The organism is bacterium (assembly GCA_023382385.1).
Taxonomy (GTDB): domain Bacteria; phylum Electryoneota; class RPQS01; order RPQS01; family RPQS01; genus JABWCQ01.
Genome location: JAHDVH010000004.1, coordinates 115343 through 212543, shown reverse-complemented (window position 1 = coordinate 212543; position 97201 = coordinate 115343). Strand labels below are relative to the sequence as shown.

Genomic DNA, 97201 nt, shown 5'->3' with positions numbered 1-97201 from the left:
CAGATGTCCACAGCCTGTCTGGAGTGCCATACAACGAGCAACTGGAACTCGACGTTCAACCATAACAACACGCAGTTCCCGTTGACGGGTGCACATGTCCAGACATCCTGTCAGCAGTGTCATGTGGGCGGGGTGTTTGAAGGGACCCTGGGTCAGTGTATTGACTGTCACCTTGCGGATTACAACGGCACGACGGATCCGGATCATGCAGCGGTCGGGATCTCGACAGCCTGTCTGGCGTGTCACACGACAGAGTCGTGGGACATGGGGTTTGATCATCAGACAACGAGCTTCCCGTTGACAGGAGCGCATGTTCAGACATCCTGTCAGCAGTGTCATGTGGGCGGGGTGTTTGAAGGAACCCCCGGTCAGTGTATTGATTGCCACCTTGCGGATTACAACGGCACGACGGATCCGGATCACGCAGCGGTCGGGATCTCGACAGCCTGTCTGGCGTGTCACACGACAGAGTCGTGGGACATGGGGTTTGATCATCAGACAACGAGCTTCCCGTTGACAGGTGCACATGTACAGACATCCTGTCAGCAGTGCCATGTGGGCGGGGTGTTTGAAGGGACCCCGGGTCAGTGTATTGATTGTCACCTTTCAGATTACAACAGCACGACGGAACCGGATCATGCAGCGGCGCAGTTCCCGACCACCTGTCAGACCTGTCACTCGACGAGCAACTGGAACTCGACGTTCAACCATAACAACACGCAGTTCCCGTTGACGGGTGCACATATCCAGACATCCTGTCAGCAGTGCCATGTGGGCGGGGTGTTTGAAGGGACTCCCGGTCAGTGTATTGATTGCCACCTTGCGGATTACAACGGAACAACGGATCCGGATCATGCAGCGGCACAGATGTCCACAGCCTGTCTGGAGTGCCATACAACGAGCAACTGGAACTCGACGTTCAACCATAACAACACGCAGTTCCCGTTGACGGGTGCGCATGTTCAGACATCCTGTCAGCAGTGTCATGTGGGCGGGGTGTTTGAAGGAACCCCGGGTCAGTGTATTGATTGTCACCTTGCGGATTACAACGGCACGACGGATCCGGATCATGCAGCGGTCGGGATCTCGACAGCCTGTCTGGCGTGTCACACGACAGAGACGTGGGACATGGGGTTTGATCATCAGACGACAAACTTCCCGTTGACGGGTGCACATGTACAGACATCCTGTCAGCAGTGTCATGTGGGCGGGGTGTTTGAAGGGACCCTGGGTCAGTGTATTGACTGTCACCTTGCGGATTACAACGGCACGACGGATCCGGATCATGCAGCGGTCGGGATCTCGACAGCCTGTCTGGCGTGTCACACGACAGAGACGTGGGACATGGGGTTTGATCATCAGACGACAAGCTTCCCATTGACAGGAGCGCATGTTCAGACATCCTGTCAGCAGTGTCATGTGGGCGGGGTGTTTGAAGGGACTCCCGGTCAGTGTATTGATTGTCACCTTTCAGATTACAACAGCACGACTGATCCGGATCACGCAGCGGTCGGGATCTCGACAGCCTGTCTGGCGTGTCACACGACAGAGTCGTGGGACATGGGGTTTGATCATCAGACGACAAACTTCCCGTTGACGGGTGCGCATGTCCAGACATCCTGTCAGCAGTGTCATGTGGGCGGGGTGTTTGAAGGGACCCTGGGTCAGTGTATTGACTGTCACCTTGCGGATTACAACGGCACGACGGATCCGGATCACGAAGCGGCGCAGATGTCCACAGCCTGTCTGGAGTGCCATACAACGAGCAACTGGAACTCGACGTTCAACCATAACAACACGCAGTTCCCGTTGACGGGTGCGCATGTCCAGACATCCTGTCAGCAGTGTCATGTGGGCGGGGTGTTTGAAGGGACTCCCGGTCAGTGTATTGATTGCCACCTTGCGGATTACAACGGCACGACGGATCCGGATCACGAAGCAGTCGGGATCTCGACAGCCTGTCTGGCGTGTCACACGACGGAGTCGTGGGACATGGGGTTTGATCATCAGACAACGAGCTTCCCGTTGACAGGAGCGCATGTTCAGACATCCTGTCAGCAGTGCCATGTGGGCGGGGTGTTTGAAGGGACTCCCGGTCAGTGTATTGATTGTCACCTTTCAGATTACAACAGCACGACTGATCCGGATCACGAAGCAGCACAGATGTCCACAGCCTGTCTGGAGTGCCATACAACGAGCAACTGGAACTCGACGTTCAACCACAACAACACGCAGTTCCCGCTGACGGGTGCACATATCACAGCGAGCTGCAATCAGTGCCACGCGAGCGGACAGTATGACGGCCTGCCGACGACCTGCGTGAGCTGTCACTTGGCGGATTACAACAGCACGAGTGAACCGGATCACGAAGCGGCGCAGTTCCCGACCACGTGCCAGACCTGTCATACGACCAGTAACTGGGATGCAACGTTCAACCATAACAACACCCAGTTCCCGTTGACCGGAGCGCACATCACAGCAAGCTGCAACCAGTGCCACGCGAGCGGACAGTATGACGGCCTGCCGACGACCTGTGTGAGCTGTCACCTGGCAGATTACAACGGAACAACGGAACCGGATCACGAGGCGGCGCAGTTCCCGACCTCCTGTCAGACCTGTCATACGACCAGCAACTGGGATGCAACGTTCAACCACAACAACACGCAGTTCCCGCTGACAGGCGCGCACATTTCAGCAAGCTGCAACCAGTGCCACGCAAGCGGACAGTATGACGGCCTGCCGACGACCTGTGTGAGCTGTCACCTGGCAGATTACAACGGCACGACGGAACCGGATCACGAAGCGGCGCAGTTCCCGACCACCTGTCAGACCTGTCATACGACATCGAACTGGGATGCAACGTTCAACCATAACAACACGCAGTTCCCGTTGACGGGTGCGCATATTTCTGCAAGCTGTAACCAGTGCCATGCGAGCGGACAGTATGACGGCCTGCCGACGACCTGTGTGAGCTGTCACCTTGCAGATTACAACGGCACGACGGAACCGGATCACGAGGCGGCGCAGTTCCCGACCACCTGTCAGACATGTCATACGACATCGAACTGGGATGCAACGTTCAACCATAACAACACGCAGTTCCCCCTGACGGGAGCGCATCTGCAGGCGAACTGTAACCAGTGTCACTCTGGCGGTGTGTATGACGGACTTACGACATTCTGTTTTGATTGTCACCTTGCGGACTACAATAGCTCAGCAAGCCCAGACCACGAAGCCGACCGATATCCAACAAACTGTGAGCATTGCCATTCGACTTCAAACTGGAGTTCAACATTCAACCATGCCCCACTTTTCCCGATAAATTCCGGTGCTCATAGAAGCGTATGGGACACGTGCCTGGAGTGCCACCGCACGCCAGGCGATTTCTCAATGTTCAGTTGTACTCACTGCCACGAGCACCGTCGATCAGAGGCTGATAGCGAACACCGAGATGTGAACGGCTACGTCTGGGAAAGCAGCGCGTGCTACAGCTGCCATCCAAACGGCCGACACGAACCAAGTCCTCCACGCAATCCGGGACTTCGGAGGCTGAATTGACACGGCGCGTATCACAAGTCTCCCCTTGGTTCACGGTTCTCCTGCTCTGGATCATAGTGCTTCCCTTGCGTGCAAGCGAAATTCGAGCGGAGGTTACCTACGTAGCGTGGAAGACACTATACCTGAACGCAGGACGTGCTCACGGACTTGAAAAAGGTCTCAGCGGCCAATTGTACCGTGAAGCGAACTTGATTGGCCACATCTCAATCGCAGCAACAGCAGAGTCGACTTGCGTCGCGACTCTCTCTGGCGACAGCACGATTGCGCGTCTGGGTGACAGCGTCGTAATTCTCCTTCAGGATGGTCCGAGTGCACAAAATGAGAGCCGTCCTGCAATGTCGTCGGGCGCGGATCGCTCACCTGAACAGCAAACAACGCAAGCATTTGCGAAGAAGGCTCCGCAGTTCAGTGGTCGGTTGGCTCTTCAGTGTGACGCGTACGATGATCGTCTTGACAATCGAACAGCTGAGCTGCTTCCGGGATTCTCAACGAAGGCTGCAGTTCATCGCATCGCAGGCGAGGGGACCAAGCTTAGCTTGCGGTATCGCGGACGTAAGTTGAGTGATTCCGCGCGTGAAAATTGGCAGCACAGACTCTACACTGCCGAGTTGAGCTTCGCGCCAGGGCACTCTCAATGGAAGGCCAGCTTCGGAAGAATGCAGGCCGGTTCGGTAGCAGGTATCGGGTATATTGACGGCGGGTACGGTGAGTTTGCCTTGAGCAACGCCTTCGCGGTAGGGTTATTTGGCGGTGCACAGGCAGAGTTGGACATGAGCCGCACCGACCTGTCCACAAGCAAAGCGGGCGCGCTGGTGACTTACAGCAGCGAGTTAGGTGCAATGGCGAGATCGAATGCAACCTTGGCTCTTGCCGGTGAGTATCAAGAGGGACAGATTAGCAGAGAGTTCATTTATCAACAATTCACCTTCACGTCTGCCGGTAGGGTCTCCTTCTACGAGTCTGCAGAAATCAATGTCAATCGCGGCTGGAGACAAGATGCCGAAGGAGCGCTGATTACGCCTGCAAACCTGCTCTTGAATTTCCGCTACGTACCAGCGCGTGCGATTGCTCTCAACGCTGGCTACGACGGCAGGTCGCGTTACCACACGTGGGAGACCCGGGAAACTCCGGACAGTCTGTTTGACGATGCGGTTCGGCATGGGATGCGTGCTGGTGCGGAACTAATGATGCTGCGTGGAACACGATTCGCGGTTCAACGTAGCTTTCGCAGTGATCCCAGTGCCGAGAAGCTGTTTCCCTCCGGAACCTATTCATTAACGTCAAATTCGTTGTTGAATGGCAAACTTGGGGCGTTGCTTCGCTACAGTCACTTCGAAAATGTCTATTCGACAGGTGTTCAACAGATGATTGGAGTCAGCATATCTCCACGTCGCGGATTGGATCTGCGCTCTGAGTATGGGGAGACGAGCTATCGCTTTGTGCAGAACGACTTGACAAGCGACAGTAAGTGGATCCGCGTCTCGGCCGACGTAAATCTGCGCACTGGTTCCTATCTTTCGGTCCACTCAGAGCGAACCATCTCGGCGAACTCCGATGAAGTCCGCGTATTTTTCGAGTTAGGACATCGGATTCGCTAAGAATCGTCGCGGGCGACCCGCGTTCTGATCATGTGCGCGAATCAGGCTCTCCGTTTCCTTCTGTCGTTTGGCACTCGCAGGCGTCCCCAAAGCACTCCCATCTGACTCCCACCTCTCCCTATCCAGCTGCAGGGCGCGATCTAATACCTCGTTAGTCTCGTAAAGCCTAAACATACAAGCATTTACTTGGGTGAATGGAGGCGCTCAACCAAGAATTGCAGATAACCGGATAAACGGCTATATTTTTCGTATGGACTTCACAAAGCGTAACCCTGTACGGATATTCAAAGCCCTATCTGAAGAAACTCGGCTTCAAATGCTCATTCTGATCTTACAGCATAGAGAATTGTGTGTTTGCGATCTGGAAAGTGTGCTTGAGATCGGTCAATCCAAGGCATCAAGACATCTGCGATACTTACTCAACGCGGGATTACTTCAGGACCGCCGCGAAGGAGTCTGGATCTATTATCGGATTGCCGATACCCTGGATTCCCCAACCAAAGCGATAATTGAGAACATTGATCAGCTTCTCGATAATACGAAGATAAAACAGTTAAATGAGAAGCTCTTGAACTGGCGTCAACAAAAGAAGTGTGGACACTCGCGAGGGAAGTTCAATACCAAAGCAGCAAGAACCGAGAGAACATCGTGACCAAAGCCGCGCAATCACTAACGCGAAAGTTGTCGTTCCTTGACCGCTACTTGACGCTCTGGATCTTCGCCGCGATGGCCGCCGGAGTCGGGTTGGGGTACGTATTCCCCGAGATAGTGCCAATGCTCGATAAGTACAGCGTGGGCACCACTTCGATTCCCATTGCGATCGGTTTGATCCTGATGATGTATCCGCCGCTGGCCAAAGTGAGATACGAGAAGTTGCCTTCGGCATTTCGGGATCTCAAATTGCTTCGGGTCGCAATCATCCAGAACTGGATTGCAGGCCCGATTCTGATGTTCCTTCTCGCCATTTTGCTCCTGCCGGATCAGCCTGAATACATGCTTGGTGTTATTCTTGTTGGAGCTGCGCGCTGCATAGCGATGGTGCTGGTATGGAATGATTTGGCAAAGGGCGATCCCGAATATGCAGCAGGTCTCGTTGCGCTTAACGCAATCTTTCAAGTACTCTTCTATTCCGTTTATGCCTACGTGTTCATGACTCTCCTGCCGCCTTTGTTTGGACTGTCTGGAACCGCCGTTAATGTATCTATCGGAGAGATTGCGAAGACCGTTCTCCTGTACTTAGGAATTCCCTTTGCTGCGGGCATAATCAGCCAATTGGTGCTGATCCCGGTAAAGGGACGTGAATGGTATTACTCCAAGTTCACGCGCAGGATTGCTCCCCTGACTCTAATCGCGCTCCTCTTCACAATCATTGTAATGTTCTCCTTAAAAGGTGATGCGATAGTCGAGCTTCCTATGGATGTTCTGCGCGTCGCAATTCCCCTCGGCCTATACTTCACGATCATTTTTCTGGTCACCTTTTGGTGGACACATCGAATTGGAACCGAGTACTCGAAAGCAGCGACCGTCTCCTTTACTGCGGCCTCAAATGACTTTGAACTTGCAATTGCAGTAGCTATTGCAGTATTTGGTGTCCACTCAAAGGTAGCCTTCGCAACAGTCATCGGACCCTTGGTAGAGGTTCCTGTCTTGATAGGACTTGTGAATGTCTCATTGTGGATGCAGAAAAGGTTCGTCAGAACTGATAACATGTCAGCGGCCAAGCGAAAAGAATGATTGGGCAGAGCTGTTGAAGAAACCTACAAAGAAACCAAGGCTGGGAATTGCTTCTTCATCATGCATGATCATTGCAAGGGAAGCGATTTACGGGTAAACTGATGCATCTAAGATCTGAGTGGAAGTCTCTTGTCCTTATAGTCGGTCTTTTCCTTGCCGCCTTCTACTTGCCAGTAGGGGTTCCGCGCTTTGACAATGCGTTAAATGAGTCCCTGCAACTGACCCGCTGGTATGCTCGCGAACATGTCATCTTGTGCCTGATACCGGCTTTCTTTATTGCGGGTGCTATTGGCGTATTTGTCCGACAGGACTCTGTCATGCGCTATCTGGGAGCCAAAGCCAACAAGGTACTCGCTTACGGCGTCGCCTCTGTTTCCGGAACTGTCCTGGCCGTTTGTTCGTGTACTGTTCTTCCCTTGTTTGCCGGAATCTACCGCATGGGAGCCGGTCTTGGTCCCGCTTCCGCCTTTCTCTACTCTGGTCCTGCGATCAATGTGCTGGCGATTGTGCTGACCGCTCGAATTCTCGGTGTGGAACTAGGTGCGGCCAGAGCGATCGGCGCAGTTGTCTTCAGTATCGTGGTAGGTCTTGCCATGCACTTCATTTATCGAGAAGAAGAGAACGATCGTGCCGCAGAGCAAGCAGATGCGGTCATCGTGCCACCGACCAGATCCCTTGCGAAGACAGTTGTCTACTTTTCGCTGATGATTGCCATCCTCGTCTTTGCGAATTGGGGGCAATCGAGTGCATCGAGCGGCATATGGCATGCCATTTCTGAACTGAAGTGGTGGTTAACGGGACTCTCTGCCGTACTTCTCGCAACTGTACTCGTCACTTGGTTCAATGCTCCGGCATTGCCAATCACGGCATCTGGCATTCTTACCGCAGTGCTGGCGATGCTCCTTCCGCATGAGCCGTTGATCGCATTTGGAGTTGGTTCAATCAGCCTCGCTGCCGTGCTTGCAACAACGAAGGGCGAACTTAGCGAGTGGCTGGATTCAACTTGGGGTTTTGCCAAGCAGATACTGCCATTGTTATTAATAGGTGTTCTTGCCGCGGGCTTCATGCTCGGCCGACCGGGACAGGAAGGAATCATTCCCTCCCAGTGGGTTAGTGATTCGGTTGGCGGTAACTCACTATGGGCAAACCTTTTCGCTTCGGTCGCAGGCGCGTTCATGTACTTCGCCACGCTCACGGAAGTTCCCATACTCCAAGGCTTACTCGGGAGTGGCATGGGCAACGGACCAGCTCTCGCACTCTTGCTTGCCGGGCCGGCGCTGTCGTTGCCAAGCATGTTGGTCTTAAGGAGTCTTCTTGGCCTGAAAAAGACAATGGTATTCGTTGCACTCGTCGTAATTATGTCGACCGTAACGGGCTTAATGTTTGGCGCAATTGCAGGTTAGTGGCGATCAAACGACGATTGAGAGCCGTCGAATGTACGTAAGGATAGTTAAGTATCTCAAATTCGCCTATGAGTATTGCTCATCGAATCTCTCATATGAAGGGAACAGAGTATGAATCCGAGGAACGAGAATCAAACCGGTAATGACTGCTGTAGTAACGAGTCTTGTAATTGCACGAAAAGTTCCCAAAGCAAATCTAAGCTAAGAATTGCATTCGTAGCACTCATCATGCTTGCTGCGGTAGGGGTTGGCACTTGGTCGCTGATGGCAAGCTCGTCAAGCTCTCCCTGCTCCGAACAGAACTGCGCTGATTCAACACGCAGTTGCTGCCCGCAATAGAGCCGCCAATGGAGCAATGGATTCAACATGTCCTTTCGGGGGATCGCCTTGGGATAGCGTTCTTCCCTGCAGTATTCTTGATCGGAGCATTAGGATCATTAGGTGCATGCTGCACCTTGCCTGTTGTCGGTGCGGTCGTGGGCTACGCGGGGTCGCGCACGAGAGGGAGCAATCGCAGGGAATTGCTCTTGGTGGGTTTGTTCTTCATGATCGGGACGACCATCGCCCTTGCGACGATTGGCGCGCTTGCTGGACTTGTCAGTCAGGCTGTTAGCTCGACCGTTGGAAGATACTGGCAATTCCTTTCCGGTCTCATATTAGTGCTGTTAGGTCTTGTCAGCTTGAATCTCTTCAGCTTCAAGCTACCCAAGTTAGATGTTGGACGTTGGTTGTCAGGCAATCAGACAGGTGGTGCGGCTTTCTACGGGCTTGTACTGGGCGGTGCATCGACTGCGTGCTCAGTCGGCTGCAATCCGCTGCTGCAGATAGCGATTGGCGCAACGGTCTTAAGCGGCAGCGCGGTCATTAGCGCTCTCACCTTAACAGTCTTTGCGCTTGGCTACAGCTTGCCCCTGTCGGCAGGATTGGTCGGCATTGGATTAGGAATGGCACAACTGAATAGTATGATGCAACGGGTCGTGCCTTTCATCAGGTTCGGCGCGGGGGTACTTCTGATCGTCGTGGGCTTCTACCTGCTGGCGACCATCTGATAGACTTTCAATCTTGTGTCGCGATCTCGTTTCTTTTGAAGTCGCAACACTTCGGAGCGTTGCGCGTGCCGCAACACGACTTGCTCTCTATACTTACACAGTCTACCAATCCATGAAAAACACACTTCCTCCAAATGTAGAGCAAAACTTGGAAGCTCAAATCCGAGTTGCCTCAAGACTTCGCGCGCAGATTGCCTCGCAATCTAACAAGAATGTTCCCTTTATCACCCTGTCACGCCAATTCGGATGCGAGGCGATCAGCCTTGCGGAGCAACTGGCCGCTCAGCTTGACAATGTCGAAAAGCTTGAACCCGGATCCTGGCAGGTGTACAGCAGAAAGCTTATAGAGTCAATGGCTGATCAGCAGTACTCCTATGACCAGCTCATGGCTGCCCTCGATTCGAAGGCACGAAGCGCAATAGTCGAGTTCGTTGAATCTCTTGTAGGCCAGATATCAGATTTAAAACTATTGCACAAACTTGTTGAAACCATGCGCGCAACCGCTCTGCTCGGTAGATGTATCATTATCGGAAGAGGCGGCGCCGTGGTGACGCGCGACTTGCCCGGCGGGATACACGTAAGGCTCGTCGCATCCGAAGAAGCCCGATTGAGCAGACTCGTGCATCGTCATGGCTGGAGCGAGGCAAAGGCGCGAGCGGAGTTGAAAGAACAGGATAGTTATCGTCACAGTTTCTACAAGAAGTATCTGCACAGAGATTCGAATGATCCCGAAATATATGATATTGTGCTCAATGCTGGACGTTTGTCTCAGAATGAAATGATAGGCCAAATCCTCGCGCTCTATCAGGATCGACGCGGATCGCACAGCTGATTCACTCATGACCGGTCACCGAAAGGCACAACTCAAGCGCATGATGTGGTGAGTTTGCGAACACAGGTTAAGTTAGACAATTCTTGACTGCCTTGAGATAAACAAATACGAAGCCCCCGCACTAAGGAGTGCGGGGGCTTTTTATTGGTGATTAAGTAGATCAGTTTGCGCCTGCCAATGCTCTCGGGAAGAGGATGTTGTTCTCCTTGTGAATATGCCAATGCAAGTCCAGCTCTAACTCCTCAAGTCCGGCGTAGAGTCCGCGAAATGTGTTGCAGGCTCCCTCTGGCGGTGTATAGTCGTGAGTCAGCTCACGCAGTTTCTCAAGTGCGCGCCCCGCTGACTCATGCTCGGCCTCCATAACACTAACTGGCCCGAACAGCTGTGCCGCCGCTGCAGGTGGCAATGAACCTTGCTCAATTCGCTTTATGGCAGGGAAAAGTATGTTCTCCTCCTTGTACATATGCGAATCCAACTCCTGAAACAGCCCGGCATACACTTCGAGAATGGTTCTAAGCTCGGGATGACTTTCCCCGTGAACGCGATAGACCTTTTCAGCCATCTCACCGAGGTGTGGCAGCGCGTTCCGCAGATATGCATGGTGCTGACTCAAGATATTGTCCACAAGCGCAGACATCGAAACCAAAGACCAATCAGGTTCTGTATGGGTCTCCGCTCTGCTGTCCTGACTTGCAATCTCAGACAGCACAAGCTGCGGGTCAACGCTCTTTGCCTCGCAGGCCGCCCCTAGCGAGTGCGCGCCACCGCAGCAGTAATCAATTTGAAAACGTTGAAATACATGTGCGCGTGCCGGCTTTTCGACAACTAACTGGCCGACTGGAGTTTCAAGGGAAATGCTCATCGTGCTTCCTGAATTATTTGTGTGACTGATGCTGAACTAACACTTAATCTCTGCACCCTTCCGCGCGTAGAACCACCAGTTCACCGCGAGACAGCTTACGTAGTAGAGTGCAAATCCGTATAAGGCGTACTCGGGATGCCCCGCTTGAATTTGCGTTCCGAACACCTTAGGAATGATGAATGCACCGTAGGCGGCGATTGCAGATGTCCACCCGAGGACCGGACCCGCGTGCTTCGCATCAAAGATGATTGGGATCATTCTGAACGTCGACCCGTTTCCGATCCCTGTCGTGATGAACAAAAGCAAGAATAGGAGCAGAAAAGGTACGAAGTACGCTTCCGGCGTTGGCGAGTTGCTCGCTGCTTCAATATTATAGGCGACGCCGAGCGCTGCAAGAATCATAAGTATGGTGTCCCAATGTGTCACGCGTGCGCCACCAAACTTGTCAGAGAGCCATCCGCCGACTGGTCTGATTAAAGAGCCGACCAGCGGACCAAGCCAGGCGTAGGCAAACGGATTAGGTGCGTTGGGATTCGCACTTCCATCAGGTAGAAAACCAAAAACATCCTGTATGAGCTTGGGAAATGCCGCAGAGTAGCCGATGAATGATCCGAAAGTCATCACATAGAGCCATGTCATGACCCAATTGTGCTTCACCTTGAATATGGCAAATTGGTTACTGAGATTCTGACGAATCTTTGCAGGTGAAAGATATCGAATTAGGATAAGCGTTACGATGATGGTTATTGGAAGCACGATCCACATGTTCACTTTGAGCGCGACAAGAAGATATAATCCTAATGCGGCTCCGGCGTAGCCCAGCAGCGAGAGATAGAGCATCTTTGAGATGGCGGCTGGCGTTGATCCGACATTATGGACGGCAAGATTGTTCATCAGTACCCACGCAAGGATGGTGAGGACTCCGAGGATTGGAACCCAAACAAATCCGCTGTTCTGAATCCAAACCAAAGTTCCGACTGGCTGTGCTCCTGCGGCAACGGCGGTTTTCCAGGCTTCGCCCCCTGCTGCACCGAACATCCCGAACGTCATTACAAATGGCAAGAGAACCTGCATGACGCTTACCCCGAGGTTTCCCAATCCGGCATTCAGTCCTAATGCCGTGCCCTGTATGCGCTTGGGGAAGAACAAGCTGATATTCGACATGGATGACGCGAATGCTCCGCCGCCGATACCGGACAGAGCGGATAAAATTACGAAGGTCGAATATGAAGTTCCCGGTTCGCGCAATGCCAAACCCAAGCCGAGGGCGGGCAGGATGAGCAGCGCTGTTGTCGCCGCTATGACATTTCGACCGCCGCTTAATGCTACGAAGAAAGAGTTCGGAATCCGCAGCGTCGCGCCGGTCAGTCCCGCAATCGAGATTAGTGTGTACAGCATGGCCTTGTTCTTGGCCGGGTCTGGGTCGAATTGAAACCCAAGTTCCTGCATCTTCGTCGTAACAATGGACCAATACATCCAGACTGCGAAGCCGCACAGCAAGCACGGAATCGATATCCAGAGATTACGATAAGCAGTTCGCCTTCCTTCGCCTTGCCAAAAGGCGTCGTCCTCGACGTTCCAGTATGTTAGTGTTTTTGCCATTATTGTCTCATGGTAAGTACGGTTCAGGAACGTTGGGTTTCGACGGGATGATCAATCCTGTCTTCAATGTGTCGCATCAGGACGGGAGCCTTCTTATGCATCATCTTCTGAACGACATAGTGCATCCAGATCAGGCAGACGAATGAAAGAACCGCGAGGAACATCCACGAGGTTGTCCAAAGACCTGTCCACTTCAGCATGTAGCCAAACAAAATCGGACAGAAGAATCCGCCTAAACCCCCGACGACGCCCACGATACCACCCACCACACCGATCTGATCGGGATAATAGTCAGGGATATGGCGATAAACCGCTGCTTTGCCGATTCCCATCATGATACCCACGACAAACACCAGAAATGTGAATATCCAGATGTTCGCCTGAAAGTAGAGATGGGTGATGCCTCGGGCGAGTAGTTGCTTCTTGACAACTTTCTCTCCAACTGTAACCGCTGGTTCATGCCAGAATTCGCCGGAAGGAAAGACCAGAAACGTGTTGTCTTGGTTCTTGCGCCAGGCCGCCGGTTCCGGTCGAACTTTGTATTCTCGCTGATCCACTCGGATTAATGTGTCAGAGACGAAGGTGACGGTGCCTGCACGAAGCGCCGTCACACCGGAGCCGGGGGATTCAATGTCCATCCGTGGAACGCAGAGCAGCGCGCAACCGACCAGACACGAACCCAAGACCCAGTACATGACGCGTCTCGCTCCAAATTTGTCGGACATCCAACCGCCGAGAGCGCGAATCACTCCGGACGGCAGACTGAAGATCGACGCCATTAAGCCCGCCGAAGCCACACTCATTGTGTAGACATTCACGTAATAAGGGACGAGCCATTGCGCGAGAGCGACGAAGGCGCCAAAGACTAGAAAATAGTAAAGTCCAAACCTCCACACTCTGACATACTTTAGCGGCTCAAGTCTTTGCCTTAGAGTAAAACCCGCCGAGTGTTCGACCTTCTTCTCGTAGGTCATAAAGTAGAAGATAATGGCCATGACAACTAGTGCTGCGGCATAAATCTTCGGGAGCATGCGCCAGCCGTCAATGTGCGATCCGTTGTCAGTCAGCCATTTCAACAGGATCGGCGCACCCATGCTGGTCAAAGCTGCTCCTGCATTGCCGACTCCAAATATACCCAGAGCTGTTCCTTGTCGCTCTTTTGGAAACCATACGGACGTATACGCGATCCCGACCGCGAACGCGGCGCCGGTGAGTCCGAAACCCAGACTTGCGAAGACAAACTGATAGTATTCATTTGCGGCTCCGGTCATGAACATCGGAATCGCGGAAATGAGCATAAGGATTGTGTATACTCTTCGTCCGCCGTATTTGTCGGTAAGCACTCCGACCGGCAGGCGCATCAACGACCCGGTCAACACGGGAATTCCGATCAACCATCCCATCTGTGCTTTGTCCCAAACGAAGATATCGTTGTCCACAAGATAGGTGATGAGAACTCCGTTCATCATCCATCCGGCGAAGCAGATGGTGAATGCCAACGTATTCAGGATGAGAACCTGAATGGCGATTCTACGATTCTGCACGGTTACACCTCTTGAATGCGACTAAGATACTCTGTCATCTCGTGTCTCGGTCGTGGCGCTTGCGGCAAGGCCGTGCAGCAAATGACTAAATCCATAGAATCCGGCAACTGTAGCAAGTATGATTAATATGACGTGAAGCTTGTATGTTTTTAAGTTGTGGAGAAACAGTCGAAGTGGATTTCCGTGTACCTTATTAAGCGGATGCGTCCCTTCTAAGTATTCTTGTGCATCCGGAATTCCATCATTATCCAGATCGCTCTGAAATCCATACACTTCCGCCAACAACTCCGGATGAGCGCGCAATTCAAGGAACTTTGTCTTTCCCATCTTCGTTATAATCTCATTGCCGAATCTATTCAAAATTGGACTTTCAACTGCGATTCCCGGCGCGAAGGCCCCGCGTGCTGCATTCAATCGGTTGAGTTCATCGGGAGTTAGACTTCCTATCTGACCGCGCGAAGCTCCTTCTGGCCCGTCACCGTTCGTATGACACATTGCGCAATTGATCGGACGACCGGAATTCATCTGCGAGAATCTTTGAAACTCCGGGTAGGCAAATGCGCTGCTCGCAATCGCGACCAAAGCTAGTAAGAGAATGATAGTCTTCATACGTATCATCCTTTGATGGCAAGGTAAATGTGTTCCCCGAACAAAGTCATGACAATCATGTACATCGCGATAGCTGATGCAATCCACCTCATGGTTTTGTGGCTTGTTCCTCGGAATATCCACGGAGCTGCGAATAGACCCAGCGTGGCAATCGTCATCACAACAATGATCACCCAGAACGGCAACAGCTCCATTGGATAGTAGACAAAATAGAAATACCATTCCGGTTTAATTCCGTCCGGTGTTGAGCCAAGCGCATTGTACGGTTCGAGCAGGGGGTAGGGAAACAGCGAATCAAAAGGAAGGCACAATGCTAAGATGAACACCACAAGAAATGCGATGCCCCATTCCTTGAAATCCTTCAGAATGAAGAACGGAAAGAACTTCTCCTTGCGGCGCGGCTTCCCTTCAATGCCGGGACTCATCCCGTGCAACTGAACGGATAGGATATGGAGTCCGAGCACCGCAAAAATGAGCAACGGAAGTATGACGACATGCAGTGCAAAGAATCTGCTTAAAGTTGCTTGACCAATGGCCGGTGCGCCTTGAATCGTCACCCTCACATCCTCAGCAAGATGCGACAGCGCTGCGGGCAGGTATTGCCCGATTTGGTCGATTGAGGCCAGTCCGACCTTTGTTGCATTGACCGCTATTTGATTCCACGGCAGCAAGTATCCGGTAAACCCGAATCCGAACGTAATCAAAAGCAGAAGCACACCGGCAATCCAGGTGAGTTCTCGCGGCTTGGCAAACGCCTTCATCGCCAAAGCCGTCAACATGTGAGTGATGACGCAGAAGATCATGAACGATGCGGACCATGCATGCAGATTGCGAATGAGTCCGCCCATGGTCACGAAGTGCGTTATGTATTCGACAGATTCATGCGCCTCACTAACTGTCGGTTCGTAGTAGAACAGCAGCATCACACCTGTGAATACTTGAATGATGAAGAAGAAAAGAGCTAGTCCGCCGACATAATACCCCCAGGACATCCGGTGAACCGGGACCTCCTTCTCGGTGATCATGTGACGGACGTCGAGCTTGTCAAAAGGCAACCTCGATGCTAAGAAATCAAATACAGATTTGACGACGGGCCGCTTCATTATGCCTCCGCCGACAAGGATCGGACAATGTAAAGTGAATAGCCATCTGCAAGTTCCGGATCAATTCGGCCGGTGCGGGATCCGCGCGGACTCTCAGTTGCGATGTCATTGCCAAGCTCATCGCGAACAACCCAGGCGATGCGGTCGAGCGGCGCCTTTGCAGGTGCACCCGGGTTGGGCATTCCGGTCTTGATATCAAAGTATGAAACGTGGCAAGGGCACAGGATACGGCCGCTCGCGTCAACTTGATTTCCGACAGTGCATCCGAGGTGTGTGCACTTGGCGGACAGCAGCATGGGCCAACCGTCCTCTGAGCGGAAGGCAAGTCCCGGGCGCATCGAGTAGTCGATAAAGTATTTCCCTACGGTGTTGTTTAGCTCTGAAAGTTTGGCCACAAAAATGTGATCACTTCGCATCCGCTCAAGTTCAAGCTCCTTCTCTTCGGCGGTCAACTGCAGACGACGCAAACGCGCTTCAAGCAGGTTAGCCTCTTCATCGTGATGCAGTCCCGGCATTTGGAAGAATCGTCCAAGTTTGTCAAGAACACCCGCTGAAAGCAGGAGTCCTGCCGCACTCAGCCCCAACGCTGCTTTGACAAAGTGTCGCCGTGACTCCTGAGTCACGCGCGCCGCGACAGCCGCAGTGTTTCGGCGCGGGTTGTTCCAGACCACTTTCTGCGGAGATCGGAACAGATACTGAAGCGGAACCGACACCATATGAATCAGACGGGTGAACGGGAGAACCAGCAGAATTAGCCATGCGCCGACAACATGTGCTTGAATCACAATGGGCATGTCGCGGATAACCGAAGTATCGGGATTAAGGGTGATAAGGCTCCACACGTACGGCGTCAACGTGCCTGTTGACCAACTCGCACCCCAACGGTAGCCGCCCGCGACCATCAGGCCCAAACCGACTTGTGTCAGGAGCAACAGCGTGACCGCGAAATCTCCGAAACGCGTGCCTTTTTGCAGGCGACCAGACGTCAGCCGTCGATAGAGGAGCACTACCAGGCCAAACAGGCAAAGCACTGTCGCCGCTATCCCGATCGTCTCCACAATGATAAGCAGGGTGGGAACGGCCATTAGTCTTTGCCACATGCCGGGGATCAGGAATGCGACAAGGTGACCAAGAAAGATAACGAGAATCCCGATATGCCATGGCGCGGAACCCCATAAGAGTTTTTTGCTCTCGAGGAATTGCGAAGATAGTGATGAGATTCCGTACCGATCATTGCGAAACCTCCAGACAACCCCAACCACGCAAACCACGATTGCGGCGTATGGCAGTCCGACAAATGCAAACAATTCAAGCATAAGTTGCCTCCTTACCGGTCTCCAAGTTCAACACTGCGATTGCCGCCTTTATCGCATGGGCGAACGGATTGTCTTTAGATTCCAAAAAGTCTGCTATCTTGGTAAGCCCGGGCACGAGTATCATCATAAGTATGTCCCTGCGCTCTTCCTCTGAAGTAAACGGCAGGAACCGAATAACGGTGCTCATATGGTCCGCAGACTCACCTCTGCTGGGAAAGTGCGCATCTCGATACATATCCAGAAGCCCGACCATAAGATGTGAGCGTTTGAAACTCTCCACGCCGAAGAGGTGAACGCTAAGCGCAGGTGAACACATGGGATTGAGATCAAACGTTCGCGTGTAGAGATCCTGCAGATCATGCGTGTTTATGCCGACTATGGCGCGACGAAACTCCTGCAGCGACTTGCGCGCCTTCCTGTTGATGTTAGACTGAATCATCTCATCGAGAGCGGATAAGTAATCACTCTCGGGATAGCTTAAGATAAGCGCGAGATCTTGGCACGTGCGTTCGAGGTGTTGGTTCCTCATCACATGCTCCGATCCGCGCCGGTGGGTTTTCCAAACCCGCAGCTTCCCTTGCAATCCTGAACCTCACACAATGAGCCAATGGCCTCCTCGCGTTGCAACGGGGGTAGAACGTATCGCTTATGAACAGTGGGCACTGCCGTAAGTAAGTAGATCTCCTCCGCTTCCTCTGGGGTCGTTCCGGCCTCCCTCATGATTCTCCGCACGCGATCGTCCAGTACATCTCCGACTTCCTGCATCCGCTTATAGTAACGAACTGCCATAAGCTTCTTCAGAGAAGCGGTGACAATCGCTTCATTACCGGCGCTAAAAAGACTCGCCAGATACTTGATGGACAGGCGTGCCTTGTCAAGCGACGTAAAGAATGTGTCCTCCGCGTGATCATAGGGCTGGTCACCGTCCTTCCCCATTACGGGCAGCAGCGGCGGAACATAGAAGAGCATTGGCATCGTTCGATACTCAATGTGTAGCGGCAGGGCCAGCTTCCATTGCACGACATACTTGTAAACCGGCGACTTGCGGGCGGCCTCAAGCATCTCGTCACTGATCCCGTTTGCGCGGGCCGCGGCGATTACCGTTTCATCATTCGGGTCACAGATCACGTCGCGCTGCGCTTCAACGAGTAACGGATCTGCCGTGCGCATGGACGCCTCGATTCTATCCGCATCATAAAGCAGCACACCGAGGTAGCGAATCCGCCCGACGCAGGAGTGAAAGCATGCCGGTGCCTGGCCGGTCTCAAGCCGGGGGTAACAGAGTATGCACTTCTCGGATTTTCCCGTTACCCAATTGTAGTAGATCTTCTTGTACGGACAGGCCGAGACACACGCACGCCATCCACGACAGACATCCTGATTAATCAGGACAATTCCATCCTCGCCGCGCTTATAAAGTGCCCCGGAGGGACATGATGCCACGCAGCTTGGATTCGCACAATGGTTGCAAATGCGCGGGAGATACATGAAGGCGACACGCTGAATCTCGAACAGCTGCTGCCGTTCATCAGGCGTAAGCTGGTCGTAATTAACATCATTCGCCGCATACATCGGAGAACCTGATAAATCGTCATCCCAGTTCGGTCCTGCTTCGATTCGCATTTCCTCGCCCGTGATCTGTGAAATCGGCTTTGCCGTTGGCTGATCATCGGACTCGGGTGCGTCGAAGAGATTCTCGTATTCGTACGTCCATGGCTCGTAATAGTCCTCTAATCCCGGTTGGTTCGGATTGTAAAAGAGTTTGAACAACCCTCCCAACTTCGACTGGGACTTGAGTTCGAGTTTCTTGTCGGCCGTTAGTTTCCAACCGCCTTTATAACGTTCCTGGTCCTCCCAGCGATGCGGGAATCCCGTCCCGGGTTTAGTTTCAACATTGTTCCACCACATGTACTCGGCACCGGGACGATCCGTCCAAACATTCTTGCAGGCAATGCTGCATGTATGGCAACCGATGCATTTGTCGAGGTGAAACACCATGGAAACCTGTGCGCGAATATCCATTGATCACCTCTACCAGATTACTTTGTCAAGTTTCTTAACGGCAACAAAAGTGTCGCGGTTCACACCGGGAGGTCCCCAGTAATTGAATGCGTATGTAAACTGCCCGTAACCGCCGATCATGAAGAGCGGCTTCAGCCGTGCCCTCGTCAGGCTGTTATGCCCCCCGGCGCGACGGTTTCCCCGCTCAGGCGATTTCGGTATGCCTAATGTGCGCTCTGGCGAATGATAGATGAAGCACATTCCGCGGGGAATGCGCGCGCTCACGTTTGCGCAGGTACAGACCACGCCGTGGTCGTTGTAGATCTCAACCCAGTCGTTGTCTTCCACACCCAACAGCAAAGCGTCTTTGTCGTTGATCCAAATAGGATCATGACCTCGGCTCAACGTTCTCATTCTTAGCGTGTCGCCGTAAGTGGAGTGAATGGACCACTTTCCGTGCGGAGTGAGATAGTTCAACACCAACGTCCCGCCGGCCGGCTTCGACATTGTCAAGTCCCCAAGAATTTCTCGGACAGGACGCGGCTTGTAAGTCGGAAGATTTTCGCCATACGCAATGTACGTCTCATGATCGAGATAGTAGTGCTGGCGTCCACTCAATGTCCGCCATGGAACGAGACCTTCGACGTTCTGACAGTACGCCGAGTATGTTCGGTTGTCGCTTGTCACTCCACTCCAAAAAGGCGTAGTCAGAATGCGTCGCGGTTGAGCCGCAATGTCTTCGAAAGTCGTTCGAACTGAGCGCGTCCGCTCCGCAGCGTGGGAATGGTCTATGCCCGTGTTCACTGCCTCGGATTTGTAGGAACGGTATGCAAGCTCTCCGTTTGTTTCCGGAGCGAAATTCAGAATGGCCTCACAGACCAATACATCCTCCCGCAACGACGGATAGATGCCACCGTCCCACTTTTCCGTCGGGTTATTCTCCATGTAGGCGTCATACAAATCGGCCACTTCGAACTGGATGCCGTGCATGCCAAGGCCCTTCCGGAAATTCGGACCGAGGCTGATAAACCGATTAAAGACGTTCTTGTAATCGCGCTTGACGACTTTAATAATCGGCATCGTCTTCCCCGGAATCGCCTCACATTCACCTTTTGACCAATCCTTGACAAAAGGTTGAGCAATTTCAGCCGGAGTGTCATGCGCAAGCGGTGCCGTGACGACATCCTCGATCGGATCCGGAAGGTATCGCTCAGCAAGCTTTGAGGTCGCCCTTGCCACTTCACGGAAAATATCCCAGTCATTCTTCGACTCCCAGCAGGGAGGCACCGCAGCCTGAAGCGGATGAATGAAACTGTGCATATCCGTCGAGTTCAGATCATTCTTCTCGTAGTAGGTCGCGGCCGGCAAAATGATATCAGAGTACAGAGCCGAAGAGTCCATGCGGTAGTTAAGATCCACCACAAGGTCCATCTTTCCAAGCTCAATTTTGTCATGCCAGGTGACATCCTCAACGTGCTCTTTCGCCTGTTCCTTCGCGATCAGATTGGTGTGAGTCCCCAGATAATGCTTGAGAAAATACTCGTGACCCTTCGCGGAAGAAAGAAGTGCGTTCCCGCGCCAGATGTAAAACACTCTTGGGAAACACTTTGGCGAGTCGGGGTCTTCAACTGCGAACTTCAGCTTTCTCGATTTCAGTCTTTCAACTACCGCCTTAACGATTGAAGCTTCATCCGTCGCGCCTGCCGCCCGCGCATCACGTGCGACGTCTAAAGAAGATTGATCGAACTGCGGATACGAGGGCAGCCACCCCGCACGCACCGCTTGCACCTGCTTGTCAATCGTGTGGCCGTGCGCCATGGAGTGCGAGCGATCGGCGACCGGACAAATATCGTCAAACTTGGGATCGTATCGCCATTGATCGGAGTTGACGTAGTGGAATGATGGAGTGTTCTGCAGTCGCGGCGGCACAGACCAATCCGTCCCGAACGCGATCGGTGCCCACGAAGTCTGAGGAACAAGCTTCTCCTGACCCACGTAGTGATTCAACCCGCCGCCATTCTTACCAACACAGCCACAAAGCATGAGACTTGAAATAATGGAACGGTAGATCAGATTGTTATGATACCAGTGATTGACGCCTGCTCCAATAATGACACTGCACTTGCCGCCGCTCTTCTCGGCAGTTGTGGCCCACTCGCGGGCAAACCTCAACACAACATCTCCGGAGACACCAGTAAATTTCTCTTGCCATGCGGGAGTATAAGCGTGATCCGGCTCGTCATAAGGCGCAGGGTTCGTCGCATCGCGGCTGACACCGTATCTTGCGATCATCAATTCAAACGCCGTGGTGACATAAACGTCACCCTCTGCGGTGTTTATCTTCCTCACGGGAACCTGAGCACTGACCCAGCGGTCGCCTTGCTCAGAGGAAAACTCCGGAAGGGAAACGTTCACCATCTTGTCCGCCTTCGGGTCGAGCGTTAAGAGCGGATCAAAAGGCCTGCCGGTTCTCTCATCTTCCAGTTTCAGATTCCACTGTCCCTTCTGGGATTGCCAGCGATGACCAATCGTACCCTGTGGAAGTCGCAATTCTCCAGTAGTAGAATCAAGCATGAAGAACTTCCATTCGGAATTCTCAATGCTCTTCGTTTCGGTGACTTGAGAGGCTCGCAGATACTGACCGGGTTTGAAACTTCCGTCATTCTGCTTGTGCAGTTCAACCAGCATCGGCCCGTCAGTATACTGCTTCTGGTAATCAATAAAGAACGGGACGGATCGTTCGACGTAAAATTCCCGCAGAATCGTATGTCCGACCGCCATCCAGAATGCGGAGTCCTGCCCTTGATGAATGGGAACCCACTCATCTGAAACCTTGGACACCATTGAGAAGTCCGGCGAAAAGACGACAACTTTTGCACCGCGATGCCGCGCTTCCACAAGGAAATGAGCATCCGGCGTGCGAGTCATCAGGACGTTCGAGCCGACGACTGCGATGAAGTTCGATTTGAACCAATCGGCGCTTTCCGCGACGTCCGTTTGTTCGCCCCAAATTTCTGGAGACGCCGGCGGCAGGTCACAGTACCAATCGTAGAACGAGAGCGATACACCACCCATCAGCTGCATGAACCGCGCACCTGCCGCATAACTTACCATGGACATCGCAGGTATCGGCGAGAACCCTGCAATCCGGTCCGGGCCGTGTTTCATCACCGTGTGAATATTCGCCGCCGCGAGAATCTCGAGTGCTTCGTCCCAGCTGAATCTACGCAGTCCGCCTTTTCCTCGCGCTGAGTGATAGCGTGCGCGTGATTCCGGATTTGAGACAATAGAGTTCCATGCGGCGACGGGATCGTCGGGAAACTGCTGTTTCGCCGCTCTCCACAGGTCGATCAACGCTCCGCGAACGTACGGATACTTGACGCGAATCGGACTGTAGATATACCATGAATAGGAAATTCCGCGCTGGCAGCCGCGCGGTTCGTAGGGAGGAATATCCTTGTCTATGATAGGATAGTCGAGTGCTTGCATTTCCCACGTGACGATGCCGTTCTTGACGTAGATATTCCAGCTGCAACCACCCGTGCAGTTTACACCGTGCGTGCTACGTATTATTTTGTCGTAAGACCACCGATTGCGGTAGAAGTCTTCCCACTCCCGCTGCTTGGGATCAAAGAGATCTGTAATCCAACTCATGCTATACCTCGTTGGCGCGATATGCGATTGCGCGAGCGTTTTCTGTAAAGTCCGACAACGGTCAATAACCCCAAGACTCCGATCACTGTGCCCAGCATCGGTGCTCGATCCTCCAGGCTCGTCTGCGGCATCATATCGGGGGAGGACAAGTATTCAGCCAGGTGAACGGCCTCTTGCGCGGTAATCGGTCGATTCTTATAGGTTCCCGACATGACCAGAAACTGCGACTGCTGAATAGCTGAAGTCATGGCGACCTTGCCCATGCGCGTCTGTAAAGCAGTCAAGTCGGGACCAAACGATCCGCCCTGTGCGCCGGCACGATGACAAGTAATACACGCGATGCCGCCATTGGCAAGTCGCGTTGAACCTTCGAACAGCTTCCGTCCGATCTGCTCGGAGGCCGGATCAAGCGTTGCAGCCACCGCTTTGCTCGCCAATTCCTGCGCGATGCTTACTCGCTCTTGCGCACGAGCGTCTTGCAGTAACTCGACGTACTGATCTACATCCTGCTGTGAAAGCGGCCCGACTCGCGATTCCATCAGTTTTACTTTGGCTGCAAGTTCGGATTTTGGCCAAGCGCGAGTCGGAAGCAAGTCCGGTCCGGTTAACTTCCCTCCGCCGATGGTGTGGCAACCCACGCACTTCTGCACATAGCTCAGGGCAACTGCATCAACCTGTTTGGCAGTGGAATCAACTTGCGCCGAGTCTGCTTGAGCAACGATGCTGTCAGGCGACTGTGCGAAAGCCCCTCCAAAGAGGAAGAGTGTCACATAGAAAGTGACGAGAAAGTAGCGATTCATGCCGCCTCACTCGCTTCTGTGGAAAGCCCTTCGGCTGACTCTGCCGCATGAACCACAACATCATCGCCTACGGTGATCACGCCGCCTCGCTTGACAATCGCAAAGATTCCTTCGCGCGGCATGACGCAGTCACCCGCTCGATAGAAGATGGCGCACTTCTGGTGACACTCTTTGCCGATTTGCGTAATTTCGAGTTCGGTATCTCCAATGATGACGCGCGTCCCGATGGTCAAGTTGGGAATGTCAATGAACTCTGTAGTTAAGTTCTCAGCAAACGCGCCTGGGCGGACAGGAACCCCTTTGTCCCGCATCTTCTGAACACTCTCCATTGCAAGAATGCTGATTTGACGATGCCAGTTTCCGGCATGCACATCGCCCTCCATGCCCCAATTCTCGATCAGCAGAACTTCATTCCGATTGGATTTGGGAATCCCGCGCCGGGTGCTGGTCGAAATGGCGACGATCTTTCCGGTTGTTGTTCTTCCGTTTGGCTGATGGATGTGGTCTGCCATCTTTATCCTCCAATTTCAATCATGCTGAGATCATTCAGCTCCGCAAGTTCCGTGGGATCGGGATGACCCGCAGGCTTGGCTTGTACAGCCCGTGTAATAGCATTTCGAATGTGATCGTCCGGTGCATTTCCACGAAGCAAATCGCGAAGCTGCACCTGCGCAGGGAAAAACAGACATGCCTTGAGCGCGCCGTCCGAGGTCAAGCGAAGGCGCGAGCAGGTGGCACAAAAACTCTGTGACATGGAAGCAATGAAGCTGATTTTGCCCTGAAATCCCGGGATCGCAAAATCCTCGGCGACGCGGTTCGCTGCATATGTCTCCGGCATGGCGTGCAGATCATAGCGTTCTTCGATACGCTTGCGCATGTCGGCGTATGTCACAACTCCCGTCGGATCCCATTGGTTACCCTTGAAAGGCATATACTCGATAAATCGAACATTTATCGGTTGATATCGTGTCAACTCAACGAAGTCGAGCATTTCATGCTCGTTGATTCCCGCCATCACGACCATATTGACCTTTACCATGGCGAACTCTAAGCGCAGCGCAGCATCAATGGAGTCCAGTACTTGCCCAAGTGCGTCTCGGCGCGCGATCTTCTGAAATGTCTCCCGGTTGAGACTGTCAAGGCTGATGTTAACTCCGCCGAGACCCGCTTGCTTTAATTGCTGAGCCTTGCGGGCAAACAGGACTCCGTTCGTCGTCAGAGCGACGGTTTCGATACCGTCAACCCGAACCAATTCCGCGACCAAGTCCTCCAAATCGCTTCTCGTGGTTGGTTCCCCGCCGGTCAGCCTGATCTTTCGCACGCCCATGCCGGCCATGATCCGCGCAACTCTGAGAATCTCGTCGTTGCTTAGTATCTGCTCCTGTTTCTTCCACTTCAATCCTTCTGCAGGCATACAATATGTACAGCGTAAATTGCAGCGATCGGTAACCGAGATTCGAAGGTAGTCATGAACGCGACCATACCGGTCAACGAGCTGCGATGCGCACCTCACTCGAGATTCATATGCTGCTGAAGGTTTATTCATGACCGATTTGTGTGTGAGCGTTCGCCGTGTTTTGCGGACTGCGCTGAGCGAGCGTGGCGATGGTCGTCGTTTCCAGAAAGTTCTGAATCGTCGCTTTGGTCGTGGTCCACATTTCGCCAAGCGGGCAAAGCGCGCACTCTCCGCATAGTCCGTAGGCCAGCACGCAGGTGGACATCCGCTTGTCTGAATCAAACAATTCTGATATCTTCAGGAGTGAGATGGTTGAAGGATCCTGGGCGAGCACATAGCCCCCTCGTGGTCCGCGCGTCGAGTGAATGTATCCATGCGACTTCAGAACACCGAGAACCTTGCTGAGATATGGTTGTGGAATACCTTCCCTTTGGGCAACATCGGTAGCCAGCCAGCGACTGTCCTTGGGTTGACACGCCAACCAGATCAGGGCTCGAACCGCATATGCTGCTGAATGGGAGAATAACATTAAAGAGTAGTGTATCTTTTTATCCGAATATATACTATATTGGGCCTGTTGTCAAGCACCACAGAGAGACCCAGAAAGTAAGATTAAATAATTATTTTCAATAACTTACCCAAAGAAGTCACCGAAACACTGCTCGATTATTGTGGCCTGAGTCCCCTCATCATGCCTCAAAGCGCACGAGATTCCACGTCCAATCGGTCCACAGCATCAACAGTATATTGGAGTAGCGTGACTGTCCTTGGTTGGTTCTTAAGACTTCGCGTATCTTAATAACAAACATGATTTTATCAGAGACAAATGTGCTGATTGCCTCGGCGATTTTGGCTGGCGGAAAGAGCTCTCGAATGGGAAGTCCCAAGGCAGGAACACGGCTAAGTACAGGTGAAACAATGTTTGAGCGCGTCTATTCTATCGTGAAGCAGACTGCTGGACCGTGCTGTGTTCTTGGTCATGCGGAAGGAATCGAGATTTCCTGTCATCCCGACCTCCGCATCATCCCCGACAAAGTGCCTGAACGGGGTCCAGTTGGTGCACTCTTGAGCTTGTTAAGCAGCGGTATCGCTTCCTATTATATAGTAGCAGCATGTGATCAGCCTCTACTGACCACGCAATTGCTCAATCGTCTTCATGCTGAGATTGACGATAAGCCGTGCGTTTTCTGCGATCAGGATGAAACAAACATTGCTCCGCTTCCGGGTTTCTATCCCGCAGCTCTTCTCCCACACGTGGAGCAACTTCTCCGGCAGCCTCGTGCTTCCCTGCGCGAGTTACTTGGGCGCTCAAACTTCCGAACTATCGCCCTCGATCCAGAAAGCTGGACACGGCTGCGTAGCTGCAACACCCCAGGCGACGTAGAGGAAATCAACAGGATACTTCAAAATTCTTCTCGCTAACCCAGATGAAGGATTAACATGATTGACGTTTCAGAAAAAAACCCGACACTTCGGTTTGCTGTCGCCGAGTCAGTCTTGACAGTCTCCCCGCAAGTCATTGAGCGAATCAAAGCAGGGACCGTCCCGAAAGGGAATCCGCTCGAGGTCGCCAGAGTCGCCGGTGTGATGGCGGCAAAGAAGACTTCGGAAATCATTCCCTTCTGCCATCCAGTGCCGATTGAATACATAAAGATCGAGCATAGCGTAGCGGACGATAGAATAACGCTGACTGCTACAGTCAAAGGTATCTACCGCACCGGAATGGAAATGGAGGCGATGACGGCTTCCGCTGTTGCAGCATTGACGGTTTACGACATGCTCAAAATGCTGGATGACAACATGGAGTTACTGAGTGTCAGACTGCTGAAGAAGCAAGGAGGAAAATCAGACTTCAGAGATGCGTTCTCTGAACCACTGAGAGCCGCCGTTCTGGTCATGTCAGACTCCGTTGCGGCCGGCAAGAAGTCAGATGCGTCCGGGTTGTTGATCCGCGATCGGCTCTCGAGTCTTGGCCTTGAGATTATCAAATATGAAATCGTCCCGGACGATAAGGTGCTGATTGCCGATACTCTCAAGAAATACTGCGATGAAGATCATGTCGATCTTGTCATGACCACAGGAGGAACAGGATTCAGCCCTCGAGATACGACACCGGAAGCGATGCAGGACGTCATCGAGCGCGAAGTACCGGGTATCCCGGAAGCAATTCGCACGTACGGACAGGAGCGAACCCCGTATGCCATGTTGTCGCGAGCCAGAGCCGGACTGCGGGGAAACACATTGATTGTGAACCTGCCGGGATCAAAGCGAGGCGTGCAGGAATCGCTCGATGCTCTGTTTCCCGGCATGCTGCATGCTTTTCAAATGATCTGGGGTGGTGGACACGAACGGCCAAAAGTGAAAGACATGTAACATGCTGAGTGTTCCAGAAGCGCAACGAATAATTCGTGCAAACGTTCAGACGTTGTCGGTTGAAGTGATTGCGCTCGCAGAGGCGCACAATCGCTACCTTGCTCAAGATGTTTGCTCACCGTTCCCTCTTCCGCGTTTCGACCATAGCGCCGTGGACGGTTTTGCGGTGCTTGCCAGTGATACAGCACACGCAGACATGGAAAACCCCTGTAAGCTGAAAGTCATCGGCACGGTCAAGACAGGCAGCTTTCCCGACGCACCGGTTCAGCCTGGGTGTGCGTTGCGCATATTCACGGGCGCGATGCTCCCTCCTTGTGCCGATGCAGTTGTCATGATCGAGGATGTGTCGATTGAAGAAGAAACAATTCACTTAAGACAGCCTTTGAAATCTAATTCGAATGTTCGAAGAGCAGGCGAAGAATTTCGATATGGGGACATTTGCCTGTCGAAAGCAACAAGGTTATCACCCGCGGCAATCGGTTTGGCTGCAACTCTCGGTGCTGCGGAAGTGTCCGTGTTCAGGAAACCTCGCGTTGCACTCATCATTACCGGAAGCGAACTTGTTGAGCTTGGCGAATCGCTTGACAGCGCACAGATCTATGACTCAAATCGCTATGCCCTGATGACTGCGTTATCAGAACTCGGTATTCATCATATCGTGGTGTATCGATGCCCAGACGATGAAGCAGCAATCAGAAACCGCATTGAAGAGGTTCTTAGTTCGTGTGATGTTATTATCACTTCAGGTGGCGCATCGGTCGGTGACTTGGATTATGTGAAACCCGCTATATTGAGTCTCGGCGGGACAATTCTATTTGACAAGGTGAGCATCAAACCGGGGAAGCCGACGGTCTTTGCAACTTTGAATGGGAAACCTGTGTTTGGCTTGCCGGGCAATCCTGTCTCAGCTTTGGTTACGTATCTGCTCTTCGTCAAACCAGCACTCAAGTTCATGTCGGGCGCCGCAAGCGAGCACATTGCCCCGCATGCAGCAATCCTAAACACTTCAATAAGCAAGCGAACCTCGCGCACTGAATTCGTTCGCGCAAAGACTTTCCGAGATGGCAATACCGAATTTGTGGCTCCCTGCACAGGTCAAGAATCCCATATGCTTGGTGGACTTGTCTCTGCAAACGCTTTCATCATATTTGACGGAGAGCCGCGCACAATAGAAGCACGAGCCTTGGTAGACGTGCTCCCAATAAGCTGGAGTTGAATTCATGGTTGACTCGGCAGTACTCAGTTCATTTCCGCTGCTCGCTTTGGTGTTTCTCGTCGCGGCTATTTACTCCTCGGTAGGACATGGCGGCGCATCAGGATACCTTGCAATTCTGGCCTTGTTTTCGTTACCTGTCGCGCAGCTGTCGGGAACCGCGCTGGTCCTTAATGTACTGGTGTCCTCGCTTGCATTCTGGTCTTTCTGGCGGAATGGTCACAAGCTTCCAAACTTTTCCTGGCTGCTTGTACTCGCCTCCGTACCCTTTTCATTCATGGGAGGAGCGGTGGTTTCGGCAAATGTTTTCTATAATCTTCTGCTTGCGGTCGCGTTATTCGCTATTGCGTTGCGGCTTATCATAGATCTTCGTCCTGCCGAGAGCTACGAACTCGTTCGGCCGCATCCCTTTGTACTTGCCGGCACAGGGTCGGGCATTGGGCTTATCTCCGGAATCGTCGGAGTAGGCGGGGGGATATTCCTCAGTCCGATCGCTCTTCTGCTTCGTTGGACAACGGTGAAATCGGCCGGCACATTATCGGCGCTGTTCATCTTGGTCAATTCTCTCTCGGGAATTGCGGGCCGCGCAATCACGGGTAATTTGACTGTAAGCCCTGCAATCGGGTTAATTGCTGCCGCTTTCGCAGGCGGACTGTTAGGATCGCACCTGGGATCAAAGCACTTCGGCGGAGTGATGCTGAGACGAATGCTGGCTCTTGTGCTTTTGGTCGCCGCGGCTAAACTTGCGTACACGGCTTTTTGATCTTCACGTTTCTTTGGTGTGTCACCTCCTGCGCGGTGTGATGGTTTGTCTATTCAATGGATGTAGCGTGAATGTAACAATTGAACGACCACGATGATTTTTTCTAAACCGACCAGTTACGCAATACGCGCTCTCGTGTATCTTGCGCAGAACCAGGCAAGAGGCCCCGTGCTCGCAACCGAAATCGCAAGAGGCGAGAATCTCCCCGCTCCTTATCTGTCCAAATTGCTTCAAGAGCTTTCTGCAAGCGGTATCGTCTTGGCCGCGCGAGGACCGGGTGGCGGTTTTTCACTTGCCAGAAGTCCCGCAGAAATCTCGCTAAATGACATCTTCCTCTTGTATGACGGACTGACACTTGCCCAGGACTGCCTGTTAGGTTGTGGAGTCTGCAGTGACGAAACCGCGTGCTGTGTGCATCAAAGATGGAAGCAGACCAAGGGCGCGATCGAGCAGTTCCTCACATCTACATCGATTGCAGATTTGCTCTTAATGCGCGAAGAGCATCGCCGCCGCTTGCTGGAGAATACCCCCGGATTGTTATAAGAGAACTGGTCCCAGGAGCATATGCAGTCGGATTGTTCAGTTATTGCTACGCGGTGTGCTTGAGGGCCGCAACTCGTCTCTCTCGCAGGAATTGATTTTCTCTCTGAACGTGGCTAAATTATTGTACGCGTAGGTCCTAGACCTAATCGCTAAACAGTTATGTGTTACCCATACTTGTGAAATTATTCACATAAATCACGGAGTGTTTCTATGCGTAGAATAATTATTGCTTTATTTGTAAATGTCGTTGTCACTGCAAATCTCCTTGCGGCAACGCCTGCCGGTGGAGAGGCCCTCGGGACGCGCAAGTACTCCGACTTCGGTGAGGCATCTTATTGCGGGACGTCCTGCCATGGCGATATCCACCGTCAATGGGAGCAAGCCATGATGTCACAGTGCTATACCCATCCGTGGGACGAGATTGAATACTTCAAACTGGCTGTTCCCCACGCTGAGAAAGACCCGATTGTCGCGGAAGTCAAAGCTGGCTGCAATGGATGCCATGCGCCACTTTCCTTTCTGGCAGGAGATGTACCGCCGCCTCGTCCGGAAGAGGGCAGCCGCGCAAATGAATCGGTTAGTTGTGACATTTGTCACACAATAACTGGCCACGCCGGGGACACACCATTCAACTTCAATTACATGGTCAATCCCGGCGCAACCAAATACGGCCCGCGATCAGAAGGGGTATCCCCCGAACACGATATTGCCAAGTCCGCATTCCTTGCGGAGGCCGCCTTTTGTGGAACCTGCCACAACGAAAAGGATCCCTACGGAATCTGGGTGAAGTCAACGCACCTCGAGTGGAGCGAAGGCCCATACGCCAAAGAAGGCGTGCGATGTCAGGATTGCCACATGACGAAAGCGCCGATGCTGACAGCCGCCATGGGGAAAGTGCATGATGATGCACGGCTGCATCTGTTTCACGGTGCTCATGATCCGACAAAAGTGCAAGGAACGGTCGAAATCCGAATCTATCCCGATATCACCGAAGCCGAACCAGGCGATCCGGTCAAGCTGACCATCGCCCTGTTTAATCAGAAGACTGGTCATAAGTTTCCAACCGGATCCGTAGAAGATAGAATTGTCTGGCTGCATGTTGAAGCGATCGACAGTAAAGGCAATGTCTACCATATACCGGTGGACAAGAAAGGATTTGCGGGAGAAGAGTATACAATTGCGGCAGACATACTCGCCTATCAGGACATGGGTATTGCACTCGACATCCCGAACTTTAAAGGCGTGCAGCGAGACGGAGTTCCCATCGGAGACCGAATTTTCCGTATGCCTTACTTTGATCCGCAGGGCCGCATGACCATCCAGCAGTGGAACACGAAGTCCCTTGGTGTGGATTACAGGTTTGCACCTCGCGAAACGAAACTGGAGACGTTCTCGTTCAGGATACCGGACTCCGTATCGGATGGTCCCCTGACATTCACTGCAACGATGAACTACTGCCGTCTTGTGATTCCTGTTGCAGAGTTCCTGCAGGTTCCGAAGGAAGAGACGGAGATCATCGTTGTGAACAAGCAGAGCACAAGCATCAAGATTATTGGATAAGGAGTCGGGCATGAAGTCATACATTTTACTCGCGACCCTGCTGGCGATACTGCTCGCGGCAACAGACACCTTTGCCATTCCCGCGTTCGCCCGTACCTACTCGATGTCCTGCAAAACATGTCACGCACCGTTTCCTCGACTAAAGGCGGCAGGTGATGAGTTTGCCGGCGACGGATTTGTCTTCAAGGACAAAGAAACACCACGCTACTACAATGACACAGGAGACAAGGATCTCTCGCTCATACGCGATTTACCGTTTGCACTCCGCTTCGAAGGTTATGGACAATACCGTAGTGACACTGATCAGGAGCTTGATCTCTCCACACCGTGGATCCTGAAAATCCTCTCGGGCGGTGCACTGACCAAGGACGTAGCATACTACTTTTACTTCTTCTTCAACGAGCGCGGCGAAGTTGCAGGAGTGGAAGATGCCTTTCTGATGTTTAACAATGTTGGCGGCTCCGATCTGGATATTTACGCGGGGCAGTTTCAGGCGTCTGATCCATTGTTCAAGCGGGAGCTGCGCTTGAGTTTTGAGGACTATGAAGCCTATCGCGTGCGGCCCGGCAATTCATCCATAAATCTGACCTACGATCGTGGACTCATGCTGACCTACAGTTTGCCAAGCAAGACCGATGTCATCATCGAGGTGTTGAATGGCAATGGCATCGGGCCTGCCGAGAACCGCGTTTACGACGACGATAAGTACAAAACCTTCCTCGGGCGCATTACGCAGGATGCGGCGGAAGGTGTACGAATCGGCGCATTCGGATACTGGGGCAAGGAAGGACGTGCGTCCACAAACGAAATTACGATGGCGGGTCCCGACATGACTTTGGCGTATCAGGACAAGCTTGAACTGAATCTGCAATATCTGTGGCGCAAGGATATGAATCCGTTCATCACCACGAACGCCAGAGAATCTACCATGCAGGGCGGTTTTGGTGAGCTGATCTGGACACCTCGCGGTGACAAGAGCAAGTGGTACGGCGTTCTGCTCTACAATCACGTAGAAGTTGACTACGACCCGGCGATGACTCAGTACCGGACGATCTCGTTGGATGCAGGATACATGCTCAGAACAAACATACGCCTCGTTGCGGGTTATACAAATGATCTTGAGAACACAGAGCACCGCGGGGTCATGGGTTTCATTGCTGCCTTCTGATGTTCGCTAATGTGAAGGCATGGATAGCGTGAATGAGTTGAGGCCTGCCCTTATGGGCAGGCCTCTCAATCTCTACTTTTCTCAATCCTCAAAGTCTACGCAAAATCTCCGCGTGACTCAGCGATTTGTCGAGGCACATTCTTTCGGTGGACGAGTTGCCCGAGCGCAGCCACCCAGCCGTCAAGCTTGACATAGAATGATGGCACGACAAACAAGCTTAATGCTGTTGAGACCAACACACCACCGATTACCGCAATGGCCATCGGTGATCTGATCTCGGTGCCGGGTCCCAATCCAAGCGCGGGTGGAATTGCCGCCATCATCGTTGCAATGGAGGTCATCAAGATAGGACGCAGACGAATCGGCCCTGCCTGTTTCATGGCTTCAAGTGCTCCGGCGGCGCGGCTTCGCCTCTGGTTTGCGTAGTCAACCAGAATTATCGAGTTCTTCTTGACAATTCCCATCAGCAATAGAAGCCCGATCATACTGAAAATATTCAGAGACTTCCCTGCGATGAGCAACGCGGCAGCCGCGCCGACCACAGAGAGCGGCAGAATGGTCAATATAGTGATCGGATGACTGAACGAATTGAATTGCGATGCCAGCACCATGTAGGCGACCATGATGCCCATAATCAATGCGAAAACAAGACCCGAGAAAGACTCCTTGAAAGCGACACTCGAACCGCTAAGCTGCGTGCGGTACCCCGGTGGCAGGTCATCCGTCAGTTGCTCAACGAATGCGATAGCCTCTTGCTGTGAATAGCCGGGAGCAACATTTGCAAAGACGCTGATGGCGCGCTCACGATCCTTTCGTGTAATGGCCTGCAACGCGGGCAGTTCTTCATAAGCGATAAGGGACGATAATGGTATCAATTCGCCCGATCTGCTGCGCACACGCAAGCGCGAGATGTCCTGCACACTGCGGCGCTGTTCCGCGAGCAAGCGCATGCGAACATCTACTCTGCGGCCGCCTGCGCTGTACTTTCCGACACGCTCGCCGCCGATGAGCGAATTTATCGCGGTCGCCACATCCTCCACAGAAATTCCCAAGTCTGCGCAGCGCGCGCGATCTGGTTGAATTCTCAGCTCCGGCACACCGATTCGATAGTCCGAGTCAACGTCGACCACGAGTCCGCTGGCATTCAGTTTTTGTATGACATCACTACTCAGATGCTCCAGCGTCTTCCAGTCCGGTCCAAGCAGCGCAAATTCGACGGGAAATCCGCGCTGTGCCGTAAAGCCCTGCTGCGAAAGGTCCTGCACGACTGCCCGCACACCCGGAATGCTGTTCAAGTCACGGCGGAGCATGGCGGCAAACTCCGCTTGTGTCTGCGTCCGCTCGCGAGGTGGTGCGAGTGTTACGAAAATCACCCCGCCGCTTTGGCTGCCGCCAAATCCTCCGACCAACGCAAGTGAACGCCGAATCTCAGGATACTTCTCAATCTTCTCTTCAACCTTCTGGAACAAATTGTCCGTCTCGTTGATGCTCGAACTGACAGCCGTTTGTAAACGCACCATCAGGCGGCTTTGATCCTGCGATGGAACAAATTCACTGGGCAGGAGTTTGAGAACAATCATGGACGCCAGAAAGATCGTCAACGCGCCAGAGAGTATCAACCCGGGACGGCGCAATGCCTTGTTAAGCCAGCGCGCATAACCTTTTTCCGACTTGCTAAAGACGCGGTCTGCCCATGCAGCCAGGCGGTTTCGGTTTTCGCGCGATACATCAAGAATTTGCGCGCATCGCGCAGGTGCCAGCGTGACGGCCTCAAGATAGGACAATAGGATTGCAACGCACAGGGTCACGCCGAACTGAAGGAAGAATCGGCCAATCACGCCCTCCATGAATACGACAGGCACAAAGATCGCCACCACCGCAAGTGTTGCGGAAAACGCCGAAAATGTGATTTCTTTTGTGCCCTCGAGTGCTGCAGTCACGCGATCTTTGCCCATCTCGGCGTGTCGAACGATATTCTCGAGCACCATGATTGCGTCGTCGACGACAATTCCCACCGCCAGCGCCAAACCGAGCAATGTGAATGTGTTCAACGTGAAGCCGAGAAAGTAAATCACGGCAATTGTTCCGAGTAGCGACATCGGAATTGCAAGAATCACGTTGATCGCGTTCGACATCGAACCCAGAAACAGCCAGCACACTAACGCCGTCAGGATGACCGATAGGATTAATTCGAGCTGAATCTCGTGGACGGATTCCGCGATGAATACAGTGGAGTCAAAATTTACTTCAAGCTCCATGCCGTCAGGGAGCGTCTTGCGGATCTCCGCCATTTGTGCTTTGACCGCTTCCGCAACCGCCACCGCGTTCGCGCCGCGCTGCTTGCGGATTCCCATCCCCATAGCAGGACTGCCATTAACACGTGTCAGCCTGCGCACATCCTCGAATCCGTCCTCGACGATCGCCACGTCCCGCAAATAGACTTCCGCACCGGGCGTGTCGCGCACGACGATGTCATTAAGGGCTTTCAGGTCAAGCGCCTCGCCCATGACTCGCACACTGACTTCGCGTCCACTGTTTTCCAATCTCCCTGCAGGTAGTTCTACGTGTTCGCGACGCAGTGCGCTCACAACGTCGCTGACAGTCAGACCCTTTGCGTCAAGTTTGGCGGCATCAATCCAAATACGAATGTTCCGATCGAGCCAGCCGCCGAGATTGATTTCACCGACTCCCGGAATCGTTTGAAGTTTGTCTCGAATCTGATAGCGTGCGACGTCGGACAGCAGCTGTTGCGGAAAAGGACCGGAAAGTCCAATCCACATAATGGGATTGTCTTCGGGGTTCGACTTGCTGACCGTGGGCGGATCGATGTCGTTCGGAAGTCTGCGCGCGGCACGGGCGACTTTTGTCTGTACATCCTGCAGCGCGAGATCGACGTCACGTGAAAGATCAAGTTCGACCGTGACATTTGCGCTGCCTTGCCGTGAGGTCGACGTAATGCTGCGAACGCCTTCCACTTGAGCGACGGCTTCTTCAATCACTTCAACGACATCGTGCTCGATGACTTCCGGAGCGGCACCTTCCCACGAGGTGCTTACGGTAATTGTCGGGAAGTCCACATCGGGGAATTGACTGATGCCGATGCGTGACAAAGCGATGATGCCAAACAGCACAATGCCTGCCATGAGCATCCAGGCAAAGACGGGTTTGCGAACGCAGACTTCGGTTATGTTCATGACTTCACACCACCCGTATCGGTGTTAGACTCTGTGCGGGCTTTCCCGCTCGCAACGCGAATCTTTGATCCGTCGTTGAGCGCTTCTGCGCCACGGACGACCAGCGTCTCGCCAATACTCAACCCGTCGAGGACTTCTACCAGCCCGTCGTGAGTCTGCAATCCCAATCTAAGCACTCGCTTTCTGGCAACCGAGTCTTCAACGATGAATGCCAGAAATCCTTCCTCACTTGGCCGAATACTCACCTGCGGAATGACCGGCAGCTGCTTTGTCTCACCTAAGAGCACGGCCACTTCGGCGAATACTCCGGGCTGCAAACGATCTGCGTAGTCGCGCAGAACTTCCGCAGTCACGTTGACCATTCTTGTCTCGGGATTGGCCGACTCGGATACAGCCATGACTCTTGCTCGCAGCGTATCTTTGCTGCCGCCAACCGTGAAAACTGCCTCCTGACCCTGCCGGACTGCCTGTGCCTCTTGCACTGGAATCGAGAACTTGAGCAAAAGCGGATCTCTCCTCACCATCGTAGCAACTGTTGCTCCGACTTGCAGGTACTGTCCTGTTCGAACAAGGCGCGACTGTATGACACCGTTTACCGGAGCTTCAACATGCGCATCACGATAGTTAAGCTTTGCGAGTTCATAGCTTGCCGCAGCGTTGGCGGAATCTGCACGTGCACCGAGTGCGCGTGTCTGCCAGTTATCCAAGTCCTCTGCGCTGACAAATCCGGGATTCTTGCCTTGAATGTCCATGCGCCGCGCCAATCCAGCTTCGACCTCGCGTAAAGTAGCCTTGGCTTTTTCAAAAGTCGCTTCGGCGGACTTCAATGCAAGTTCGTACCGCTCGAGTTCAATATCGACAAGCCCTTCACCTGCGCGCACTGATTCGCCTTCCTTGAACTTTACTCTCTGTACAGTTCCGGAGACACGGGCGGTGACAGGGACAATTTCGAAAGCTTCAACGGATCCGACGGCTCGCACAACGAGGTCGGTGCTTCGGGCCGAAATAGTCTCGATCTCAACAGGAAAAGCTAACGGCGGACGTTTGCCTCCGCTCGAGCTCCCCCCGGATGAGGAGCAGCCCAGCAGAAGAAAGGAAGTTAGCGAAGTCAGGAGGAGGCTGGACCAGAATTGTCGCATGGTATCGGAGAGTGCCTATATATAAGGATGGAAATTTTGCCTGAGTGGTATCCCAAGTTAATTAAACTACTGAAGTAAAACACAGTCTCCCCGACAGAAAATGCAGTTTGGATTTGGAAAAACAATAAAAATAGTAAGATAAGCCTTCAGGCTGAATACTTTCTTTGCCATAATCACCTTCCTCTTTGACGCGCGCCTCCGATCTACCAGCGTTCGAGTTTCGATTCTGGGACACTTAGAGGCCTGAAAAGCCTCTCGATTGACGCCTAAGATTTCATAAACTCAATAAATACAGTAATAAATACTTTCCATGAGGCAATCGGGAACTTGCAAACAGCATTTGCGTTCATTATATTACTAAATAGATATATGACCATATACCAATTATGACAACAAGACAACTTCTTCTCACAATTCTGATGCTGCCCACACTGGCCGTTGCACAGGATCCGCTGACGATCCATGAAGCGATGCGTGAAGCTGCCAGCAATCATCCACAACTTAAGGCCGCAGAGGCACGAACTCAGGCGGCACGAGCACAAGCTCGACAGGCTGTGGGCTATCGTCTGCCCTCCGTCGACATCTCGGAGTCCTTCATCCGAACCAGCAATCCGGCTGAAGCGTTCGCCTTTCAAATGAATCAGGAACGCTTCAGTATGCAGGAGTTCGGCAATCCGGCAAACGATCCGAACAACCCCGAGCCGCTCAACACGTACATGACACGCGCTGAAGCGACACTTCCAGTCTTTGCCGGCGGGATGTTGCATGCGCGCACCCTGCAGGCTCGTCGAATGGCCAGAGCGGCGGGCCATGAAGAAGAACGCACCCGTGAAGTCGTCGCCCTGGATGCGGCACAGGCCTGGATCAATCTTAACAAGGCGCGCGAATATCAGGATCTCATGCGGCGCTCGCTTGCGACGTCCGAATCGCATTTGCAGCGTGCACGTGAGTATTTCAATCAAGGTATGCTCGCACCCTCTGACATTCTGCGCGCGGAAGTATACGTAGCCGAAATGCGTGAGTACAAAACACGCGCAGATGAACAAGCGCTACTCGCCCTCGCCGCACTGAACTTCCATCGCGGACGTCCGCAAGACGAACCCGTCACTCTCGCGGATCCGGAAGACGCAGGAATCCCTAACTTCGAAATGGAACAAGCTCTTCAGAACGCACTCGAACAGCGGCCTGATTACCTCGCAGCTCGCGAGAAGCTCTCAGCAGGCAAAGCCGAAGTGACAGCAGCGCGCTCAGGGTTTCTTCCTCAAATTGGCATCACAGCCCACTATGATTGGTACGATGACAAACTCTTCGGCGACAACGGCGAGTCATGGGCCATTATGGGTCAGGCCAAACTGAATCTCTTTCGCGGCGGAGCGGATCGTCATGCGACACAGAAAGCAATCCTCGATGCCCGTGCTGGAGAAGAAGATGTCCACCGTTTCTCGGAAGGCATTAAACTGGAAGTGCGACAGGCGTACGCGGAACACGCTTCTGCCAAACTGCGTCACGAGGCGGCGGTCGCCGCGTTGAATTCGGGGCGCGAGAACCTGCGTGTAACGGAAGCCCGCTATGAGCAAGGTGTTGCGCAAACGACGGACCTGCTGGACGCACAGACTGCACTGCGCGAACTGGAAATCCGCGAACTCACGTCGCGTCACGACAAGCTTCTTGCTGAGTATCGCATTCTCTTTGCTACTGGTCACACACTCATCAACAGATAAACCATGAACACTCGACTGATAATTTTCTCCACAATAGCGCTCGCTATGCTGCTTGCAAGCTGCTCGCACGACGCCAAATTGGTGCCTTCGGAGACGAGAACGATACAAGCGCGAACCGCGCAAGCCACCGAACGCAACGTTCCACGCCTTATCGCAGTGCGGGGAACGATTCATGCTCAGGACGATGCCGTGCTCTCGAGCAGGGCAATGGGTCCTGTTGTTCGCGACCATGTTAAACTCGGCGACCGCGTCCGCAAGGGCGATGCCTTGATTGAAATTGAACCGCAGATGAGCAACGGCGGTTTGGCGCAGGCGCAAGGTGCTCTGGCGCAGGCACAAGCCGCGCTGTCACTTGCTGAACGAAATCTCAAGCGCTTTGAGTCTCTCTATGAAGCGAAGGCCTGCTCTCAGCTTGAACTCGACATGGCCCGCATGCAGCAGGAAACCGCTGCGGGCGCAGTCAAGCAGGCGCAGGGTGCTGTGGCACAGGCAAGTGCGGTTGCCAATGAAAGCGTGCTGCGCGCACCGTTCGACGGTGTGATTGTAGAGAAATTTGTAAACGTCGGAGATCTTGTCGGCCCGGGCCGTCCTGTGGTCCGCGTCCAAACAAAGCAAGGTCGTGACCTGCATTTCAATGTCAGGGCGAGCGATGCTCCACAATTGACTCTTGGTACTCCGATTGCCTGCGTACTCGATCACACACAGCAGAATGTTGAAGCCGTGATCACTGAGATCGCCCCCTCTGCCGATCCGATGACGCACTCAGTTACGGTAAAGGCGCGCTTAAGCGATATCGATTCACTCTCCGCTGGCTTTACAGCAACGGCTGAAATCCCCGGCGGACCGACTACGGCACTGCTCATTCCCGCATCGGCTGTTCTGAAAACCGGAGGCTTGCAACTGGTCACTACTGTCGACGAAAGTGGCGTAGCCCGGACTCGTGCAGTAACCGTTGGCCGCGTGCGAGGAAATGACGTAGAAGTACTCTCCGGTGTGCAGGCAGGTGAAGTGGTGGTGTTGGACCGCACAGGTGTGATTCCTGAAGGCACTCGAATTGAGAGGATGAATGGATGAGTGAGCGCAGTCCAGAACAAATTCGGGATGAAATGGAAGCGCTCCGCCGCGAAGCGAAGCGCGAAAAACTTTCCCGCCGCAAAATCGGTGCTTCCGGAAGGCTTGCTGCTGCATTCCTTGAATCCAAACTGACGCCGCTGCTCGTGGTCGCGTCTTTGCTTGTCGGTGCACTGGCGTTGATGGTGACTCCGCGCGAGGAGGAACCTCAGATTAAAGTTCCGATGGTGGATGTGACAGTCGGCCTGCCCGGTGCTACGGCACAGGAAGTTGAACGCCGCGTAGTCAGTCCGCTGGAGAAGGTTCTTTACGAAATCGAAAACGTTGAGTATATCTACTCCACGTCGCAGCCTTCGGGCGGCATGATCATCGTCCGCTTCTATGTCGGAACAGACCCCGATCAGGCGGTCACGCGCATCCATGCAAAACTCGCGGCTCACCCTGAGGTATTGCCCCAAGGTTCGACACAACCGGTCGTCAAACCGCGCACCATCGATGATGTGCCCGCGTTGGCGTATACGCTGTGGAGCACGACGTCATCCCCAACCGAACTGCGACGAGTAGCAGACGAGCTGCGCAACGAAGTCATTCAGCATCCGCGCGTGGCGCAAGCCTGGTTGATTGGCGGACAGCGACGCGTTGTGCGCGTGACCTTCGACCGTGACAAACTCGCGTCTTATCACGTCTCACTTCTTCAAGCATACGGCGCGATTAGCAGCGCCAATTGGAGACTTCCGGCGGGGCAGATGACCGCCGCCGATGTCACGACGGACGTGCAGGTTGGGGCATTCGTCAAGAACGTCGATGAGGTGCGCAGCCTCGTGGTCGCAACCTATCAGAATCGTCCAGTCTACTTGAGTGACGTCGCTGAAGTTGTGGATGGCCCCGAGGAGGCGGCTCAATACGTCTGGATGGGTAGTGGTCCATCCGCACAGGAAAAGGACATCGCGGTTGCGGGCATCGACGCGCCGGCCATCACGCTGGCGATCTCCAAAAAGCCCGGCACGAATGCGATTGACTTGGTGCACGAACTCGATGCGCGTTTGGACGAATTGAAGGGCGCGCTCGTTCCCTCCAACGTAACCATCACAAAGACGCGTGACTATGGATTCACCGCAAAGGAAAAGTCCAACGAACTGATTCTTCACGTCGGCTTGGCTACGGTGTCCGTCGTGCTGCTGATGCTGCTGATGCTGGGTCGTCGCGAGGCCATCGTCGTGCTTGTCGCGGTTCCCGTCACGCTGGCTTTGACTCTCGCGGCAAGCTATTTCTTCGGTTACACGCTCAACCGCGTCACCCTCTTCGCGCTCATCTTCTCCATCGGTATTCTTGTCGATGATGCCATCGTCGTGGTGGAGAACATTCATAGACACTATCAACTCCGCTGGACGAATGCCAAACATGCGACCATCTTTGGCACTGACGAAGTGGGCAATCCTACAATCCTTGCCACGTTAACCGTCATCGCCGCACTTCTGCCGCTGGCCTTCGTTTCAGGATTGATGGGACCCTACATGCGCCCGATTCCGGTCAACGCGTCGGCTGCGATGTTCTTCTCTCTGCTCGTGGCGTTCATTGTCTCTCCGTGGCTGACGTACCGCCTGTTCGGCGGTTCAAAAGCGGTCGACTCTCAACATCATCATTACGATGAAACACAGGAAGAGGGAAAGCTGCAGCAGATGTATTCGCGGATCATGAAACCGTTGCTCGCGAATCGCAAGAAGCAGGTGCTCGCACTGGGCGGAGTCGTCGGAATCCTGTTTCTGGCGATGGCGCTCTTTCCCCTGCGTTGGGTCGTCGTGAAGATGATGCCCTATGACAACAAGAGTGAGCTTCAAGTGGTCATCGATGCCCCCGAGGAGTTCTCGCTGGAGCGCACGAATGCTGCCGCACGCGAAATCGCGCAGCACTTCACCGCGATGCCTGAAGTGACGGACTATCAAGTTTACGTGGGCACGTCCGCGCCGTTCAACTTCAACGGACTCGTGCGCTACTACTTCATGCGTTCCGGTTCAAACGTTGCGGACATCCAGGTCAACCTTGTCAACAAGCATCTCCGCGATAAGGAAAGCCACGACATCGCCAAGGAAGTCCGCAATGAGTTGTTGCCGATTGCCCAAAAGCATGGCGTGAACTTGAAAGTAACGGAAGTTCCTCCGGGGCCGCCCGTGCTCTCGACTATGGTGGCGGAAATCTACGGACCCGACCGCGAAGGCCGCAAGCAAGTGGCCGCGCAGGTGAAAGATATTTTCCTGAAGACTGAAGGTATCGTAGATGTGGATTGGCTGGTTGAAGATCAGGCTCCGCTCGCGGAGTTTGTCGTGGATCAGGAGAAAGCTGCGGCACTCGGGATCAGTCCTGAGCACATCACCCGCACGCTGCGCGTTGCACTGAACGGTGCCGAGGCCGGACTGCTTCACGCTGAAGATGATCGAGCCGCCGTTCCCCTTGTTCTGAGACTTGATCGCGTGCAGCGTTCGCGCGTGGATGAACTGGCGTCTTTGAAACTGCACGGTGCACAAGGCCAGCTTGTGCCGCTTGGCGAACTGGTTCGTACAGTTCCTAAAGAGCGCGAGTCCTTTATCTATCACAAGAATCTCCAACCGGTCACCTACGTGCTCGGTGAAGTCGCCGGCACGGAAGAGTCGCCGGTCTATGGGATTATGAATATGAATGAGCGACTCGCCGATGTGAAGACTCCGAGCGGCGTTGAGCTTGCGGTGATGTCCACGCACATGCCGACCAACAGTCAGGAGTATGCGCTGAAGTGGGACGGTGAATGGCATATCACCTACGAAGTCTTCCGCGATATGGGCGCGGCCTTCGGTATCGTGGTGCTGCTGATCTACGTTCTCGTCGTGGGCTGGTTCGGATCGTTTATTACGCCTCTGATTATCATGGCGCCGATTCCACTCACTTTGATTGGAATTCTGCCCGGTCACGCCTTGCTCGGAACATTCTTCACGGCGACCTCGATGATTGGTTTTATTGCGCTCTCCGGGATTGTCGTCCGCAACTCGATCCTGCTCGTGGATTTCATCAATCAGGAAATCCGCGCGGGCGAGTCTCTCGAGGACGCGGTCTTAAAAGCCGGCGCGGTACGCTTCCGTCCGATTACGCTGACTGCGCTGGCGCTGGTCGTCGGCGCGGGCGTGATCTACCTCGATCCGATTTTTCAGGGCTTGGCAGTCTCGCTGATTTTCGGCGTGATAGCTTCTACGGCTCTCACCCTTGTCGTTATTCCGCTGCTCTACTATATCTACCTGAAACTCGCGGGCACGGATCAATTGTTGGATTCAACGGAACAAAATTCATAAGGCAGGAGTAATAACATGCGTGTCGAAGAAGCTGTTAGGCTGTTGGCGGGTTTCATGATTCTTTTGAGCCTCGCGCTGACGATGTGGGTGAATCAATGGTGGATGCTCTTAACTGCGTTCGTGGCTTTGAATCTCATACAGTCATCGTTCAGCAAATGGTGCCCCGCGATCACTATCTTCCGCAAACTCGGTCTCAAACCCTAAGGTTCTCAAATGGAAATGCTCGTCGTCTTTGCCAAGGCCGAAATGCGCGAAGAGATCGCCCTGCTCTTGCAGAAACAGGGCGTTCCCGGATTCACGGAAATCGCTGATGCACATGGTGTCGGCACGAGCGGCCCTCGCATGGGTAGTGCCGTCCATCCTAAAACATCAGTGATCCTGATGACTGTCGTGGATTCAGAGTTACGCGCAAGAATTGTCGAAATTCTGAACACCTACGCCAAAGAATGTAATTGTCATCTGTCGTGCGTATATTGGCCGGTCGTCTCCGCCATCTAATCCAAAAAACATGACTGCGCAAACAAATCAGAAGGTTCCGACTTTGGAAATGGTCTCACACATCGCCACGATGTTAAAGGCGATGGGGGATCCCATGCGCCTGAGAATTCTATACTATCTCAGACAGCGGGAGTTCTCTGTTAGCGAACTGGTGGACGTGCTCGGGTGCAGTCAGGCCAACGTGTCCAAACACTTGGCTATTCTCAAAGCCGCCGGTCTGGTCGAATCTCGGACGGATAAGCAAAGCCGACTCTATCACGTGACGGATCCTGTTGTAAATTCCGTCTGCGATTCCGTTTGCAGTTCAATTGAGAGGAAAGCCATGAAGTAGCGCGTGCCCTCTTCCCCGGGACATGCGCACGCTTCATCAAGCCCCTGCTAAGCTCTTGCTGAACAGGGGTTTCGCTTTTCGGGAACTTTACGGTATCTGATGCGTTGAACATAAGAACAACCAAGCCTGCCCGGCTTCCGTTGTTTCGTCTTGAGCACTGGCCCAACATTTCGTAAATTAAGGTGTTCCGCACACCTTTCTCCAGGGCCACCTATGCTCCTCCGCCTGCTCGCCATCCTGCTCCCCTTAGCCTCCTTCGCAAACTACTCTTTCCTCGGTCAAGTTACTGGCTGGCAAACCGCTGATCGCGGCGCAGTCATCCTCTGCGATGGAGGAGAATTGCACGTACAATTCCAGACCGCAGAAATTCTTCGAGTAACTTTGGTGCGTCCGAATGATCCGGAGCCGCTATTATATGATGCGCTCGACGCGAACTTCCTGATTGCCGCCAATTCGCAAACATGGGAAACAGTAGTGTCTGAATCGCAAGACCGGATTAGTATGCACTCGTCCGCGATTGCTTGGACCATCGACCGCGCGAACTCACGCATGACAATCTCAGACGGCGCTGGAGCAATCATTCTCCGCGATGACTCCACTATGGCCTACGGCTGGGACGGCAATGAAGTCCGCACATGGAAGCAGCTTGCTCTGGGTGAAAAATTCTTCGGACTCGGCCTGAAGGGAGGAGGACTCGACAAGCGTGGCCGTGAACTCCAGATGTGGAACAGCGACATCCCCGCCTATCAGGACAACACTGATCCGCTTTACCAATCCGTTCCGTTCTATATCGGAGTGCGCGATGGAATCGCCTACGGCATCTACTTCAACAACTCCTATCGCACAAAATTCAATTTCGGTGCAGGCCAGCAGCGTTACTCTTCCTTCTCCGCGGAAGACGGCCCTCTGGATTACTTCTTCATCTACGGCCCCACAATTCGCGACGTCGTGCGCCGCTTCTCGGATCTCACCGGCAAAATAGAGTTACCGCCGCTCTGGGCGCTGGGCTATCAGCAATGTCGCTGGAGCTATTACCCTGAAACCGAAGTGCGCCGCATCGCACAGACCTTCCGCGAAAAAGACATTCCCTGCGACGTCATCTATCTTGATATTCATTACATGGACGGCTACCGTGTCTTCACGTGGGACAGCACACGCTTCCCGCAGCCGCAGAAGATGGTTGATGACCTTGCCAAAACCGGATTCAAGATCGTCCCGATTATCGATCCGGGCGTCAAAGCGGACTGGGAGTATAAAATTGCTCGCGAAGGTCTCGCGGACAATCACTTCGTCAGATTCCCTGACGGCACCGTGCACGTCGGCGAAGTTTGGCCCGGACCATCCTACTTTCCTGACTTCTCAAGACCCAAGACGCGGAGTTGGTGGGGAAAACACATCGCGGATCTTCGCAAGCTTGGGCTTCGCGGATTCTGGAACGACATGAATGAGCCTGCCTGTTGGGGTCAAGCCTTTCCTCTGGAGACCGTCTTCGACGACAGCGGCCGCAACTCTTCGCACAAGAAGATGCACAATCTCTACGCGCTGCATATGGCGCAAGCCACTCGCGACGAGCTGTTAAGGGCCTACCCGAACGAACGCCCCTTCATTCTGACGCGCGCAGGCTTCGCCGGCATGCAAAAATACTCCGCCGCATGGACGGGAGATAATGTCGCCTCCGAAGATCATCTTGAACTCGGCATTCGCATGATGCTCGGCATGGGACTCTCCGGTCAGCCCTTTGTCGGAATGGACATCGGAGGATTTATCGGAACGCCGTCACCGGAACTCTTTGCGCGTTGGATCCAAGTGGGAGCGGTCTCGCCCTTCTGCCGCACACACACGCACTACGGTTCACCCGATCAGGAACCGTGGTCGTTCGGTGAAAACATCGAAGACATCAGCCGCAAATTCATCAAACTCCGCTATGAATTGCTGCCGTATCTCTACACTCTCTTCTATCAGTCGAGTGTGAGCGGTGACCCCATCTGGCGACCGATGTTCTACGAATTTCAGGATGACCCCATGTGTTACGACTGGGGCTATCAGCAGCAGTTCATGCTCGGATCAAATATTCTCGTTGCTCCCGTCACACGTGAAAAACAGTATACCAAGAAAGTCTATCTTCCCGCAGGCCGCTGGGTGTATGGAAATACAGATCGCGTATACGAGGGAAAGCAGGAGGTGATCGTTGACGCACATCTTGATTGGCTCCCGATGTTCGTGCGCGAAGGCTCAATTGTGATTCGACGGGACGCGCAGGACTTCGCCGACCAGAGGGCCGTTCAGCAATTGATAGTTGACGTTTATGGATCAACAGGGAAGACAGATACGCTCTTGCAGTCTACACATACCCTCATCGAAGATGACGGCAGGAGCTTTGACTTCAGGAATGGCAAGTTTCGGGAAACCTTGTACGAATATCTTGCGCAGAAGAAATCGCATCGGATTTCGCGACGTGTCGCCGCAAACGGTTACACCTTGCCCGATCGCTCATTGACGATTGTCTTTCATGGCGTTGCCGCAGCACCCGATGTTTTGCGCTTGAATGGCGCGGCGATTTCCCTGAATGACTCCCGCATCAGTTTTGATCCGGATCGTCGCCGTCTCGAAATTGACCTGGCCTCCGAATTCAGCTTCCAATCGTTCGAGTTCTTTGAATAGAGACAAAGCATATGAGCCTTTCCACGCTGGACCTCATCATCATCGTCATCTACTTCGCGGCGGTGTTTTCGGTGGGAATCTACTTCGCCCGCCGTCGGAAGTCGGATACGACAGGCTACTTTCTTGCGGGCCGAAATGTCGGGTGGTTTGCGATCGGTGCGTCCCTTTTCGCGACCAACATTTCAAGTGAGCACTTCGTCGGACTGGCAGGCTCAGGAGCTGCAGGCGGCTTGGCCGTCGGACATTTCGAATGGCTCGCCTGTCTCATCGTCCTCCTGCTCGGTTGGGTCTTCGCCCCGTTCTATTTGCGTTCGCAGGTTTTCACGATGCCCGAGTTTCTCGAACGCCGCTACGATGCCGCAAGTCGTTGGTATTTGACCGGCGTCTCGATCGTCGCCTATGTGTTGACCAAAGTATCCGTCACGTTGCTGGCAGGTTCGCTCCTTTTGAATGTCCTGCTCGGTTGGGACATCTACACGTCCGCAATTGTCATGGTCGTCGCCACCGGCATCTATACCGTGATCGGCGGATTGACAGCCGTCATCTACACCGAGCTTGTGCAGGCGGTAGTTCTGATTGGCGGAGCGTTGACACTCACGCTGCTCGGATTGAGTGAAGTCGGCGGGTGGGATAATCTCGTCGCCTCCACGCCTCCTGAGTACTGGAGTATGTTCAAAGCCATGGATCATCCCGACTTTCCGTGGACGGGAATTGTCTTCGGCGCGCCGATCCTCGGGATATGGTATTGGTGCACGGATCAGTATATCGTGCAGCGCGTGTTGAGCGCGCGAGGTTTGGAGCAGGCTCGCAGCGGCGCGATCTTCGCAGGCTACCTGAAAATCCTGCCGGTTTTCATTCTGGTTCTCCCCGGCGTTATTGCGCATGCGCTCTATCCTGAGGTCGCAGGTGATCAGGCCTATCCTGAAATGGTCTCGCGCCTGCTTCCGGCTGGCGTGAAAGGAATCGTGATTGCCAGTTTGCTCGCCGCGTTAATGTCCTCGCTGGCGTCGTGCTTCAATAGTGCGTCCACACTTTTCACAATGGACATCTATAAGAAGATTAGACCGGATACTCCTGAAAAGCGGCTGGTCACCGTCGGTAGAGTTGCCACCGGAGTGGTGGTTCTGCTTGGCATTCTCTGGGTGCCGTTCATCAAGGTAATCTCGTCACAGCTCTACGTCTACCTGCAGAGCGTGCAAGCCTACATCAGCCCTCCGATTGCGGCCGTATTCATTTTCGGCTTGCTATGGCCGCGCGCCAACGGCAAAGGTGCGATTGCTGCGTTGCTTACCGGCCTCGTGCTTGGCGCAACCCGCCTGATTGGAGAGCTGATTCACAAGCAGACTGCTTTGGCCGAAGGCCCGCTGCGCTGGATGGTGGAAATGAACTTCCTGCATTTTGCAACGTTTCTGTTCATCATCTGTTCGATTGTGCTGATTGCTGTAAGTCTTTCCACACCTGCGCCCGGCATGTCTTCTCTGTCGGGACTGACGTTCAAATACACTCCCCTTGCCGATAGGAAGACCGCCGACCCCAGGTTGCATCGGTTGAATATCGGCTGGAGCGTGTTGCTTGTTTCACTCGTGTTGTTGCTTTGGGGCCTGTTCTTCTAAAGGATTGATTGTATGTCTCGCGCTCGCTTGCTGCATGTTTTGACTTTCGCATGGATGATTTTGTATTCCGCCGCGTTTGCCGCGCCGGTGCACACGACCTATCTTTGGCACCTTGAGCAGCCGATCTACTGGCCCGCTCCGACGAGTTACGGTTCGGGCTACGAAACGGCGATGGAGTCCATCTGGCGGCGCAACGCAGGAGCCACGCATCCGGAAAATGATGTCGCGGGAATCTTCACAGTCGCCGACAGAATTGCGGCCTATCAAGATCGCCCCAAGAACTCAATAGCCACTATGAGCGGAGTGGATGCCGGAGCACAAGTGACTTACTCCGGTGGGCTGATTCGCAATGTGGCAAGCCTTGCCGCAACGAACTTCGGCGGCTACACGGCGGCATGGAACTCACACTTTCAAACTGCGCGGAACTGGATGACTACCGGCGGCAATCCTCGACTCGAGATGACGGTGATTTCCTATCATCACAGCTTCGCGCCGCTGATAGATTCGGAAGTTCTCAAGAAAGACATTCAAATCTATCAGAACGTCTATGCAACCGTCTGGGGGGCGTCACCTCCTCAAAGCAAAGGATTCTTCCCACCGGAGATTGCATTCAGTCAACGAATTATTCCGGTTCTGCGCGACTGCGGACTCGAATGGACGTTCATCGCTTCCACGCATCTTTCCCGCGCCTGCAGCAATTTCTCTTTGACACTCGGCACCGGAGGGGAGAACTGCAATCCGCCGAATCGCGCAGATCAATTGAACCCCCCGCAAAACAACTGGCGCACTCAAACGATTTCGCGCGGTTGTTCGCCGACGGATGCCGTGCCCTTCGCGTTTCAGCCGCATCGCGCGATCCACGTGGATGCCTACACCGGACTTGCCGACACGATAGTCGTGATTCCCGTCGCGATGTCGATGAGCTGGCAGGACGGCTATCAAATGTATAACCCCGATGACATTGACCTCATTGCGGGTTGGAACGATCCCACTCAACCGATGCTCGTTACGCTTGGTCACGATGGCGACAATGCGTTCGGGGGCGGTTACTCATACTATATGCAAAGTGTGTCGCAGTTCACAAGTCAGGCGGTCGCGCGCGGCTATGAACCTACCACCGTGCCGGAGTATCTGGCCGACCATGCTCCTGCGCTGAGTGACATCGTTCACGTCGAAGACGGTGCATGGATTAATGCCGATGGTGATTTCGGAGATCCCGACTTTCCCAACTGGATGTGGCCGCCGCACTCGGCAATCGGACAAATAGATATTGACAACGGCTGGGCGATTGATGCGCACAATTGGGCGGTGATTACGGCCGCAACCAATGTGGTGCTGACTGCTGAAGACATTTCCGGCCCGTCATACATTCCCGCAATTCAGAATCCGCGCACGAACCCTCCGACATCGCTTGATCTCGCGTGGCACTTTCTTCTCGGGTCATTAAACTCCGGCTACATGTATTACGGCACGACACTCGACATGGAGATGAAACCCGTCGTCGCGTGCAACGCGGCGCTCGAGCACGCAGAGCAAGTCATCGGCGGCGCGGCGGACGCGACTCCTCCTACTATCTGGACACTTCAACAGTGGCCGCACAATCCGGGCGAGCTTGGGTTCGGTCCGCTGCACGGCTATCAACAAGTTCAGAATCCTCGCGATTTTCGCGTCTGGACATTTGTCGCTGACTACAGCGGGGTGGAAGCATGTTCGCTTTACTACCGCTTGGACAACGACGGTGAGAATCCACTCGCATCATTTGAGAACGAAACCTATGCAGGCGGTGCGGAGGTAACCTCCTGGAGAACACGCGCCATGACCCGCAGAAACTTCCCCGCAGGCAATCCGTATAATTACGGTGATATCGTTTTCGATGAACTCCCGTCGCGCATTGCGCAGCAATATACCTATCATCTCACTGACGGTGAAGTCACGGATTCCGGCGGAGTGCTGTTGGACTACTTTGTACAGGCGTGGGACAGCGCCGGCAATACGAAACGTTCTGACATCTATCACACGTATGTCGGAACCGGGCAGGGAAGCACCGGCGACGATCGTGTCTGGTGGCAACCGCAGACTCCCGAAGGTGGTTCAAGCGTGACCATCTACTACGATGCCGCGTTTGGCACATTACCGCCTAATTCAAATCCCGTCTATATTCACATCGGCCACTCAGGTTGGCAAGGCATCCTGACTCCCGATCCGCAGATGATCTTTGACACAGAAGCTGGTGCGTGGAGATATACCTATAATACTCCTGCCGGCGCAACATCTGTGGACTTTGTTTTCCGCGACAACTTGGGAAACTGGGACAACAACTTCGGACAGGATTGGCACATCACAGTGATTCCTTCAGGATCACCCGGCTTTGTCATGGACGGCGTGCGCGACGCAGGGTCGGTGGAGATTGGAACAGATGGTGCCATGCATCTGTGGGCCGATTATGACGGTTCAAATCTCTATCTGGCAACGGAGAGCGCGCAAGGCACGGGTTATGATCGCTTCCTCTTTGTTGCCCAATCTCCATCGGCTCTTCAAGCCGCACCTTGGGCAAAGTCCGGACAAGTTGCCGCATGGAGCGCGTATATTGGCAATGAAGAGTCCAACGGGTGGCGCGGCTGGTTTGATGCTCAGGGTTCCGTTGCACTCGCCTCGTCAGGAACCATTGTGGAAGGATCGCTTAATCTCGCAGAGGAATTCAGCGATGCGCCCGATTCGGTCTTTGTGTGTCTCGCGCGCTATCAAAGCCCGAACGGCGGAACTCTGCAGGGACAGATTCCCTCGGCAAGCATTCCCAACGGGAGCATTGAAGCCAGCGAATACCGCGTGCTGCATCTCAAACCGCGCAACCTCACTCTGGCAACAGACGGTTCAACGGTCACACTCCGCTGGCAGGGCAGTGAATTGGCGCAGGCCTATCGCGTCTGGCGCGTGGCGTCGTTTGCGGCTGAACCGCTTCTTCTGGGGACGACGGACGGCTTGAGTTTCACCGACTCCGTTGCAGTCTCACATGCGATATATTGGGTGGATATCCAGTTCTAATTCTAATGACTGAAATGACCATTATGAAAGTCACTCTTCTCGCGCTGCTTGCGCTCTTCGTCCTGTTTGCCTGCAAAGCCTCGTCCACCGACACCGTCACACCGCCGCCGGACATGACTCCGCCGGAATGGTCGCGCAATGCGGTCATCTATGAAGTGAATGTGCGGCAGTTCACACCGGAGGGAACATTTGCGGCATTCGCGGAACACTTGCCGCGATTGCGCGAACTCGGCGTCGATATTCTCTGGTTCATGCCGATTCACCCGATTGGTGAACTCAACCGGAAAGGCTCGCTCGGCAGTTACTATTCTGTGCGCGATTACCGCGCCGTTAATCCGGAGTTCGGAACGATGGACGACTGGCGGGCACTCGTGCAGCAATGTCATGAACTGGGCTTCAAAGTGATTATCGACTGGGTTGCCAATCACTCGGCGTGGGACAATCCGTTGACGGTCGAGCACCCGGAATGGTATACGCGCGATAACGCGGGGAACTTCGTGCCGCCTGTTCCGGACTGGTCGGACGTGATTGACTTCAATTTTGACAATCCTGATCTTCGCGATTGGATGATTGAGTCCTTGAAATTCTGGGTGCGCGAATCAAACATTGATGGCTATCGCTGCGATGTGGCCGGTATGGTTCCGCTCGAGTTCTGGCAGGAGGCAACGCGGCAGTTATTCGAGCTGAAGCCCGTCTTCATGCTGGCCGAGCACGAAGCCGCCGAGTATCACTCCGCATTTCACGCCACATACGGCTGGGAATTCTTCCATAAATGCGTGGATGTTGCTCGCGGCGAACGTGTAGTCAACGACTTGTTTACCTATTTTGAACGGGATCGCTCAGCGTATCCCGCGGAAGCCTATCGAATGTATTTTACGAGTAACCATGACGAGAATTCGTGGAACGGCACCGAGTTTGAGCGATTTGGCAATGCCGCAAAACCCTTCGCCGTGCTGGCATTCACTGCTCCCGGCTTTCCGCTTATCTATAATGGTCAGGAAGCAGGCTTCAACCGCCGCCTGCTGTTCTTCGAAAAAGACTCCATTGACTGGGCGAGCAATGACTATGCGGCGTTCTATCAGAAGTTAGTTGCCCTGAAACACCGGCATCCCGCGCTGCGCAACGGCGCGCACGGCGCTCCGCTCGTGCGCGTGCAAACGAGTGGCGATGCCGCTGCCATGTGTTTTCAGCGAACGAGCGGCACGTCAAGACTCGTCATTCTCATCAACACGTCGCAGACCGGCGTCAACTTCACCTTGACTGATGAGTCAATCGCCGGAAACTACCGCGAAGTCCTGACGGAAGAGACGACCACACTGACCGGGCATGAAGCAATGACGCTTGCAGCCGGAGTCGCCAAAGTGTTTGAATCAGTCGAATAGTGCACCTGTTTGGTCACAATAAAAAGCCGTGGCCAATCTGACCACGGCTTTCTTCAACATCTATGGTGCTGACTATGGAGCGACCGCGCGCACTTGGAAGAACTGCTGGTTACCCAGTGGCGTCACGGTGTAAGTGTGATCGGGCGTGTTGACGAGAATACTTCCATTCTCGAGAATGCCGTCGGAAGATGTATGACCAAACACGTCGAACGTGGCGCGAGCCGGTCCGTCCCAACGCAGAACGGCATTTGTGCCCTCGCTATGGATGGTCAGATTGTACGGAGCGCACACCCAGTTATCCCAGAACATGTTCCCCAAATCTTGCGTTGGATTGGAGTCATTCACTTCAAACAGACGGTCACCGATGTGTTCCCACTCGGTTCCATCTGCAACGTGATAACGGAACTTGAAGGCATGACTGCGCGATGAACCGGCCGGGAACAACACATCGAGAGTATATTGCTGATTCAAGTCAGCGTCATCCATACGCTGACCGGCCCACCCGTTGAACGTGCCCGCGACTGTGATGCTGTCCACAGTAAGTCCCGTACCGAGCAGACACTCCACATCACAACGGAACGTCACGGTCACAGGACTTGCAGTCGGATTGGGAATCACATACGTCACAGTGATATCAGTGTCGTCAAACAACGTGAAGGATTGATTGGGTCCGACCACCAGCCAGTTGTCTGCTTCATCCACACAGCCCCACTCAAAGTCAACGGCCCCGCCGTTCGGCACCATTTCGAAGAGGCGCGAGAATACGTGGTCGCCGGCTACGAGGTCGCCGTTCGTGCCGTCGTCGTAGAGCTGGTAGTTCCCGCCTGACCAGAATGCGTCGTATTCGCGGTAGAAATTAAAGGACCCTTTCATATAAATCGTGTCGTGCGTCATGCCGGGATCTTCGACACGGAAGAGCACGTCCGCATACATCGGCGACGTCCACGACAGCGAATCAAAGTTCGGATCAATCGAATTGTTTGCTAAGTCGCGGATGCCTGCCGTTAGCGAAATACCATACTGCGATCCATCCGTGAACCCCGCAAAGTTGTAGATTCCGACGGTCAGATTGTTGACGTAACGGAATCCAGTGAACGGCCAGCCGTGAGGAATGTAGTTGGACGAATTGTTCAGTGAAGCCAGCAGCATCGGTTCATTGAACAACAATTCGACTGAGCGGCGATCGATTTGATGCACTGAGATCAAACGCGGCGCCACGACATCACCGAATGCAGCCTGAATAGTATAGGGGAACTGCACCGAAAGCGCACGCGCTACTGCGCCGTTGTCGCTTGGGAAATTCGCCTGCGCCGGCAGACAGGCCACACCGCCTTGCGTATCCCATGCAGGCCTCAGCCACATTGAGATATTCAGGGTCGCGCCGGCTCCCGGTGTGCCGATCTGATTCTTGCGAATTGCGACCTCCGTCCACTGATTGCCTCCGCCGGCATCCGTTGTAATCTCAGGCTGCTGCACCCACGTGTTGATCGTCCACGTGTTCAACCCCGTGAATTGTGAGTTCTGGTCCGTTGTGTTCCATTGCATCACGAGATCGTATTCGGGCTTGAACGCCATCGTATACGCGACATTGTTCGCGCCCCAGCAAGCAAACGTCCCGCCTCCAGCCGTGCTTCCCACGTCGAAAACGATGTGGACGTGCACGCTCTTCCCATCCACCCACGGATCGTTGTCCGCATCATATCCGAAATAGACCCACTCAGCGTCGTCCGTCACGTACAGTCCACCGTCAAGGTTGAACTCGAGCGGCAGTGCCTGCGACGTGGTCGAATGATCCGGAGTGTTTCCCCAGCCCGCGTCTTTGATGCCGTCAATTATCGGCGTAAACGAGGGCACCGCATTTGCGATCGCGGCAATCAGCATCGCCGCGTAAAAAGCCATACTGCGCATGTGTTTCATGGTGTCTCCTGTAAGTGTGTCATCAGAAAATGAAATGGTATCAATGTAAGCAGTTCTTAAATCCCGCCGCGCGCCCGCACGACGTAGAAAGCTCGATCGCCGGGCAGGACGGATAAGTCGTCGAATGTCGTGAGTGAAGTTTCCCCCAGAAAGTCATACGTTCCGGTGGACGTTGCGGCGCGATAAATATCGTAGCTATGCGCACCCTGCACGGGCGCCCAGAACAATCTGGGAACTCCGGATTCGCCGTTAATCGATAACTCCGGTTCAATCAAATCACCGGACAGAATGTTTTTCGTCCGCGCGCCCATCAGCGGCAACGGACCGGAGGCATACGGAGCATAGATGCGATAGCAATGGGAAAGCGTTACCAGATTGCCTACTGGATTTGCCTGCGGCAGCGCACGCGTCGTGATCTGATTGTCCTCCTGCGTGACGTGTACGGACAGCGCTATCCCGACGGGACTTCCCAAGTCAGACCAGGGGATGCGCATCTCCGTATACGGATTGCCCGACCAACCGTTATAGCTGCTGGCACCGTGCTGCCCAAACTGCTGATAGATCCAGCTTGTTCCGGTCCAACGGTTGACTTGAATGTTGCCCGGTCCGCCTTCAATGGCGATTTGATATTCAATCCGGAACGGATTCGCAAAGAGAACGCGGCCCCACGAGTCGGTCGCCGCACCTGAATTCGGCTGCTGATTAGTATCAATATTGACAAACAAATCTCCCGTACTCAAGTCTTTGCGCCAGTAACCGATGTAAAGCGCAAGCGAATCCCATGTAATTGTGAGCGTATCCGCCGCAGCAATCAAACATTCATTCGCCACATCAAAATCACGCGTGCCGTCAATGACGATGGTATGCGGTGTCAGTCCGTTGGGAACTGCAAGGAGTGCTTCGTCAAAGTCCGGGTTCACGACATTACCACTCATGTCCGTGACGTTTATCACCGACACAACCCCGCTTTCTCCGCCCGCGAGATTGGGAGAGACGGTCAACCGAACTCGCGTCCAATCCCCTTGCCGGACTGCTGCGACAACACTATGCGGTACGACGAAACCCGACAAAGCCCAATTGGCCGGCGTTTCAGCAAGCGTTTGATTTACGGCTTCATTGAATGAGAGTTCGATTGTGGTGGAGTTGATAAAAGCCGCCTGCGCGTTCAGGCGCGGACCATAGACATCGAGATTGAGTGACGTCAACGCCTCAAGTTCCGCCACGCGTCCGTTGACGTCCGGCGCGGATGTTGGACCGGCGTAAAGCAGGTACGAAAACTCTCCGCTTCCCCGCAACTCATCGCCGCGCAGCAGCGTACCCGCGAACTCGGTGACATGCGTCGTGCCGCCGTTGTTCTTGATTAAAGCTCCTGTCGCGCCGCTGTTCGGATTGCGAAAACCCGAATAGGCCTGATCAGGATCCCAAAGTCGCTGCATCTCCGCATCCCAAATCATACCGAGCAAGTCCGGACTGAAGCCATGCCGAATGTAACAGTCCTGATTACCGACGTCATACCTCGCCTGCAAATACGGAGTGCCGGACGACACCTCGATCGTCTTTTCGACAGACCCGAAACTCATTCTAATCTTCGCAAATGCGTTCGAGTTCTGGTCGATCGACAATGTGTAGAGATCGTTTCGATAGGTCGGACTCACGTCTGCAAAGGCCGCCTGATGATTGTTCGAGGAAGGTTCGTCATAGTCGCCATCCGTCTCCGCCCAGTATGTGTTGCAGCTCCCGACAATTGAGAAATTCTCTCCCCCCGGTCCTTTGCTGAAGACATATTGTGCACGACCGCCAATTGATTCGAACACCGCGTAGACACGGTCATTGTGTATGACAAGCTCCTCGATACCGTCCACGTCAATATCGCTGAAAAATGCTCCGCACGTGTTGGCATACAGCCCCGCCGCCCAGCGTGCGGCTTCCGCATACACTGCCGCGTTCTTGATATGCGCGCTATAGCGATGCTGCCAGCCGCTGATCGGCCCGCCCATGTAGTCGTGCCACGCCGTCTCGTGCAGATTCGTCATCATCACGTACCAAGCGGTCTCTGACAGAGTGTTGTTCGGAGCGCCGTTGACCTGATTGTAGACGGTTGTCCAGATTTGACCGTAGTTCCACGCGGGCGCATGAAAGTCAGACAGCGACGCCGTTCCCGCCCAGTGTGTGTACCAACTATTGTTCGTTCCGCCGTATCCGTTGTTCCCACCGATCAATCCGTACGTTCCGTTCCCTACTTCAATTCCGTTCCCGGCAAAGTCTCCGTGATTTAGTGCGTCGTCAAGCTTCCAAATATCGACAGCGGGATAGTTGTCTGCAGCCCAGTTAAGCACTTGCGTATAGTTCTCAAGACAGTCCGGACAGTCAAAGTCCGCCATCTCCGCGGCGGCTTCCCAATCCGTTCCATAAACAATAATTCCGTAGCGGCCCGTGCCTTGAATCTGCGCGATAGCAGCACCCGGATTATAGTGGCAGTTGCCCGTGAACTCGCCGTCGATGGGAATCACACGCAAGACAACTCCGGAGCCGTTATTCATCCAATGAATCTTCCGGTCACTATAACCCGCCACGTGCGGCCAGTCATCAAGAATCACCGCGTCAATTCCGTGCTGCGTCCAGTTGTCGCCGAGCCATGAATCGTTTAACCCTGCATCGGGATAGTGCCCTTGGGCAAGCCAGACGCGTTCCGGAATCCACGCCACGCGAGGTGAGTAGCCAAGCTTATACTCGATCAGATCCTGCTCGATACTGACCGCCCAGTTGTTCATGTTATTGTAAACGAACGGCATGATGTGCTGTGCGTAGGCTGAGCCAAGCATAGCCACCCAACCTTCGGTGATTCCATCACGCAGCCACTGCAGAAACGGTCGGTCATACCAGTCCGCCGCGGTGATCAGCGTTCCAGAAAGATGAAAGTTTCCCGGAGCGTTACGTGCTTGGTGCAATTCGAGGATTTCGTCAAAACCTTCACTGCCGTCCTGCCCGCGAAACACGTCTGTATAGGTTAAGCCTTGATTTCCGTGATGCACGAACGCGCAATTGCCAACGTCACCGTCTAATGATCGATGAGAGTCACGAGTCCATTCGATTTTGTCATGGATGACACTTGCGTTGTAGGTCTCGACGCGAATCGTGTTCACGCCTGCCCAGTCATCCGGCCTCGCAATGGCCCACTCAAGCACTCCGCGATAGGTCTGTTCGCGCACGGCCGCACTTCCGGTGCCTCCGCTTGTCAAGCGGGCTATGAGTCCCTTTGCATCACGAACTTCCCATCTGACATCGCACCGGCCGATCCAACTCTCCCGAATAGTGGTCTTGCAATAGAGCGAGTCCTCGGTCTCTCGGTAGAATAGGTTGCAAAGGTCAACGTCACCTCGTGCCACGTCATTGATCTCATCCTTCGCAAGCCAATGCTCGAGCTTCCAGGGAGTGTCGCGGTAACTCACATCCGCACTTGTGACTCCAACCATACACAGCAATAGCAAGATCATCTTCTTCATACGCAAACTATCCTTTTACACTTCCCAGCGTCAAGCCGGACACCAGCCACTTGGACAATTTCATGAACAATATTATCACCGGAATACTCACGACGATCGACCCCGCCGCATACAGCCCCCACTCTGTTGTCATGCTGGACTGAAACTGCTTGAGACCGATGGGCAATGTGTACATGTCCTCTGTCAGCAGAACCTGCGCGGCCACGACATACTCGCTCCATGCCGTCAGAAAACTGAACAGCGCCGTAATCACCAGCGCAGGCGCCGCAAGCGGCAGAATCACGAGATAGAACGTCTTAAACCTGTTCGCACCGTCCAACATGGCCGCTTCTTCAAGCTCGGGAGGAATCGTGTCATAATAGCCCTTCATCTGCCAGACCGTAAACGGCAATGCTGTTGCCGAATAGACGACCATCAAGCCGATATACGAGTTGATCAAGCCGAGTTTCGCAAGCATCAAGAACAGCGGTAGCAGCAGCATCGTTGCCGGAAACATCTGTGTTATCAGGAGCAGGCTCATGCCCACCTTGTAGCCGGGGAACCTGAAACGCGAAAAAGCGTAACCTGCCGTTGAAGCGAGTGCGGTCGCAAAGATAGTGACCGCCGCAGCCACTAATGTGCTGTTGAGCAGCCATCTGGCAAACGGCCTGTCCGTGAATAGGGTGACATAATTCCGGAATGTGGCGTCTTCCGGAATGATCTCAAGCGAGGTCGAGAGCAGTTTGTCCGCCGGACGCAAGGACACGGTGACCACCGTTAATATCGGATATAGTGTCATTACCGTGATGACCGCAAGAATCGTGAAGAGTATGACTTTCTTGATCACGGCTTAAGCCTTTGCCTGCAGTTTTCGCATGAAGGTAACAGAGAACAGCACAAGCAGCAGGAAGATAATCATTGAACCGGCTGCAGCATATCCGTAGCGGTAAAGGTTAAACGCCGCTCGATAAACGTAGGAAACAAGAATGTGAGTTTGGTCGGCCGGCTCTCCGCCATTGGAAACCAGCCAGACAATATCCACCTTGTTGAAGGTCCACACAAACCCAAGAATAATCGCGGGCGTCAAGACAGGCACCAGCATCGGAAGTGTGATCGTCCGAAATCTCTGCCATGCACTCGCACCGTCAATCATTGCCGCCTCGTAAAGCTCTTTTGGGATACTCTGCAACCCGCCCAGTGCAACGACCATCATGAACGGAAATCCCAGCCAGACGTTGGTCACAATACATGCAGCAAATGTGCCGATGGGATCATTGAGCCACTGAATCGGCGTCTGGCTGAAGACCTTCGTCAGGATGAGATTGACTGCCCCGTACTCGTAATGAAACATGCCGCGCCACGTGAGAGCCGTCACGACGGCCGGAATCGCCCACGGCAGGATGAGCAGGGTGCGGAACAACCTACGTCCCGGCACATTCTCGTGCAGAATAACCGCCAGCGCAACACCGATCGTGACATGAAAGAAGACATTGACGATTGTCCAGACAAGTGTCTTTCCGAGGACTCCATAAAAGGCGGAATCGGAAAATACCTTCTCGTACTGACGCGGTCCGATTAGCTCCCAATCATGGATATGCAGCAGACTCATATTGGAGAACGACAGTATCACGTTGTAGACGAACGGCCACACAACGACCAGCGCAACCACGATTGCCGCAGGTGCCACCATCCAAAGCGCGAAATTCCGTTCTCTATTCATTCATCTCCCGAATTTTCTGCTCGGCGTCTCTCTGCATGTTCCTCGCAGCGTCCTCCGGTGAAAGATTTCCACCCAATACGGACTGATAGGATGCACGCATGGCATCCCACACCGCGCGCAGCTCCGGAACAATTGGCATCGGCCTGCCCACTTCGAACTGAGAAAGACTTTGCGCGACGTGCGGACGCGAGACGTAAGATGAGTCCGCCCGCACTTTCAAGCTGCTCGGAATGATCCCGGTTGCTTCGACAAACTGCTGCTGAACATCGTCACTCAATAAATACTTCAACAGTCTCACTGTCTCTTCAAGCTCTCTACCTTCGACGCGTACATTAATGGAGTAGCCCAGCGGAGACACCATCGGAGCGGGCCACAATCCTGTAGAAGAAACCATCGGAATGCGCGCTAACTCATAATCGACACCAGCAGCACCGTAACCGCTCCACGACCACGGCCCGTTGATGAGCATCGCCGCACGGCCCTCTTTGAACAGCGCGTCCGCTGTATTATAATCACAGTCCGGCGGAACGATCTTGTACTGGCTGCGAAGTGAACGCACGAACTTGAATGCTTCCACAGCTGCAGGCGAGTTGAGCGACGGGTGACCGTCCTCGTCCATGACCCATCCTCCGAATCCCGAAAACCAGGGAATGAAGAAGAAAGGCTCCGTGAAATTCCACACAAGTCCCCACTGATCCGTCACCCCGTCACCGTTGAAATCCTTCGTCGCCGCTTGTCCCATCTTGATCAGCTCGTCAGTTGTTTGCGGCGGTGTCGGGAGCAGCTTCTTGTTGTATACTAAAGTCAGATGGTTGCCAATTCGATCTGCAATCTGATATGTATGACCCTTAAATTTCACCAGAGCGCGATCATCCAACCGTTCAAACTCTTCTGGCGTGAAGTAGGCATCGAGCGGCTGCACAAAGCGCATTGTTGCCAGCGGTCCGACCTGATCAGAAGGACCGTAAACAAGACTCGGTCCGAGCTTGGCAAGCGCCGCAGACTGAAAGTTTGAACGCAACTCCTCAGTCTCCTTATAGATCACTTCGATTCTGACCGAATCTAAAGTCGCACTATAGGCCTGAATCACTCGCGTAAGCACGGCGCGATCTTCCGGCTGCATTTGATGCCAGAGTTGCAAGCGAACGATGCCGTCATCGCGCGAGCATCCGGCAAGGAGCACAAGAGCGGCTAACAGAAATCGCATCACGTCAATCACGCACCCCAAACACAGAACGATGCACGATCACTTCCCCGGATGCACCGTCCACAGTGAATGCACGATTTGACTGGGGAAACTCCTCGGACGGCAGCCAGATACCTGCGTCGCCGGAATTGGTGTATTTATACTGCACTTCCGTTCCCAAAGGCAATTCGATTTCCAGAGACCATATGCCATCTTGAGCCGTTTGGTCGCCCGCCGCACCGTCATCGCGCAAGCGCACAATGTTTGGCTGCCAGTCACCAAGCGCCGACTGATTACCGACGATGAATATTGCGACGCTGACCTGCTCGGAAGACGCATCGCATTCGAACCTCACGCGGCGCATCTCGCCTCCGCGCTGCATGACGCCGCCAGACTCCTGTGTCGCAATCTTCGCCTGACTGAGGATTGGTTCAAGCTCGGGAGTCTCGATATCAACACCGGCTTCGCGCATCTGTCCATAAACGGCGCGCAGATGCGCGAAAAATGCTTCTTCAAATGGCCGATCACCGGCCGGCGCGCTCTGATCCGCCCCGTACCACCAAAACCAGTCTGATCCCTCAGCTGCGTACATTGCCTCGTACGCGCGATAGATTGCCGCGCCCTGCGCACTCTTCTCCATTGGCGCATAAGGATCCGGTTGCTTCAAGCCCGAATTCTCGAGAGCACGCCGCGCCTTGAGCAGATACTCCCAGGCCTTATTTTCCTCGGGTTCACCGATCCAAGTGTCGTAGTTCGCATTGATCCACGATCCGGGCCACAACTCGGTAATTTCTGTCAACTCTTCAATCGGGTGCGCAGGAATGCCGCGCTCGGGATTGCCGCGAAAATACTCTGTGGGATGGACGCAGGTGACAAGCCCTTCCTCGCGCAGTTCGGTCAGTTTCGCATACAGTCCGTTCAGGAATCTCTTGGCGTCCAAGTCATAACGATACCACTCCCACGCATTCTCTCCATCCAGAATCACCGTAAGCAGTCGGTCGCTCTGGCTCTCCTTTGGCACATACCTCAGAATCTCCTTTGTGAAATGCGCAACCGCTTCATCCGGCTTCATGTTCTGATACGTGAAACCGATATGATCGGAAAGTGTGGTTTCACGAAACACGATTGCGACATCGCCGTCGGGGGTTTTGACTCGATATGGTTTGGCGACATCGAGTCCTTCGGGCTTGGATCGCATCAAGACATGCATGTCTCCGCAGATCCAGCGCACGTTGTGTGCTCGAAATACATTCGCGGCACCCTGCGAAATGGAACCCTCCGCAGGCCACATCCCTTGGGGCGCTCTCCGGAATAGACGCTCGTAAAAACTGATTCCTTTGATGACCTGCGCGTGCGCATCCTCCGGATAGGCGTAGCGTGAAGGCAACTCACTCTTCGGCTGACACACTTTTGCCACATCGCTGTCAATCAGGAGCGGGAGAATGGGATGATAAAATGGCGTTGTGATGATCTCAAGTTGCCCGCTCGCCAGCAACCGTTGATGAACCGGCACGATCTCCTCTGCCACACGCGCCGCTTCGGCAACCAATCTATTCGCGTCGCGCTCGCTGAAATGCTCCTTCCCACGCAGATAAAATTTTCCTCCGCGCTCTTCAATCAGATCAGCAAGACTCACATCAATGCCCGCAGAACCGCGCAGAAAGTCGGGATCAAAGTGCGCCGTGAAGAACCACGACTTGATGTCGCGCAGATCGTCAGTGGTCAAACTGTCGCGAGCCTTCGCCCGCAGCGCCTCATACTGCGGGAACTTCGCAATTTGTATTTCCGAAATACCAAAAGCGTTCCATGGCTCAGAAATCAACTTTGCAACGTCCGCATCGGAAAAACTATCGGTAGCTTTCAGAGCAAGGTCAATCCAGGGATCGGTTCTGTAGAAGTTTGCGAAATATGTCGCGGCATCCAACTCACGCTTTCCGTCTTCGCCCATCCGGACCAATGGGCCGAGACGATTCACGTAGTAATCCTGCAATTGATAGAGCAGGGAAGAGGTCAAGTTGATCGTCGCATGAATCTCGGGAAACTGTTCATGCAGTGCCGCCATGTCGTAGTAGTCCTTGGTGGCGTGCGTGCGCACCCACGGCCCCGAGAGTTCGTCGGTTTCCGGATTCAAATACAGCGGTTGGTGCTGATGCCAGATTATGTTCAGATACAGCTGTCCCGCTTGTGCCATGGAGATAGTGAAAAGAAGTGCAAGAGTGAAGAGTAGCTGTTGCATCTCAATAAATGTTAGTCACGCAGCAGCGATTGCTCACTGTCTGCGTCAAAGTAATGAACTGCGTTCGGATCAAAGTATACCGGCAATGTTGTGTCCGGCATCACCTCGGTGCGCGGATCGCAGCGAACGATCAAGTCCTGATCTCCGATCCTTCCGTAAACGAGCAACTCATTGCCGATCGGCTCGACCACGTCCACCAGAAGATTGAATCCGACTTTTCCGTTTCCCTTCGCCCCCACGCCAATCTGTTCGGGACGTAGGCCCAACGTCAGTTTGTTCGTTCCGCTTGAGAGAGTCTGTGGCAATGGAAAATGCAGTGCTGCCGAACGAAAGTGCGTGCCGTCGCGCGCCCCCGCGATAAAATTCATGGCAGGTGAACCGATGAATCCGGCGACGAACTTGTTTGCCGGCCTTCTGTAAACATTCAGCGGCGAGTCAATCTGCTGGATGACACCGTCTTTGAGCACAACGATTCGTTCTCCGAGAGTCATTGCTTCGATCTGATCATGTGTCACGTAGACCATGGCCGTCTTAAGACGTTTGTGAAGTCGGGAAATCTCGGTTCGAGTGTGTGCACGAAGTTTCGCGTCGAGATTCGAAAGTGGTTCGTCAAACAAAAATGCCGATGGATGCCGCACGACGGCGCGCCCGAGTGCCACACGCTGCCGCTGTCCCCCCGAAAGTTGCTTGGGTTTGCGCTGCAGCAGGTCGCTTAATTCGAAGAACTCGGCGGCCTCTTTCACGCGCAAGTCAATTTCTGCAGCAGGCACTTTGCGCATCTTTAGACCGAAGGCCATGTTGTCATAGACGCTCAGATGCGGATAGAGCGCGTAACTCTGAAACACCATGGCGATATCGCGATCGCGCGGATGCACGCTGGTGATATTCCTGCCCCCGATCCAGACCTCTCCCGAAGTCGGCGCTTCCAGTCCCGCAATCATTCTGAGAATCGTCGTCTTTCCGCAGCCGGAAGGTCCGACCAGCACCACAAACTCGTCTTCCCGGACAGAGAAACTGATATCGTGCAGAACCAAAGCGTTGCCAAACTGTTTGCGAATGTTCCGAAGTTCTATACTTGCCATGTCTGAAGTTTCGCTTTTGACCGGTCACTCTTGCGCGAGCGTGCTGAGTCGGTCGTAAATGTGTGATCCACCGCCTGAATTCCCTCCGCCGCTCCAGCGTTCCGCGGTGGCAACTACGGCGCGGAACTCTCCGATGCCAGCACCGCCATGATCATCCTGCGCGCCGCAGAGCACTGTCCATTCCCAACTCTCGTCCCGCGTCGGAAACAGCGACTTCGGCAGACAGAAGGAAATCGTCGCTGACGAAACGTATCCGAACGCATCCTTGTTGGTTCTCGGAATGAACTCACCAACGATCTCACCGCGCTCGTTCTCGATCCGCACCCCGCCGCCCACATAAATGACACGTGAAAACGGAGTGTCGAGCGTCTCAATGGAGTTCGCACCGACATCCGTGCGTGACGCTCCGTCCGAATGCAGACAAATAGCAGCATAGGTCAATTGAAATCCGTATTCCGGATGCCAGCCCGGTTGCCATAAGTTGTCAAGCGTCAGTTCAAAGTAGTAGCTGTCCTTCGCGTCACGCACTTCAAACTGCCGCAGATCGAGTATCCCCTTGCGGAAATTCTCGTCCGTCGGATAGACATAACTCCCGTCACCGACATCATCCCCCGCCGGATCCTCAACGCGATCCATCAAGAGCGAATACTGGATGTCGCAATGAATGTCTTTTCCCTTGAGCACTCTCCATTCAGGGTCTTTCAATGATGCAAAGTCGAGCTTTGTAATTGGCGGAGCGAATGTCAGATCCTCCGGGCCACTATCATACGGCCAACCTTCAAGAATCTTCTGCGACGTCGGCTTCCCGTCCACCAGCATATAGCCGTCGTTTTTGCGATACACCACGCGCAGCGGATCGGTCGTATTGATCTCTCCTGTCACTCCTCGAGCTACATCAAAAAATTTCACGGGCAATGGACTCTTCGGTGTCGTAATTGCCTTGACTTCAATGACAGTCGAGTCGCTGAACTGTTGCATCCTTAGATCAATCGGAGTGCCGGAGCAAGTAACTTGAGCTTGCACTAATCCCCACTCCATGGGTATCCGCGGCGCGATCAGCCAGAAGGGTTCGACACGGCCGTAAAGCACCGGACGAACGCCGAGAAAGTCTTGATATGTAGCGCGCAAAAATTCCGCAAGACTCCATGCCTGCGAACTCGTTCCCGACCAATCAATGTATTTGTTCTCGGGTCGCTTCACCGCATCGAACAACTCCGGCAGCGATCCCACCATCCCGCGCTCGCGCATGTGCCGGGCTTCGTAGTCCATCATCTTCAGTGCCAAATCGCCGCGCCCTTGCCGGATCAACAACGATTTCGCAGGCCCCGAATTCCACACCCAAACAATTCCCTGATGATACGCATTGTCCTTCGGATAGTGCCAATCCTGATGAAACGGATGAAAGCAAGTGTCCTGCGGACTCAAACTCAGCACACCATGTTCATGAAATAACTCGCTGGAGACTTTCCTCGTCACCGTTTGTTCGAATTGCGGCGGCACAAGCTGAGTGTAAGGCGCGGTAAACGTGAACATCTGATTCGGCCGCATCGTCGTATCCGGCGTGCCATCGGCCATTAATCGATCGTAAAAATGATCACCCGCCGATGCCAGATACTCCGACAAAAAGTTCCGGCGAATCCTATTGGCCGTTTCTTTCCACGCCGGATTCGGCTTGCGCGTCATCCGCGTGGCATTATCGAGCGCGGCGTAATGCAGTGCTTGAATCTCGATAGCACGATTTCCGCGCGGAGTGTGCGGTCCTTTAGGCCCAACGGCGTCCATCCACGTATCCGCATCGCCGTGCGTCAGAAACCCGAAGCTGTCACTCTTCGCCACCGCCGCGTCCAGCGCGACTCGCAGCGCGCCGCCATCCGAGAGCAGCGTATCCCACAGCGCGTAATCTCCCGAATAGAGGCCGTATTCATACACTTCGCGCATCCACCACGGCGTGCCGTCCGCCGTGTTATAGGCGATATCTTCACCGGGTCGCACGCGATTCGGAATTCTTCCGTATGTCGGACTGCTCGGATCGCGGTCAATCCATCCGGCGAATCGCATCAACAGCTTTCGCGCCGCATCAAAGTGCCCCGTCACCAACAACCCCGGCAGCGAAATGAATGTATCGCGACCCCACCCCTCATTAAACCACGGTATCCCTGCATAAAGCAGCGAATCTTCTTCGGCAAGGAGATTCAGCAGTTGAATTTCGGCCCACACAATCTCACGATCGATTTCCGTACCCGAAAAAGCTGGAAGCCGATCCGCTTCAACTGCAAATGCGTCAGCAAGTCTCTCTCGAGGCTCCGGCAGAACCCACGCGCTTGCCGGCTCAATTGTCCAGTCTATCGGCTCGTAGAGCAGAGAGTCCCGATACGACTCGAAGTAAATCCTGAATTCTCCGCCGTCCGCCCAGCGCCACATTGCAGATGACTTCGCAACCTCAAACCGTGCCTTGTCCAGCGATCTGCGGTGCCCTTTATTGTCGACGACGGAAAATGGCCCCGCCACCCGTTCCCGCTTCACCCACAACCCCATCCAACCCTGATCCCATTCGTCACCCGACGAGCCGTAGAGATATGTTCCGGCTCGATTCGCAATCAAGAACGGACGGTTCTCTCCGGCGTTCACAATCTGAGTCTGTGCCAAGCCCACGATTGAAAAAGCCAGAATCGCGAGCAGGCAAACGATTCTTCTTATCACTATTTCATCAACACAAGTTTCTTCGTCTGCGTCACGCCGTCCGCCTGTAGCATCACGAAATAAATGCCGCTTGACATGCGCGATCCGTCCCACGTGAATTCGTGAACACCCGGCTGCATCATATCGTCGGCCAGCCTTGCCGCTTCGCGCCCGAGCACGTCAAACACGCGCAACGTCACTCGCGATGCCTTCGCCAACTCAAGCGGAACCGTCACAACCGGATTGAACGGATTCGGAAAGGGAGCAAGTAGTTCCGTCTTGCGGGGAATGGCTGGAAGCTCGCGCGCGTCTGTGGAGAATGCGGAATCGGAAATTACCCACACGCGCCCCGAGTAAGATGAGAGACTCGTGAAGATCGTCGTCAACTCTGACCCGAGCCGTGTGAAGTTGGTCGAAGTTGTGATCTCCGAGACAACATACGTCGAGTCCGGGTGTATGCCCAGCAATTGTGCATCAAGATTTACATTCACAAGCTGCGAGGTGGAACTGAAATTGCCAAGGAATATGACGGGATCCATTCCTTCACCAGTCCGCGCAAACGCGTAACACGGCCCCGGCGCGTCGGTGGTCAGTAAGTCGAAATCTCCGATGCGCATCGCGGGCAGCCGCTTCCGTGCGTTCAGCAGCCGATAGTAGTGCGGAAACATGCCGTTTGGATCGCTGCCCCAGTTGATCACGCCGCGCTGCGATGTCTCTCCGATCTCCTGTCCGGCGTAAATCATCGGCACACCGGGAATCGTAAGCAGGAGTTCCGCCACCAGTTTCGTCTGAGCCGGAGTCTTGATCGTGACGTAACGCGACTCGTCGTGATTCTCCATGAACCGGAAAGGATTCTTGTACTCCGGCCATGGGAAACCGTAGTTCGTGATCAGCGCGGTCAGATTCGTGAAGTTAGGAATTGCCGGGAACATGTTGGTAAAGGCCGCCGTGCCTTCGTGATGCAGATTCCAGTCGTAGGATAAGTCAAATCGGTCATTGTAAATGGTGAATTCGTTGGCCCCCGCCTCGGCGAGCAGCAGAATTTCCGGTTTGATCTTCTTCAGTTCACGCCGCCAATCCACCCAGAATTGCGGACTGCGCTGCATCGGCCCCCATGCGACGTCGCAGCGATACCCGTCTATGTCAAATTCTGTCACCCACCACTTGCACATGTCAATGAAGTAGCGAGCGGTTTCAGGATTATTCAAATTCAAGTTCGGCAGCGACAGCCAGTCAAAGTAATAGGTATAGTTGCCGCTTCCATCCCGATCGTACCAATTCCAATAATGCGAGTGCCTGCCGTAACGGATGGCATCCTGCATGAAGGGGTGCCCGATTCCTGTGTGATTGATGACCATGTCGAGCACGATACGCAAGCCGTGCGCGTGCGCCGCAGCGACGAGTTCGTGCAAGTCTTCAGCCGTGCCGTAGTCTTGCTCGACCGTGTAGTAATCGGTAATTTCGTAGCCGTGATCCGACGGCCCTTCAAAAATCGGCATCAACCAGATGGCGTTGAAGCCAAGTTCAGCGATCCGCCCCACGTCCGCCGTGATGTCGTCCAATCTTCCGCTTGCAGAATAGGCACGCGGGAAGATTTCATAGACAATTGCGTTCTCCACCCATTCCGCCGCCTGATTGTTCAGGAATGGCGATTGTCCGTTCGCATCGACGCGCACAAACGTCCGTGCCCGCGATGCGTTTTCCTCCGTATCGTAAACGATTAAGTCAAAGTAGTATTCCCCGTATACCTGAGGAATCACAAAACTTGCTTGCGCGCTATTGGCGTTGTTCAGTGTCACAGGCGAGGGATTATCCGGATCGGCGCTCCACTGAAAGCTCAGATTATCGCCTTGCGGATCGGTTGATGTCGATGCGTCAAGGAAAAAAGAGGCATCACCGATGTTGATGACGATGTTCGGAACAGGCGCATGATCCACCAGCAGAGGATAATTCATTTGCGCCGAGCGGCCGGTATCGTTGTTGGCATCCACCGCAAACAGGGAAAACAGATTATCTCCCTCGACCAACGTCACGGCAACTGAAAAGCTGTCTCCGGTCAGCGTCACGGGCAGCAATGTCTGATTCTGCATTACCCACGCGCTGTTGACCGCGAACTGCGAAGTCACTCTCCCTCTGATGGTCTTGCTGGGAATCCGCGTCGGCGCGCCTCGCGTCAGAATTCTGCAAAGCGGCCCGGGATGTGCGACATTCGGACCAATCTGCTCCGGTGCAATCCTCGCCAATCCGCGGCCCGGCGCATCAAACGTTACTCGTCGTGTCAATCCATAGTTCTTTGAATTCTTCTTTTGCACGTCGTCTGCCATGAAGAGAATCGCGTCATAATAGTCCGGCTCTTCGATTCCCGCAATTCCACCTTGACCTGGGCCAACTTCCGAAACATAACCGTCCGCCGATGAGCCGGCCACCGCACTCACACAGGCGTAGTTCCAAGCTGTTTGGTAATTTCCGAGCGCATTCTCCAGATCGCGCACCTCGAAGTGGCATTCAAACGTGTTGGCCAAAGCCTGAACCGTAATCGGCACGGACTCCCCGCCAATCCCGCCGTAGTGGATGCGGTTGTGAATAGTCGCATCGAAGTACGGACTCGTCGGAGACAAAAGTGGAATCACCACACCGCCCGATGCAAGTCCCGCAACTTCGTATTCCGCCTGCATTCCGGAAATTGCACTATAGTTGCCTTCATCGGCAGTAATAGTCAGAATCGCCATCGTGTTCGCAGTCAAGGCACTGTGGAAACGCGTTCGTATCTCGAGCGCATCGCCATTTGAATTCGAATATATTCCAAAGCTGCGTAAGTCCACGGATTCAGTTGTTTCATACAGTAAGTCCTCGCGCGGATCCACAGCCATGTAGCCGTCACCTTCGACGAATCCATAGCAAAGATAGCGAGTCGACGTTCGTCCGGCGCTGTCTGTTGCTTGAATGCTGACCTCTGTTAAATTGATATTGGTCGGCAAGTCGATGGACAATTGCCCGGTCCCCGGATTCCAGGTTGGCGAAACTATCGAGCCATTGATGCGCACAACAGGCGTTCCGAGAATCCCCGGCCCCAAGTCCCCGCCGCGTACCTTTGCTGTTATGGTTTGCGGGACTCCGAATGTAAAGACTCGGTTCTCGCCGGGCTGAATGTCGAAGACCTGTGGCAGCGAATCCAGTTCGACGGTCAACAGTGAATTATTGAATCCGCCCGGTGCGTTGCGCGGATTATCCGGATCAATCTGCCAGTTGTTTCCGTTGATGACAAATTTATACTCATTGTCCCCCACGGGAATTTGCACCTCGCCCCAGCGGTTTCCATACTCATCCAGCCTCGTCAGCGGCGTCGCGCTGGTGCTCCACCCGTTGAAGGCACCTGCCAGATTCAGCGAGTTGATTTGTCCGCTATACTGTGAAAATGCGGAGCGCGGATCGAAGCGAAAAATAACGTGAGAGTAAAGTGGAACCGGTGGCTCCTCAAGAAAGATGTCCCAATTCTGATTGCCGTTATTGTCCCAGTTCGTGCCGTCTGTTGTCACATAGTGAATTGAGAAAATTGTGTCGATCGTTTGAATGGTCACGCTGAATAATCCGTTGCCCTGATTCACCATCGGCGAACGCGCCGCCTGTCCCTGTGCGACCGTTCCGGCAGGCCACATCATCTGCGGAGGCAGCCGCCAGTTTCCATGACCTGCTTCATTCACTCCCCAGTGCAGAATGACAGTGGTTGCTCCGTTGGGCAGTGTGCCCGCAATCGCATCATAATAAATCGTAACAGCATCGCCGGGTTCTGGCTCCGCAGGCGTCCACCACGACACAGTCCCCCCGGCCAGAAACTGTATCGACCAGTTATTGCCTGCGTTATTATCCCAGTTGTTCTGCCGGTCCGTGAATACAAACGCGATGGCCTCCGTCAAATCGTCAAAGTCGATTGACAGTGACCACACCTGATTGCCCGTGTTTGTCATCGGGCTTTGAACGGCGACATTGTCGGAGTGCAATTGTGAGCCTGCCGGCCAAATCGCTTGCGGCGGAGTGCTCCAGTTGCCATTGGCGGCCAGAATTCCCCAGTGCATCCAAACTTGCGACCCGTTGTCAGGCAGAGTGCCTGCGATCGCGTCATAATAAAAGGTCACGACATCACCTTGTCGAGGCGCCGCCGGTTCCCACCATGCCGTTTGTGCAAAGAGCGTAGTTGCGGAAATCAAGAATAAAACGGCTGTCCGAATCATACTGGGTCACCTCATAAGGGCAGTGCGGGGCGCAGACAACCGCCTGCGCCCCGACCGGTGTGAAAGTTCAAACACTAATTGGTGTTAACGATAAACACCCGTTTGCCGTAACGGCAATTCAGACTACTTCAACAGCAGCATCTTGCGTGTCGCGTTCTGTGCGCCACTCTCGAGCTTGTAGAAGTAGACACCGCTCGACAGCGAGCTTCCATTGAACGATACCGTATGACGACCCGCGTCCATCCGGCCGAAGTTCATCACGGCAACCTCGCGGCCCAGCACGTCAAACACCCTCAATGCGGTGACATCCGCGCGCGTCAGCGTGAAGTTGATGGTCGTCGACGGGTTGAACGGATTCGGGAAGTTCTGCTCAAGGCTGAAATCGCTGATGACCGGTTCGCTCCTGTCATCTGCTGAAGAAACCAGACACGGCCAGGCTTGATAGAGCGTGTCAGGCGAACCCCAGCAGTCGACGTCCAAACGGAATGTCGGATTGCTGTCGTCTAACAGACGTTCGTGGTTCCGTGCAAACCCCGCTTCCACGTCCAATTGATTGGCGCCGTACTTGTAAATCAGCATGCGCGGGCTGCCCGCCGCAAACGTGATCGTCGCCGACCAAATGTCATCTCCCGCCACGAGGTCACCGTTCGTGCCGTTGTCATTCATCGTGTGCTCCGGCAGGAAGTTGCCCCACGGCCAGTTGTTGAAGAATCCTGCGGCCTGTATCGACTGGACAGAATAAATCGTGTCACCTGTCTGCACGTCATAAACATAGCCGACATCGGCCAAACGGCCTTCGAGCGGAGTAGTTTCGACTTGGAAGATCACATCGACATCATTGGTGATAATATCGTCCGGTGAAATGTCCGCGAAGTAAACAAGCGGCGGATTGATTTCGCCAAAGCCGTTGCCTCCCGGCGGCGGGAGAATGTCCGGTTCTTCACCCGTTGGCGTGAAGCTGCGGTTGGCGCTCGACTCCCATGTTGCGGCATCAGGATCGCCATTGTTGAGAATCACAAACTTGTACTCAACGCCAACATTGACCGGCAGTGAGCTGAACTGAATGCGTAGCGAGTAAACGCCCGGATTGCCGGTTTCTTCGAGCAGTCGAACGGCGCCGCCCCAGTTGCCGAGGTTGTTGTGAGCACCGCGCACCACAACCCAATCCGTTGTCGGTTCAAAATTTCCCGACAGCTCCTGAACCGTCATATTCACACGGAAGTTAACTTCCACATCAGCACTGGCCGACGATTCGACATTGTTGAAATAGACCACCGGCAGCACCAGTGTGGCGCCAGAAACATTGGCTGTGCGATTATCCACGGACTCCCAAACGTCCTGTCCGGGCTGCACTATTACGTATTTGAACTCGATTGAACCTTCGGGAATCTCCGAGGTAATCGTGTACAGCCCGCTGCCCGCGTGAGTCAGTTGATGAGTGTTGCCGCCCCAGCCATTGAACGTGCCGCGAACGACGACGATATCCGTCGCCGGATTAAAATTGCCCAAATCCTGCTGAACGCTCATGTTCAACTGGAACGTTACTGCGGTCGCCCAAACCGGCGCAACACTCAGAACCAGTAATGCCGCGACCATAACCAAATTCTTTAACCTAAACATTGTGGGTCCTCCTCGACCTGCTATTATGAAGAGATATGTGTAAAAGTGCGAAAAATTCATGTACTGTTGCAGCCCCGGCTGAGACATGGAGCTTGCAGTGGCAGCGCTCCCCGCTATCCTAATATACTATCCCCAGAGAGTACTTGTAAATCGCATCGAATCGTCCGAAGTCTTCGTACGTGGCATCCAGCATGAACGTCGGCCCGCCGCGAGTATTAAACTTCAGACCGAATCCCAAAGTTGCACCCTCTTCCGAGTCACGCAAAAACAGCGACCGGTACCCCGCGCGAACGAAAAACTGCTCGCGGAATGCGTACTCAGATCCGAGATTTATTGATTCGTCATTGTCGTTGGGATGCTGTGCATCCAGAGCCACAGACATCCGGTGCTTCTCATTTTGGAAAGCCTCCATCGCAAGCCCGAAGCGCATCATCAGCGGCAGCGGCCATTTGTCTGTTGCGAGGTTTGCGATCACACGGCTGTTATTGCCTTCGCGCGTCGGGTCAACGTCATAGAAGCGCACGAGGTCGCGTCCCGTCATCTGCATCTTCCCGCCGAAATTCGTAATGGCAATCCCGATTCGCATGCCGTTCAAGTCAGTTCGATAGACGCTTCCGAGATCCAAGGCTACGGTGGCGGCGGCTTCATGCCAGATCCATTCCCGTACGTACTTTCCGCTTAAGCCAAGTTTAAATCGATCCGTGAATTGTTTACCGTACGTTAATTGCAGAGCCATGCTGCCCGCGCTGTAGAAATATCCGGCACCGTCCTGCTGATGCTGTTGAGTCGTGGTCACTTCCTGATCCGGCATGGACAGCAGCGTCATCTGTGCACCAATCGCGTCGTCATTATTTAATGGCAGAACCGCGCCGACCACGTTGAATCGCAGATCCGTAAGCCAATCCGTATGCACAAACGAAGCCGAAAACTTCTCCATTCCGGCGATGCCGGCGGGATTCCAGTAAAGCGCCGTCGCATCGTCTGCCATAGCTGTGAAGGCACCACCCATGCCCAGCGCGCGTGCACCGACTGCGATGTTCAGAAACGGTGCGGCCGTAGTGCCTACCTTGCTGACTGCAAAAGCGGTCATCGTGCAGGCGCAGATCGTCAGAGCGAGTATTATAGGTTTAAACTTCTTCACTTGATCACCGCAAACCTTCCGGTCTTCTCACCGTACGGCGAGTCAACGTGATAGAGATAGACACCGTAGGACACATTCAACCCGTCTCGCGTCCGCAAGTCCCAGTTCTCCGTGCCTTCGTCTATCCCGTCATTGTGCTCGAGAATATCCACCAGCTCACCCTTCACGGTATAAATGCGGATAGTGCACCTTTCCGGCAGATGATTGAATGTGATTCGCCGTTCTCCTCGACCTTCATTAAAGGGATTCGTCGGTTCCTGCGCGGAGGCCGCGACGTATGGATTCGGATAGACCGAAATTCTGTCGAGCTTGACGGCATCAGGATTGATGCGTGCCGCTCTTGTCGTGTACTCAAAGACGTCATCGTCGGCATACGGCTGATAAAGTCTCAAGTAAAGAACGTCACCGTCTTGAGGCCGTAAAGTGTCACCGGTGGCCGCTCGTCGTCTGAAGGACGTCGTCCACGTCAGCGACGTGTCGCTCAGGAACCCGATAAACTCACCGTCGTCCACAATACCATTCCTCGTGCTCGTCACTTCGTTGAACACAAACGGCACATACTCGTTCGTATTCAAGTCCTTGACTCGGAAATTTACCGGCGTTGCGGGAATCACCACAAGATCATACCAGTTGAAGTATGCGGACGTGTCCACCACTTCGCCATACCATTCGACAGCAAACTCACCCGGCTCCGGAATTCCCGTCAGGAATCCCTGATAGAGGTTGGCAAGCGTGAAATTGAATTGATAGAGTCTTCTGGTCGTGTCCGCCCATCCCGAAGCCTGTTGAATCAACGCAATCTGACGCGGCGTGAGCATGTAGGCGCGCTGCCCGTCATACAGATCCGTTCCCGCGACACGGAAATACTGCGCGGGATCATAGCTGCCCGGCGGCAGATTGAATAGGGAATCGTAGTAGCTCATGAACCGATCTGCCTGGGGAAGCAAGTGATCCTCAGGGACAAGCAGACGACGGTTGACCAGCGTGTCCGTCTGTCCGTCTCCGACTCGCAGCACGCTGTATGTTACGAGCGAGGTATCGGGAAGCTCGTCAAACGAGAACTGATAGATACGCCCGTCAGCCACAAGTCGTGGATCAACTGTTTCAATGGCAATCGTGCCCGTCGCAGAACCGCTGACATGGTTGATCGCGGTGAATTGCGGCTCCTCATATCCCAGCGCTGGCGCTCGCGGCACGATTCTCGCCGTATTGATATCGAGTGTGACGTTGCCACTCGGATCGACGACGATAGTCTTGCTGTTCTCGGCCGGCAGAATCTCCTTCTCAACATCACCACGGTCGTAAGCGACTACGGCGTAATAATACGTCTGCCCGTTCTCGACCGTCGTATCGGTCCAGGAATGCTGCAGACCACTGTCTTCACCGAGATAATAAATCACGGAGTTGCGAATCACCGGAAAGAAGCCCGCATTACCGTTGTTCAAGTCAAACTGCGCAATCGGTTTGTGGAACACTTTGCGTCCCAATCCGTCTGTTACAGTAAAGATTTCGTTGAATGCCGGATCCGTCGCGCGGTAAATCTTGTAACCTTCAAAGTCATACCCTGTCACGGGATCAAAGGACGACTCCGCGATGTTATCCCAATAAAGAGTGACCTTGCCGTCGCGGGGCACCGCCCACAAGGTCGGCTTTTCCGGTGGACGCGCGAAGTTGTAGTTCTCGTCGTAGATCTGCTGAACCGTAATCTTGTTATCGGTGATATCCGCGAGATCCTGTCCATACAACAGAGCCATCGAAAAGCGTTCCGTCTGCCCGGGCCGCAGCGGGAAGTAGCCCGAACCATAGATGAAGTCTCCGTCCTGCGGGACACCTGACACGACATCAAACCGCCCGGGGATCATCCTGTCCCACAGTGCCTGGTCGTCGCGCATCCGCACCGCTCCCGGCGGAGAAAAATAGTCAAATGAAGTCAAACCGATCTGATCCGACTCGTCGACGTCCGTCTTATCGAAATTCGGTTCACCGTTCGTCGGACGCCCGTCGCCTTCGCCGGCGTCGCCGGTCAGCGGAACCCCGTCCGCGCCAACGTCATTGGTGAGCGGATCCCAGTCATCGTCGTTGTCAATTCCGTCATCCCGCGCTTCGTCGATCATTGGATCATTTAGTCCGCGGCCCGTGACATAATCAACATAGGCCAGATTCAAGTGATCGCTGCGCTCGTCAATCAAACCGTTCAAGTTGTCGTCAATACCGTTGCCGCCGTCCTCAACCAACTGCTGACCGGGCAAGACCACAACCTCCCGCCCGTGCACGTCATAGCGCAGCGGACCTTGCTGTGGGAACGTCGTCACCGTACGCTCATAGGTGTCATAATCAATCAGTACAATCGTCTGACCCGGCCCATACGCACGCGGCTGCAAAAACTGACCTAAAATGTCGCCGGTCAGAATCGGACTTGAAGGATCCTGACTGTCACCATCGTTGTCAATGCCGTCAAACGGATTGCCCGGCGACTCAAGAAATGCGTAGCCGACGTAGCCGACATTACGCGTCTCTGACACAGGAACCCAACCCGGCGATCCGCGGTCGTCACTATCAAAACTGTATGTGATATCATTTTCGAGATCGAAGTAGGCTAAGTCATCTTCTGAGTCCTGCCGCCCGCCCGACAGCGTTCCCACCACCATGCCGAATGCCACTTTGTCATAGGTGTGCGTACCGACATTCGTGATTTCGTAGAGCCAGAAGATGCAATCCTGAGCAAGAAAGTGCGCCCACTGCAGTCCGCGAACCGACACACGCAAACCCAATCCGCGTCTCAAGGAATCGCGATTGTGAGGATAGTAACGGTATACATTGCCGGAACTGTCCGTGCGCTCAAACCACTCAAGGTCGGCGTGGTCGTCCATTACGAAATACGTTTCCTGATCCGCATTCATGACATTCTTGCCGAAGTATCCGTTCCATGAGTTCGGCCAGCCGGGATCTGTCTCATCACGCACCCACGCCTTGTCACCAGAGAGTGAATCCGTAACGTTCTTGTCCGGCCACGTATGCGGCCACGTATACCGCTGATTGGACATTGCAACCTGCGGGTCCTGTCCGATGGTCGGCGGTGACGCAAATCCCTTGAGAGGCTCAAAGCCCCAGAAGACGCCGCCGCCCGGAGGGCCGTCCGAGTTACCTCTCGGTCCGTCTGACGTGCAGACTGCGCGCATCGTGTCACCCGAAGGGTGGATAAACTCCACGCCCACCAAAGGTGAAACGTCGCCGACGTATTCGTTGCCCGTGCCGATGGGCCACTCACCGGAAATCTCGCCGATGTTTCCCACCAGACCGTAATTGTAAAACGTCGTGCGTACCAGATTCCCGCTCATGATGTTTTTCGCGCGATACAACGTGTTCCCTCGATAGTTCAGCATCGAGTCCACTTGCGCGAAAGCCTGTGTTGCCAGAAGCATCAAGCAAAGCCCGAGCAACACACCTCTCCGTCGAAATGGTGATGCGACTCGAGAGGGCAGGGAAGAACTTGAAATATTAGTATTCATTAGAACTCGTAGCTCACGCCAACTTTGACCATCCTCGGGCGGGAGTACTTGGAGGGATCCGGATATACTTCGCTCAAGGTGTTGAATTCCGGCGCTTCGACCGCCGTGTTCTCGACAATTGTATAGCCTGCACGGCCCGTGTCGTCGTAAATGCCGTCTTCATTCTTAATGTCCAGCGCATTCAACATCGTCAGCATCAGCACCAGCTTGTGCCGCCCCACTGGAAACGATTTGAACGCACTCAAATCCACATTATAAAAGTCCGGCCTCCGCCCGTCATTTTCAAAGCCAGTGCGAATTCCGTCGTCTGTCGGCGAGTACGGCAGGCCGCTTCCATACTTGCCCAGAATCGTTGCGCCCCATCCGCGCAATCCCGGAATCGCATACGTCAGACTTGCGTTAAACGTGTGTCTGCGGTCCCAATTCAGCGGCACCAGCTGCTGCTCCGGTTCGCGCGGGTTGTTTCCCTTTAAGTCGTTGTAAGCCGACTGCGGATCGCTCGCGTTGCCCTCTGCGATTTGGTAGGTGTAATCCACAAACGCGCTGAAGTTGTTGGCCATCCGCTTGTCCATGGACAGCGTAATGCCCTTGACCTCGCCGAAGCTGCGGTTCACGTACTGCGCGTATTTGGTTCCGGAAGAGTAGGTTTCCACTATCCGGTCCGTTGCAACAAGGCTGCGAATATCACGGAAATACAGAGAAGTCGAAAGCGATACGTCCTCGTGTATCTGCTGTTGGAACCCGAACTCGTAAGTCACCGTCTCTTCCATATCGAGGTCGGGATTCCCCATCACCGTATTCAAACCCACTCCAGATTCCAATTCGTACTCCGGATTCGCATACATCCGCTCAAATGTGGGTCTTTGCACAAAGTGGCCATATGCAAAGTGGAACACACCCTTGTCGGACATCGGGTAGGCAATTCCCAATCGCGGTGAAATGCGCGCCTTCGCTTTAACCTTGTCATACCAGTAGGCTTGACGCTCTTCAAGGGTCTGGTCCGCGCGCTCCGGCAACAGCGGATTATAAATGTTCGGGTCTTTGGGATCCGACGGAACCCGTCCGTCCGGCTCGAAATAGTCCAAGCGCAATCCTGCGTTCACAATCAGGGACGGCAGTTCAAACTTGTCCTGCACGTAGGCCGCGAACTCATATGGATTGTTCTTGTAAAGATCATGTGACGGAAACGAAATCGGTTCGATCGAGAATCTGAACGTGTTTCCCGTTTCGACAGGCACAAGATTGATATCTTCGTAAAACAGTTCGTGCGCTTTGATATCAAACCCGAATTTCAGCAGATGCAGCTTGCTCGCCTGATAAGATAGATTCCCCGTGCCCTGATGCGTATTCGTCCACCGCTTGAATCGCGCGAGGTCGGTTCCCGCGATATTCAGCGTGAACGGTGGATTGATTTCCTGATATTCGGGATGCAGGTAGCGCGGATCGTTGGGATCTTCAAACAGATAATGCTGATACTTGCTCCACGTATTGGTGACGGCCAGCTCATAGAACATCGCACTGTTGAGTGCGTGGTTGAGCTTCACCATATTCGTACGGCCGTCGCGGTAGCGGCGCAGCGTCCCGTCCGGAATGTATTTCCAGTCGTGTGAGTAGTCACGATACGTGCGCCCGCTGTAGAACGTCGAGTAATTCAGCTTCATCTGATTCGACAGCGGATACGTCAGCTTCAGATTAGCCCACCGTTCAAGATTGTAATTCATCGCCGCAAACGACTCATCGCCGTCACGCGAGATGAAAGTCTGAAATCGGTCATTAGGATAGTAAACATTCCAGCGCCGTTGCCCGTATTGCCAGCCGTCATCGTCCAAATAGCGCAAGCTCCCGTAAAACGAGAGCTTGTTGATCATGGGCACCGGCCCGTAAAGCGTAAAATTATAATCTTGAATATCCATCGGCGACACGTGGTCAATGTTCATCCACAGATCGTCGTTGCTGGAAATGTAATCACCGAACTCGGTCGTCGCCGTGCCGTGAAAATCTGTCGCGCCTTCTTTGGTCACGATATTCACAATTCCCGACATCGCCTGACCGTACTCGGCGTTGAAGGTGCCGCTGATCACCTGCAGCTCCTGCACCACCTTATTGTCAATCTGCGTGCCCTGACTGTTGTCGTAGGCGTCGGTCACCGAGATGCCATCCACGAGGTACATGACTTCATTCGTCCGGCCACCGCGGAAGTGCCCGTCCACTACGCCGGCCTGAATATCCACGACCTGTCCCAGATTCGTCACAGGAAGCGCTTGAATGTCCGAAGCGCCGACCGTCGACGTCGCAAACGTGCGGTCAGCCTCTATCAACTTGCGCTCGGCCGTGATGACGACTTCACCAGTCGTAATGGCCTCTACGTTCAGAGCAAAGTTGACCGTGCTCGTCTGATCGGTGATGATTCTCAGCCCGCGCACCGTCTCCGTGCCGTAACCTATTGCAGTTACACGCACATCGACCTGACCCGGAGCGACATTCAAAATGAAAAAATCCCCGTTGATGTCAGCGGCAGCCCCTTGGGTTGTTCCCTCAATCTGAACTGCTGCGCCTATAATCGGATCGCCTGTTTCGGCGTCCGTAACTCGGCCGGCAATTTTGCCGGTCGTTCCAGCAAAAACAGCCGAGCTTATGACCATAAAAAGCCATAACCCGGCCGTTCCAACTCGGAAACTCCGATTTCCCAACCACATATGTAGTCCTCTACGCTATCCTGACGCGTACCAAAACATGGCAACTTTCCTCATTTTGAATTCGTGCCTTTAAGTTACGGTTCAGCCTAATGTTTGTCAAGTGTTTGAGTCACAAAAGCGAATTTTCACCTCTTGCAATTGTTGACCTTAGAATAAGATAAAGCACAGTATATCCTCTTTATAGCCATTCGCACGAATCAGCGAATCCACGTGCATTTCTCGCAGAACACCTCTATATTCTAATAACCTACCCTCGCCAGAGAGGCATAATCATGCTTTTACAACTTTTTCTTATACTGCTGTTCACGCTGGCTAACTTTGTCTCAGCACAGACCTTTAGTGACTTTCTCGCCCGTGTGAATTCCGCTCCCGCGCAGGATCGCCCCGCCATCGTCGACAGCTTTCTGCAGGCCGTGCCCGGATTTCCCTTTATTGAACCCACCTACCAAGTCCATTACCTGTACTTTGGCACGGCCAACACTGTGACCATCCCGGGGGATGCCAACCAATGGAATCCCTCGTCCTTCCCCATGAACCGGATTTCCGGCACGGACCTCTGGTATCACAGCCGCTACTTCGAGTCCGACGCTCGCCTTGACTACAAGTTTGTCCTCAACAACTCGAACTGGATCCTCGATCCGCGAAACCCTTATACGGTGAACGGCGGGTTCGGACCGAATTCCGAGCTGCGCATGCCCGACTTTGTCCAGCCGCCCGAGATAGAGTTCTATCCGGAAATCGCGCACGGGGCGCTTCGCGACTCGGTGTTCTTCAGCCAGCACATGGGCAACTCGCGGCGGGTGCGTATCTACGCTCCTCCGGCGTATGATCCCGATGGGGATTGCTATCCTCTATTAGTAGTGCATGACGGACTCGAATATATCTCGCTCGCGCGCACCGAACGGATTCTCGACTACCTAATCCACCATAATCAGATTCAGCCCTTGATTGCGGTGTTTGTCCCGCCTGTCAACCGCACCGAGGAGTATGCAGGAAATCTCCAAGCGAACTTTGGAAGGTTCATCACCGAGGAGCTTCTCCCGTGGGTGGACAATGAGTATAACACCTGCTCGGAATCTGCCAAGCGGGGCACCGCCGGTGCTTCCAACGGAGGGAACATCGCCCTCTGGCTGGGTGTCACCTATCCGGAGGTGTTTGGGTTGGTTGGGGCGCAGTCGTCGAACGTCCAAAGCTCAATCTCAAATACACTTGCCGCAAACGCGGACCTCGGCCTGAAGTTTTACTTGGATATCGGCTCCTACGATATTGGCGTTCTGATTCCTCTTGTGCAGAATCTTCATCAAATTCTTCAAAATCAAGGCTATCCAGTATTCTATCAGCTTCACCATGACGGCCACAGTTGGGGAAACTGGCGAGCGCACTTGGACGAATGCCTCATTTACCTTTATCCTTCCGAGACGATCGCTGATCCGCGTTCTGCCCCTATGGTTCGCAGCACACAACTTGCTCAGAACTACCCAAATCCATTTAATCCAAGCACAAAGCTATTCTTCACGCTCGAGCACCGCCAGCGTGCTCGGTTGACCGTCTTCGATCTTCAAGGTCGCACGGTTGACACGCTGGCAAATGGTGTTTTAGAGTCTGGAAACTATGAATTTGTGTTCGATGGAACAGACTTTCCATCCGGTGTTTACTTTGCCCGTCTGACAACAGGATCGGAATCTCAGACGATCAAAATGATGCTCTTGAAATAGTGTCAGGATCAGGAAAGAATTCAAGGAGGATTTGATATGTATATGTTATTTTTGGTATTGTTGATGAATCTGCCGATCTTGGCCGAGAGTCCAAAGCCGCTCCCTTATATCATACCTGTATGCTTGAGCTGCGGAGATGCACTTGGTGAAAACACCGTCACTTTAGTCCATGCGGACCGCGAGCTGAAGTTCTGCTGCCTTGAGTGTGTTTCCCCTTATGCCAAGACCCCTGACACCTTTCTGGCGAATCTGGAAGCCGAGATAGCGGCCATTCAGCGGAAAGACTATCCACTGACGACCTGCGTCGTCACCGGACGCGATCTTGGCTCCATGGGCGAACCGGTTGAACTGGTGTATGGCAACACACTTGTCAGATTCTGCTGTGCTCCTTGTATCGAGAAATTCCAGAAGGATCCAGAACAATACCTTAAAAAACTTGAGCCTAAGTAGGAAATCAGTCCAGCCGACCCGGATGTAGGATTACGAGCCAAGTCAAGAGAAGAAAATTCCAAAATTCCCAATTTCGAATTTTCAGAAAATCCCCCTCATGACCGAGTGCTCTCTCCTCATACACTTCTTACAAATTACTCGTAATCTTAGCTGTTCCTGAATGCAAAGTTTCAAATCAGAGAGCCGCAAGATGACTAATTCCATATTGCTCGTGGAAGACGAGCAGGATATACGCGAACTGCTGGAGTATAACCTCGCGCGCGACGGTTTCACCGTCAATGCGGTAGAGACCGGCGAGCAAGCTTTATCGTCGGTTGGAGCCATGCCCCCCGACCTGATTCTGTTAGACTTGATGCTGCCCGGTATCGATGGCCTGCAGGTTTGCCGCAGACTGAAGTCCGACGGCGCGACCGCAAATATCCCGATCGTTATGTTGACCGCCAAGGGCGAAGAGTCAGATATCATCACCGGATTGGAGCTTGGTGCGGATGACTATATCACCAAACCCTTCAGCCCCAAAGTAGTCGTCGCCCGCGCGCGAGCAGTGTTGCGTCGTCGCGCTGAGTCCATGCACGGGGAAGATGAAGTATTGAATTTCAATGAGTTAAGCCTGCACCCGGGTCGCCACGAAGTCCTCGTGAATGGGCACAAAGTCGAACTTACCAATTCCGAATTTCGTATCTTGCACCATATGGCGCGCCGCCCGGGCTGGGTGTTCACCCGCTACCAACTGGTGGATGCCGTCCACGGTGAGAAGTATGCCGTGTCCGACCGGTCCGTAGATGTCATGATTGTCGGACTGCGCCGCAAGCTCGGCGACAGTGGCCATCACATCGAAACGGTGCGCGGCGTTGGTTATCGCTTCCGCCCTTGAAAGCATTGTTCAGGTCCGCAACTCACGCTTGAACTTCGCCTCGCCCGCCTCGCGCGAATTCCGATTCGTAACAGGCGTTCACCAACTCTATGGCTCGACTAAAGCCGCTATTCAGCAGACTTTTCTTACCTTACGTCGCCGTTTCGCTTGGGACGGTTTCGCTGTTGCTTGCAGTGATCGGAACTGCCTACCGCAATGCAGAGCTTGACCATATCGAAGAGAGTCTGACCGATCGCGTGCGGATGGTCCTTCCGCTCCTCCCGCAAGATTTCCAACAAACGGATATTCTAACGTTAGATAGCCTGCTTCGGAGCAATGCCGAAGCAGGTTCTTTTCGTCTGACTCTGACGGACGCTTCGGGCACTGTCCTCGCCGAGACAGATACCATCAGAACCGCCATGCCCGGCCAGCAGAATAGGCCGGAGATGCTCAGCGCCTTGATTGGCAGGACCGGCACCGCCCTGCGCCGTGACCATGTCTTCGACAACACCTACTCCTTTGTGGCGATTCCCATCATGGCGGGCGGTGAAGTGGTCGGCGTGCTGCGCGGGGCCAAGCAAGTCAAAGCGTCAAGGTGGGATTTTCTGACTCGCACGGCAGGATTGGTAGGGTTCTCGATTTTCCTGATTGGTTTCGGCGTCGCGCTGATTTTCGTCATTGTGCGTCGCGTCAGCAAACCCCTCAAAGAGCTGCAGGAAGGAGCCGACCAGTTCGCACAAGGCAAATTGGAAGCGCGGCTCGATGAACCGGACACATCCGAATTAGCAGCTCTGGCCCGCGCCCTGAACTACATGGCCGCACAACTCAATGACCGGATAAGGGCGATCGAGCAGCAGCGCGAAGAGCAGGAAGCCGTGCTTTCATCCATGCTCGAAGGTGTGCTCGCCGTTGACCGCGACGCTCAAATCATCATGATGAACGCCGGCGCTGCCCGACTTTTCGACACGGATGCAGAAAAGTCCAAAGGACGCGCGCTGGAAGAGGCGATTCGCAACACGGACATTCAAGCCTTCGTGCGCCTGACACTGGCTGCCGAGCAGCCCGTCGAACGGGAATTTATTCGCTACGATAATCAGGAACGCATATTACTGCTGCGTGGAACTCCGATTCTGGTTGCCGGTGAGCTGTTTGGTGTCGTCGTGGTCATCAATGACGTCACGCAGATGCGTCGGCTGGAAGCGGCGCGTCGCGATTTCGTGGCGAACGCCAGTCATGAGTTGAAAACTCCCGTCACCGCCATCTGCGGCTCCATCGAAACACTGCGCGAAGGCGCACTGGATAATCCCGCCGATGCTGCCCGATTTCTGGACATCATCGCGCGGCAGGCGGACTACCTGCAAGCCATCATTGAAGACCTCCTGAGTCTTGCCCGCATCGAGCAGGCAACCGAGCACAAACAGCTCGCCGTTGAACAACAGCCGATTGCCGGAATCCTGCAGGATGCCATCGAAGCCACTTCAACCATTGCCGAAGCACGCGGACAGCGCGTTTCAATGGACTGTCCCGCAGACCTTCTTGCAGAGGTCAACGGATTTCTGGTGCGGCAAGCCGTCGTGAATCTGCTCGACAATGCCTGCAAGTATAGCCCCGAAGGCACCGAAATCAATGTCCGCGCTCACCGCGAGGGCCAGAGTGTGTTGATTGCGGTGCAGGATCGTGGTCCGGGCATCGCCGAGAAGCATCTGTCGCGCATCTTCGAACGATTCTACCGTGTCGAGGCCTCACGCAATCGCAAATTCGGCGGAACGGGACTCGGTTTAGCCATTGTGAAACATGCCGCCTTAGCCCACGGCGGTTCTGCAGAAGTAGACACTCAGCTCGGCCGCGGCAGCACGTTCTTCATCAGGCTTCCGCTGAAACGCGCCTCATAAAGCCTCTGTGTGCGCTTGTCACTAACCTCAGCCGCTCGTTCAACAGTCTGCACTTGCCCAATTGAACGCAATGTGATATATTACTCATGCATACCTTGGAAATATGACGGATAACCCAAACAGTTTGAGGTGTCACATGCGTAATTGGATGAAATTTTTTGTTATATCTGCTGTGCTGATTCCACTTTTTGCATCCGCACAGTTCCGTGATCTCGGATTGGAAGGCTATCTCGGCGGCGGTATCGCCAGCCCCACCAATGAATCTGAAGGCGCAATTTTCGGTTTGAACGTCCGCCATAGCTTCGCCTATCCCATCGCAGACCCGCTGCAAGTGGAGCTGGGTATTGCCTTTGCCCGTCTGCGCGCCGAAGAGTATAACGGCGACATCATGCCGATCGATTTGCGTCTTCGCTTCGCGCCGATCAAGCAGCAGAAGTGGTTCCCCTTCGTGTATGCCGGCATCGGTCTGCTCCATCATGACGTGCAGGATGTTCCGAGCAAAGCCGACCCCGATGCCGAAGTCGACGGCTGGAATCCTGTGGTTCCGCTCGGCCTCGGAATCCAGTATCATCTCGACGAATATCTTTCGTTCGATCTGCACGGCGGTTACAGCATGATCATGTCCGATGACATCAATCCGGTCTATGACGACACGGACGATGCCTACATGAGCATCCTCGCTGGTCTCCGCGTGCATCGCGGCAATCCCAACAAGGACACCGACGGCGACGGCATCCCCGACCGCGAAGAGCGCAAGATTGGAACGGATCCCAAGAATCCTGATACCGACGGCGACGGACTCTCCGACGGCGAAGAGTATTACACCTACCGCACCGACCCGCGCAATGCGGATACGGACGGCGACGGCTTGACGGATGGAGCGGAAGTCAAGACTCACAAGACCGACCCGCTGAAAGCCGACACCGACGGTGACGGACTCTCCGACGGCGAAGAAGTCAACACCTACACTACCGATCCGCTGAAGGCCGATACCGATGGTGACGGCTTGAATGATGGTCAGGAAATCAACACCACTGGAACCGATCCGAAGCGTGCCGACAGCGACGGCGACGGCCTGAATGACGGCGACGAAGTCAACAAGCATAAGACCAATCCGCTTGACCGCGATACCGACAAGGGCAGCGTGGACGATGGGACAGAAGTCGCTCGTCGCACCGACCCGTTGAATCCCGACGACGACATTGAGAAGCTGGTCGTCACAGAAGTCGGTCAGGCGATTACGCTCGAAGGCATTGTCTTTGAAACCGCGAAGTCCGACATCAAGCCCGAATCGGAACAGATACTGAACAAGGCGTTGAACACGCTGACCTTCTATCCCGATCTGGAAGTTCAGATTCAGGGACACACGGACAGCCGCGGCGGCAAGGCCTACAATCAGAAGCTGTCGCAGCAACGTGCGGAAGCCGTGAAGGCTTGGCTTGTTGCCAAGGGCATTGATGCCGCTCGCATCACCACCAAGGGCTTCGGTCCCGACAAGCCCGTGGCGACCAACGACACCGAAGAAGGTCGTCAGATGAATCGCCGCATCGATTTCGTGCGCACCAAGTAGCACGACCTGCTATCAAAGGCAAGCGGCCCGCATTTCTGCGGGCCGCTTCTCGTTATCTCTATCTCACGCGCTCGGGCGCGGTCACTTGCCTTTTGAATTGGTCGGGTTAATCAGCAGTCCGCGTCTCAGAATTGTGCCGACGGTAGTGGTCCATTCCTTCCATACCGAAGCATCTTGAATATCCCGCTCGTCAATCATCGAAATCAGCGGCGCGAGGTAAATTACACTGTAACCGATAATCAGCAATAACTCCCGCACAGCATCCGGCGGCAAATCGATGGCTTTGCCTGCAGCAACGGCGTCGCGATAAATAGACGTGAACTTATGCCCGGCATTGAGCGGCCCGTGCTCGGACACTTCGCGCAGTACGCGCCTCAGATTTTCCCCGCCATCCGCGATTTCCCTGCGTAAGAGCGACGCCCATTGCGGGTTGTCATGCAGGACGTTCATGACGCGCAATGGCGAACCGATGAGCACGTCTTCCAGCGTCATCTGATCCGGCTCCGGGCCGAAGATGACCCCCAGCATTGCGGTGCCTTCATGTTTCAACACCGCTTCGTAAAGCTCTTCCTTGCTTCCGTAGTAGTAATTGATCATCACCTGCCGGACTCCGGCGGCGCTGGCGATTGCTCTCGTACTTGCCTTCTTGTAGCCCAGCTCTGAGAACAACCGCGTGGCTTCAACGAAGATCTTCCCTTTTGCTGTCGTTGGATCCGGCGACATTTGCGGATTGAACTTCCGAGTTCCCGGTCCTTTTGCAGAGCGCGGGGCCTGTGGCTTGGCCATCGGTTTCGTGGCTCTCTTCTTCTGGCTGGTCTTCACTTTTGAAACGGTCATAATCAAACGGTCCTCGTGCACGGCGAAAGTTGCTGAGAAAAGTGTGAAAAATATTTCACACTTTCAGTCCAAAATATACCCCGCTTGGGGTTAGGATGCAACGCAATGGGCGGCATTATCCTGCATAATAATCCGATAAGAGGACCCGCTTTTCCTTTAGCTGACTCGGACGGATACCCACCTATAACTTATTATTGCCCAAATGTTTACAACATTTTTACGAAATAGACTTGACTTTTTGTAAATATTGTATTATATTAAACACCAAGAACGGCCTGAAAGCTCCTCTCTACGATTCAGCTTTCCTCCGCCGTTCGCGTCCTCAGTTTGCCTCTTCCTCCAGCAGTCTCCTCTGTCCGTCCAGTGTGCGGATCTTCGCCACATCCTGCACCACTTCCAGCGATCCTCGATACGCCCCGTTGGCATCCCGAATTGCAAAATAGCGGATATGCACGAACATCTCGCCGAGCGGAATCCAGAATTCCGCCACGTTGCGCTTGCCGCTTCTGAACTCCGCGAGGATCTGATTCACTAAGTGCACGCTCTTCGGCGGGTGACAATTCTGCACCTTGCGTCCGATGGCATCCGGTGTCCGTGCAAAAATCTTGTGCTGCTGATTGGAGTAGTAGCGCACCGTGTCGTGCTCATCCACATACGAGAGTTCAACCGGCAGGTGTGTCAGAATCAGATTCACCTGTTCCAACGTCAGCGCGCCCACGTTCATCTCCAGCAATCCGCTCTCCGCGGCTTTGGCTCCGCCGATTTTCCCCACATGCGCATGTTGCCACTCCGTGCCGGGAATAAACGCCTGCATATAGCCGATTTCGTGCTCGCTGCGTTTGATGGCAATCCAATCCTCTTCCTTTAGCAGCTTCAGCGCGGTCGGCAGCAGAATGGACTCCTCCTTCTGAATCATGCTCGATACCGCTTGCAACAGCGGCGGCAGATTCGCCGCAATGAAATCACTATCCTGATTGGAGTAGGCTTCGCGCACGGATTTCAAGTACGCTCGAATGTCGTCATGCGTCGCCCACATTACTGTGGAAGGTCCTGTGAATCCGTAGCGTTCGAGATACGAAAACAGCTGATGCTCTTTGCGCAGATAGTGTTTGTCGATCTCAGAGAGCTTCTCCAGATACGTGCCGAGTTCCTTCCACGCCTCAGGGTGCTTATCGCGCGTAGGTTTCCCTTCAGCAGCCAATAGAATTGCCCGCAGGTGAGTGGCTGTAAGCTCCAGCAGCCGGTTTTCCGAGACGAACGTATGCACCGGATGTCCCGCCGGAACATCCAGCGGTGTCTTCTTCAGCGACGGATTCACAACTTGCAAATGCACGTCGCACATCCGCTTGATATCAGACACCGGAACTCCCTCGCGAATCAAATGCTGCTCCATTTCGGCAATCTCGCCCGGGGATGATTCCCGAACTAATGCCGCAAACTCACGCTCCGCCTCTCCAACATTGCCCCCGTCATGCAGCTTTGCCATGATTCTGCGAAACGCATCCAGGCGTTCGGGACTGACACCTTGTTCCGCCGGCAAATCACTTAACACCACCCGCCCCGTCTTCGCCTGAATCGTTCCGGCGATGAATCTTATCAATTCTTCAAGTCTGACACCTCCGCGCATCGCGGCAATCTCAAGCGTCGCCTGACTGGCCATCATCTGCCGCATGTGCGGGTCGCGCAAGGCCATATAATGCGGATTGAAGTTCCCCAGTTCTTCAATCAGGAATGGAAAAGCCTCTATCAAATCACCAACTTTGGTTGCGGGAGTCAATCGAAACATATTGAAATCTTTAGACATTACAAACACTCAACAGAAATAGATTTTGTTATCCAGAACTTAGTGAAACTCTTCACGTAACGCAAGAGACAAAGTTACAGACTTTGAAAACAAAAGGGCGGCCCCCCGCGAGCCGCCCTCAGAAACTACCACACGTCCAGCTTAGGCTTCCGGGCGGTTGAATTCGAGATCCAGCGTTATCTTGACATTCTCACCGGCCACCAATCCACCGGAGTCAATCTTGTTATCCCAGCTGACGCCGAAGTCAAAACGGTTGATGGTCGTTGTGGCCGTGCCGCCGACGGCATACATGCCCCACGGCGTCTTGATTTCTTCATTGAATCCTTCAACATCAAACGTCACTTCCTTGGTGACGCCGCGAATCGTCAGGTCGCCCGTCAGCTTGGCCTTGCCCGGCGCGATTTGCTCGGCCTTCTTCGAGACGAAGGTCATGGTCGGATGATTTTCGGCGTCAAAGAAGTCCCCGGTCTTCAAGTGACCATCGCGCTTTTCGTTATCCGTATTAACGGATGCGATCTGCACGGTGAAATTCGTCTTAAGTGTTGACAGATCCTTGGGGTCGAAACTCGCGGAGCCGTCAAAGTCCGTAAATTGACCGCGCACTGTGGCGACAACCAGATGCTTCACGGAGAAATTGACGGACGAGTGGGACTTGTCAAGGTTCCAGTCTGCGGCAAGGGCCGAAGAACCGGCGACAAAAACGGTCAAGAGCAGCAATCGAATCAGTTTCATAAGTGTGGTCTCCCTCTTAGAGGTGTTTTGAGTTGTTTATGGTTCGTCTATGCAATGCGTCTATTCTTGTGCGGCGGACAGCCCGACCTGTTTCAGATACTCGGCCATCTTCTCTTGCTCGAAAGGTGACAGGACAACCATCGAATGGGTGATGACCTTGACAATCTCGGGAAACACCTTCTGAATGTAGGCTTCGCCGTCTTTGGTCAACCTCACCCAGACGAAGCGGCGGTCATCGGTGCTCCGCTCACGGGTAATCAGCCCGCGCTTCTCCAGATTGTCCACTACCAGCGTAATATTCCCGCTGCTCTTCAGGAGCTTCTGCCCAAGTTCGTTCTGGTGCAGCTCTCCCAAGTGCATCAGGGCCTCAAGGATCCCGAACTGGCTGATTGTCAGGTTGTGCGCCGACAGCGCCCGAGTAACCCGCGCGGTCACCGAGTCGGCTGCCCGCATGAGCTTAATGTATGCGTCCAGCGCTCTCACTTCTGACGCGCTGCCCTGATGTTTGGTTCCCATATTCCTCCGATATTAATTTGTTAAACACTAAAATAATAAATTTTATCTATCCTGCAAGGGGAGTATGAAAGATTAAAAAACAAAGAGATAGAAAAATCTATCTCTTTGGGGATTTCCGATGAAGTGAAAGTGGGTCTGTTGAATGTTAAGAGGTCATGCCTCTCCGTTTGATATCAATCTATTTTCCTGCCTCTTTGAGGAGGCCAGCCTCAAGCTCGGCCAGTTTGGGCTGCCCGCACAAAGCCAGGGTGACTTTCAGCTCGGTCAGCAGCAGGTCAAGGCAACGCCGAATTCCGGCGGCGCCATGCGCCGCTAAAGCCCAGATATAGGGACGGCCCAGCATGACAGCCGCCGCGCCGCTTGCCATAGCCTTGAAAATATCCGTTCCGCGCCGGATCCCGCCATCCAAAATCACCGGAAGTCGTCCGGCCACTCGCTCAACAATTGCGGGCAGGGCTTCAAAAGCCGCCGGAGCTGTATCCAGATTGCGCGCGCCGTGATTACTGACGATGATTCCAGCTGCGCCGGAACTTGCGGCAAGCTCCGCATCCTCAGGATGGAGGATGCCCTTCAATATCACCGGAACACGTGCGACAGAGGCCATCCACTCAACGTCCGCCCACGACAGGGCCGGATTGACCAGCGGGTAGTAGATTCCCTGCAGATCGGTGCCGTGACCTTTGACCAGCAGTTCGGGCGGCAGGTCGCGCAGCATCGCGCGGTCAAGTCCGTCGGGAAGTTGGAACTTTGCCCGCGTTTCGCGGATACGCAGACCAAGCACCGGAGTGTCCACAGTGATGACCAGCGCTTGCACTCCGGCCTGCTGGACGCGCTCGATCAGTTCGCGGGTGAAGCCGCGGTCGCGCTGCACGTAAAGTTGATACCAGAGTTTTGCGTCGGGGGCAGCTTGAGCGATCTCTTCGATCGTCGTGTTGGTCATCGTGCTGATGCAGTAGACGCTCGATGAAAGCGCCGCACCGCGCACGGTTTCGCATTCACCTTCCGGATGAAACAGCTTGTGATAGGCAATCGGGGCAAGGAGAATCGGGTGGGGGAGAGTGTCGCCGAAGAGCGGGACATCAGTCTCGATATGCGAGACATCGCGCAGCACGCGCGGCAGGAGTTCGACACGATTAAACGCATCGACGTTCCATTTTAATGTGAGTTCGTCACCTGCCGCACTTTCGAGATATTCCCACGCCATGTGGGGAAGTTTTGCTTTGGCCTGCGCCGCGAAGTCGGTGACGCGTAAGACAGAATCCATAATACTAAATGTTGTTTGATTGAAAGAGAAAGGTATCAAATTTACGTTACGAAAACAAGACGTCGGCCCAAAGCCGACGTCGCAATCAAACGAACTTGCATGTGGTGTTTCTACGCTTCGATCTCTTCGCGGATGCCGTATTTTTTCAGGCGGTAGCGAAGTGTTTCGCGGGTCATGCGCAGGAAGCGCGCGGCGGCGCTTGCGTTGTTGCGGCAATGACGCATGGCGATGCGGATTAGCTGTTTTTCGACTTCCTCAAGATTGACCCCGCCCGTCGGCACATCAATCGAGAAGCTGTCCCGATGGTCGAGCATGGCGTCAATGTCGCGTTCGGGCACAGTGGCCTTGCTGGGAGTCGGCGTCTCCTGCATCGGCAGCACGGCGAGGTCGGCGGCCTCGATGTAGGGTCCCGCGCCAATCAACACGGCGCGCTCGACGGCGTTGCGCAATTCGCGGATATTTCCGGGCCAGTTGTAGCTCATGAGTAGCCGCTCCGCATCGGGAGAGATGCCTTTGATGCTCTTGCCGAATTCGCGGTTGAAGCGTTCGATGAAATGCTTGGCGATTTCCACCGTGTCGTAGCCGCGTTCACGCAACGGCGGCAGGTGAATCGAGAACACGGCGAGACGATAATATAAATCGCGCCGGAATTTTCCGGATTCAATCTGTTCCATGAGATTCGCGTTGGTCGCGGCAATCAGGCGGAATTTCATCTGCAGCGGCTGCGTGCCGCCGACTCTGCGGAAGGTGCGTTCTTCGATGACTTTCAGGAGTTTCACCTGCAGATTGAGCGGCATTTCGCCGATTTCGTCGAGGAAGAACGTTCCACCGGAGGCCACTTCGAACAAACCGCGTTTGCGCTGCTTGGCGTCGGTGAAGGCACCTTTTTCGTAGCCGAAAAGTTCCGCTTCGAGCAGTTGCTCAGGCATCGCGGCGCAGTTGACTTCGACGAAGGGTTTATCGGCATTGGGCGACGCCAGATGCACGGCGTGTGCGACAAGCTCTTTGCCCGTTCCTGATTCACCCGTCAGCAGCACGGTGGCAGAAGGCACGGCGGCCACTTTGCGCGCTGTATCAATCACGTGCTGCATCTGCTTGCAGTTGCCGACCAGGCGGTCAAAGCCGTAAACAGCTTTGCGTTCATCGGAAACGCGCTCGATTTCACGCGCGGTGGCGACGTTGGAGAGCGCGCGGTCCACCAGCAGCATGAGCTTTTCGAGATTGAGCGGCTTGCCGAGGTAGTCGAAAGCACCGTGTTTCAATGCCTCGACAGCTTTTTCGGGAGTAGCCTGCCCGCTGATAATCAGAACCGGATGCTGCGGTGATATTTCGTGAATCTGTTGACAGAGTTCAACGCCGTCGATTCCGCCCGGCAAACCGACGTCGAGAATAGACAAATCGGGCGCCATCGTACGCATCTTTTCCAGACCCACGACAGCGTCTTCCGCTTCGATGACTTCATAATCCTTGATTTCGGCGACTTGGCGGATGATTTCGCGGATATCGCGGTCGTCATCCACAACCAGTAATGTAGCTTGCATGGCAAAACCGGGTTTGTTGCATTGCACCAACTTATCGGAGAAATACAGAGCAACAACAGGGCCATTTGCACCAGCAGCAATACCGTTGCACCAGAACTCGTTAGTTTTCTGCCATTCTGTCTGTTGGAATCGCAAGCGAAACTTTAAGTCTGCAAAACAAAAAAGCCCCGCAAGGGTTTGCAGGGCGTTGCACAGTGACTTAGGACAGGCGAAACTACACTTTGTGCACCTCTACAGTAGCGTGCACGATGCCGACGTGCTTCGGGAGTAGCGACTTGTAGTGATTGGGAGAGGCGTCCTGGGAGGTCGTGATCCAGAGTTCGCAGGCATAGAGACCGGGTGCGATGGCCCAGATATGCAAGTCGGCGATGCGGGCTTCGGTTTGAGTTTCGATGGACTGATGCACAGCGGTAATGACCGATTCGGGCGCCTGCCGATCGAGCAGCACTTTCCCTGAATCGCGCAGGAGTCCCCATGACCAGCGGCCCACGAGAATAGCTCCCACGATTCCCATCATGGGATCCATCCAAGTCAAGCCGTAGAACTTCGCGGAGAGCAGGGCGGAGATGGCCAGTATCGAAGTCAGCGCGTCGGCCATCACGTGAAAGTAGGCGGCTCGCAGATTGTGGTCTTCAGCGTGAACGTGCACATGATCCGAGTCGTGCTCATGAGCATGATCGTGGTCGTGAGTGTGCTGTACACCAAGAATAAACACGCTGGCGCCGTTGACGATTAGGCCCACAACGGCCACAAGAATCGCCTGATTGAATTGAATGGCAACCGGATGCAGGAAGCGATTGATGCTCTCCCATGCCATCATCAGTGAAAAGACGGCCAGCAACAGTGCACTGGCGAAGGCGGCAAGCGAGTTGACTTTGCCGGTTCCGAAGCTGAAGCGCGGGTCTCCGGCATATTTGCGCGCGAGCACATAAGCGGCCCAACTTAAAGTCAATGCGACGGTGTGCGACGCCATGTGCAGCCCGTCGGCCAACAGCGCCATTGAGCCGTAGAGCAGGCCGGCGGCGATCTCCACGATCATCATCGTGAACGTGATGAACACGACGATCAACGTGCGCCGTTCTCCCGCGCGGGGAATGTCCTGACCGAAAGTATGAGAGTGTGAATACATGGTTCAGAAACACACTACCCCGACGTGAAGCCGGGGCAATGCTTATCGTAAATTCGAAAGAGAGTCGTTAGCGGGTGGTGACAGTCATCGGAACCCAGTTTGCGCCGAAATCAATGTGCTCAACCCAAACGGTCGCGGCCTCATCCGTCGTCCACAGAACAAGACGGAGCGAGTAAGTTCCGGCGGGAACGGATGCAAGCGTCTGGAAGAAGAGATCGCCCGGTGCGACTTCCTTGACTTCCTGAGACGAGGCCACAACCAAACCGAAACTGTCCAGCAACTCAAGGCGACCGCGCCACAATACGCCTTCGCTGTCTTCGTCATCTTCGACAATCGCCGTGGCGAAGAACGTCACTGCGGAGTTGGCATTCAACGTGAAAGAGGAAGACGCGAAGTTCGTCGGCGAATTGGAGACTTCGTTGTCAGTATTCAGTAGGTGAGAGAATCCGCCGGTGGAGACGTTTCCTGCCACACGTGCGGAATCCGCCCAACACGCGATAAACGCATAGGGCACAGCCGTCATGAACTGACGCGGATTCAGGAAGTCACCGTTGTAGGACAAGCCGAGCCACGCGCCGGCAGGCGGGAAGAACGCGGGCGAAAGTGGCATGATGATGCCGAGCGTAACTTCGAAAACGCCGTTTGTGACGGTCACATCCTGCCATTCGGACCAGATCGGCGGGCCGCCGACGGGACCGGTGAAGATGTGGAAGCCGATGTTATATACGCCGTCCGCCATAACTTCGCCTTGGGAATCGGTGAAGATCGCCTGATAGGTCATGGTGGTCGGACCAATGGCCCAGACCGGCACAGTAGCCAGCAGCAGGGCAAACAGAAGCGTCGCGAGTCTCATAGAGAGTCTATCCTGAATGAGAAGAGTTTACTTAAGAAGAGTTATTTTGCGAACCTGCACGCGGGCATCCTGCGACAGCCGCGCGAAATACTGTCCGCTGGGCAGCGTGGCACCGTGCTGCGTGCGGCCGTCCCACGTGATGGAATAGGAACCGGGCTGCGCCGCAGGGAAATCGAAGCTGCGCACGTTCTGACCGAGCACGTTAAAGAGCGCAAGCGTAGCGTCCCCCGCGTGATCCAGCGAAAACGGAATCACGGTGGACGGATTGAACGGATTCGGGTGATTCTGCTGCAGCGCGAACTCGTGGACCAACTCAGCGGGACGGTTCGGCGTCGACAGCGGACGTGACAGGAACTGCGCGCGTGTCACAATGTAGCCCGAGCGAATCGTGCCGCGCGTGGCGTTCGTGGAAGCTGCAATGATAGGCTGACCGATGTAGCCTTTGATGGTTCCGGCGGCACTGGTGGACGCGCTGTTCGAATTGAAGAACATCGGCAACTTCGCCGCCTGCGGCCAAGCGATGGCCGGGAACAGCAATGCGCACAGCAGGAAACAGAGTCGAAGTCTTGAGGTCAAGGGCAGAATCTACAGCAAGTGATATGAACGGGAAGAAACGACACCGCGGACGCAGCCAACCAAAACCACAGATAAATCAAGGAGTTAGTCTATCTTCTACGCCACGAGATAGCCATACAGGCTAAAGCACTTTAACCTAACCAATTGACATATGAAAGTCAAGGCTATTCGTGAACTTAGCGGCAAATTTGGAGCCAGGCAAGGCAAATTGCACGAGATGCTGCAAGATAGAAACAGTATGCCTCTTATCTGTCAGCACCGTTGAATAAGGGTGACCCAGAGGTATGGTAAAGAGAATAACTACAGGAACTAAGAAATAAAAGAGTTTCTTTTCGATAATTCGAATTTTCGGAGAAAGGTGCCGATTTTTATTGCGTTGCGGAGTGGTATGGGGTATATTTGGTATGTTAGTCATACCGAAAATGCGTGTGTATTTGACCCAATTACCATAAGGAAGAGGAAAAAGTATGAAAAAGATCCTGATTTCTTGTCTTGTTTTGACAGCACTTTGTTGTAGCATGGTCTACGCTGCGGCGAAGGAAGTCAAGAACGTGGACGTTGTGAACGTCCTGAACTATGATGCGCAGAACGCATCAGAGCTGAAGTTGCAGATCCAAGTGATTGAAGCCCAGTTGGCGGAGAATTCGATCCGCGGCATTGAATCTCCGGATCTGAAGGCTCGCCTGGCAGAGCTGTATGCACAGGTTGAGCCTGCCGACCGCACGGGCAGCCGCACTCTGGATCAGGGTGGCGAAAGCTGCGCCAATGCCTTTGTGATTGCAAGTGCACCGTTTTCTGACACTGGCACCTACGGTTTGACCGATGACTGCGTCGGCAGACCGTATTTTGATGTGTTCTACACGTATACAACGGTATATGCCGGGAATCACGTCTTTGACATGTGCGGCTCCGATGGAGACTCATACTTCAAGATCTGGACTGCGGGAACATGCTGCAGTGGCACGTCTACGACTGGCGACGACGAATGCGGTGGCGCAGACCCACAGCGCACGATTAATTTTGCAGCAGGCGTTGTCCTGTTCATCGAGTGCGGCAACTACTACTCCTCGATGACCGATGTCAACTACATTTTCAATCTGCAAGCACCCGCGCCTCCGGCTCCGTACAGATGCTGCTACGGAGATCCGTGCAATCGATCCTGCGCAGATATGTATGAGGCTGACTGTGTGGCACTCGGCGGCACTTGGACGTCCGGCGTGAATTGCGCGACCAGCCCGTGCCCGACGCCGCTGCCCGGCGAT

General features: G+C 54.0%; 65 protein-coding genes and 1 pseudogene (1 of these 66 only partly in view). 30 read left to right on the top strand and 36 right to left on the bottom strand.

The features are described from left to right. The 7 genes from KJZ99_10850 to KJZ99_10820 form a co-directional block, all read left to right on the top strand. Positions 1-3558, top strand: a 3558-nt coding sequence (locus tag KJZ99_10850) for a hypothetical protein (GenBank protein ID MCL4306405.1), incomplete at its 5' end; no start/stop codon positions are given. Then, on the top strand, positions 3555-5156 hold the full coding sequence (locus tag KJZ99_10845; protein MCL4306404.1) for a hypothetical protein: 1602 nt from the start codon (positions 3555-3557) through the stop codon (positions 5154-5156). The genes KJZ99_10850 and KJZ99_10845, both read left to right, overlap by 4 nt. 250 nt (positions 5157-5406) lie before the next feature. Then, positions 5407-5808 carry a metalloregulator ArsR/SmtB family transcription factor gene (locus KJZ99_10840; GenBank protein ID MCL4306403.1) on the top strand — a complete coding sequence of 134 codons (402 nt, stop codon included), beginning with the start codon at positions 5407-5409 and terminating at the stop codon, positions 5806-5808. A 74-nt stretch (positions 5809-5882) separates the two neighbouring features. After that, positions 5883-6890: an ACR3 family arsenite efflux transporter gene (gene arsB / locus KJZ99_10835; GenBank protein ID MCL4306402.1), complete on the top strand. Its 1008-nt coding sequence runs from the start codon at positions 5883-5885 to the stop codon at positions 6888-6890. 101 nt (positions 6891-6991) lie between these two features. Then, entirely contained in the window at positions 6992-8293 is a 1302-nt protein-coding gene (locus KJZ99_10830) for a permease (protein MCL4306401.1), read from the top strand. Positions 8294-8640: 347 nt separating this feature from the next. After that, positions 8641-9342, top strand: a complete 702-nt coding sequence (locus tag KJZ99_10825; GenBank protein ID MCL4306400.1) for a sulfite exporter TauE/SafE family protein — start codon at positions 8641-8643, stop codon at positions 9340-9342. A gap of 148 nt (positions 9343-9490) precedes the next feature. Continuing rightward, a complete protein-coding gene (locus tag KJZ99_10820; protein ID MCL4306399.1) occupies positions 9491-10174 on the top strand; it encodes a cytidylate kinase family protein in 684 nt (227 codons plus the stop codon). Positions 10175-10334: 160 nt separating this feature from the next. Here the strand turns inward: KJZ99_10820 and ric are convergent, their stop codons facing one another. From ric to KJZ99_10755, 13 genes are read right to left on the bottom strand one after another with little or no spacing between them, the layout of a single operon-like run. Beyond that, complete coding sequence (gene ric / locus KJZ99_10815; protein ID MCL4306398.1) at positions 10335-11036, bottom strand: iron-sulfur cluster repair di-iron protein; 702 nt, start codon at positions 11034-11036, stop codon at positions 10335-10337. Between the two features lie 36 nt (positions 11037-11072). After that, entirely contained in the window at positions 11073-12638 is a 1566-nt protein-coding gene (locus KJZ99_10810) for a hypothetical protein (GenBank protein ID MCL4306397.1), read from the bottom strand. 23 nt (positions 12639-12661) lie between these two features. Beyond that, the gene (locus KJZ99_10805) at positions 12662-14182 is read right to left on the bottom strand and encodes an MFS transporter (GenBank protein ID MCL4306396.1); all 1521 of its coding nucleotides are present in this window, start codon (positions 14180-14182) and stop codon (positions 12662-12664) included. 21 nt (positions 14183-14203) lie between these two features. Then, entirely contained in the window at positions 14204-14791 is a 588-nt protein-coding gene (locus KJZ99_10800) for a hypothetical protein (GenBank protein ID MCL4306395.1), read from the bottom strand. 5 nt (positions 14792-14796) lie between these two features. Continuing rightward, the gene (locus tag KJZ99_10795) at positions 14797-15894 is read right to left on the bottom strand and encodes a cytochrome bc complex cytochrome b subunit (GenBank protein ID MCL4306394.1); all 1098 of its coding nucleotides are present in this window, start codon (positions 15892-15894) and stop codon (positions 14797-14799) included. Continuing rightward, positions 15894-17210, bottom strand: a complete 1317-nt coding sequence (gene narI / locus KJZ99_10790) for a respiratory nitrate reductase subunit gamma (GenBank protein ID MCL4306393.1) — start codon at positions 17208-17210, stop codon at positions 15894-15896. Before narI ends, KJZ99_10795 begins: the two co-directional genes overlap by 1 nt. Next, on the bottom strand, positions 17203-17739 hold the full coding sequence (locus KJZ99_10785) for a molecular chaperone TorD family protein (GenBank protein ID MCL4306392.1): 537 nt from the start codon (positions 17737-17739) through the stop codon (positions 17203-17205). Before KJZ99_10785 ends, narI begins: the two co-directional genes overlap by 8 nt. Beyond that, positions 17739-19232, bottom strand: a complete 1494-nt coding sequence (gene narH, locus KJZ99_10780) for a nitrate reductase subunit beta (GenBank protein MCL4306391.1) — start codon at positions 19230-19232, stop codon at positions 17739-17741. Before narH ends, KJZ99_10785 begins: the two co-directional genes overlap by 1 nt. A gap of 9 nt (positions 19233-19241) precedes the next feature. After that, a complete protein-coding gene (locus tag KJZ99_10775) occupies positions 19242-22865 on the bottom strand; it encodes a nitrate reductase subunit alpha (GenBank protein MCL4306390.1) in 3624 nt (1207 codons plus the stop codon). Then, positions 22862-23665 (bottom strand): hypothetical protein, encoded by an 804-nt coding sequence (locus KJZ99_10770; GenBank protein ID MCL4306389.1) that lies wholly within the window; start codon positions 23663-23665, stop codon positions 22862-22864. The genes KJZ99_10775 and KJZ99_10770 overlap by 4 nt, the downstream gene beginning before the upstream one ends. After that, complete coding sequence (locus KJZ99_10765) at positions 23662-24177, bottom strand: MOSC domain-containing protein (protein MCL4306388.1); 516 nt, start codon at positions 24175-24177, stop codon at positions 23662-23664. The genes KJZ99_10770 and KJZ99_10765 overlap by 4 nt, the downstream gene beginning before the upstream one ends. A 2-nt stretch (positions 24178-24179) precedes the next feature. Next, positions 24180-25211: a GTP 3',8-cyclase MoaA gene (moaA, locus tag KJZ99_10760; GenBank protein ID MCL4306387.1), complete on the bottom strand. Its 1032-nt coding sequence runs from the start codon at positions 25209-25211 to the stop codon at positions 24180-24182. Beyond that, a complete protein-coding gene (locus KJZ99_10755) occupies positions 25204-25650 on the bottom strand; it encodes an Rrf2 family transcriptional regulator (GenBank protein ID MCL4306386.1) in 447 nt (148 codons plus the stop codon). Before KJZ99_10755 ends, moaA begins: the two co-directional genes overlap by 8 nt. A 344-nt stretch (positions 25651-25994) precedes the next feature. Here KJZ99_10755 and KJZ99_10750 point away from each other — a divergent pair, with 344 nt between their 5' ends. The 7 genes from KJZ99_10750 to KJZ99_10720 all read left to right on the top strand — a co-directional run bounded on the left by KJZ99_10750 (position 25995) and on the right by KJZ99_10720 (position 32741). Continuing rightward, positions 25995-26543 carry a molybdenum cofactor guanylyltransferase gene (locus tag KJZ99_10750; GenBank protein MCL4306385.1) on the top strand — a complete coding sequence of 183 codons (549 nt, stop codon included), beginning with the start codon at positions 25995-25997 and terminating at the stop codon, positions 26541-26543. Positions 26544-26561: 18 nt separating this feature from the next. Further along, a complete protein-coding gene (gene moaCB, locus KJZ99_10745) occupies positions 26562-27494 on the top strand; it encodes a bifunctional molybdenum cofactor biosynthesis protein MoaC/MoaB (GenBank protein ID MCL4306384.1) in 933 nt (310 codons plus the stop codon). A gap of 1 nt (position 27495) precedes the next feature. Beyond that, positions 27496-28710: a molybdopterin molybdotransferase MoeA gene (locus KJZ99_10740; protein ID MCL4306383.1), complete on the top strand. Its 1215-nt coding sequence runs from the start codon at positions 27496-27498 to the stop codon at positions 28708-28710. Between the two features lie 4 nt (positions 28711-28714). Beyond that, a complete protein-coding gene (locus KJZ99_10735; protein ID MCL4306382.1) occupies positions 28715-29470 on the top strand; it encodes a sulfite exporter TauE/SafE family protein in 756 nt (251 codons plus the stop codon). Positions 29471-29563: 93 nt separating this feature from the next. Next, positions 29564-30013, top strand: coding sequence for an Rrf2 family transcriptional regulator (locus KJZ99_10730; protein ID MCL4306381.1), 450 nt, complete (start codon positions 29564-29566; stop codon positions 30011-30013). A 210-nt stretch (positions 30014-30223) separates the two neighbouring features. After that, positions 30224-31573, top strand: a complete 1350-nt coding sequence (locus KJZ99_10725) for a NapC/NirT family cytochrome c (protein MCL4306380.1) — start codon at positions 30224-30226, stop codon at positions 31571-31573. 10 nt (positions 31574-31583) lie between these two features. Further along, entirely contained in the window at positions 31584-32741 is a 1158-nt protein-coding gene (locus tag KJZ99_10720; protein ID MCL4306379.1) for a hypothetical protein, read from the top strand. 95 nt (positions 32742-32836) lie between these two features. Here the strand turns inward: KJZ99_10720 and KJZ99_10715 are convergent, their stop codons facing one another. Continuing rightward, positions 32837-35935, bottom strand: a complete 3099-nt coding sequence (locus KJZ99_10715) for an efflux RND transporter permease subunit (GenBank protein ID MCL4306378.1) — start codon at positions 35933-35935, stop codon at positions 32837-32839. Next, positions 35932-37074: an efflux RND transporter periplasmic adaptor subunit gene (locus tag KJZ99_10710; protein ID MCL4306377.1), complete on the bottom strand. Its 1143-nt coding sequence runs from the start codon at positions 37072-37074 to the stop codon at positions 35932-35934. The genes KJZ99_10715 and KJZ99_10710 overlap by 4 nt, the downstream gene beginning before the upstream one ends. 386 nt (positions 37075-37460) lie before the next feature. Here KJZ99_10710 and KJZ99_10705 point away from each other — a divergent pair, with 386 nt between their 5' ends. The 10 genes from KJZ99_10705 to KJZ99_10660 all read left to right on the top strand — a co-directional run bounded on the left by KJZ99_10705 (position 37461) and on the right by KJZ99_10660 (position 52710). Continuing rightward, entirely contained in the window at positions 37461-38795 is a 1335-nt protein-coding gene (locus KJZ99_10705; protein MCL4306376.1) for a TolC family protein, read from the top strand. Between the two features lie 3 nt (positions 38796-38798). Continuing rightward, positions 38799-39869: an efflux RND transporter periplasmic adaptor subunit gene (locus KJZ99_10700; protein MCL4306375.1), complete on the top strand. Its 1071-nt coding sequence runs from the start codon at positions 38799-38801 to the stop codon at positions 39867-39869. Between the two features lie 32 nt (positions 39870-39901). After that, positions 39902-43183, top strand: a complete 3282-nt coding sequence (locus tag KJZ99_10695; GenBank protein ID MCL4306374.1) for an efflux RND transporter permease subunit — start codon at positions 39902-39904, stop codon at positions 43181-43183. A 15-nt stretch (positions 43184-43198) separates the two neighbouring features. Next, on the top strand, positions 43199-43387 hold the full coding sequence (locus KJZ99_10690; GenBank protein MCL4306373.1) for a DUF2892 domain-containing protein: 189 nt from the start codon (positions 43199-43201) through the stop codon (positions 43385-43387). Positions 43388-43396: 9 nt separating this feature from the next. Continuing rightward, complete coding sequence (locus KJZ99_10685; GenBank protein ID MCL4306372.1) at positions 43397-43681, top strand: hypothetical protein; 285 nt, start codon at positions 43397-43399, stop codon at positions 43679-43681. Positions 43682-43691: 10 nt separating this feature from the next. After that, positions 43692-44012, top strand: coding sequence for a winged helix-turn-helix domain-containing protein (locus KJZ99_10680; GenBank protein ID MCL4306371.1), 321 nt, complete (start codon positions 43692-43694; stop codon positions 44010-44012). 213 nt (positions 44013-44225) lie between these two features. Beyond that, entirely contained in the window at positions 44226-46673 is a 2448-nt protein-coding gene (locus tag KJZ99_10675) for a DUF5110 domain-containing protein (protein ID MCL4306370.1), read from the top strand. A gap of 11 nt (positions 46674-46684) precedes the next feature. After that, positions 46685-48286, top strand: a complete 1602-nt coding sequence (locus tag KJZ99_10670) for a sodium:solute symporter (GenBank protein ID MCL4306369.1) — start codon at positions 46685-46687, stop codon at positions 48284-48286. Between the two features lie 12 nt (positions 48287-48298). Beyond that, complete coding sequence (locus KJZ99_10665) at positions 48299-51328, top strand: hypothetical protein (GenBank protein ID MCL4306368.1); 3030 nt, start codon at positions 48299-48301, stop codon at positions 51326-51328. A 113-nt stretch (positions 51329-51441) separates the two neighbouring features. After that, complete coding sequence (locus KJZ99_10660; GenBank protein MCL4306367.1) at positions 51442-52710, top strand: DUF3459 domain-containing protein; 1269 nt, start codon at positions 51442-51444, stop codon at positions 52708-52710. Between the two features lie 72 nt (positions 52711-52782). Here KJZ99_10660 and KJZ99_10655 read toward each other — a convergent pair whose 3' ends face one another. From KJZ99_10655 to KJZ99_10600, 12 genes and pseudogenes are all read right to left on the bottom strand, one after another. After that, positions 52783-54627, bottom strand: a complete 1845-nt coding sequence (locus KJZ99_10655; protein MCL4306366.1) for a hypothetical protein — start codon at positions 54625-54627, stop codon at positions 52783-52785. Positions 54628-54683: 56 nt separating this feature from the next. Then, positions 54684-58130: a hypothetical protein gene (locus tag KJZ99_10650; protein ID MCL4306365.1), complete on the bottom strand. Its 3447-nt coding sequence runs from the start codon at positions 58128-58130 to the stop codon at positions 54684-54686. A 7-nt stretch (positions 58131-58137) separates the two neighbouring features. Then, entirely contained in the window at positions 58138-58908 is a 771-nt protein-coding gene (locus KJZ99_10645) for an ABC transporter permease subunit (GenBank protein MCL4306364.1), read from the bottom strand. A 51-nt stretch (positions 58909-58959) separates the two neighbouring features. Beyond that, positions 58960-61036: pseudogene (locus KJZ99_10640) on the bottom strand (extracellular solute-binding protein). Between the two features lie 4 nt (positions 61037-61040). Next, positions 61041-63251 carry a hypothetical protein gene (locus tag KJZ99_10635; GenBank protein MCL4306363.1) on the bottom strand — a complete coding sequence of 737 codons (2211 nt, stop codon included), beginning with the start codon at positions 63249-63251 and terminating at the stop codon, positions 61041-61043. A gap of 11 nt (positions 63252-63262) precedes the next feature. Continuing rightward, positions 63263-64333, bottom strand: a complete 1071-nt coding sequence (ugpC, locus tag KJZ99_10630) for a sn-glycerol-3-phosphate ABC transporter ATP-binding protein UgpC (protein ID MCL4306362.1) — start codon at positions 64331-64333, stop codon at positions 63263-63265. Positions 64334-64357: 24 nt separating this feature from the next. Continuing rightward, positions 64358-67033 carry a hypothetical protein gene (locus tag KJZ99_10625; protein ID MCL4306361.1) on the bottom strand — a complete coding sequence of 892 codons (2676 nt, stop codon included), beginning with the start codon at positions 67031-67033 and terminating at the stop codon, positions 64358-64360. Then, positions 67033-71241 carry a T9SS type A sorting domain-containing protein gene (locus tag KJZ99_10620; protein MCL4306360.1) on the bottom strand — a complete coding sequence of 1403 codons (4209 nt, stop codon included), beginning with the start codon at positions 71239-71241 and terminating at the stop codon, positions 67033-67035. Before KJZ99_10620 ends, KJZ99_10625 begins: the two co-directional genes overlap by 1 nt. A 123-nt stretch (positions 71242-71364) precedes the next feature. Then, entirely contained in the window at positions 71365-72861 is a 1497-nt protein-coding gene (locus KJZ99_10615; protein MCL4306359.1) for a T9SS type A sorting domain-containing protein, read from the bottom strand. Positions 72862-72979: 118 nt separating this feature from the next. Continuing rightward, positions 72980-74002 (bottom strand): UPF0164 family protein, encoded by a 1023-nt coding sequence (locus KJZ99_10610; GenBank protein MCL4306358.1) that lies wholly within the window; start codon positions 74000-74002, stop codon positions 72980-72982. Then, a complete protein-coding gene (locus KJZ99_10605; protein ID MCL4306357.1) occupies positions 73999-77445 on the bottom strand; it encodes a hypothetical protein in 3447 nt (1148 codons plus the stop codon). The genes KJZ99_10610 and KJZ99_10605 overlap by 4 nt, the downstream gene beginning before the upstream one ends. A gap of 65 nt (positions 77446-77510) precedes the next feature. Continuing rightward, positions 77511-80153 carry a carboxypeptidase-like regulatory domain-containing protein gene (locus tag KJZ99_10600; protein ID MCL4306356.1) on the bottom strand — a complete coding sequence of 881 codons (2643 nt, stop codon included), beginning with the start codon at positions 80151-80153 and terminating at the stop codon, positions 77511-77513. Between the two features lie 326 nt (positions 80154-80479). Between KJZ99_10600 and KJZ99_10595 the strand changes: the two genes are divergently transcribed. The 5 genes from KJZ99_10595 (at position 80480) to KJZ99_10575 (ending at position 86687) form a co-directional block, all read left to right on the top strand. Then, positions 80480-81922 carry a T9SS type A sorting domain-containing protein gene (locus KJZ99_10595; GenBank protein ID MCL4306355.1) on the top strand — a complete coding sequence of 481 codons (1443 nt, stop codon included), beginning with the start codon at positions 80480-80482 and terminating at the stop codon, positions 81920-81922. A gap of 42 nt (positions 81923-81964) precedes the next feature. Continuing rightward, a complete protein-coding gene (locus KJZ99_10590; protein ID MCL4306354.1) occupies positions 81965-82372 on the top strand; it encodes a hypothetical protein in 408 nt (135 codons plus the stop codon). A 190-nt stretch (positions 82373-82562) separates the two neighbouring features. Beyond that, positions 82563-83246, top strand: a complete 684-nt coding sequence (locus tag KJZ99_10585) for a response regulator (GenBank protein MCL4306353.1) — start codon at positions 82563-82565, stop codon at positions 83244-83246. Between the two features lie 89 nt (positions 83247-83335). After that, positions 83336-85117: a HAMP domain-containing protein gene (locus tag KJZ99_10580; GenBank protein MCL4306352.1), complete on the top strand. Its 1782-nt coding sequence runs from the start codon at positions 83336-83338 to the stop codon at positions 85115-85117. Between the two features lie 148 nt (positions 85118-85265). Beyond that, entirely contained in the window at positions 85266-86687 is a 1422-nt protein-coding gene (locus tag KJZ99_10575; protein ID MCL4306351.1) for an OmpA family protein, read from the top strand. Positions 86688-86768: 81 nt separating this feature from the next. On the opposite strand, the gene KJZ99_10570 is transcribed toward KJZ99_10575, so the two are convergent. The 9 genes from KJZ99_10570 to KJZ99_10530 all read right to left on the bottom strand — a co-directional run bounded on the left by KJZ99_10570 (position 86769) and on the right by KJZ99_10530 (position 95939). Beyond that, positions 86769-87473, bottom strand: a complete 705-nt coding sequence (locus tag KJZ99_10570; GenBank protein ID MCL4306350.1) for a TetR/AcrR family transcriptional regulator — start codon at positions 87471-87473, stop codon at positions 86769-86771. Between the two features lie 373 nt (positions 87474-87846). Then, a complete protein-coding gene (locus tag KJZ99_10565) occupies positions 87847-89328 on the bottom strand; it encodes a DUF438 domain-containing protein (protein MCL4306349.1) in 1482 nt (493 codons plus the stop codon). Positions 89329-89469: 141 nt separating this feature from the next. Then, complete coding sequence (locus KJZ99_10560) at positions 89470-90060, bottom strand: YceI family protein (GenBank protein MCL4306348.1); 591 nt, start codon at positions 90058-90060, stop codon at positions 89470-89472. 60 nt (positions 90061-90120) lie between these two features. Next, positions 90121-90576 carry a MarR family transcriptional regulator gene (locus tag KJZ99_10555; GenBank protein ID MCL4306347.1) on the bottom strand — a complete coding sequence of 152 codons (456 nt, stop codon included), beginning with the start codon at positions 90574-90576 and terminating at the stop codon, positions 90121-90123. 178 nt (positions 90577-90754) lie between these two features. Beyond that, the gene (locus KJZ99_10550; protein MCL4306346.1) at positions 90755-91840 is read right to left on the bottom strand and encodes an alpha-hydroxy-acid oxidizing protein; all 1086 of its coding nucleotides are present in this window, start codon (positions 91838-91840) and stop codon (positions 90755-90757) included. 110 nt (positions 91841-91950) lie between these two features. Next, a complete protein-coding gene (locus KJZ99_10545) occupies positions 91951-93381 on the bottom strand; it encodes a sigma-54 dependent transcriptional regulator (GenBank protein ID MCL4306345.1) in 1431 nt (476 codons plus the stop codon). Positions 93382-93595: 214 nt separating this feature from the next. After that, a complete protein-coding gene (gene dmeF, locus KJZ99_10540; GenBank protein MCL4306344.1) occupies positions 93596-94510 on the bottom strand; it encodes a CDF family Co(II)/Ni(II) efflux transporter DmeF in 915 nt (304 codons plus the stop codon). Positions 94511-94577: 67 nt separating this feature from the next. After that, positions 94578-95363, bottom strand: a complete 786-nt coding sequence (locus tag KJZ99_10535; protein ID MCL4306343.1) for a hypothetical protein — start codon at positions 95361-95363, stop codon at positions 94578-94580. Between the two features lie 27 nt (positions 95364-95390). Continuing rightward, positions 95391-95939: a T9SS type A sorting domain-containing protein gene (locus KJZ99_10530; protein MCL4306342.1), complete on the bottom strand. Its 549-nt coding sequence runs from the start codon at positions 95937-95939 to the stop codon at positions 95391-95393. Positions 95940-96406: 467 nt separating this feature from the next. On the opposite strand from KJZ99_10530, the gene KJZ99_10525 reads away from it, so the two are divergent. Then, positions 96407-97201: the start of a proprotein convertase P-domain-containing protein gene (locus KJZ99_10525; protein MCL4306341.1), read on the top strand. It continues 1896 nt past the right edge of the window; 795 of the gene's 2691 nt are visible here — the first part of the coding sequence; it begins with the start codon at positions 96407-96409; its stop codon lies beyond the right edge, outside the window.

Excerpts from the sequence above, each read along its gene's own strand:
- KJZ99_10670 (MCL4306369.1), top strand. The coding sequence starts at position 46,685 with ATGAGCCTTTCCACGCTGGACCTCATCATCATCGTCATCTACTTCGCG.
- KJZ99_10840 (MCL4306403.1), top strand. The coding sequence starts at position 5,407 with ATGGACTTCACAAAGCGTAACCCTGTACGGATATTCAAAGCCCTATCT.
- KJZ99_10730 (MCL4306381.1), top strand. The coding sequence starts at position 29,564 with ATGATTTTTTCTAAACCGACCAGTTACGCAATACGCGCTCTCGTGTAT.
- dmeF (MCL4306344.1), bottom strand. The coding sequence starts at position 94,510 with ATGTATTCACACTCTCATACTTTCGGTCAGGACATTCCCCGCGCGGGA.
- KJZ99_10635 (MCL4306363.1), bottom strand. The coding sequence starts at position 63,251 with ATGCAACAGCTACTCTTCACTCTTGCACTTCTTTTCACTATCTCCATG.
- KJZ99_10560 (MCL4306348.1), bottom strand. The coding sequence starts at position 90,060 with ATGAAACTGATTCGATTGCTGCTCTTGACCGTTTTTGTCGCCGGTTCT.
- KJZ99_10690 (MCL4306373.1), top strand. The coding sequence starts at position 43,199 with ATGCGTGTCGAAGAAGCTGTTAGGCTGTTGGCGGGTTTCATGATTCTT.
- KJZ99_10825 (MCL4306400.1), top strand. The coding sequence starts at position 8,641 with ATGGAGCAATGGATTCAACATGTCCTTTCGGGGGATCGCCTTGGGATA.
- KJZ99_10580 (MCL4306352.1), top strand. The coding sequence starts at position 83,336 with ATGGCTCGACTAAAGCCGCTATTCAGCAGACTTTTCTTACCTTACGTC.
- KJZ99_10715 (MCL4306378.1), bottom strand. The coding sequence starts at position 35,935 with ATGAACATAACCGAAGTCTGCGTTCGCAAACCCGTCTTTGCCTGGATG.
- KJZ99_10550 (MCL4306346.1), bottom strand. The coding sequence starts at position 91,840 with ATGGATTCTGTCTTACGCGTCACCGACTTCGCGGCGCAGGCCAAAGCA.
- KJZ99_10700 (MCL4306375.1), top strand. The coding sequence starts at position 38,799 with ATGAACACTCGACTGATAATTTTCTCCACAATAGCGCTCGCTATGCTG.
- ugpC (MCL4306362.1), bottom strand. The coding sequence starts at position 64,333 with ATGGCAAGTATAGAACTTCGGAACATTCGCAAACAGTTTGGCAACGCT.
- moaCB (MCL4306384.1), top strand. The coding sequence starts at position 26,562 with ATGATTGACGTTTCAGAAAAAAACCCGACACTTCGGTTTGCTGTCGCC.
- KJZ99_10620 (MCL4306360.1), bottom strand. The coding sequence starts at position 71,241 with ATGATTCGGACAGCCGTTTTATTCTTGATTTCCGCAACTACGCTCTTT.
- KJZ99_10675 (MCL4306370.1), top strand. The coding sequence starts at position 44,226 with ATGCTCCTCCGCCTGCTCGCCATCCTGCTCCCCTTAGCCTCCTTCGCA.
- KJZ99_10615 (MCL4306359.1), bottom strand. The coding sequence starts at position 72,861 with ATGTTTAGGTTAAAGAATTTGGTTATGGTCGCGGCATTACTGGTTCTG.
- KJZ99_10695 (MCL4306374.1), top strand. The coding sequence starts at position 39,902 with ATGGAAGCGCTCCGCCGCGAAGCGAAGCGCGAAAAACTTTCCCGCCGC.
- KJZ99_10720 (MCL4306379.1), top strand. The coding sequence starts at position 31,584 with ATGAAGTCATACATTTTACTCGCGACCCTGCTGGCGATACTGCTCGCG.
- KJZ99_10585 (MCL4306353.1), top strand. The coding sequence starts at position 82,563 with ATGACTAATTCCATATTGCTCGTGGAAGACGAGCAGGATATACGCGAA.
- ric (MCL4306398.1), bottom strand. The coding sequence starts at position 11,036 with ATGAGCATTTCCCTTGAAACTCCAGTCGGCCAGTTAGTTGTCGAAAAG.
- KJZ99_10650 (MCL4306365.1), bottom strand. The coding sequence starts at position 58,130 with ATGAAGAAGATGATCTTGCTATTGCTGTGTATGGTTGGAGTCACAAGT.
- KJZ99_10645 (MCL4306364.1), bottom strand. The coding sequence starts at position 58,908 with ATGACACTATATCCGATATTAACGGTGGTCACCGTGTCCTTGCGTCCG.
- KJZ99_10770 (MCL4306389.1), bottom strand. The coding sequence starts at position 23,665 with ATGAATCGCTACTTTCTCGTCACTTTCTATGTGACACTCTTCCTCTTT.
- KJZ99_10795 (MCL4306394.1), bottom strand. The coding sequence starts at position 15,894 with ATGAAGCGGCCCGTCGTCAAATCTGTATTTGATTTCTTAGCATCGAGG.
- KJZ99_10775 (MCL4306390.1), bottom strand. The coding sequence starts at position 22,865 with ATGAGTTGGATTACAGATCTCTTTGATCCCAAGCAGCGGGAGTGGGAA.
- KJZ99_10685 (MCL4306372.1), top strand. The coding sequence starts at position 43,397 with ATGGAAATGCTCGTCGTCTTTGCCAAGGCCGAAATGCGCGAAGAGATC.
- narH (MCL4306391.1), bottom strand. The coding sequence starts at position 19,232 with ATGGATATTCGCGCACAGGTTTCCATGGTGTTTCACCTCGACAAATGC.
- KJZ99_10810 (MCL4306397.1), bottom strand. The coding sequence starts at position 12,638 with ATGGCAAAAACACTAACATACTGGAACGTCGAGGACGACGCCTTTTGG.
- KJZ99_10680 (MCL4306371.1), top strand. The coding sequence starts at position 43,692 with ATGACTGCGCAAACAAATCAGAAGGTTCCGACTTTGGAAATGGTCTCA.
- KJZ99_10665 (MCL4306368.1), top strand. The coding sequence starts at position 48,299 with ATGTCTCGCGCTCGCTTGCTGCATGTTTTGACTTTCGCATGGATGATT.
- moaA (MCL4306387.1), bottom strand. The coding sequence starts at position 25,211 with ATGAATAAACCTTCAGCAGCATATGAATCTCGAGTGAGGTGCGCATCG.
- arsB (MCL4306402.1), top strand. The coding sequence starts at position 5,883 with ATGGCCGCCGGAGTCGGGTTGGGGTACGTATTCCCCGAGATAGTGCCA.
- KJZ99_10595 (MCL4306355.1), top strand. The coding sequence starts at position 80,480 with ATGCTTTTACAACTTTTTCTTATACTGCTGTTCACGCTGGCTAACTTT.
- KJZ99_10575 (MCL4306351.1), top strand. The coding sequence starts at position 85,266 with ATGAAATTTTTTGTTATATCTGCTGTGCTGATTCCACTTTTTGCATCC.
- KJZ99_10765 (MCL4306388.1), bottom strand. The coding sequence starts at position 24,177 with ATGGCAGACCACATCCATCAGCCAAACGGAAGAACAACAACCGGAAAG.
- KJZ99_10740 (MCL4306383.1), top strand. The coding sequence starts at position 27,496 with ATGCTGAGTGTTCCAGAAGCGCAACGAATAATTCGTGCAAACGTTCAG.
- KJZ99_10660 (MCL4306367.1), top strand. The coding sequence starts at position 51,442 with ATGACTCCGCCGGAATGGTCGCGCAATGCGGTCATCTATGAAGTGAAT.
- KJZ99_10535 (MCL4306343.1), bottom strand. The coding sequence starts at position 95,363 with ATGAGACTCGCGACGCTTCTGTTTGCCCTGCTGCTGGCTACTGTGCCG.
- KJZ99_10590 (MCL4306354.1), top strand. The coding sequence starts at position 81,965 with ATGTTATTTTTGGTATTGTTGATGAATCTGCCGATCTTGGCCGAGAGT.
- KJZ99_10570 (MCL4306350.1), bottom strand. The coding sequence starts at position 87,473 with ATGGCCAAGCCACAGGCCCCGCGCTCTGCAAAAGGACCGGGAACTCGG.
- KJZ99_10705 (MCL4306376.1), top strand. The coding sequence starts at position 37,461 with ATGACAACAAGACAACTTCTTCTCACAATTCTGATGCTGCCCACACTG.
- KJZ99_10555 (MCL4306347.1), bottom strand. The coding sequence starts at position 90,576 with ATGGGAACCAAACATCAGGGCAGCGCGTCAGAAGTGAGAGCGCTGGAC.
- KJZ99_10655 (MCL4306366.1), bottom strand. The coding sequence starts at position 54,627 with ATGAAACACATGCGCAGTATGGCTTTTTACGCGGCGATGCTGATTGCC.
- KJZ99_10750 (MCL4306385.1), top strand. The coding sequence starts at position 25,995 with ATGGGAAGTCCCAAGGCAGGAACACGGCTAAGTACAGGTGAAACAATG.
- narI (MCL4306393.1), bottom strand. The coding sequence starts at position 17,210 with ATGCTTGAATTGTTTGCATTTGTCGGACTGCCATACGCCGCAATCGTG.
- KJZ99_10725 (MCL4306380.1), top strand. The coding sequence starts at position 30,224 with ATGCGTAGAATAATTATTGCTTTATTTGTAAATGTCGTTGTCACTGCA.
- KJZ99_10830 (MCL4306401.1), top strand. The coding sequence starts at position 6,992 with ATGCATCTAAGATCTGAGTGGAAGTCTCTTGTCCTTATAGTCGGTCTT.
- KJZ99_10755 (MCL4306386.1), bottom strand. The coding sequence starts at position 25,650 with ATGTTATTCTCCCATTCAGCAGCATATGCGGTTCGAGCCCTGATCTGG.
- KJZ99_10545 (MCL4306345.1), bottom strand. The coding sequence starts at position 93,381 with ATGCAAGCTACATTACTGGTTGTGGATGACGACCGCGATATCCGCGAA.
- KJZ99_10785 (MCL4306392.1), bottom strand. The coding sequence starts at position 17,739 with ATGAGGAACCAACACCTCGAACGCACGTGCCAAGATCTCGCGCTTATC.
- KJZ99_10600 (MCL4306356.1), bottom strand. The coding sequence starts at position 80,153 with ATGGTCATAAGCTCGGCTGTTTTTGCTGGAACGACCGGCAAAATTGCC.
- KJZ99_10735 (MCL4306382.1), top strand. The coding sequence starts at position 28,715 with ATGGTTGACTCGGCAGTACTCAGTTCATTTCCGCTGCTCGCTTTGGTG.
- KJZ99_10800 (MCL4306395.1), bottom strand. The coding sequence starts at position 14,791 with ATGAAGACTATCATTCTCTTACTAGCTTTGGTCGCGATTGCGAGCAGC.
- KJZ99_10710 (MCL4306377.1), bottom strand. The coding sequence starts at position 37,074 with ATGCGACAATTCTGGTCCAGCCTCCTCCTGACTTCGCTAACTTCCTTT.
- KJZ99_10565 (MCL4306349.1), bottom strand. The coding sequence starts at position 89,328 with ATGTCTAAAGATTTCAATATGTTTCGATTGACTCCCGCAACCAAAGTT.